The sequence below is a fragment of the Stenotrophomonas sp. P5_A9 genome (assembly GCF_056400525.1).
Window position 1 is genome coordinate 1 of sequence record NZ_JBFULC010000009.1, and the last position, 92,591, is coordinate 92,591.

A 92,591-nucleotide genomic window follows, 5' to 3' on the forward strand; every position below is an offset into this window, starting at 1 on the left:
GGGCAGATGATGCACCACCTGACCAATCCTGCCGACCATGGCGGCGAAGCCAGCCAAGCACAGTGCTCCGTCCTTGGATCCCGTATCGCTCCTGGGCCTTTTTGTAGGTCAGTTCCCCGCGCTCGACCTGGTCGACCACCGACAATTTGAAGGCCAGCGAGTAATCCCGCTGGCTGCGCCTGAGTGTTGAATCCATTGAACATTCCTCTTCCTGTGGGAAAAGGTGTCAACCCAATTCAGGACGGGTCATATATAAGAAGAGAGCCCGGCACTGCCGGGCTCTTTTTTATGGGCGCCGCACAAACGACCACCACCGGGGTAGAGCCACCCCATGGGGGGCTGCACGACATGCCTCTCGAAGCGCAGCCACGCATGGCGTGGCTCTACCCCCGCCGATGCCACGCACCCATCCCCCGGTAGAGCCACCCCATGGGTGGCTGCACGCGATCCCCGGCCCGAACAGCAGCCACCATGGGGTGGCTCTACCTTCAGCCGATCGTGCGCAGTACGTGGCCTTGGGCATCGCGCAGCTCGGTCGGTTCGACCCGAATGCGCAGGCGGCCGCCCGGCAGCGGATAACTGCCGCGTTCGGCATGCAGGTGCTCGCGTATCGCCTGCAGGCTGGCCGGGCTGAGCACGCAGCGCGCAGCATCCTGGTCGACCTCGACGTGGTCCTCCTCGCCCGGCTCGAAGCGCCAGCTGCGTTCCCGATCCACCAGGGTCAAGGCGCGGCCGTGCTCCAGCCGCAACGGCAGCAGCTCGAGGATGCCCCGCACTTGGCCAGCACCAAGCACCAGCTCGACCGTATCGTCCTGCACCTCCCAACCCAGCGTTTCGATGAACAGCGTGCCGGTCGTGGAGCCCTCGCGGGCACTGCCGGCCGCGACCTGGGCGGCCACCGACGCATCGGCGAGCAACGAGCCGCGCGCCAGATCGGTGATCCACAGCGGCATGCCCGCTTCCAGCGCCTGCAGCACGCCGTGGGTGGACCAGCGGCGCACGGCTGCCATCTCGTCGTCGCTGAGTCCGACCACCTGCAGGAAGCGCACGCGGCCGTTGGCGGTATCGCGCGGGGGCAGCTGCGGGTCCTGAATCAACGCCAGGTGGCGCAGCACGGTCTCGCTGTCCAGGGCAATCGGACCATTGGCATCCAGGTGATGCCCGGCATCGAGCACGTTGCCGCTGCTGAAGACGTAGCGGGCCAGGTTCTGCAGCAGGTTCATCGGCCACACCGGCGGCGCGCCATCGGCGCCCTGCCCCGGCGCGGCGGCCAGGCGGAAGGTCAGTTCGAAGCCGTAGCCGCTGTCGGCCAGGTCATCACTCTGCTTGCCGTACAGCTCGGAGAAGCCATAGGTGACGTAATGCCAGTGCGGGCGCGGTGTCTCTGCCCAGTACACGCTGATGCCGTCCAGCGGATCCTGGCCGCCCAGCGTGTAGGGGATCGCCGTGCCGAAGTGGCGGGGTTCCTGACCCGGGTACAGCGCGCCCAGCGCCGCGTTGAGGGCGTCCCACCCCTGGGTGCCCTCATCGTCTTTCTGCGTGTGGTCCATCTGCCATGCTCCTGGCCTGCGTAGCCGGGCAAGGTAACCCCGGCCGGGCCATCACGGCCAGCCTTCCGGCCTCTGCCGCAGGTGCGGGTCAGCCCGCCACGGCGTCCGGCTGCGCGTCCACCACCAGCAGCGCATGGGTATCGCTGAGCCAGCGGCTGGCCAGCGCCGGGCTCTTGGCCTTGGCCACCGCCGCGGCCATGTCCGGCCACAGCTTTTCCAGGCCCCCGGCATCGGTGCAGCGTTCGATCTTGAGCTGCATGAAGTAGCCCTTTAGGCCGAGGTGGCGGCGCACCGACTCGCTCATCCAGTCATACAGGCGCTTGTACAGATCCGGATCCTGCTCACGCCCGGCGGTGAGCGCCCGCGCGGCCGGGGCGGCCACCGCGCCGCCGACCACTTCGATCAGACCTGCCTGCGCCAGTTGCGCCAGCGCATCGTCCGGCGCGCGCAGGCCCGGTAACAAGGCGGTCAACGCATCGTCATCGCGCTGACCATCGACCATCAGCAGAATGGACCGCAATGCCGGCGGCAGACGCCGCGCGCGGTCTTCGATTTCCTGACGGCCAGCGGCCGTCTTGGCATGGATGTACGCCATGTGTTCCCCCTGTCACCTGGTGCATTGTCACGCGCGGCAGTCAGCGCTGCGCTGATGCCCCTGCGTCCCCTTGCGACCGTCGCCGGCGGATGCGCCGACCAGCGCCCGCTGCGCGCCGTGTCCCCAGCGCGCGGCGTTCGGCCAGCGGCCTGCAACGATCACGCCCGCAGCTTACCTGACGTTCCCGGCTGCCGATAATGCGTTGCAGCAAGCGTGCTCTCGCCGCGTCGCCGGTGCCGGGGCAGACAATGCTGGCCGGCGACCGGCCCGCATTTGCAGGCGGCCGTGGTTACGGCCTGCGCCTGGCGAGCGCCATCATCAAACCGTAGACCACTGCGGCCAGGGTCGCGATCAACAGCAACGTACCGGCGTTCCGCTCGGTGTTCAGTACCGGCTCCAGCAGCGCCATCCCCACGCCCCACCCCACCCCAAAATGGGTGCCGTGAAGCACCCAGTTCAGTGCAAAGGATCGGTCGGCACTGTCAGATGGCAGGTGCAGGCCACACTTCCTGCAGATCCACAGGAGAAATCGGGGCTCACGCTTCATGCTCACTCCTAGCGCGGACACCGACGTGATGTGGCATCCCTGCGTCGATCGTGCGCGACCGGATAGTCCACGGCCATGTCCGGACGCGACACGTGCGAATGATTTCCGGGAAGCGCGACGCCCATCAAGCGCCGCATACAAACCAGCCCACACATCCATCGATGTGCCGGCTCCCGAGACATCTGCGGAAACGACGGTTTCAGCTGCCCAGCGCGCGCCGGATTTCATCCAAGGCCGCCGGATCATCCAAGGTCGAGAGATCTCCCGGATCGCGGTCTTCGGCCAGCGCCTGCAGCGAGCGGCGCAGCAGCTTGCCGGAGCGGGTCTTGGGCAGCGCGTTGACGATGTGGATGTGCGCCGGCCGCGCCAGCGCGCCGAGGGAGTTGGTTACCCGCTGCATCATCTCGGTGATGATCGCGCTGCCATCGCCGTCCACCGCCTGGCGCAGGGTAACGAACACAAGCGGCACCTGGCCCTTGAGTTCATCCTTGACCCCGATCACAGCCGCCTCGGCCACCAGCGGGTGGCCGGCGATGCACTCTTCGATCTCACGCGTGCCCAGCCGGTGCCCGGCCACGTTGATCACATCATCGGTGCGACCGAGGATGAAGGTGTAGCCGTCGGCGTCACGGATCGCCCAGTCCAGCGAACTGTACAGCAGCTCCTTGAAGTGGCTGAAGTAGCTCTGGATGAAGCGATCGTCATCCTTCCAGACCGTGCTCATGCAGCCCGGCGGCAGCGGCGGGACCATCACCAGCACGCCCTTCTGCCCGGGAGCCACTTCCTCGCCGGTGTTCTCATCGATCACCTTCATCTTGTAACCAAGATTCGGGAAACCCGGCGAACCGAAGCGCACCGGCTTCATGTCCACGCCCGGCAGCAGGGTGAGCGCCGGCCAGCCGGTCTCGGTCTGCCAGTAGTTGTCGATGATCGGCTTGCCGAGCGCATCGTTGATCCAGTGCGCGGTGGGTTCGTCGAGCGGTTCGCCGGCGAGGAACACGTACTTGAGCGCATCCAGGTCGTGGCGGCGGATGAAATCGGTGTCGTGCTTTTTCAGCACACGGATCGCGGTGGGCGAGGAGAACAGCGTACGCACCCCGTACTGCTCGCACAGCGCCCACCAGATGCCCGGGTCCGGGTTGGTCGGCAGCCCTTCGTACAGCAGTGAGGTGCAGCCGCCGATCAGCGGTCCGTACACGTTGTAAGAATGCCCGACCGCCCAGCCGACATCCGAGGTGGAGAACATCACCTGTCCCGGCTTGCAGTCGAAGACGGTCTGCATCGACTGCGCCATCGCCACCGCGTAGCCGCCGACATCGCGCTGCACGCCCTTGGGCTTGCCGGTGGTGCCGGAGGTGTACAGCAGATAGCTCGGCTCGCTGGATTCCAGCCACACCACCGGCACGTCCTGGTCACCCACTTCCTCGCGCAGGGTGGCGTAGTCGACATCGCGGCCGGGCACCTTCGGCTCGGCCGGATCCAGTCCGCGCGACACGATCAGCACGTGCGGCGGCGGCGACGTGGCTTCGGCGCAGGCGGCATCGACCATCGCCTTGTACGGAATCACCTTGCCGCCGCGCTTGCCGGCATCGGCCGCGATCAGCAGCTTGGGCGCGGCATCGTCGATGCGCAGCGCCAGGTTGTGCGCGGCGAAGCCGCCGAACACCACCGAATGGATCGCGCCGATGCGCGCGCAGGCCAGCATCGCGAACACCGCCTCGGCCATGTTCGGCATGTAGATCACCACGCGGTCGCCGCGCTGCACGTCCAGCCGCTGCAGCACGGCGGCGAATGCGTTCACCTCGCGATACAGCGCGCGGTAGGTGATCTCGCGGGTCACGTCGGTTTCGGTGGAGATGGCCACCAGCGCCAACTGATCGGGGCGATCGACCAGATGGCGGTCGACGGCGTTGTAGCAGAGATTGGTTTCACCGCCGACGAACCAGCGCCGGAACGGCGGGGTGCTGTAGTCGAGGATCTGTTCCGGTGGCTTGTGCCAGTAGATGCGCTGCGCCTCCTCCGCCCAGAACGCCTCGGGTTCGTCGATGGAACGTCGGTACATTTCCTCGTACTGCATGACAGCCCTCCCAGACAAAGCCATGCGTCGAGCATAGTCCGATGGTGGGGCGTGGGCCGTCCGACCTTGGTCGTAGGRCCAGGTAGAGCCGAGCCATGCTCGGCTGCTTCGGCRYCGATCGTTGCCGTGCTGCGCACGGCCAGGTAGAGCCGAGCCATGCTCGGCTGCTTCGGCACCGATCATTGCCGTGCTGCGCACGGCCAGGTAGAGCCGAGCCATGCTCGGCTGCTTCGGCGTCGATCGTTGYCGTGCTGCGCACGGCYAGCCGAGCATGGCTCGGCTCTACCGGGTCGTTCACSGGCCGATCCTTGACCCGCGTKTRCGCRCCGTTTGTCGAGCATCGTCCGAGGGTGGGGCGTGGGCYGTCCGACCTTGGTCGTAGRACCRGGTAGAGCCGAGCCATGCTCGGCTGCTTCGGCRYCGATCGTTGCCRTGCTGCGCACGGCCRGCCGAGCATGGCTCGGCTCTACCGGGTCGTTCACCGRCCGATCCTTGACCCGCGTGTACGCGCCGTTTGTCGAGCATCGTCCGAGGGTGGGGCGTGGGCCGTCCGACCTTGATCGCACGGCCGGGTAGAGCCGAGCCATGCTCGGCTGCTTCGGCGCCGATCGTTGCCGTGCTGCGCACGGCCRGCCGAGCATGGCTCGGCTCTACCGGAAGGGCAAAAAAAACGCCAGGCAATGCCTGGCGTTTTTCGTCAACGCACCGACCAACGGTCGGCATGCGCCTGCGGATCGATCAACCCAGCAGGTGGGCCACGCCAGCGCGCTCTTCTTCCAGCTCGGCCAGGGTCTTGTCGATGTACTTCTGGCTGAAGTCGTCCACCGGCAGATCCTTGACCAGCGTGTACTCACCGTTTTCGGTGGTCACCGCGAAGCCGAAGATCACGCCTTCCGGAATCCCGTAGGAACCGTCGGACGGCACGCCCATCGTCACCCACTTGCCGTTGCTGCCCAGCACCCAGTCGCGCACGTGGTCGATGGCGGCATTGGCGGCCGAGGCGGCCGAGGACGAACCACGGGCTTCGATGATCGCCGCGCCGCGCTTGCCCACGGTCGGGATGAAGGTGCCGGCGTTCCATTCCTGGTCGTTGATCGCATCGGCGATGGACGCACCATCGGCGGTGGCGAAACGGTAATCCGGGTACATGGTCGGGCTGTGGTTGCCCCACACGACCAGCTTCTCGATGCCACCGACCGACTTGCCCAGCTTGGTCGACAGCTGGCTCAGCGCGCGGTTGTGGTCCAGGCGCAGCATGGCGGTGAAGTTGCGCGGGTTCAGATCCGGCGCCGACTTCATCGCGATGTAGGCATTGGTGTTGGCCGGATTGCCGACCACCAGCACCTTCACGTTGCGGCTGGCCACCTTGTTCAACGCCGCGCCCTGCGCGGTGAAGATCTTGGCGTTTTCCAGCAGCAGGTCCTTGCGCTCCATGCCCGGGCCGCGCGGACGCGCACCGACCAGCAGGGCGATGTCGGCATCCTTGAAGGCCACTTCGGCGTCATCGGTACCGACCATGCCAGCCAGCAACGGGAATGCGCAGTCTTCCAGTTCCATCATCACGCCGCGCAGCGCGGCCTGGGCCTTGTCGATCGGCAGCTCGAGCAGCTGCAGGATGACCGGCTGGTCCTTGCCGAGCATTTCGCCGGAGGCGATGCGGAACAGCAGGGCGTAGCCGATCTGGCCGGCGGCGCCGGTCACGGCAACACGAACAGGTGCTTTCATGGGGATTTCCTCTGCTAAGAAGCTAAGAAGCGGTGTGGGAGATGGCCGCGCGGGCGGGGACAGGCCTGGCGGGGCGGCCGGAACGTAAAAACGGCCCCCTTCACAGGGGGCCGTTGGAATCGGATCAGGCGGTGGGGATGAGCTTGTTCCACTCGGCCACGCGCTCGGCCTGGGCGGCCAGCACCGCGTCGGTGTCGCCTTCCAGGGTGATCGAATGGATCACGTCGCCCTGCTTGACCGAATCGACGATCGCCTGGCCATCCAGCACCTGGCCGAACACGGTGTGCTTGCCGTCCAGCCAATCGGTCTTGATGTGGGTGATGAAGAACTGGCTGCCGTTGGTGTTCGGGCCGGCGTTGGCCATGGACAGCGAACCGACCTGGTGCTTGACGCCGTTCTTTTCATCTTCGAACTTGTAGCCCGGACCGCCAGTGCCCTGACCCTTCGGGCAGCCGCCCTGGATCATGAAGTCCGGGATCACGCGATGGAAGACCAGGCCGTCATAGAAGCCGTGCTTGACCAGATTGACGAAGTTGGCGACCGTCAGCGGGGCCTTGTCGGCGAACAGCTCGACCTTGATCGGGCCCTGGGTGGTGTCGAAAGTGGCGATAAGGGACATGCAAATCCTTGGGGTACGGGGGTTTGTCGTTAGCCCCATAGGATACACCCCGCGTCATCGCGTTCGTGCTGCCGCCCCACGGTTCGCTGCGCAAACCACGGCCCCCGTTTACCATCGTCTAAACCCCCCGCCGCTTCGCGGACGCCCCCTGACTCAGGCGGCGTCCCTCCGGACCTGCCAACGCCCGCCCGCCGTGTCACGGCTTCCACAGGATCGGAGATGGCAGTGCGGCCGGCGACGGGCGTTACCTGAATGGGAATTCGGCACTACCTGAAACGCACTTTTCGCGATTGGTCATGTTGGCCGTATAATGTTGGACTTCTTTTTCCAAATCCGGCGCCGACTGGCCCCCTTTCGCATGTCTATCGAAAATCTTCGCAACATCGCCATCGTCGCCCACGTCGACCACGGTAAGACCACCCTCGTCGACCAGCTGCTCAAGCAGTCCGGCACCCTCTCCGAGCGCACCGTGCTCGCCGAGCGCGTGATGGACAGCAATGACCAGGAAAAGGAACGCGGCATCACCATCCTGGCCAAGAACACGGCCATCACCTGGGAAGACAAGAAGACCGGTGTCAAGAACCGGATCAACATCGTCGACACCCCGGGACACGCCGACTTCGGCGGCGAAGTGGAGCGCGTGCTGTCGATGGTCGACACCGTGCTGATCCTCGTCGATGCGATGGACGGCCCCATGCCGCAGACCCGCTTCGTCACCCAGAAGGCCTTCGCGATGGGCTTCAAGCCGATCGTCGTGGTCAACAAGGTCGACCGCCCGGGCTCGCGTCCGGATTGGGTGATCGACCAGGTGTTCGACCTGTTCGACAAGCTCGGCGCCACCAATGAGCAGCTCGACTTCCCGATCGTCTACGCCTCGGCCCTGAACGGCTATGCCGGCCTGGAAGACACCGTGCGCGACGGCGACATGACCCCGCTGTACGAAGCGATCATGCAGCACGCGCCGATGCCGGAAGTGGATCCGGAAGGTCCGTTCCAGATGCGCATCAGCCAGCTGGACTACAACAACTTCGTGGGCGTGATCGGCATCGGCCGCGTGCAGCGCGGCACCCTGAAGAAGAACATGCAGGTCGCGGTCATCGATCGTGAAGGCAAGAAGCGCAACGGCAAGGTCGCCCAGGTGCTGGGCTTCCTGGGCCTGGAGCGCATCGAGCAGGACACCGCCGAAGCCGGCGACATCGTCGCCATCTCCGGTATTCCGGAACTGACCATCTCCGACACCCTGTGCCACCCGGATACCCCGGAAGCCCTGCCGGCGCTGACCGTCGATGAACCGACGATCTCGATGACCTTCCAGGTCAACAACTCGCCGTTCGCGGGCAACAAGGACCTGTCCGGTGGCAAGTTCCTGACCAGCCGCCAGATCAAGGATCGCCTGGACCGCGAGCAGGTCCACAACGTGGCCCTGAAGGTCGAACAGCTGGAAGACGCCGACAAGTTCCTGGTCTCCGGCCGTGGCGAACTGCACCTGTCGGTGCTGATCGAGAACATGCGTCGCGAAGGCTACGAGCTGGCCGTGTCGCGTCCGGAAGTGATCATCAAGCAGATCGACGGCCAGGCCATGGAGCCGATCGAACAGCTGGTGGTGGACATCGAAGAGCAGCACCAGGGCGGCGTCATGGAAAAGCTGGGCACCCGCAAGGGCCAGCTGAAGAACATGGAGCCGGACGGCAAGGGCCGTGTGCGCCTGGAATACCAGATCCCGGCCCGTGGCCTGATCGGCTTCCAGAACGAGTTCAAGACCCTGACCCAGGGTTCTGGCCTGCTGTTCCACGTGTTCGACCATTACGGCCCGAAGGAACAGGGTTCCATCGCCAAGCGCCAGAACGGCGTGATGATCGCCAATGCTCCGGGTGCTACCCCGGCGTACTCCCTGGGGCCGCTGCAGGAACGCGGCAAGCTGTTCGCTGCGGAAGGCGACAATGTGTATGAAGGCCAGCTGGTCGGCATCCACTCCAAGGACAACGACCTGACCGTCAACGCGATCAAGACCAAGCCGCTGACCAACATGCGCGCCTCGGGCAAGGACGATGCGATCCAGCTGACCCCGGCGATCAAGTACTCGCTGGAACAGGCCCTGGACTTCATCGAGGACGACGAGCTGGTCGAAATCACCCCGAAGGAAATCCGCCTGCGCAAGAAGGGGCTGACCGAAAGCGACCGCAAGAAGGCGTCGCGCGGCGGCTGATAGGATCCTGTCGTGACCGACAAGCCCTACAACCCGGATCCGCACAAGCATCCGGGTCTGCACCTGATCGCCTTGCTGGAAGCCAGCAAGGCGGCCTTGGCGCTGTTGGCGGCGACCGGGCTGGAAATGCTCGGTCCGCAGCCGTTGCGGGATGCGGTCAATGCCCTGATCCGGCGTTTCAGCCTGGACCCGGATCACGGCACCCTGCCCTCGCTGCTCAACATGATCAGCCCCGACGCGGTGCACCTGGCCGCCGCGGCCATGGTGGCCTACGGGGTGCTGCATCTTTTCGAGGCCTGGGGCCTCTGGCGTGCCAAAGCCTGGGCCTCCTGGCTGGGCTGCGTCACCGCCGGCATCTACCTGCCGTTCGATATCTACGCCATCGTCCGTCACCCTGGCTGGGCTTCATGGTCGGTCCTGGTGATCAATCTGATCGTGGTCGGCGTGCTCGCCCGCGATATCCGCAAACGCCACCGCAAGCTCAACGCCCTGCACTGAGTTGCCAAGCGTGGCACCGGCTGGTTAGCCTGAGCGCCGGTTCCCGGGACACCCTCATGCGTCTGACGCTGACATCGATGCTGATGCTCATGTCACTGTGTGGCTGCGCCCCTGCGCCGGCACCGGTGCATGCCAGCGAAGCGCGCGCCGCCCTGCCGACGACGTCACTCGATTCTCCCTTCCTCTATGCCGAGACCGACATCGCCGATCTGCAGGCGCAGATGTCTGCCGGTGCCCTGGACAGCGTGCATCTGACCGGCGCCTATCTGGAACGGATCGCACGGCTGGATCGTGCCGGTCCACGCTTGAACGCGGTGATCGAACTCAACCCCGACGCCCTCAAGGAAGCGGCCGCGCGCGATGCCGAACGCCAGCGCGGACAACTGCGCGGGCCCCTGCATGGCATTCCGCTGCTGCTCAAGGACAACATCGGCGCACGCCCGATGAGCAACAGCGCCGGCTCGTTGGCACTGGCCACGTTCCGCCCCGACGATGCCTTCCTGGTCACCCGCCTGCGCGCGGCCGGCGCGGTGATCCTGGGCAAGACCAACCTCAGCGAGTGGGCCAATTTCCGCTCCAGCCAGTCGATTTCCGGCTGGAGTGCGCGCGGCGGGCAGACCCGCAACCCCTATCGCCTCAGCCACAACCCCTGCGGCTCCAGCAGCGGCAGCGCGGTGGCCGTGTCGGCCAACCTGGCCGCTGCGGCGGTCGGTACCGAGACCGACGGCAGCATCGTCTGCCCGGCGGCGATCAACGGCGTGGTCGGACTCAAGCCGACCGTCGGACTGGTGAGCCGCGAAGGCATCATCCCGATTTCCTTCAGCCAGGACACCGCCGGCCCGATGGCGCGCAGCGTCGCCGATGCCGCCGCGCTGCTGACCGCGATGGCCGGCCGCGACGCGGCCGATCCGGCCACCGCGACCATGCCCGGGCGCGCGGTGTACGACTACACCTCACGGTTGAATCCGGACAGCCTGCGCGGCGCCCGTATCGGCGTGCTGTATGGCCCGCTCGACCAGCTGCCGGGCATCGGCCCGGCGCTGCAGCACGCCATCGCCGTGCTGCGCGAGGCCGGCGCGGTGGTGGTACCGGTGCAGCTGCCGACCCAGGGCCAATGGCAGGACGCCGAACGCCTCGTGCTGCTGCATGAGTTCAAGGCCGGCCTGCAGCGCTATCTGACCACCTACAAGGCCCCGGTGCGCGACCTGGACCAGGTCATCGCGTGGAACCGTAGCCACGCCGACAAGGAGCTGCTGCCATTCGGCCAGGACCTGATAGAAGCGGCGGCGGCGGTCGGCGGGCTGGGCAGCCCAGAGTACATCGCCGCCCGCACCGAGGCGCGCCGCCTGGCCGGTCCGGAGGGTATCGATGCAGCGCTGCGCGCGCAACAGTTGGATGCCCTGATCGCACCGACCACCGGCACCGCCTGGCCGATCCGCGCTGGCGCCGGCGACGACTTCCCCGGCGAGAGCTACAGCGCTGCTGCCGTGGCCGGTTACCCGAGCTTGAGCGTGCCGATGGCCCACGTGAACGGCCTGCCGCTAGGCCTGCTGTTCATGGGCACCGCCTGGAGCGAGCCGCGCCTGATCGAGCTTGCGTACGCCTACGAACAGCGCACGCGCGCCCGGCGTCCGCCGCGCTTCAAGACCGACAGCCTGCTGGCCAACCCCGGCCCACCCTGAGCGGTTCGGTAGTGCCGGCCGCTGGCCGGCTCTGCGTGACACTTCGGCGCCCGGCGAACGGACGTCCTCGGCCGGCGTCGAGCGCGGCCGCTGCACCGGGTCGGGTTGCTGCAACAGCTCGGCGCGGGTGCGCGGCAGTGCCTGTGGGTGCTCGCGCGCCAGGAAGTCGAGCATGCGTTCGCGCACGATGCAGCGCAGGTCGAAGGCATCACCGGAACTGCGCGCACTCACCAGCAGGCGCACCTGCAACGTGTGCTCGGTGGTCTCGGTCACCTGGGTCACGCAGACCCGTCCATCCCAAAGTGATTCGCCCTTGCAGATGCGTTCGAGCTCGGCGCGTATCGCCGGGATCGGGGCCCGATAGTCCAGCCACAGGAACGCGGTGCCGAGCAGATCGGCGCTGCGGCGTGTCCAGTTCTGGAACGGGTGCTCGATGAACCAGGTGAGCGGCACCACCATGCGTCGCTCATCCCAGATCCGCACCACCACGTAGCTGCTGCCGATCTCCTCCACCCGGCCCCATTCGCCTTCCACGATCACCACATCGTCCAGCCGGATCGGTTGGGTCAGCGCGATCTGCAGGCCTGCGATCAGGTTGCCGAATACCGGCTTGGCCGCGATGCCCGCCACCAGGCCGATGATGCCGGCCGAGGCCAGCAGCGCCGTGCCGATCTGGCGCACCATCGGGAAGGTCAGCAGGATCAGCGAGACGCCGACCAGGATGATCACGCCCATCAACACCCGGCTGAGCACGCGGGTCTGGGTCTGGATGCGCCGTGCTTCCAGGTTGTCGGCCACTTCCATCGGATTGTCGCGAAGGATGGCGTCCTCGCCGGCGGCGACGGCACGCACCAGCAGCCAGATCACGCAGGCGGTCAGGCCGATGTGCAGCAGGCGCAGCGACTGGTCCAGCCAATGGCCCTGCAACGGCGTCGCCTCCAATGCAGGAATCAACACCAGCAGCGGCAACGCGAACGCCATCGGGCGACTGATCACCCGACCGATGCGCGCGCGCCGGTAGTCACGCCCCTTGAGCCTGCGGGTCAGTGCCATCAACAACCACCACCCGGTGAGTCCCACCGCCAGCGCGATGCCGATCGGCCACAGATACAACGCCGCTTGCTGCCAGTCCACCCTCACTGCACGCTCCAGCGATCTTCCAAGGAAGTCGACAGCGTGCCTGCACGGCCATTACCCGCATGTCAGGCGAATGTAAGCCGCGCGTGGACAACGCCCTGTTGGCGCAGCCACCACGCGCGGCTGGGCAGCGTAGCGTCAGGCCGCGTAAAGCTGCTGCTTGCGCACGATCGCCATGGCGATCTCCAGCGACTGGTCGTAGTTCAAGCGCGGGTCCACCGACGAGCGGTACGCACGTTCAAGATCGCGCTCGGTCAGCTCGCGTGCGCCGCCGGTGCATTCGGTCACATCCTCACCGGTCAACTCCAGGTGCACGCCCCCCAGGCGGGTGCCGGCCGCGGCGTGCAGGTCGAAAGACAGCTCCACCTCGCCCCGCACGTTGTCGAAGCGACGCGTCTTGTAGCCGTTGCTGGTGCTTTCGGTATTGCCGTGCATCGCATCACACACCCACAGCACGCGGCGGCCATCGCGCTTGACCGCGTCCAGCAGCGGCGGCAGTTTTTCGGCGATCTGCGCCGCGCCCATGCGATGGATGAAGCTCAGGCGACCCGGTTCGTCATCGGGGTTGAGCACGTCGATCAGGCGCAGCAGCTGGTCCGGCTGCACGGACGGGCCGACCTTGATCGCGATCGGGTTGCGCACGCCGCGCAGGTATTCCACATGCGCGCCATCCAGTGCAGCGGTGCGCATGCCGATCCACGGGTAATGCGTGCTCAGGTTCAACCAGCCGTGCTGGCGCGGCACCTGGCGGGTGAGCGCCTGTTCGTAGGGCAACAGCAGCGCTTCGTGTGACGTGTAGAAATCGATCCGGTTGAGGTTGTACACCTGCGAACCGGACAGGGTTTCCATGAAGCGCACCGCGTCGCCGATCGAGGCCACCATCTGCTGGTAGTCGCTGGCCAGCGGTGAATGACGCACCCACTCCAGGTTCCAGTACTCGGGATGGTGCAGGTCGGCGAAGCCGCCGTCGATCAGGGCGCGCACGAAGTTCATGGTCATCGCCGAGTGCGCATGGGCCTGCAGCATGCGGCGCGGGTCGGGCAGGCGCGCGGCCTCGGTGAACTCCGGCGCGTTGATCACATCGCCGCGGTAGCTGGGCAGGGTCACCCCGTCGCGGGTCTCGGTATCGGCCGAGCGCGGCTTGGCGTACTGCCCGGCAAAGCGGCCGACGCGGATCACCGGCTTGCGCATGCCGTGCACCAGCACCAGGCTCATCTGCAGCAGCACCTTGAGCCGGTTGGAGATGGTGGTGGATTCGCAGTCGCTGAAGTTCTCGGCGCAGTCGCCGCCCTGCAGCAGGAAGCGCTTGCCTTCCTGGGCGTCGGCCAGCTGCTGCTTGAGCGACAGGATTTCCCAGGAGGTCACCAGCGGCGGCAGACGCTTGAGTTCGTGCAGCGCCGCGTCCAGGGCCAGCGGGTCGGGATAGGTCGGCATCTGCAGCGCGGTCTTGCCGCGCCAGCTCTCCGGCGACCAGGCAGCGCTGTCGGCGGCGGCAGTGGCGGCAGGATCGACTACGGGCGGTGCGGACGGGCTCATCACAGACTTCCGAGGGGGTGGGGACCCGCCATGGTCGCAGAGCGCGTCGCTGGCGCAAAGCGTCTGCTGCGCAACGGCGCCAGCTGAACGGTGGAAAACGGACGGCGCCCGTCGCCCGGAACGGCATTCCCGCCGGACGCTGGACAGGCGCATGATTTGTTACGGAGTAACACTCGCCAGGCCGCCCCCCTCCCCCCACGCCCAGTCAATCAAGTGCTCCCCATGAAGCCATCCCTTCTTGCCAGCGGTATCGCCTTCGCCCTGGCGTTGGCCAGCCTGCCTGTCCTGGCTGCCCCGGCCGACACCGCCACCCCGGCAGTCACCGACCTGGACGCGGTCACCGTCAGCGCCCAACTCGACCTGGCCCGCAACGCCCTCTCCCCCGATATCGGCAGCAGCCAGTACCAGATCACCGCCGAGGACATCCAGAAGCAGCCGCTGGGGGCATCGGCCCCGCTCAGCCAGGTGCTGCTGCAGGCCCCTGGCGTGGTCCAGGACAGCTACGGCGGGGTCCACGTGCGCGGCGACCACGCCAACCTGCAGTACCGCCTCAACGGCGTGCTGCTGCCCGAATCGATCTCCGGCTTCGGCCAGACCCTGGACGCCCGCACCATCAAGAGCATCCGCCTGATGGACGGCGCACTGCCGGCCCAGTTCGGCGAACGCACCGCCGCCGTGGTCGACATCACCACCCGCAGCGGCGCCGAGCTGGGCAATGGTGGCAGCGCCGGCATCACCGCCGGGTCGTTCGGCACGATCAACCCCAACGCCTCGTGGTGGGGCAACCAGGGCCGCTGGAGCTGGTACCTGACCGGCAACTACAACCAGAACGAGGTCGGCCTGGAAAACCCCACCGCCTCGCGCCGGCCCGATCATGACGACACCCACCAGGGCAAGGCGTTCGCCGACCTGACCTACCTGGTCAACGACACCACCCGCCTGAGCCTGTTCGCCGGCTTTGCCAACAACCGCTTCCAGATCCCGGTCAACCCCGGCCAGACGCCACAGTTCGGCTATCTGGATACCGTCCAGGCCGACTCGGCACAGCTGGATGAAACCCAGCGCGAGACCACCCGCTTCGGCATGCTCGTGCTGCAGGGCACGCTCGGCCAGACCGCCTACCAGGTGTCGGCCGGGCAGCGTTACAGCGACCTGGCCTTCAACCCGGACGTGGCCGGCGACTTGATCTTCGATGGCGTGGCCTCACGGGTGGACCGCAACAACCGCGCCAGCACCGTGCAGGCCGATTTCTCGACGCCGCTGGGCGACAACCACACCCTGCGTTATGGCCTGTACGGCAACAGCGAACGCGCGCGCGCGGGCAGCACCGCCTGGGTGTTCCCCGTCGACGCCGACGGCAACCAGGCCAGCACCACCCCGATCGTGATCACCGATGCCAGCGCCTTCCATGCCAGTACCGCGGCGGCGTACGTGCAGGACGAATGGCGGGTCGGCCAGGACTGGACGGTCAACTACGGCCTGCGCGCAGACCGCTACAAGGCCTTCGGCGGCACCGAAGGTCAGCTCAGCCCGCGCCTGGGCGTGGTCTGGAACGCCAGCGACAGCACCACCGTGCATGCCGGCTACTCGCGCTACTTCACCCCACCGGCCAGCGAGCTGGTCGCCAGCAGTGACATCGCGCGCTACGACGGCACCACCAACCAGCAGCCGACCGTCGGCAGCACCACGCCGTTGTCCGAACGCAGCGACTATTACGACGTGGGTGTCTCCCAGCAGGTTGGCGAGCACCTGACCCTGGGCCTGGACGCGTACGACCGCAAGGTCGACCGCCTGCAGGACGAAGGCCAGTTCGGCGCGGCCTACATCTACTCCACCTTCAACTACCGCTACGGCCACGTGCACGGCGTGGAGTTCAGCGCCGACTACAGCAATGGCCCGCTCAGTGCGTATTTCAATGCGGCTTACAACAAGGCGATGGGCAAGCAGGTGATCACCGGCCAGTACAACCTGGACCCGGAAGCGCTGGCCTACGTGGAGGACAACTGGATCCACCTGGACCACGACCAGAAACTGACATCGTCCGGCGGCGTCAGCTACGCCTTCGCCGGCCACAACCGGGTCGGGGCGAACTACGTGTATGGCAGCGGCCTGCGTTCGGACATCGAGGGCGTGCCCAATGGCGGTGCGCTGCCGTCCTACCTGCAGGTCAACCTCAGCGCGGCGCACGACTTCAACGCCGACAGCGGCCACCCGCTGCACGCGCAGTTGGCGCTGGTCAACGCACTGGACCGCAGCTATCAACTCCGCGACGGCGGCGGTATCGGCGTGTTCGCCCCGCAGTGGGGTCCGCGTCGCGGCGCCTACCTGAGCCTGCAGCAGGACTTCTGAACGACTGCGCCCGCCAGCACGTTGCCGGCGGGCGCAGCAGGCACGCGATCAGCGCGCCGTGTCGATCAGGCGCGGCGCTTGCGGAAGGACACGAACAGCGCCCACGCGGCCAGCAGCACGAACCACACCAGGCTCCACATCGGCATGGTCAGGCCGAGGAAGCGCCAGTCGATGTTGCCGCAGTCGCCGGTACCGGTCAGCACGGTCCGAAACACCTCGAACGGCCCCATGGTTTCACTGAGGAACGCCAGCGGCGGGCCGCAGCTGGACCCCATGTCCTTGGGCAGCAGTTGCACGTACACGTGGCGACCGGCGATACCCATGCCGACGGCCGCGGCGATGAAGGCGAGCACGCCATAGGTGCCACGACCGGCGCGATCGCGCGGGCCATGCAGGGCGCCGATCAGGAACAGCAGCCCAAGCGCGGCGAACGCGATCCGCTGGAAAATGCACAGCGGGCACGGCTCCAGGCCGATCTTGAGCTGCAGGAAGATCGCATACGCCAACAGCCCGGCGCAGATCAAAAACCCCAGCAGGAACTGGGCGCGGTAATTCCAGCGCAGTGGATTCATTGCCAACACTCGTGAACGTGCAAGGCGCCAAGATTAACAGGGCGCCGCAGGCCCCGGCCCCTGCCGACCTACCGGCTATCGGCCCGCTGGACCAGACAGCGTGTTCTGTTGACGTTTGAGATCTTGGCAGTGACCCGACAGCAAGAGCGAATGCCTTTGACTCCTTGCCCCGGAAGGGTCGGTACGGGTGGATTGGCGGGACACGCTGCGAGTCCCGCAGACCCACCCACGCCAGCGCCCCGCCGTAGTACGCGACGCGCCTTGCCGTTGCCGTAGATCAACACACCAACAAACCCCTACCCCACAAACGGAAAAACCCGGCACAAGGCCGGGTTCTTCACCGAATTTCGGGTGTTGCGCGTCGATTATTCTTCGACGGCTTCAGCCACGGCAGCCGGACGATCCACCAGTTCCACGTAGGCCATCGGCGCGTTGTCGCCAGCGCGGAAACCGCACTTCAGCAGACGCAGGTAGCCGCCCGGACGGTTCGCGTAACGCGGGCCCAGGATGGTGAACAGGTTGCCGACGGCTTCCTGGTCGCGCAGGCGAGCGAAGGCCAGACGGCGGTTGGCGACGGAGTCGACCTTGGCCAGGGTGATCAGCGGCTCGGCGACGCGGCGCAGTTCCTTGGCCTTCGGCAGCGTGGTCTTGATCAGCTCGTGCTTGAACAGCGACGACGCCATGTTCTTGAACATCGCTTCGCGGTGGGCGCTGGTGCGGTTGAACTTGCGGCCGGACTTCATATGACGCATGGGAGTGATTCCTTGATTGAATATTGGATCGGTTGGGTATCGCTGTCGCCTTCCTGGCGTTGTTGCTTGGACTGCGGATGGTCCGATGCCGGCCCTCCTGGCCGACCGTCACCGCAGGCTGTGGGCCTGTCGATGCGTCGTGTTGCGGTGAAGCCCCCGCACCCGAAGGTGCGGGGTCAAGCATCTTGCGTAGCGCTGGATCAGCCGAGCATGCCGTGCTGGGCGACACCGGCCGGCGGCCAGTTCTCCAGCTTCATGCCGAGCGAAAGACCACGCTGTGCGAGGACTTCCTTGATCTCGGTCAGCGACTTCTTGCCGAGGTTCGGGGTCTTGAGCAGTTCCACTTCGGTCTTCTGGATCAGATCGCCGATGTAGTAAATGCTCTCAGCCTTGAGGCAGTTGGCCGAACGCACGGTCAGTTCCAGGTCGTCGATCGGGCGCAGCAGCACCGGATCCACGCCGTTGTTGGCCGGCTTGGCTGCACCGCGGTCGCGGTGGGTGAAGTCACCGAACACCGACAGCTGATCGCTGAGGATATCCGCGGCAGTGCGCACGGCTTCCTCGGCATCGATCGTGCCGTTGGTTTCGATGTCCAGCACCAGCTTGTCCAGATCGGTACGCTGTTCGACGCGGGCCGCTTCCACCGAATAGGCGACGCGACGGACCGGCGAGAACGAAGCGTCCAGCACCAGACGACCGATGGCACGGGTTTCTTCATCCGGACGGCGGCGGGCAGCAGCCGGCTGGTAGCCGAAACCGCGCTCGACCTTCAGACGCATGTTGATCGCCACATCCTTGGTGAGATGGCAGATCACATGAGCCGGATTGAGGATCTCGGTGTTATGGTCAATCTTGATATCAGCAGCGGTAACGACACCCGGCCCCTGCTTGGACAGCGACAGCGTAGCGTTGTCGCCGGTATGCATGCGGATGGCCACATCCTTCAGGTTGAGCAGGACTTCAAGCACGTCCTCCTGCAAGCCTTCAAGGGTGGTGTACTCGTGCAGCACGCCGTCGATTTCCACTTCCGTGATGGCGAAGCCCGGGATGGACGACAGCAGCACGCGACGCAGGGCATTGCCCAGCGTATGCCCGTAACCACGCTCCAAGGGTTCGATAACGACCTTGGCGCGGGTGTCGGTAAGGCGTTCGATCTGCGGACCGCGAGGACGCAGAACCTGGTTGGCGGTAACCGTCATGTTGCGGGTTCTCCTAGTGAATCCCCGGCCGTCGCCGGGGATTCTCCAATGTGAATTACTTCGAATACAACTCGACGATCAGCGCTTCGTTGATATCCGCAGGCAGGTCCGCACGATCCGGAACAGCCTTGAAGATGCCGGCGAACTTGCCGGAATCCACTTCAACCCACGACGGACGCAGGTCGTGCGTGGCAGACACGGTCAGGGCTTCCTGAACGCGCAACTGCTTGGCAGCCTTTTCGGACAGCGCGACAGCGTCGCCAGCCTTGACCTGGTACGAAGCCAGGTTGACCGACTTGCCGTTCACGGTGACACCGCGGTGCGAGACCAGCTGACGGGCAGCCGGACGGGTCACAGCGAAGCCCATGCGATAGACAACGTTGTCCAGGCGGGTTTCCAGCAGCTGCAGGAGGTTCTCGCCGGTGTTGCCCTTCTTGGTCGAGGCCTTCTTGTAGTAGTTGCGGAACTGACGCTCCAGCAGACCGTAGATACGCTTGACCTTCTGCTTTTCACGCAGCTGGGTAGCGTAGTCGGACAGCTTGCCCTTACGGGCAGTGGCGCCGTGCTGGCCGGGCTTCTGCTCCAGCTTGCACTTGGAGTCCAGCGCGCGCGCCGGGCTCTTGAGGGAAAGGTCGGCGCCTTCGCGGCGGGCGAGCTTACAGGTAGGACCGATATAACGAGCCATTTCTTATCGCTCCTTTAGACGCGACGCTTCTTCGGCGGACGGCACCCGTTGTGCGGGATAGGCGTCACGTCGATGATGTTGGTGATCTTGTAGCCCACGTTGTTCAGCGAGCGCACGGCCGACTCACGACCCGGACCCGGGCCCTTGATGCGGACTTCCAAGGACTTGACGCCGTAGTCGAGCGCGGCACGGCCGGCCTTCTCGGCAGCCACCTGGGCAGCGAACGGGGTGGACTTACGCGAACCGCGGAAGCCAGCGCCACCGGAGGTCGCCCACGACAGAGCATTGCCCTGACGGTCGGTGATGGTCACGATGGTGTTGTTGAAAGAAGCATGGACGTGGGCGACGCCGTCAGTGACGACGCGCTTGATCTTCTTCTTGGTCTTAGCGACGGGCTTAGCCATTTCTTAGGTCCCTTACTTCCTGATCGCCTTGCGCGGGCCCTTGCGGGTGCGGGCGTTGGTACGGGTGCGCTGGCCACGAAGCGGCAGACCGCGACGGTGACGCAGACCGCGGTAGCAGCCCAGATCCATCAGGCGCTTGATCGCGATACCGATTTCACGGCGCAGATCGCCTTCCACGATGTACTTGCCGACTTCGAGACGCAGGCGCTCGATTTCCGGTTCGGACAGGTCGCGGATCTTGGTGGTCGAGGTAACGCCTGCGGCGTCGCAGACCTTCTTCGAACGGGTACGGCCGATGCCGTAAATGCTTTGCAACCCGACCCAGACGTGCTTCTGGGCTGGCAGGTTGACGCCTGCAATACGCGCCATGACGCGGTTCTCCAGCTGAGTGATGGCCGACAGCGCACCTTGGGCGCGCTAATCCGGCAGGATGGATCAAAAAAGTGAACTAGCGATTCTATCAAGGTCTCGGTGTACTTGGAAGTCCGTGGAACCTCAAAGGTTCCATGGACCCGGCGTGGGGAGTGTGCCCATGCTCCGGCGCCGGATGTCGTTGACTGCGGAGGTTGCCCTCTTCGTCGCCCGCGCTACTCCTGCGCGGGACCACCACATCACACCCCCACCCGAAACCGCTGCGGGGGCCGCCCTTCGATTTGGAAGGCCAGGTCCGGGAACCGGAGGGGCCTTCGCAACAAGAAGAATAGTGTAACAGGCTTATCAGCCGCGAGCAAAACCGCCGCGGTTGCCGCCCTTCAGGTTGGCCTTCTTCAACAGGCTCTCGTACTGGTGCGACATCAGGTGCGCCTGGATCTGCGCGATGAAGTCCATCACCACCACCACCACGATCAGCAGCGAGGTGCCGCCGAAGTAGAACGAGGCGCCCAGCTGGGTGCGCATGATTTCCGGCAGCAGGCAGACGATCACCAGGTACAGCGAGCCGGCCGCGGTCAGGCGGGTCAGCACACCGTCGATGTAATCGGCGGTGGCCTTGCCCGGACGAATGCCCGGAATCAGCGCGCCCGACTTCTTCAGGTTGTCGGCGGTTTCCTGCGAGTTGAACACCAGCGCGGTATAGAAGAACGCGAAACCGGTGATCAGCGCAGCGAACACGATCATGTGCAGCGGCTCGCCCGGACCCAGCGCATTGGCAACCTTCTGCAGCCACGTGGCCGAACTGGCCTGGCCGGACCACATGGCCAGGGTCGTCGGGAACGCCAGGATGCTCGAGGCGAAGATGGCCGGGATCACGCCCGCCATGTTCAGCTTCAGCGGCAGGAACGAGGTCTGGTTCATGTACGCATTGCGACCGCCCTGGCGGCGCGCGTAGTTCACCGTGATCCGACGCTGGCCACGCTCGACGAACACCACGAAGTAGGTGAAGGCCAGCACCACCAGCACGATCAGCAGCAACGAAATGAAGCTCATGTTGCCGTCGCGGTAGGCTTCCACGGTGTGGATGACCGCGCCCGGCAGGCCGGCGACGATGCCGGCGAAGATGATCAGCGAGACGCCGTTGCCGATGCCACGCTCGGTGACCTGCTCGCCAACCCACATCAGGAAGATCGTACCGGCGGTCAGCGCGACGATGGCGGTGAGCACAAAGCCCATGCCCGGGGCGTACACGACCGGCGCGCCGCTCGGCGACAGCTGGTTCTGCAGCGCCAGCGCAATGCTGCCGCCCTGCACCACGGCCAGCAACACGGCGCCGATGCGGGAATATTGGGTGATCTTGCGACGGCCTGATTCACCTTCCTTCTGCATTGCCTTCAATGCCGGGAAGATATGGACCGCCAGCTGCATCACGATGGACGCCGAAATGTACGGCATCACGTTCAGCGCGAAAATGCTGAAACGGTGCAGGGCGCCGCCCGAGAACATGTTGAACATGTCCACGATGCCGCCGCCCTGCGCCTGCATGAGCGCAAGCATGGCATCGGGATTCACGCCCGGCACCGGCACATAACAGCCGATGCGATAGACGATCAACGCCCCGATGACGAACAGCAGACGCTGACGAAGTTCCGTGAACTTGCCGAGCCCGCCGCCGAGGTTACCAATGCCAGCTTGCGCCATGTCTTACTCCTGTACGCTGCCGCCGGCAGCTTCGATCGCGGCCTTGGCACTGGCCGTTGCAGCGACGCCCTTCAGGGTGAACGCCTTGGTCAGGTCGCCCTTCATGACGATCTTGGCACGCTTCGCGGTGCTCGGGACCAGCTTGGCAGCGCGCAGCGCGGCGAAGTCGATCTCGCCCGCTTCCAGGCGTTCCAGCTGGTAGGACAGCACTTCAGCGGTGTCCTTGGCGATCTTGGAACGGAAACCGACCTTCGGCAGACGACGCTGCATGGGGGTCTGGCCGCCTTCGAAGCCTGCCTTGATCTTGCCGCCACCCTTACGGGCAAACGAACCCTTGTGGCCGCGGCCGCAGGTCTTGCCCAGGCCGGAGCCGATACCACGACCGACGCGGGTACGCTCTTTGCGAGCGCCCGGTGCCGGGCTCAGTTCATTCAGATGCATGGTCATTGGATTATTCCTCAACCTTGACGAGGTAGTGGACCTTGTTGATCAGACCGCGAACCTGCGGGCTGTCCTTCAGTTCACGGACATCGTTGAGCTTGCTCAGACCCAGGGCACGCACCGACAGGCGGTGACGCGACTGGGCACCACGGAGGCCGCGCACCAGGCGGACCTTGACGGTCTTGACGGTTTCATTAGCCATGGTTGAGATCCTCTACCTTCTTGCCGCGCTTGGCTGCAATGCGAGCCGGCGACTGCATTTCGCCCAGGCCCTTCAACGTGGCGCGAACCAGGTTGATCGGGTTGCGCGAACCGACGGCCTTGGCCAGCACGTTCTTGACGCCAACGGCTTCCAGCACGGCGCGCATGGCACCACCGGCGATGACACCGGTACCTTCGGAGGCCGGCATCATGAACACGCGGGCTGCGCCGTGGCCGGACTTCACCGGGTGCCACAGGGTGCCGTTGTTCAGATCGACGTCGGCCAGGTTCTTGCGCGCCTGCTCCATCGACTTCTGGATGGCGACCGGCACTTCACGCGCCTTGCCGTAACCGAAACCGACCTTGCCTGCGCCGTCACCGACCACGGTCAGTGCGGTGAAGGTGAACTGGCGACCGCCCTTGACGGTCTTGCTGACGCGGTTGACCGCGACCAGCTTCTCGATCATGCCGTCGTCGACTTTCTCTTCGCGGTTACGGTCGCGATCGCGACCCCGCTGCTGACGTTCTTCTGCCATGTTGATTCCTTGATTGGTTGGGTATGTACGGCTCAGGGCCGCTTATAGCTGTGAAGTGGTGCGGTGAACCGATCGCCCTTGCAGAAGAAGGACGTCGTCCGGCGCAACCCGCGCCGGCAGGCAGGTGGGAGCAGGAGAAACCCCTGCCCCCGAATCCCTTAGAACTGCAGGCCGCCTTCGCGGGCTGCGTCGGCCAGTGCCTTGATGCGACCGTGGTAGCGGTAGCCCGAGCGGTCGAAAGCGACCTTCTCGATGCCCGCAGCCTTGGCGCGCTCGGCGACCAGCTTGCCGACCTTGGTGGCGGCGTCGCTGTTCTTGCCGTTCTTCAGGCCTTCCTTGACGTCGGCCTGGGTGGTGTTGGCAGCAGCCAGCACCTTGGAGCCATCGGCGGTGAAGACCTGGGCGTACAGGTGCTGACCGGTGCGCAGCACCGACAGACGCGGCACGCCGAGAACGCGGATGTGTGCACGGGTCGACTTGGCGCGACGCAGGCGGGCGATGTTCTTGTTGATGCTCATGATTTGAGTTCCTTGAAAGCTGAAGTGAAGCGGGCTTTTGCGTTGAGAAACCCGGCCGGTGACGGCCAGGCTCCCGTGGAAGTTCCCGCGCCTGATTAGGCCTTCTTGGCTTCCTTACGAATGATGACTTCGCCGGCGTACTTCACACCCTTGCCCTTGTAGGGCTCCGGCGGACGGAAGCCACGGATCTTGGCAGCCACTTCACCGACGCGCTGCTTGTCGGTGCCCTGGACCAGCACTTCGGTCTGGGTCGGGGTCGAGATGGTGATGCCTTCCGGCGCCACGAACAGGACCGGATGCGAGAACCCGAGCGACAGGTTCAGATCCTTGCCCTGCATGGCGGCACGGTAACCGACGCCGACCAGCTCGAGCTTGCGCTCGAAGCCTTCGGTGACGCCGTGGACCATGTTGGCCAGGATCGCGCGCACGGTGCCGGTGAGGGCAAGCAGGCTCGGATCGTTGGCGGCCAGGTTGGCAACGCCGTTTTCGATGGTGATTTCAACGCCAGCAACCTTGGGCAGCGACAGGGTGCCCTTCGGGCCCTTCACGCTGACGGATTCCGGCTGGATGTTCAGTTCAACGCCCTTGGGCAGGTTGACCGGCTTCTTGGCTACGCGGGACATAGTTGGTTCCTTCTCGCCTTAGGCCACGAAGCACAGGACTTCRCCGCCGACGCCCAACTGGCGCGCCTGCGCATCAGTCATGATGCCCTTGGAGGTGGAGATGATGGCGATGCCCAGGCCGTTGAGGACCTTCGGCAGTTCGGACTTGCCACGGTACTGGCGCAGACCCGAACGCGAGAAGCGCTTCAGGGTCTCGATGACCGGCTTGCCCTCGAAGTACTTCAGGACGATTTCAAGCTCGGCCTTGTTGTTTTCGATCTTGGTCACGCGCAGGTCGGTGATGTAGCCCTCGGACTTCAACACTTCTGCGATGGCAACCTTGATGTTGGACGACGGTGCTTTCACCGTCTGCTTACCAACCGCGGCCGCATTCTTGATGCGTACCAGCAGGTCGGCGATGGGATCAGTCATGCTCATAGTCGATACCTTTGAGTGCACCGATATCCGCTTTCGCGAAAATCTTGCTGTGTTCCTGGGATGGGCCAGTACCCTTCACGCGCTGCTCACGTCTTGCGAGCAGGCAAGACGCGGGAGTATACGGCAAAAAGAGCCCGACTTGCGTCGGACTCTTCAATTGGGAACAAACCTGAACAACCGGTCGGTCCCCCTGCCCCGCACCCAGGGGGATGCGAGGCAGGTTCCGGGACGAATCCCTTACCAGCTGGCCTTGCGCAGGCCCGGCACGTCGCCACGCATGGTGGCTTCGCGCAGCTTGTTGCGGCCGAGGCCGAACTTGCTGTAGACGCCACGCGGGCGGCCGGACAGTTCGCAACGGTTGCGGTGGCGGCTCGGCGACGAATCGCGCGGCAGCTTCTGCAACTTGACGACAGCGTCGGCCTTTTCGTCGTACGAAGCGGTCGTGCTGGAGATGATCTTCTTCAGCTCTTCACGCTTACCAGCGAACTTGACGGCCAGCTTGGCGCGCTTCAGATCGCGGTTGACCATGGAGGTCTTTGCCATATCGGATTCCTCGACGTATCAGTTACGGAACGGGAACTTGAACGCTGCAAGCAGCGCCTTCGCTTCCGCATCGGTCTTGGCGGTGGTGGTGATGGCGATATCCATGCCGCGGATCGCGTCGACAGCGTCGAAGTCGATTTCCGGGAAGATGATCTGTTCCTTCACACCCATGTTGAAGTTGCCACGACCGTCGAAGGAACGACCCGAGACACCACGGAAGTCGCGCACGCGCGGCAGCGAGATGTTGATCAGGCGATCCATGAACTCATACATCTTTTCACGACGCAGCGTGGTCTTGCAGCCGATCGGCCAACCATCGCGGATCTTGAACGAGGCCACCGAGACGCGGGACTTGGTCACGATCGGCTTCTGACCGGAGACCTTGGCCATGTCGGCGACGGCGTTTTCCAGGATCTTCTTGTTCGTGGCTGCTTCACCGACACCCATGTTCAGGGTGACCTTGACCAGCTTCGGAACCTGCATCGGATTGGTGTAGCCGAACTGCTTCATCAGCGCCGGCACCACTTCTTCCTTGTAGAACTTTTCGAGACGGGTATTCATCAGCGCATCCTCAGGCGTCGAGCGCCTCACCGCTGGAGCGGAACACACGCAGTTTGCGTCCATCCTCCAGCACTTTGAAACCAACGCGTTCGCCTTTGCCCGAAGCCGGGTTCAGCACATTCACGTTGGAGATATGGATCGACGCTTCACGCTCGACCACGCCGCCGGCAACGCCTGCCTGCGGGTTCGGCTTGGTGTGGCGCTTGACGATGTTCACGTTGGCGACGATCACACGATCGCCGTCGACGCGGACGATTTCGCCCTGCTTGCCCTTGTCCTTGCCGGTGTTGACGACGACCTGGTCGCCCTTCTTGATACGGTTAGCCATGATTATCTCCTGTCGCTCACAGCACTTCGGGAGCGAGCGAGACGATCTTCATGAACTTCTCGGTACGAAGTTCACGAGTCACCGGTCCGAAGATGCGGGTGCCGATCGGCTCTTGCTTGTTGTTGAGCAGGACCGCAGCGTTGGCGTCGAAACGGATCAGCGAACCGTCGGCGCGACGCACACCCTTGCGGGTACGCACCACGACGGCGTCGAACACTTCACCCTTCTTGACCTTGCCACGCGGAATTGCATCCTTCACGGTTACCTTGATGATGTCACCGATGTGGGCGTAGCGACGCTTGGAGCCGCCCAGCACCTTGATGCACATCACTTCCTTGGCACCGGAATTGTCCGCGACCTCGAGGTAGCTCTGCATCTGGATCATGATTCAGATCTCCTTATTCAGCCGCACGCGTGATGACTTCCACCACGCGCCAGTTCTTGGTCTTGGACATCGGAGCAATTTCGGTCACGCGGACGACATCGCCTTCGTTGCAGGCGTTGTCGGCGTCGTGTGCGTGGAGCTTGGTCGAACGCTTGATGTACTTGCCGTACAGGGCGTGCTTGACCAGGCGTTCCACCAACACGGTGACCGTCTTGTCCATCTTGTTGCTGACGACACGGCCTTCGACCGTGCGCAGCGTCTTGTTTTCAGTATTGTCGCTCATCGCGGCCATCCTTACTTGGTGCTGCCGAGCAGGGTCTTGACGCGAGCAATCTCGCGGCGGACCCGGCGGGTTTCGTGAGTCTTCGGCAGCTGGCCGGTAACCTGCTGCATGCGGAGCGAGAACTGCTCCTTACGCAGATCGGTCAGGTGGGCCTTCAGATCGTCAGCCGACTTTTCGCGAAGTTGTTTGATATCCATTACATCACCGTCCGGGTCACGAAGGTGGTGGTCACGGAGAGCTTGGCGGCCGCCAGGCGGAACGCCTCGCGAGCCACGTCTTCACCCACACCTTCAATTTCATAGATCATGCGGCCGGGCTGGATCTGGGCGACCCAGTATTCCACGTTGCCCTTACCAGAACCCATTCGGACTTCGATGGGCTTCTTGGTGATCGGCTTGTCGGGGAACACTCGGATCCACATCTTGCCACCGCGCTTGACGTAGCGGCTGATCGAGCGGCGGGCCGCTTCGATCTGACGCGCGGTCAGCTGACCGTGGGCGGTTGCCTTCAGGCCGTACTCGCCGAAGCTGACAGCATTGGCGCTCCAGCTCAGGCCATCGTTACGGCCCTTGTGTACCTTGCGGTACTTGGTTCGCTTGGGTTGCAACATTGTCGTTACCTCGCTTCACGGGCCGGGCGCTGACGGTCACCACGGTCGCCGCGATCGTTACGATCGTTGCGCGGGGAATCGTCCTGCTTTTCCTGGCCAACCTGGGAGAAATCGAAAACCTCGCCCTTGTAGATCCAGACCTTGATGCCGATGATGCCGTAGGTCGTCTTGGCTTCAGCGAAGCCATAGTCGATGTCGGCACGCAGCGTGTGCAGCGGCACGCGGCCTTCGCGGTACCACTCCGAACGGGCGATTTCTGCACCGTTCAAGCGGCCACCGACGTTGACCTTGATGCCCAGGGCACCGAGGCGCATCGCGTTGCCGACCGAGCGCTTCATTGCACGGCGGAACATGATGCGACGCTCCAGCTGCTGCGCGATCGACTCGGCAACCAGCTGCGCGTCCAGCTCGGGCTTGCGCACTTCGGTGACGTTGATGTGCGCCGGGACGCCCATCATCTCGCTCACTTCCTTGCGCAGCTTTTCGATGTCCTCACCGCGCTTGCCGATCACCACGCCCGGACGGGCGGTGTGGATCGTCACGCGAGCGGTCTTTGCCGGACGCTCGATAAGGATCTTGCTGATGCCGGCCTGCGCAAGCTTCTTGCGCAGCATTTCCCGCACCTTCAGGTCGGCTGCCAGATAACCAGCAAACTCGGCCTTGTTGGCGTACCACTTGGAGTTCCAGTCCTTGGAAATGCCGAGGCGGATACCAATCGGATGAACTTTATGACCCATGGTGTTTTCCTTTCCGCTTACTTGCCGGCGCCCACAACCACAGTGATGTGGCTGGTGCGCTTGAGGATGCGGGTGCCGCGGCCTTTCGCCCGCGCCATGAAACGCTTCAGGGTCGGACCTTCATCTACCATGATGGTCTGAACCTTCAGCTCGTCGACGTCGGCGCCCTGGTTGTTTTCGGCATTTGCGATAGCCGACTCCACCACCTTCTTGATCAGGTGGGCAGCCTTCTTATCCGAAAACTTCAGCAGGTTGACCGCACGCTCGGCCGGCAGGCCACGCACCTGGTCTGCGACCAGGCGGGCTTTCTGCGCAGAGATGCGCGCGGAGCGCAGGATTGCTTTCGCTTCCATTGTCATCTCTCCTTACTTGCCCGACTTCTTGTCACCACCGTGACCCTTGAAGGTCCGGGTGATGGCAAATTCGCCGAGCTTGTGGCCGACCATGTTCTCGTTGACGAGCACCGGGACGTGGTTCTTGCCGTTATGAACGGCGATGGTGATGCCTACCATTTCCGGCAGGATCATCGAACGGCGCGACCAGGTCTTGATCGGCTTCTTGCTACCCGCAGCGGCCTCCACCTTCTTGACGAGGTGGTGATCGACGAACGGGCCCTTCTTGAGTGAACGTGCCATGGTCGATTAGCCCCTACGATCGCGGACGATGAATTGCTGGGTGCGCTTGTTCTTGCGCGTCTTGTAACCCTTGGTCGGAACACCCCACGGGGTGACCGGATGCGGATTACCCTGGCCGGCCTTCGCCTCACCACCACCGTGCGGATGGTCAACCGGGTTCATGGCAGCACCACGAACGGTCGGGCGAACACCGCGCCAGCGCTTGGCGCCAGCCTTGCCCAGCTTTTCCAGGTTGTGTTCGTCGTTACCGACTTCACCGATGGTGGCGCGGCACTCGACCGGCACCTTGCGCATTTCACCCGAGCGCAGGCGCAGGGTGGCGTAGATGCCTTCACGAGCGACGAGCTGCACGGCGGCGCCGGCGGCACGGGCGATCTGGGCACCCTTGCCCGGCTTCAGTTCGATGCCGTGGACAGTGGTACCGACCGGGATGTTGCGCAGCGGCAGGGTGTTGCCCGCCTTGATCGGCGCGTCCGAGCCCGCGATCACCTGGTCACCGGCCTTCAGGCCCTTCGGTGCGATGATGTAGCGGCGCTCGCCGTCGACGTAGCACAGCAGGGCGATATGGGCGGTGCGGTTCGGATCGTATTCGATGCGTTCCACGCGCGCCGGAATGCCTTCCTTGTTGCGCTTGAAGTCGATGACGCGGTAGTGCTGCTTGTGACCACCACCAACGTGACGGGTGGTGATGCGGCCGTGGTGGTTACGACCACCGGACTTACTCTGCGGCTCCAGCAACGCTGCGTGCGGTGCGCCCTTGTGCAGATCGGGCGTAACCACGCGCACGGCCGAACGGCGGCCGGGGGAAGTGGGCTTGAATTTCATCAATGGCATGGGATGGACCTCAGGCCTTGGCCGTTACATCGATGGACTGGCCATCGGCGAGACGCACGTATGCCTTGCGCCAATCGCCGCGACGGCCGGTGCGGTTACGGAAGGACTTGTTCTTGCCCTTCACGTTCAGCACGTTGACCGACTCGACCTTGACGGCGAACAACTGCTCTACCGCGGCCTTTACATCGGCCTTGGTCGCTTCGTTCGACACTTCAAAGACATACTGGTTGGAATGTTCCTGCAGGCGCGCGGTCTTTTCGGAGACTCGCGGAGCACGCAGCACGCTGAAGACTTTCTCGTTGGCGCTCATGCCAGCCACTCCTCGACCTTCTTGACCGCGTCAGCGGTGATGACGACCGTGTCGGCACCGACCAGCGACACCGGGTCCAGACCCTGGACGTCACGCACTTCCACGTAGGGAATGTTGCGCGCCGACAGGTACAGGTGCTCGGAGGCATCTTCGGTGACGATCAGCGGGCGCTTGCCCACTTCCAGGCCGGCCAGCTTGGCGATCAACGACTTGGTGTTGGTCGCTTCGACATCGAAGGACTCCACGATCGTCAAACGGCCCTGACGGTTCAGCTCGGACAGGATCGCGCACATGGCTGCACGGTACTGCTTGCGATTGACCTTCTGCTCGAAGCTGCGCGGCTTGGCCGCGAAGGTGACACCACCGCCGACGAAGATCGGAGCCGTCAGTGCGCCATGACGCGCGCCGCCGCCCTTCTGCTTCTTCGACTTCTTGGTGGTACCAGCCACTTCAGAGCGAGTCTTCTGCGCCTTGGTGCCGGCGCGACCGGCGTTGCGGTAAGCAACGACGACCTGGTGAACCAGATCTTCGCTGAAATCGCGACCGAACACGGCATCGGAGACCGAGACCTTGTTGTTGCTACCCGTGATAACGAGTTCCATCGTCATCTCTCCTTATGCCTTGCTAGCCGGACGAACGATCACGTCACCACCCGCTGCGCCCGGAACGGCACCACGGATTGCGATCAGACCACGTTCGACATCGACCTTCACCACTTCAAGGTTCTGGGTGCTCTGCTGCACCGAACCCATGTGGCCGGACATCTTCTTACCCGGGAAAACACGACCCGGGGTCTGGCGCTGGCCCAAGGAACCCGGCGCGCGATGCGACAGCGAGTTACCGTGGGTTGCATCGCCCATACGGAAGTTGTAGCGCTTGATGGTGCCCTGGAAGCCCTTACCCTTGGTGACACCCTGGACGTCGACCTTCTGGCCAACTTCAAAGATGTCCGCCTTGACTTCGCCGCCGACGGCGAAATCGCCGAGCTGCGCGTCTTCAACGCGGAATTCCCACAGGCCACGACCGGCTTCGACCTTCGCCTTGGCGAAGTGACCGGATTCGGGCTTGTTGACCAGGGCAGCGCGACGCGCGCCGACGGTCACCTGCACGGCGCTGTAGCCGTCAGCTTCGACGGTCTTGATCTGCGCGATGCGGTTCGGGGTGGCTTCAATCAGGGTTACCGGGATGGCCTGGCCATCTTCGGTGAACACGCGGCTCATGCCAGCCTTGCGGCCCACGAAGCCCAACGAATATTTCTTCGTCATGGTCGTAGTCCTCAGGTCAGCTTGATCTGAACGTCGACGCCGGCAGCCAGTTCGAGCTTCATCAGCGCGTCCACGGTCTTGTCGTTCGGGTCAACGATATCGAGCACGCGCTTATGCGTGCGGGTCTCGTACTGGTCACGCGCGTCTTTGTCGACGTGCGGGGAAACGAGAATGGTGTAACGCTCGATCTTGGTCGGCAGCGGGATCGGGCCACGCACTTGCGCGCCGGTCCGCTTTGCCGTTTCTACGATCTCGCTGGCCGAACGGTCGATCAAACGATGATCGAACGCCTTCAGCCGAATCCGGATCTTTTGGTCCGCCATGACGGTGGGTTCCTTCGTTAAAAGAGCGACGGACAAGGCCTCTGGGTTGCCTTGTCCCATGAATATCCTGAATGCAGACGCCGCACATTCCCGTGCGGCGACAAGATCTTTCCGTAGACCTCAAAAATCGAGGCAGACCGGTCTCCCGATCTGCCCAGACAAAAAGTATAGCGCGCATACAACGTGGCGGTCAACAGGGGACCTGTTGACACTGCCTGAATGGCGCGACCCTTCCTGGTCTGGGGAACACGAGGAGCTTCCTGCGCCTCTTTTCCCGTTTGGTTCCGCCCCGATGCCCTACCCAGGCAACATCGGGGCGAAGATTCTAGCAGATTACTTGAGGATCTTGGAGACCACGCCGGCGCCGACGGTACGACCGCCTTCACGAATCGCGAAGCGCAGGCCTTCATCCATGGCGACCGGGTTGATCAGGGTGACAACCATCTTCACGTTGTCGCCCGGCATGACCATTTCCACGCCTTCCGGCAGCTCGACCGCACCGGTGATGTCGGTGGTACGGAAGTAGAACTGCGGACGGTAGCCCTTGAAGAACGGGGTGTGGCGGCCGCCTTCATCCTTGGACAGGACGTAGACTTCGGCGTCGAACTGGGTGTGCGGCTTGATCGAACCCGGCTTGCAGAGGACCTGRCCACGCTCGACGTCGTCACGCTTGGTGCCGCGCAGCAGCAGACCGGCGTTGTCGCCTGCCTGACCCTGGTCGAGCAGCTTGCGGAACATTTCCACGCCGGTCACGGTGGTCTTGACGGTGTCGCGGATACCGACGATTTCGATTTCTTCGCCGACCTTGATCACGCCGCGCTCGATACGACCGGTCACCACGGTGCCGCGGCCCGAGATCGAGAACACGTCTTCGACCGGCATCAGGAATGCCTTGTCGACGTCACGCTCCGGCAGCGGGATCCAGGTGTCCAGCGCCTCGACCAGCTTGATCACCGACGGCACGCCGATGTCGCTCTGGTCGCCTTCCAGCGCCAGACGGGCCGAGCCCGCGATGATCGGGGTGTCGTCGCCCGGGAAGTCGTACTTGCTCAGCAGCTCGCGGACTTCCATTTCGACCAGTTCCAGCAGCTCGGCGTCGTCCACCATGTCGGCCTTGTTCAGGAACACGACGATGTACGGCACGCCGACCTGACGCGACAGCAGGATGTGCTCGCGGGTCTGCGGCATCGGGCCGTCAGCGGCCGAGCAGACCAGGATCGCGCCGTCCATCTGGGCAGCACCGGTGATCATGTTCTTGACGTAGTCAGCATGGCCCGGGCAATCCACGTGGGCGTAATGACGCTCGGTGGATTCGTATTCGACGTGCGCGGTCGAGATCGTGATGCCACGCGCCTTTTCTTCCGGCGCGGCGTCGATCGCGGAGTAATCCTTGAACTCGCCACCGAAGCGCTCAGCACCGATCTTGGTCAGTGCGGCGGTCAGCGTGGTCTTGCCGTGGTCGACGTGACCGATGGTGCCGACGTTGACGTGCGGCTTGGTGCGCTCGAACTTACCCTTGGCCATGGCTGCTTATCTCGAAATCGTCTGAATTGGTAGCACTTAGATGGTGCTCACGAAAGGAATCGAACCTTCGACCTCCTCCTTACCAAGGAGGTGCTCTACCGACTGAGCTACGTGAGCGAGTTTTGTATTATGGCACGAATTTGAATATATTCAAATTCATTCAATGGAGCGGGAGACGGGGATCGAACCCGCACCATCAGCTTGGAAGGCTGAGGTTCTACCATTGAACTACTCCCGCATCGGAAGCTCTTGCCACAACATGAAACTGGTGGAGGGAGGTGGATTCGAACCACCGAAGGCGTAAGCCAGCAGATTTACAGTCTGCCCCCGTTGGCCGCTTGGGTATCCCTCCTTACCACCCTGTCCCGTGGCGCCGAAGCGTTTTCGGTGTGGGGTGGAAGAGCCGTGAATTTTGGGGGTGAAGACTGGTTCTGTCAACACTCTTTTTCAACTTTTTCACAGCAATCGCAAATTCCGCCGCAACGACGGGCTATTGCGCGGGAAGCGGCAGCGCTTCGTCGGCAAAGATGGCCACGTGCGGCACGCCGTCGGCCCCGATCCAGCCGCGGTACATGCCCTGGGTGTTGAACGGCGTGGCCACGCGACCGTCGGCGGACAACACGATCGCCCCACCGTCGCCGCCCAGCGCGGGGATGCGCGCGTTGATCACCGCGCGTCCGGCCTCGGCCGGGCTCTGCTTGAGGTACTGCATGCGTGCGCAGATGTCGTAGGCGGCGGCGGTGCGGATGTAGTACTCGCCCCAGCCGGTGCCCGACACCGCGCACATGTCGTTGGCATAGGTGCCGGCGCCGATGATCGGCGAGTCGCCGACGCGGCCAAAGCGCTTGTTGGTCATGCCGCCGGTGGAGGTGCCGGCGGCCAGGTGTCCCTGCGCATCGAGCGCGATCGCACCGACGGTGCCGAAGTGGCGCGCGGTCTCCAGATCGGCATGGGCCTGGCCGCTGGCCTGTTCCTTGAGCGCTTTCTGCAGTTGCTGCCAGCGCTTCCCGGTGCGGAAGTAGGACGGATCGACCAGCGTGATGCCCTGGGTGGCGGCGAACGCTTCGGCGCCCTGCCCGACCATCATCACGTGCGGGGAATGCTGCATTACCGCCTCGGCCAGCAGGATCGGGTTGCGCACCCGCTGCACCCCAGCCACCGCACCGGCCTTGAGCGTGGCGCCATCCATCAGCGACGCATCCAGTTCGTTGCGGCCATCGTGGGTGAACACCGCGCCCTTGCCCGCATTGAAGGTGGGATCGTCCTCGAGCACGGTGATGGCTGCGGTGACCGCGTCCAGTGCCGGCTTGCCCGCAGCCAGCACGGCATGGCCTTTCAACAGTGCCTGCTGGAGGGCGGCGCGCGCGGCTTTTTCCTCGGCCGGCGACAGATCCTTGCGCTCCACGCCGGCACCGCCATGAAGGACCAGCACCGGGCTGGCGGCGGTAGCCGCCAGCGGCATCGACAGGCACAGCGACAACAGCAACGCGGTTGGACGGGACATCGGCGGCACCGGCAGGTTGGGAAGGTCCATCATGGCCGCAGATGCGCGGCGCGGGTAGGCCTGTGCCCTGCCCAGCTGGACCTTGCGCGTGATCCGGGTATCGCTGCGGCCAACGGGTGCGCGCTACCGCAGCTGCAGGTGGCCGTCGCGGATGTCGGCGGTCATGCGGAAGGCCGCATCGTCCACGCCGAATCCATCCAGATGCAGCAGGCTGCCGCTGCCCACGCCGGTGACCGGGATCGCGTGGAAATCCAGCGGTTCACCATCGCGCAGGCGCTCGGCGGTATGCCGGGGCATCACCAGCCAGGCGTAGCCGTCGTCATTGCTGAGCACGCGCCCTCGCCCATCGGCCTCCACGCACAGCGCGGTGTCCTCGTCCACGCCGATGCCCACCATGTCATCACGCCCGGCCTGCAGAGCCGCCCGGGCAACGAAGACAATCAACCGGCCGAGCCGGTCACGCTTGCCGAAATGGGTGTCGGTGACCACGTTGGACAGGTACGGCAAGGTCAGGAAGTCGTTGTCCAGGGTGACCGCACTGCCCATCGGGTCGCGCAGCGCGCGTTCGGAGGTGACGCTGCCGCCGTCCAGGGCGCCGTAGCTGTACCCGCCAAGGATGGCCAACCCGGCACTGGTGCCGGCGATGGGGCGCCCGGCACGGACATGCGCGTTGAGCGCGGCATTGAGTGCGGTGCCTTTCCAGAAGCGGATGTAGCGGGACTGGTCGCCGCCGGCGATGAAGATCGCATCCGCCGCGGCCACCACCCGCAGCACGGCCGGGTCATCGGCGGCGCGGCGGCTGTCGAACACCAGGGTCTGCACCGAGGCGGCCCCTCCGATGCCGCGGTACAGGCGCTCCTGCAGGTCATCGGCGCCGGAGGCGCGCAGGATCACGACGCGGCCGTGCCCGGCCCGCTGCAGCCACCACTGGAACGCCTCGGGCACCCACTCCCCGCCTCCCATCAGCATCATCGCCGGTTCGGTATGCGCGGCCGGCGACGCGTCCAGGTCCCCGACCTCGTAGTAGCGATAACCGGGGTCCTGCAGCGATTGGGCATGGACCGGCGCAGCCAGGCCGACCGACAGCAGCCAGAGCAGGGGCGCGAGGGGGCGGAGAGCCTTGTGCACGCTGATCTCCCTGAACACATCGAGGGTGTAAACGCTTCCACTGTGTGCCAGAGAACATGGCAGTGGTCAACCCCGTAAAAAAGGCGTTAAATGCGCGCCGTCCATTCGCGAAATGTGAATGGGGGACAGGCCTCCCTCGAGGCCGACACTTTCTTCTCGAGAATTCTCATGCGTAAACAGGCGATGGCGTGGTCGATCCAGCTGGCGTTGATGGGTGTGGCCGCGACCGCGGGTGCCCAGACTTCCGCCCCCGGGGTGCAGCAACTGGACACGGTGCAGGTCACCGGGTCGCGCATTCCGCGTGCGCAGGTGGAGGGCCCGGCACCGGTGACGGTGATCACCGCCGAGCAGATCCAGGCCAGCGGCTTCACCAGCGTGCCCGATGTGCTGCGCTCGATGACCCAGAACGGGGGTGAGACCCAGAGCCAGCAGTCCTCCAGCGGCGCCGACTTCTCGCCCGGCGCGCAGCAGGTCGACCTGCGCGGGCTGGGCCCGAACCATACCCTGGTGCTGGTCAACGGCCGCCGCATCGCCGACTTCCCGATGCCGTTCCAGGGCCGCAGCAACTTCACCGACGTCTCCAACATCCCGATCGGGATGATCGAGCGGATCGAAGTGCTGACCGGCAGCGCCTCGGCGATCTACGGTTCGGACGCCATCGCCGGGGTGGTCAACTTCATCCTGAAGAAGCGCGTGGATGGCACGACCGTGGACATGCGCATGGGCACCACCACCGAAGGCGGTGGCGAGTCGTTCGACATCAGCCTGGCCAGCGGTTTCGATGCCGGTCGCTTCAGCGCGGTGTACAGCCTTGAGCTGCAGTCGCAGACGCCGCTGTGGGCCTATCAGCGCAGCCAGCAGGACGCCACCCAGGATGCGCCGACCGAGAGTGCGCGTGCCGCGCGCCGTGCCTACCTGCGCACCGACTACAACGATGATTACCTGGACCCGGGCCAGGCCACCTGCGATGCGCTGGCCGGGCAGAACCGTGGCAGCACCCGGTACGCCGAGCGCGCGCGCTACGGCTTCTACTGCGGCAGCGACACGTCCATCGGCTACGGCACCATCCTGAGCAAGCGCCGTGGCGTCAACGGCTATGCCTCGCTCAACTACGCCTTCGACAACGGGGCCAGTTGGTTTGCCGACGTGCAGATGGGCTACCACGACATCGCACTGATGCGCGATGTGACCCAGTGGGGCCGGATGGCTGCCGACGGCAACGAGGACGGCTACTTCTACAACCAGGCCACCGACCAGGTCGAGTTCTGGCAGCGTCAGTTCTCGCCGGAGGAAATGGGCGGGCTGCGCAACGGCATGATCCGCAGCACCCAGAAGACCTTCAGTGTCACCACCGGCTTCAAGGGCAGCCTGGACGCGAACTGGGATTACGAGGCCTCGCTGAGCCACTCGCAGTACCAGTCTTCGATCCGCTGGCCGCAGATCATCGCCGCCAAGGCCAACACGCTGTTCCTGGGCGAGCAGCTGGGCGAGTACACCGACGAGGATGACAACGTGTTCCCGGTATTCAACGCCGACCCGGCGCGCCTGTACCGGCCGCTGAGTCGCAGCGAATACGATTCGATCGCCGCCAAGACGACCTATACGCCGAAGTCGCGCACCGACACCGCCGCGCTGACCCTGACCAACGGCGCGCTGTTTGAACTCCCGGGCGGCAAGGCCGGTTTCGCCGCCACCGCCGAGTTCGGCAACCAGTCCTACGCGCTCAACCCCGATCCGCTGGCGACCGGGTACTACTACTACAGCTGGAAGGATTCGGACGGACACGGCAGCCGCAATCGCTGGGCCACGGCCGCCGAACTGCGCCTGCCGTTGCACGACACCCTCAACGTGAGCGTGGCCGGTCGCTACGACCAGTACCGCTATTCGGGCAACAGCATCGGCAAGGCGACCTGGAGTGGCGGCATCGAATGGCGCCCGATCGATACCCTGCTGGTGCGCGGCTCCTACGGCACCGCGTTCCGCGCGCCGGACCTGCACTACGTATACGCCGGCCCGGGCAATGACGAGACCAGCAACAACGACTACTACAACTGCCAGCTGGACCAGGCCGAGGACTGCTCGGACTACGAGGAAAACCTGATCCGCACCCGCGAGGGCAACCGCAATCTCGACCCGGAGACCAGCACCTCCTGGAGCGCCGGCCTGGTCTGGTCGCCGGCGATCGGCCTGGACCTGTCGGTGGACTGGTTCGACATCGACATGCGCAACCAGGTGCAGGACATGGACGTGGGCACCATCCTGCGCGATGAAGCGGCATGCCGGTTGGGCAACGCCGAGGCCGATTCGCCGACCTGCGTGGATGCGATCGGCCGGGTCACCCGCACCAGCGACGGCCGCCTCTACGGCGTGCACGTCAACCCGATCAACATCGCGCGCGAAACCACGCGTGGCATCGATGTGGGCCTGCGTTACCGGTTGAGCACCGGGCTGGGCGACTTCATCCTGAGCGGCAACCACACCTGGGTGAAGACGCACGACTTCCAGCAGTTCGAGGGTGATGTGGTCGAAGACCAGTTCGCGGTCAACAGCGGTTTCGACATCCCGCGCACCAAGACCAGCGCCAGCATCACCTGGGAGAAGGACGCCTGGTCGGCCACGGTCTACGGCTCGCGCCTGGGTCGGCTGCCGACCTACGACAGCTACGACCAGAGCGTCGACCCGGACAGCGGCGACAGCCCGTGGATCGGCGCCACCTACCGCTACAACGTGTCGCTGCAGTACCGCTTCGACGACCATTCGCGCCTGTCGCTGACGGTGGTCAACGTGGCCAACAAGATGCCGCCCAAGGACGTGACCTACACGCCCTACCCGTACTACGACGTGTCCTGGTTCGACACCGTCGGCCGTACGGTGAACCTGCAGTACACGCACAAGTTCGGCGGCACCGCGCTGTAAGCGGCGCCCTGCACGGAGCACTGGACGGGCCCGCCACTGTGCGGGCCCGTTCGTTTTCATCCAGCTGAACGGCGCCCGTGACGCGGTCGCGRCACGCCCGGTTTTAGGGATCGGCTGATGTGCGCGGGCGGCCACGCTTCCTAGCATGCGCGCATGCATCGTCTCCTGCCCCGACGTTCCACCCTCGACGCCCCGGTCGTAGCGGCCAACGTGCTGCTGCGCTGGTTGTCGCTGTGCGTGCTGTTCTGCCTGCTGGGCACGGCCGGGTTCTACCTGCTGGCGCAGCTCAGCGAGGACGTGTCGGTACATCGCCGCGACATGAACGCTGCCGCCTACCGGGCGCAGCTGTACTTCGACCATCGCGAAGCCCTGTTGAACTACCTGGTGGACTCGGTGGTGGAATCGCCGCTGCCCGCCGCCGCCCCGGCCCGGCCGGACGACGGCCAGGACAGCGAGGTACAGCGACTGCCGCTGGGGCCGGGCCGCGACGGCCGGCAGCTCAGCCTGCTGCTGTCCGCGCGCGCCGAGCAGACCCTGGCCGACTTCGGCGCGCGCCTGGTGCACGTGAGCAGCGATCCGCAGGCGCCACGCCAGTGGCTGCAGGGTCGGCACACGCCGGCAACACCCCCGCCGGCCGAGCTGACCGCGTCGGTACTGCGTGCGCATGCCGGCCGCGCCGCGCCCGGCACGGGCGTGTACTGGCTGCCGGCGAACCACCCCGGGGCCTCGATCTACCTGTACCGCGCAGCCGAAGAGGGCGCCGATCCGGCGCATTGGCTGGTGCTGGCGCTTGATCCAGCCGCGGTGGCGGACACGGTCTCCGGCAAAGACATCGGTGAGTTCCTGCTGCTCGACCAGCGCGGTCAGCCCGTGCTCTCCAGCCCTTCGGCCGAGCCGCCCACGACATGGCTGCGCGGCCAGCACGCAGATGCCTTCGCCTTCGTCTGGGCGCACGGGATACCCAAGGGGCTGGCTCTGGTGAAGAGCATCGGCCAGGACGGCTGGCGGCTCGTCTACCACCTTCCAGCGGCGCTGCTGCTGCGCGATATGGCCGTACACATCGCGGTGTCGCTGCTGGTATGCCTCGCCGCCATCGCGGCGTTGCGGTTGCTGATCCGACGCATCGACCGCCAGCTCATCCAGCCGGCACACCGCCAGCACCTGCGATTGCTGGAGAGCTTCGATTTCGGCAGCACGGTGATCGAGATGGCGCCGGTGGGCATGTGCGTGCTGCGCTGCCACGACGCCCGGGTGATGCTGGAAAACCAGCTCGCGCGGGACTGGTTGGGCAGTGATACCGGCACCGGCGACTGGACCGGGGCGTGGCGACGCACGGGCGACCTTGCCCAATGCACCGCGCGCAGCCGCCGCCCGGTCGACGTCACCACCGCCGATGGACGCCAGCTGCAGGTGCTGTACGCGGCCACGCGCTACCACGGTGACGACGTGCTGCTGTGCGTGTTCAACGACATCAGCCGGCACCGCCAGATCCAGGCGGCGTTGTCGGCGGCCAAGCAGGTGGCCGACGAGGCCAGCCAGGCCAAGAGCGCGTTCGTGGCTACCATGAGCCATGAGATCCGCACGCCGCTGTACGGCGTGCTGGGCACCCTCGAACTGCTGGGCAACACGACGCTGGATCCGCGCCAGGCCGAGTACCTGAAGACCATCCGGCACTCCTCGTCGGTGCTGCTGCAGTTGATCAGCGACATCCTGGATGTCTCCAAGATCGAATCGGGCCAGCTCACCTTGGCCACCACGGCGTTCTCGCCGCTGGACCTGGCCGAGACCACGCTGCGCGCCTACGCGGCCGCTGCGGCCCGCAAGCAGCTGCAGATGGTGGTCTGTACCGATCCGCGCCTGCCTGCGCAGCTCACCGGCGACGCCGACCGCATCCGCCAGGTGCTGGGCAACCTGCTCAGCAATGCGATCAAGTTCACCGACAGTGGCCGCGTCGTGCTGCGCGTCAAACTGATCGCCTGCGAGGGCGGCACCGCCACCGTCAGCTGGCAGGTCACCGACACCGGGATCGGGATCGCCGCGGCCGAACATGCGCGGCTGTTCGAGCCGTTCCGCCAGGCGGACGGCCCAGGCCGTTCGGACGGCACCGGCCTGGGGCTGTCGATCAGCGACCACCTCGTGCGGCTGATGAACGGCGACATGCGCCTGGTCAGCGAGCCCGGCCTGGGCAGCAGCTTCACCGTGATCCTGCCGCTGGGCGTGGATGCCGATGCATTGGGCGACGCCGGCGCCGATGGCCCGCGCCTGCTGTGCGACCCACCCGTGTACGTGCGCGCGGCCCTGGCCGAACTTGCCGACAGCGCCTGCCAATGGCTGCAGCGCTGGGGTGCCAGCGCGCGCCGTTACAGCACGGACATGCCTGTGCCGACGGAGCCGGGCGCGATCCTGGTCGACAGCGATCCGCGCGATGCGGTGCCGATCGCGTGGACCGGTCCGCGGGTGATCGCAACCGCCGACGCCGGCGACCCGTCCTGCGACGATCCGGCGCGACCGGATCAGCTGACGGTCACTACCCTCAGCATCCGCGCGATCGCCGATGCGGTGTTCCGCCTGCAGCATGGCAACCGGGCACCGGCGGTTTCGACGACGCCGGTCGTGCGTGCCGCGCTCGGCCTGCACGTGCTGATCGCCGAAGACAATCCGATCAATCGCCTGATCCTCAAGGAGCAGCTGGAAACCCTGGGCTGCAGCGTGGTCACCGCCTGCGACGGGCACGAGGCGCTGGCCTGCTGCACCGCCGAGGTGTTCGACGTGGTGCTGACCGACATCAACATGCCCGGCCTTGGCGGCCACGCGCTGGCCCGGCGGCTGCGCCAGCAGGGCCACGCGATGCCGGTGATCGGCGCCACCGCCAATGCCACCCCCGAAGAACGCGAGCGCTGCCTGGCCGGTGGCATGACCGACTACCTGGTGAAACCGATCGACATCGGCACCCTCCGCCATGCCCTGGGCGGACTGACCGCAGGAGCCCCGACGTGAGCAACCACCGTGTACTGATCCTCGAAGACCAGCCGTTCCAGCGCGGCTTCCTGGCCAACATGTTCAATGCCGCGCCCGGCATCGCCACCGACACCTGCGGCGATGCGGCGCATGCGGTGGAGATGTGCAACTGGCGCCGCTACGACCTGGTCGTGACCGACCTGATGATGCCGGGCGTGGATGGCATCCAGTTCATCCAGGCGCTGGCCGCGCAGCAGCACCGACCGATGCTGGCGCTGGTCAGCTCGGCCTCGCAACGGATGATGGCATCGGCACGGTTGATGGCCGAATCGCTGGGGATCACCGTGCTCGGCATCCTGCCCAAGCCGGTGTCCCCGGCCGATGTCGGCGAACTGCTGGCGCAACTTGACCACGCCAGCGCCGAGGCCCCCCCGCCGACCGCACCGGAGGAGGCTCCGATCCTGGCCAGCCGAGAGCGCCTGTGCGAGGCGATCGGCGACAGCCAGATCACCGCGTGGTTCCAGCCGAAGAAGTCGCTGGATTCAGGATTGGTGGTGGCCGCCGAAGCACTGGTGCGCTGGCGCCATCCCGAGCACGGCACGCTGCAGGCCGGTCGCTTCCTGCCGCTGATCGAACAGCATGGGCTGGAACCGGCGCTGCTGCGCCACATCCTCAAGGCCAGCGTGCAGGCCCAGGCGCGCTGGCGCGAACAGGGCTTCCGCATCCCGGTGTCGATCAACCTGCCACCCCACCTGCTCGAGCGCAGCAGCCTGCCCGACGAACTGCTGGAGCTGACCCTCAAGCACGGCGGCATTCCCGCGGATCTGTGCTTCGAACTGATGGAGAGCAGCACCACCCACCATGTCAGCGATTACTACGCCGGGGCCTGCCGGTTGCGCATGAAGGGCTTCGGACTGGCCCAGGATGATTTCGGCCAAGGCCTCAGTTCGGTGCACAATCTGGTCAGCACGCCCTTCACCGAGGTCAAGATCGACCGGGCACTGGTCCGCGGCTGCGCACGCGATCCGGCGCTGCACAGCGCGCTGGCCACGGTCATCGCACTGGGCAGCAAGCTGGGGCTGAACATCGTCGCCGAGGGTGTGGAAACCGATGCCGAGCTGGCCACCCTGCGCAGGCTGGGCTGCAACCAGGTCCAGGGTTTCCTGATTTCGCGCGCGATTCCCGCCGAAACCTTCGGTGCGTTGCTGGACCAGGAAAAGGCCGCACACCGGCACACCGAACTGGGCCACCCGGACACCCTCGCCACGCGCTGAGCTCTCACCGGCCAGCATTCACCATGCCATCCAGCGCGGCCCCGCACCCTTGTGCATCGGTTCACAACGGTTGACGATCGCAGGCACGCGGCATCGCGCGGCACCCAGCGCGTCGTTGCCACCATCACAAGGGGATCCCATGCCCGAGGCCGCACCCATCCGCCAGCTCGCCCGCCGTTCGCTGCGCGTGCATGCGCTGTTGATCGGCGTGATCGTCCTGGCCACGATCCAGGCCGGGTTGGTGCTGTCCACCACCCTTCAGCTGCTGCGGGAAGAACAGGACAAGATCGATTTCCACTTCCGCCGCCTGGATGGCGCACTGCAGGAACAGGAGCGCTTCATGCGGCGCTGGCGCGCCCATGATCACGAGCGCGCAGCGTTGCCCGGCGGTCCACCAGGAACGGTCCGCAGCCAGCCACTGTCGGGCAACGTGGAGCTGGCCAACCCGGCGCGGGCCTACATCCCGTTCTCGGTACTGCATGACCAGGCGCCACCGCCACACACGGCATCGGCGCTGGGCGTGCGATTCTCCGGCTTCTACGGCGCGTTCTGGGCCGAATCGCTGTATCCCTCACCGCGCTGCCTGCTGGTCAGCGGCGAAGGGACGGCCGGATTGCTGGTGCCGCTCACGGTGGACGATATCGACCCGGTGCGGCCGGCCTCGGCACCGATGCAGGCGCTGCTGCGCTACATCCACGCGGTGGCGGCCAGTGTCTCGCTGCAACGCGGCGATGTGCGCTGGTTCGAGCGCGATCCCGGCGATGGCAACAACCGCCTGCTGTCGATCGCACAGGCACCGCGGGACATCGACGCGTGGGGCGATACGGACGCCCGGGCCATGCCGGCGATCGCCTGCCTGCTGGACCTGTCGCGCCTGGACGAGCGTCGTCAGCTGCTGGGCGAGACGATCTACGACCAGCTGTCCATCATCGACCCGAACGGTCGACTGGTGCACGGCCCCCACCTGGAGGGCGGCGGCGCGCAGCGCAGCTTTACCCGTGACGGGGTGATCTACCGCATGCGAACCAACGACGGCTGGCAGGCCGTGTACCAGGTGCGCTGGGCGCGCCTGCTCAGCCATCCCCGCGGGCCGCTGATCGGCAGCGTGATTGCCGCGATGCTGCTGGCGCTGGGCGGCGTGCTGGTGCTGCGCAGCTATCGACGCTCGGTTCTGGTCCCGCTGCGCGAGAACCATGAGCGTCTGCTGGAAAGCGAAGCGTTCAGCCGCACCGTGCTTGACGCAGCCCCCATCGGTCTGTGTCTGCTGCGCCAGCGCGACGGGCAGGTGATCCTGGAGAACGCCCTGGCACGCAACTGGCTGGGAGAGCATCCTGACGCACCTGGCTGGCATGGTGGGTGGCGCGATGATGCGTCGGCCGACGCCAATACCCAGGGCCCTGCCACGCGGCCCTACACCACGCCCGACGGACGCCATCTGCTGGTGACCGTCACCCCCGCGCGCTACCGCGGCGAGCCGGTGATGCTGTGCCTGTTCATCGACCTCACCGCCCAGCACGACGCCGAACTGGTGCTGCAGCAGGCGCGCGTGGCCGCCGACCAGGCCAACCGGGCCAAAAGCCTGTTCCTGGCGACGATGAGCCATGAGATCCGCACGCCGCTGTATGGCGTACTGGGCACACTGGAGCTGCTCGGACTGACCCCACTGGACAGCCGACAGCAGGAGTACGTGGGCACGATCCAACGCTCGTCGTCGACCCTGATGCAGTTGATCAGCGACATCCTCGACGTGTCCAAGGCAGAGGCCGGGCAGCTGGCGCTGGAGCCGGTCGCGTTCTGTCCGGCGGGATTGACCGAAGAGGTATTGCGCTCGTATGCCGGTTCGGCCACGCGCAGGCGGCTGCAGCTGTATGCGTGCATCGACGGCACTGTTCCGGCGCTGGTGATCGGCGATGCCGCGCGCATCCGACAAGTGCTCAACAACCTCATCAGCAACGCGATCAAGTTCACCGATGCCGGCCGTATCGTCGTGCGCCTGCGCGGGGTGGAAGCGGCGGGGGAATTGCCGCGACTGAGCTGGCAGGTGGCCGACACCGGCATCGGTATCCAGCAGGAGCACCAGGCACGACTGTTCGAGCCGTTCTACCAGGCCAACCCGGGCACCGATGCGATGCGCGGCACCGGCCTGGGGCTGGCGATCAGCGCGCATCTGGTGCAGTTGATGGGGGGCGAACTGCGCGTGGTCAGCGACAGCGGGCTGGGCAGCAGTTTCAGCTTTGAACTGCCGCTGGCCGAAAGCCCCGACCTGGCCGAGCAGCGTCCAGCGTTCGGCCAGCGCGTGGCGGTCTACGTGCGCTCGCCATCGCGGGAACTGGCCGACAACCTGTGCGAGCGCCTGCGCCAGCGCGGCGCCGCCGCGCAGGTCTACCACAGCGAATCGGCACAGAACTTCAGCGCACACACCCCCTTGCTGGATGTGCTGCTGGACGAGCCCGATCCGGGCTGGGCCGGGCCGCACGTGGTGGCCAGAACCGACGGCGGTGACCATCCCGAGCGGATCGACGGGCGCTGGGTGGTGTCCATGCACAACCTGGATGCCATGGTGGATGCGCTGCTGATGGCCGCAGGTGGGGATGCGCCACGGCAGGCGCCGACGGCGGCGCCGCAGTTCCGTCGCCTTGGCCTGCACGTGCTGGTCGCCGAGGACAATCCGATCAACCAGATGATCCTGCGCGAACAGCTGGAACAGTTGGGCTGCCACGCCGTGGTGGCCAGCGATGGCGACGAAGCGCTGGGCTACTGGTCACAGCGTCGCTTCGACGCGGTGCTCACCGACGTCAACATGCCGCACATCGATGGGTATGCCCTCACCCGCCGGTTGCGCGCAGACGGCGTGCGTGTACCCATCATCGGTGCCACCGCCAACGCCGCGCCGGAAGAGCGCGAGCGCTGCCGCAGCGCCGGCATGGACAGCTGCCTGGTCAAGCCGATTTCGCTGCAGGCGCTGTACCGCCAGCTCAGTGGGTTGACCAAACCGGTGGCCCCTGCCGGAGTGGACCTTTCACCGACCCGCGATGTGCCAGTCGATACGATCGTGGTCTCCGATCACCTGCGCGACCTGTTCCTGACCACCATGCGCAGCGACCTGCAGGGCCTGTCGGCAGCGGTTGAAAGCGGCCAGGCCAACGAGATCCGGCAGATGCTGCATCGCATCCGCGGGGCGTTGGTGATGGTTTCGGCGCAACGCCTGGTCGACGTTGCCCAGGTGATCGAAGATAGAATCGCCGCCGGCGCGACGGTGGCGGCGTGCAGCGCAGCAGCGCAGGCCTTCCTGATCGAACTGGAACGCGCGCTGGTGCGGCTGGAACGCTCGCCACCGGAGGCCACCGATGTCCCCTGAGTTTTGCTCCTGCCGGTGCCGAGAACACGCATGAAGACCAAGATCGTCATTGCCGATGACCACCCGATCGTGCTGGCCGGCATCTCCGATGTCATCGACCGCGACCCGCGCCTGGAGGTGGTCGGCCAGGCACAGAGTCCGGCGGCACTGGTCGAGTTGATGCAGACGCTGGCACCGGACATCGTCATCACCGACTACAACATGCCCGGCGATGACGCCCTCGGCGATGGCATCAAGCTGATCTCCTACCTGCTGCGCAATTTTCCCGATGTCCAGGTGTTGATCCTGACCATGGTCTCCAATCCCTCGATCATCGCCGAGATGTACCGGGCCGGCGCCAGCGGCGTGGTACGCAAGAGTGGGGATCTGAAGGAACTCAACGTCGCGCTGTCTGCGGTGCTGGCCCAGCGCGTGTACCGCTCGCCGGACCTGCCGCGCGAGGAGGCCCTGCCGGGGGCCGGTGATGCCTCCTCGGCCTCGCTGCTGTCGCCACGCGAGTTCGAGGTGATCCGGCTGTTCGCCAACGGCCAGAGCGTGGGCGACATCGCCAGACGACTGAACCGCAGCAGCAAGACCGTCAGCACCCAGAAGGTCAACGCGATGCGCAAGCTGGGCGCCAAGACCGACCAGGAACTGATCACCTTCTGCCTGGCATCGGACCTGTTCACCTGAGCAGGCGCGCGGCCTGCCCGAGGCCGGCGGATACCGCGCCTGCCTGTCGCATTCGCTGACTGCCGGCCCAACCACGCTGCCGGCATCGGCGTACTTTAGGGATCGCCTGATGTCTCCGGTGGCAGTCACTGCCTAGCCTGTGCTTACCGGCTGCGCAGTGGTCGCGCCGGTACGGCTTCAAGGACGCCCCTGATGCACGCCCCGGCGTGTCGTGGCGATGGCGCTGCCATCCGCCCCCCTCCCCCGCGCCTTGTCGCCATGCGGCGTTGCCGGCCTGTGCCGGTGACGCCGCAACGGTGGTCGCCGGATGGCGATCGACATGGTCTGCAGATCCGTCTGGCGTACGCCGGACGGCTGCCTTGCGACGAGAAAAACCAGGATGAACAGAATCTACCGATTGGTGCGGGACCCCGTGAATGGACGCTGCAAGGTGGTGTCCGAACTTGCGCGGCAGCGTGGCACGGTGTCCATGACCACGCGCGCGGTCCGCGCCGGACTGCCGACCCGGATCGCGCTCGGTGCGGCACTGCTGGCGGCGCTGCCGGCCAGCGCGCTGGATTACACCGTGCCGATCACCGTCAACGCAGGCGAGTCGCTCGACCTGGCCAGCGGTGACAGCGTGCTGCACACCGGCAGCAGCTACGCGGTGACCGTAACGGGTCAGGACGCTACGCTGCACGCCACCGACCTGGACCTGGGCGTTACCGGCAACGGCAGCGGCATCGGCGCCATGTCCGGCGGCAGCGTGCAGATCGAGGGCGGCCACATCCAGCTCGGCGACGGCAGCGCCAGCGTCGGCTATGCCTTGAATGCCAGCGGCGCGGGCAGCGTGATCCGCGCCAACAACCTGGTCATCGATGCATATCGCAACGGCTCCGGCTACGGCACGGTCAATGCCACCGGCGGCGGCAAGGTCTGGCTGACCGGCGGCCGCGTCAGCAGTGGCGGGCATGCGCTGTACGCCACCGGCAGCGGTAGCGAGCTGCACGTGACCGGCACCGAAATCAACAACGGTGGCGACAGCGCCGTGTCTGCCGAGGGCGGCGCGCTGCTGGCGATGGAAGCGCTGCAGCTTACCTTTGCCTCGGGCAACAGCGGCTACAGCGGTCGGCTGTCCTCCAACGGCGTGGGCAGTGTGCTGTCGCTGACCGATGTCGATGTGGTCAATGGCTACTTCGACATCAACAACGGCGGCCTGCTGCGCATCAACGGCGGTAGCGCCACCACCAACGGCGGCAGCATCCGCCTGCTCGGCAATCGGGCCAACGGGATTCACGCATCGGCCGAGGTGACCGGCGGAACGTTCGATACCACCGGCGGCTACGGCGTCAACGTCAACGAATGGGGCCAGCTCACCGCCAACGGCGCACATTTCACCGTGCGCGATGGCCAGTCCGGGCTGTGGTTGTCCAGCGCCGCCTCGTTGGCCGATCTGACCGATACGGTGATCAGCACCTATGGCACCAACGGCTACGGCCATGGCGTGGACGTCTGGGGCGGCACCGCGACAATGACCGGCGGCAGCATCGACACACACGGTGACGGCGTCTACGGCCTGCGTGCGTCGGGCAGCAACCCGCCCACGCCATACTCGCGCATCCGCGCCAACGATCTGGACATCACCACCTACGGCAACGGCGGTGGCGGCGTGTTCCTGGGCGGCAGCACGGCCGACGTGCAGCTCGATGGCGGCCATATCACCGTGCTGGGCGATGCAGCGTTCGGCATCGTGCAGATGAACACCGCACAGCTCACCGCGGACAATCTGGGCATTCATGCCAAGGGCGCAGGCAGCGGTGCGTACCRCTCCTACATCACCGTGTTCGGCCCGTACTGGGACCGCCTGACCTTCAACAACAGCCAGTTGCAGACCGAAGACGGCCCCGCGCTGTGGTTGCAGGGCAGCAATCATGCGCTGACGCTCAACAACACCGACGTGGTTGCCCGCCAGGCCGGCAGCGTGGACGGTGGCCGGCTGTTGCGGGTCAGCGATACCGTGTTCACCGATGGCAGCTCGGTGGCGACCTCGGACATTCTCTTCAGCGCCGACAACAGCCGCCTGACCGGCGATGTGGTGGTGGACAGCGCCACCGCCAACGTGCAGATGGCGCTGGCCAACGCCAGCGTGCTGACCGGCGCGCTGCGCGGCGACAGCGGCTTCCACGTGGCGTCGCTGTCGCTGGATGACAGCAGCCGCTGGAACCTGCGCGGCGATTCCACCGTGGGGACGCTGCAGCATGGCGGAACGATCGCGTTCGTCGCACCCACGCGGGGCGACTTCAAGACCTTGACCATTACCGGCGACTACGTTGGCAATGGCGGCACGTGGGTGATGAATCGCCAGCTTGGCGATGATGGCTCGGCCGGCGATGCGCTGGTGATCCAGGGCAACAGCAGCGGCACCGCGAACGTGCGGGTGGACAATGCCGGCGGCGCCGGCGCGCTCACCAGCGAAGGCATCCGCCTGATCAGCGTGGCCGGCCAGTCCGACGCGCAGTTCACGCTGCAGGGGCGCGCCGTGGCCGGTGCCTACGACTACTTCCTGTACAAGGGCGGGGTGAGTACGCCGGATGACGGCAACTGGTACCTGCGCTCGGAATATGTGGCGCCGGTGGACCCGGTGGAGCCCGTAGATCCCGTAGATCCCATAGATCCCGTGGAGCCGGTGGAACCTGTAGATCCGATCGACCCGGTGGATCCGGCCACTCCCGATCCCGGCCAGCCGGTCGACCCGGTCGACCCGATCGATCCGGTGGATCCGGTGGATCCGGGCCCCAAGGTCGAACGCCCGGAGCCTGCCATCTACCTGGCCAACCAGTCCGCCGCCCTGCGCATGTTCCAGCACAGCCTGCATGACCGTGCCGGCGATCCGGGCACCCGTGTCCACGCCGAGGATGCAACCGGCGCGCTGGCCTGGGCAAACGTACGCAGCAGCAACCTGGAACGGCACGCCGCCGGCGAGCAGGTCCGCGTGGACAGCCGCGTAGACAGCGTCATGGTCGGCATTGGACATGCGCTGGCCGCCAACGTGGGCGGCCAGCTGCAGCTGGGGCTGATGGGTGGCCATGGCCGCGCCAGCAGTGATGCCGTATCAACGGTGACCGGCTACGCCGCGCGCGGCGTGGTCACCGGCACCACCCTTGGCCTGTATGGCACCTGGTTGCAGGACGCGGACATGCAACAGGGTGCGTATGTGGACAGCTGGGTGCAGTACAGCCGCTTCCGCAACCGCGTGCAGGGCGAAGGCCTGGCCGAGGAACGCTACCGTTCGCGCAACTGGAGCGGTTCGGTGGAAGCCGGCTACGTGTTGCCGCTGCAGCGCACTGCCGATCGCGGCCTGTACCTGGAACCGCAGCTGCAGGTCGTCCACAACCGTTACGACGCCGACAACGTGGTCGAAGCCAATGGCACCGCCGTGGAGAGCCGTCGCGCCGGCGGTACCAGTACCCGGCTGGGCGCACGCCTGTACACCCGCGCACTGACGCCAAAACAAGGCGATGTGCATCCGTTCGTCGCGGTCAACTGGTGGTCCGGTGGCAACGCGTCGGCGATCGCGGTCGACGACGTGTCGATCCGCCGCGACCTGCCCGACGACATCTACGAGGCCAAGGCAGGCGTGCAGGTGAACTTCGCCGGCGGCTGGCGCGGCTGGGGCCAGCTAGTGCACCAAACCGGCAGTCAGGGCTACCGCGATACCAGCGCGCAGCTCGGCGTTTCCTACAGCTGGTGACGGCGTGCCCGCTTCCGGTCGTAGGGCCGGAAACGGGCGCCACCGGTAGCGCCGGCCGCTGGCCGGCGCCACGCAACGCCGAACACACCCCTGCACGCATGTGGCTTTTCCACACCCCGCGTGGAAAGCCGTGGGGGTTTGATGTGGACAAGTCGGTGCAAGCCAGCCACGCCAACGTTTTCGGGGCGTGGCGTTTTTTTGTCCAGGTGCTGACGCGGTTTTCCACAGCGMCTGGGCAAAGCGGTGGGGGTTTGTTGTGGACAACCCTGCGTAAGCGGTACGCGGCAAGGGTTTCCACGCGTGGTCATTAATTGTCCACGTGGTCTGCGGTGGAGGATTGCGTGGTTGCCGGCCAACGGCCGGCGCCACCGGGCCAGGTTTTCCACATGGGAGGTGGAGAGCGATGGGCGTTTGTTGTGGACAAGTGGTGCAGAGCCCCACCTGCCGGGCATTCTCAGCAGTGGTGATTTTTTATCCAGCGCACGGGATCGCGCGCCACCAACGCAAACGCCCCGCTCAAGGCGGGGCGTTGCAGGCATCAACCGGCGATGCGATCAGACGTTGAAGCGGAAATGCAGGATGTCGCCTTCCTGGACGCGATATTCCTTGCCTTCCAGGCGCAGGCGACCGGCTTCCTTGGCGCCGGCTTCGCCCTTGTACTTGATGAAGTCGTCATAGGCGATGGTTTCAGCGCGGATGAAGCCCTTCTCAAAGTCGGTGTGGATCACCGCGGCGGCCTGCGGCGCGGTGGCGCCCTTGCGCACGGTCCAGGCGCGGACTTCCTTCACGCCAGCGGTGAAGTAGGTCTGCAGGCCCAGCAGCTGGTAAGCGGCGTAGATCACGCGGTTCAGACCCGGCTCGGACAGGCCCAGGTCGGCCAGGAAGGTGTCGCGGTCTTCGTCGTCCAGCTGCGACAGCTCTTCCTCGATCGCCGCCGACACCGGCACCACCTGCGCGCCTTCCTCGGCGGCACGGGCGCGCACGGCGTCCAGGTGCGGGTTGTTCTCGAAGCCGTCTTCCAGCACGTTGGCGATATACATCACCGGCTTGAGGGTCAGCAGGAACAGGTCGCGGACCAGCGCCTTCTCTTCCTCGTCCAGGCCGGCGGTACGACCGGCCTTGCCGTCGGCCAGCGCAGCCTGCAGCTTGGCCAGCACCGGCTTGCGCGCGGCCGCTTCCTTGTCGCCGCCCTTGGCGGCGCGCTCGGCGCGATTCAGCGCCTTTTCGACGCTGTCCAGATCGGCCAGGGCCAGTTCGGTATCGATGGTATCGATGTCCGACAGCGGGTCGACCTTGTTGTTGACGTGGATGACGTCGGCGTTCTCGAAGCAGCGCACCACGTGGGTGATCGCGTCCACCTCGCGGATGTGGGCCAGGAACTTGTTGCCCAGCCCTTCACCACTGGCGGCACCGGCGACCAGGCCGGCAATGTCCACGAACTCCACTGCAGTCGGGATGACCTTCTGCGGGTTGATGATCGCGGCCAGTTCGTTCAGGCGCGGGTCCGGCACCGGCACGATGCCGACGTTCGGTTCGATCGTGCAGAACGGGAAGTTGGCCGCGGCGATGCCCGCCTTGGTCAGCGCATTGAACAGGGTCGATTTGCCGACGTTGGGCAGACCGACGATGCCGCATTTGATACCCATCTTTGACAGCCTCTGGGGTGGTAGGTACCGACCGTGGATCGGTACACCGTGGTTATTTCGGGGTGTGCAGGCGCTTCATCGCCTCACTGTAATCGCCGCATACCGCCAGCGGCAGCACGTCGATCGCATCGTCGATGGCGTGGCCGATCAGCACATCGTCTTCTTTGCTCGCGCGGCCCAGCACCCACGGCACCACGCGGTCCTTGTGACCGGGGTGACCGATGCCGATGCGCAGGCGGTGGAACCGGCCGTGGCCCAGCAGGCGGATGGTGTCGCGCAGGCCGTTCTGGCCGCCATGGCCGCCGTCGAACTTGAGCCGTGCCACGCCGGGCGGCAGGTCCAGCTCATCGTGCGCCAGCAGGGTCTGTTCCGGTTCGATCTTCCAGAAACGCTGTGCGGCAGTAACCGACTTGCCACTGAGATTCATGAAGGTGCCGGGCTTGAGCAGCCACACCGCCTGCCCGGCGATGTCGACCTTGGCGGTCTCGCCGAACAACTTGCTGTCCACGCTCCAACGCGCGCCGGCCTGTGCGACCAGGGCGTCAATGAAACGAAACCCGGCATTGTGCCGGGTCTGGGCGTGCTCGGGTCCGGGGTTGCCCAGACCAACGATCAATCGCAATCCTGTCATCACTCTTCTTCGTCGGTACCCGCCCTGTGCCGGTACATACAGAAACGGCGCCTGCCCCGGAGGACAGGCGCCGCAATACCTTACTCTGCGGCCGGCGCTTCGTCGGCAGCGTCTTCCTTGCCGTGCTTGGCGGTGACGATCGCATCGTCATGGTCCTTGCCCTGGGCCAGGGCCGGGATCTCAACGCCCTTGGGCAGCTTGATATCCGACAGGTAGACCACGTCGCCAGCCTTCAGCTCGCTCAGGTCGACGTCGATCGACTCCGGCAGGTCCTTCGGCAGGCAGGTGACAGTCACTTCCTTCAGTTCGTGGGTGACCACGACGTCGGCAGCCTTGCCAGCCGGCGAGGTGTCTTCGTTGATGAAGTGCAGCGGGACGTTGGCGGTCAGGGCCTCGTTCTCGTTCACGCGCAGGAAATCCAGGTGGATGATCAGCTGCTTGAACGGGTGGCGCTGCATGTCACGCAGCAGCACCTTGGTGACCTGGCCGTCCAGGTTCAGGTTCAGGATGGACGAGTAGAACCACTCGTTCTGCTGGGCCAGCCAGATCTGGTTGTGGTCCAGGTTGATGTTGATCGGCGCGGCTTCGCCGCCGTACACGACGGCCGGGATCACGCCGGCGTGACGCAGGCGGCGGCTCGCACCCTTGCCCTGCACGTCACGAGCGGTGACCTTGATTTCATGGGTCTTGGACATTGTATTGACTACCAGTTGGTGCCTTGCCCGAGGGCTTGGCGAATGAGGGCACGTCCGCGACCAGACGTACCCGGGACCCGACCACCGTTGCCGGTGGCCGGAAAAAAATCAATCCACGTACAGCGAGCTGACCGATTCGCCGAAGGCGATGCGGCGCATCGTCTCGGCCAGCATTTCCGCCACGCTGAGCTGGCGGATCTTGCTGCACACCCGCGCCTCTTCGCGCAGCGGGATGGTGTCGGTCACCACCAGCTCATCGAGCTGGGAGTTGTTGATGTTGTCCACCGCCGGGCCCGAGAGCACGGCGTGGGTGCAATACGCGGCCACCTTCAGGGCGCCACGCGCCTTCAGCGCTGCGGCAGCCGCACACAGGGTGCCGGCGGTATCGACGATGTCATCGACCATCACGCAGGTCTTGCCTTCGACGTCACCGATGATGTTCATCACGGTGGAGACGTTGGCGCGCGGCCGGCGCTTGTCGATGATCGCCAGGTCGGCATCGTCCAGGCGCTTGGCGACGGCACGTGCACGCACCACGCCACCCACGTCCGGGGACACCACGATCAGGTTTTCGGTGCCGTAGGCGCGCCAGATATCGGCGAGCAGCAGCGGCGAGGCATACACGTTGTCCACCGGCATGTCGAAGAAGCCCTGGATCTGGTCGGCATGCAGATCCACCGTCAGTACCCGGTCGGCGCCGACGGCGCTGAACATCTTGGCGGCGACCTTGGCGGTGATCGGCACGCGCGAGGAACGCATGCGGCGATCCTGGCGCGAGTAGCCGAAGTACGGCACCACGGCGGTGACGCTGTTGACCGAGGCGCGCTTGAGTGCATCGATCAGCACCAGCAGCTCCATCAGGTTTTCCGCGCTGGGCGCGCAGGTCGGCTGGATCACGAACACGTCCTGCTTGCGGACGTTTTCTTCGATCTCGACCTGCACTTCACCATCGGAGAAGCGCGACACCAATGCCTTGCCCGGCCGCACCCCCAGTTCCTTGCAGATGCTCTGCGCAAGGCGCTTGTTGGCGTTGCCGGAAAATACCAGCAGGTTGGGGTGATCTTGCATCATGACGGTCTCGGGCGGGAGCGATTGGAGAACTCGGCCGCCGGCACCCTGGAGTGTCTGCGGTGACAACACCGCGAGACATCGGCCGTGCCCGCGCAGGCGTGCGCATGGGAACGCGGCTGATATCCGCAAGTGGCAGGGGCGGGAGGATTCGAACCTCCGAATGCCAGGATCAAAACCTGGTGCCTTGGGCCTCTTGGCGACGCCCCTGCATCAAAATCAATAACGCTCGAGTACATCAAGCAACGGCGAACGCTCCACGCCCGCCACTACCCATGCCCGCAGTTCCTTCGGCAACCGCGCCAGGCCCTGCTCTGCAGCAGCGCGCGTGGCGAACTCGACGAAACAACCGCTTCCCGACCCGGTGAGTCGTGCCCGGCCGATCCTGCTCAACGTCGCAAGCACTGCCTCTACGGCGGGCTCGCGGCGGCGCAATACCGGCTCGAACGCATTCCCGAGCAAAGACCCGGAAGCGAAGTCCGCTATTTTCGCCACTGGGGCGTCTCGCGTCAAATCCGGATCCGCGAAAAGTCGCGGCGTGGGCACGTGCACCCCCGGATCGGCCAGTACAAACCAGGCCGGGGGCAGCGCGATCGCGGTGAGCTGCTCGCCCACGCCTTCGGCCCAGGCGTTGTGCCCGCGCACGAAGACCGGTACGTCCGCGCCCAGCTCCAGGCCCAGCGCGGCCAGGGCATCGACGTCCATGCCGGCGTTCCACAGCCGGTTCAGTGCGACCAGCACGGTGGCCGCATCGGACGATCCCCCGCCAAAACCGCCACCGGCCGGAATGTGTTTTTCGACACCAATATCGGCACCTTGGCCGACATTGGCGGCATTCTTGAGAAGATGCGCTGCACGGATGGCCAGGTCGTCGGCTTCTGCCACCCCTGCCACCGACGCGCCGTCACGCTGGATCCGCCCGTCCTCACGCACCCGCAGCCGGATCCGGTCGCCCCAGTCGAGCAGCCGGAACACCGTCTGCAGCTGGTGGTAGCCATCGGCGCGGCGGCCGGTGATGTGCAGAAACAGGTTGAGCTTGGCCGGGGCCGGCCACTGCGACCAGCCCGCATTCAGGTCCAGGCCGCTCATGGGCTGCCCAGCACCCAGCTGTCGACTACCAGGCGCACTTTGGCATCGCCGTTGACTGCTTCGATCCGGCGCGGCAGCACCGGGCGATCGCCTTCGGCCGGGTACCAGTCCAGGTACTGGATCTGCCAGCCCATCTGCACGACCCGGCGCGGACGGCCATCACCATCGCGCTCGACCTGCTCGGCCGGGGCGGTGTCATCGGCCACCAGGCCACGCACCCAGTCCGGCAGTTGATTGACCGGGATGTCCCAGCCGGTCGCATCCAACAGCACCTGTTGGGCGTCCTCGCCTTCCCGCGGACCGCCGTCCAGACCTTCCAGGCGACCCCCTTCGTGGTGGCTGTCTCCGGTCAGCTTCCAGCTCTGGCGGGTCACCGGCGCACTCAGCTCGACCACGTACTGGCGCTCCCGCTGCTGCCAGTCGATGCGGCCATTGCCGCCATTGCGCCCCTTGTTGATCGCCACGCGGCCCTGGAACGACCACTGCGGCTGCGTGCGCAGCGCTGCCACGCGGGCGGCTTCGGCCTGCTGTGCCTGCGCCGACACGGTCGTCACCACGGCCGGGGCGGACGGGGCCTTGCGCTCGTCCAGCGACACACAGGCCGACAACGTCAGCCCCATCGCCAGCGCGGCGCCGGCCTTGAGCAGCTGCAGGTTCATACGCCGTATTTCTCGATCACGCGCTGCAGGGCGCGGTTGTCAGGGTCCAGCTTGCGTGCCTCGTCGAAGAAACGCCGCGCCTCTTCCTTGCGGCCCAGCACCCACAGCACCTCGCCCACATGCGCGGCGATCTCCGGGTCCTTGGCCAGGGTCCAGGCGCGGCGCAGCTGCACCAACGCCTCTTCGTTGCGGCCCAGGCGATACAGCACCCAGCCGTAGCTGTCGACGATGGCCGCATTGTCCGGCTCGGCGACGCGGGCGCGGTCGATCAGCTCCAGCGCCTCCTGATAGCGCTGAGTACGGTCGGCCAGGGTGTAGCCCAGCGCATTGAGCGCGGCCACGTTTTCCGGATCGGTCACCAGCACCTTGCGCAGGTCGGCTTCGGCGCGTGGCACATCGTCGCGGCGTTCCCAGGCCAGGGCGCGCGCGTACAGCAGTGCGCCCTCGTCGGGATACGCGGCCAGGCCACGGGCCAGGGCGTCCAGTTCGCCGGGCAGGTCCTCGCCGCGCTGGCGCAGCTCGGCCTCCAGCAGGTAGGCATCGCGGCGGGCGTCGTCATCGACGCTGGCATCGGACTGGATCGTGTGGACTTCGGCAAATGCCTTGTCCGTGCGCCCGGCCTCGTACTGCGCATTGGCCGCGCGCAGGCGCGCCTCGTCCAGTTCATCGCCGCCGGGCACGCTGTGGTACCAGTCCACCGCCTCGGCCGGGCGCTTCAGATACTCGGCGATCTTGCCCAGCAGCAGGCGCTGCGCCGGATCCGGCTTGGCCGCCTGCCTGGACAGATCCGTATACAGGGCCAGCAGCGCGGCATCGTCCTTCTGCTTGGCCAGCAGCGAGGCACGCATGCCCCAGGTCTGCACATCCTGCGGGCCCACCGCCAGCACGCGCGCGGCCGAACGGGCATCGCCCATGCTGTCGTAGGCGATGGCCAGCGCGTTGCGCAGCTCCGGATCCTGGCGGCTCCGGGGTTCCACCCCGTGCAGCAGCGCCAGCGCTTCGTCCTGCTTGCCGGCCTGGGCCAGCTGGCTGGCATTCAACAGCGCCACCCGGGGTTCATTGGGGAAGCGCTTGACCACTTCATCGACCATGCGCTTGGCCAGGTCCGGCCGTTCCATGCGCATCGCCAGCCGCCCCAGTTCCTGCCAGACCTCGAGCTGGTCGGGGATCGCGTTGTCATCGACCAGGCCGCCCAGCACCTGCGCCGGCACGGCCGGATCACGGCCACCGCCGATCAGCGCGGCGATGGCGAACTTCCAGCCACGCGGGTCCGGGTCCTTGAGCAGCGCACCGAGTTCGGTGCGGGCGGCCTTCACATCGTTCTGGCGCATGTCCAGCGCGGCGGCGGCGCTGCGCATGGCCAGCGAACGCGGCGCACGGGCTTCCCACAACGCCAGTGCGCGGGCGGCGCGCTTGTCATCGTCGGCGAGCATGGCGATGCGGGTGGCCCGCTCGGCCAGCCCGGCATCGTCGCTGCCGGCCTCGGCCGCCTCCAGATACCAGCGCGCGGCGTCGGCGAGCTTGCCGGCCTGCAGCGCGAACTCGCCCGCCATCACCGGGGTGAGCGGCGCGGTTTCGGCCACCTTGGCCTTGGCGGACGGGGGTGTGGCGGGAACCGTGGCCGGGGCCGCCAGGGCACTGGCGGCGGACAAGGACAGCAGCAGAACGCTGGAGATGCGAATCAATGCGGGCATCGGGGGCTTCTGGCCTTAAAATGACGACTTGAATGGCCAGCAGCTTATCGCAAGCAACTGAACAATGACCCTGTGGGTGCTCGGACTGAATCACCAGACCGCGCCAGTGGAACTGCGCGAACGCGCGTCCTTTGGCGGCGACGCCCTGCCCCTGGCATTGGCGTCGCTGCGCGATACGCCACAGGTGGCCGAGGCCGTGCTGCTGTCCACCTGCAACCGCACCGAGCTGTACGCGGTGGCCGAATCGGGCGAGGCACTGGCGCACTGGCTGGAATCCCACGCCGGCGCGCTGCACGGGTACCTCTACCAGCATGCCGATGCCGACGCGGTGCGCCACCTGTTCCGGGTCGCCACCGGGCTGGACTCGATGGTGCTGGGCGAGCCCCAGATCCTGGGCCAGGTCAAGGACGCGTGGGCGACCGCGCGCGACCACGGCCTGCTCGGCCAGCGCCTGGACCGGCTGTTCCAGCAGACCTTCTCGGTGGCCAAGCGCGCCCGCACCGATACGCGGGTGGGTGCCAACCCGGTCTCGGTAGCCTCCACCGCCGTGCGCCTGGCGCAGAACTCGTTTGCGCGGCTGGAAGACTCCACCGTGCTGCTGGTCGGCGCGGGGGAAACCATCGAGCTGGCCGCGCGCCACCTCAGCGAAGGCAAGGTGCGGCGCCTGCTCGTGGCCAACCGCACGCTGGCCCATGCGCAGGACCTGGCCAGCCGGCATGGCGGCGTGGCGCTGCCGCTGAGCGAACTGGAGCGTCACCTGGGTGAGGCCGACGTGGTGTTCTCGGCCACCGCCGCGCGCCAGCCGGTGATCGCCCGCGCGCACGTCGCCGCTGCGCTCAAGACCCGCAAGCACAAACCGATGCTGCTGTTCGACCTGGCCGTGCCGCGTGACATCGAGGCCGGCGTGGGCGACCTGCAGGATGCGTTCCTGTACACCGTCGATGACCTGGAGCGCGCGGTCGAAGACAACCGCCGCAGCCGCCGCGAAGCCGCCGCCGAAGCCGAGGCGATCATCGAACTGCAGGTCGCCCGCTTCGTGGAGACGCTGCAGGCCAGCGCCCACCAGGCGCCGCTGCTGCAACTGCGCGCCTATGGCGAGGCGACCCGCGTGGAGATGCTGGACAAGGCGCGCCAGCAACTGGCCCACGGCAAATCGCCGGAGGACGTGCTGGAACTGCTGGCCCACGGCCTGACCAACCGCCTGCTGCACCCGCCCACCGCGGCGCTGCGCGCGGCCGCGCTGACCGGCGATACTGAGCTGACCCGCGCCGCCGAGCGCCTGTTCCCGGCCAAGCCGGGCTATCAACACCCTCCTGTGAAGACCGATGACGCCGACCCTGCGCCGTAAGTTGGAAGCGCTGGCCGAACGCCGCGAAGAACTCGAACGCCTGCTTGCCGACCCCTCGGTGGTCAGCGACAACGACCGCTTCCGCGCGTTCTCGCGCGAATTCGCACAGCTGCAGCCGATCGCCACCGCGCTGGCCGACGAGGCCCGTGCCCTGTCCGACCTGGCCGCCGCCGAAGCGATGCGCAACGACCCGGACCTGCGCGAGCTGGCCGAAGAAGAAATCACCGCCGCCCAGCAACGGCTGGAAGAGCTGGACCGGGACCTGGCGCTGCTGCTGGTGCCGCGCGATCCGCGCGACGACGGCAACCTGTTCCTGGAAGTGCGCGCCGGGACCGGGGGCGACGAAGCGGCGATCTTCGCCGGCGATTTGTTCCGCATGTATGCCCGCTATGCCGAGCGCCAGGGCTGGAAGGTCGAGATCGAATCGGACAGCCCCGGCGAACATGGCGGCTACAAGGAAGTGGTGGCGCGCGTGGTCGGGCGTGGCGCGTATTCCAAGCTGAAGTTCGAGTCGGGCACGCACCGCGTGCAGCGGGTACCGGCCACCGAATCGCAGGGCCGCATCCATACCTCGGCCGCCACCGTGGCGATCATCCCCGAGGCCGACGAGGTCGACGAGATCGTGATCAACCCGGCCGACCTGAGGGTGGATACCTTCCGCTCGTCCGGCGCCGGCGGCCAGCACGTCAACAAGACCGAATCGGCGATCCGCATCACCCACGTGCCGTCCGGCGTGGTGGTGGAATGCCAGACCGAGCGCAGCCAGCACGCCAACCGCGACAAGGCGATGAAGCGCCTCAAGGCGCAGCTGCTGGATGCCGAGCGCAGCAAGCAGGCCGCCGCCACCGCCGCGAGCCGTCGCCTGCAGGTGGGCAGCGGTGACCGCAGCCAGCGCATCCGCACCTACAGCTTCCCGCAGGGCCGGATCACCGACCACCGCGTGGAAGGCCTGACCCTGTACGACCTGCCCAACATCATTGCCGGTGAAATGGACACACTGGTCGAGCGCCTGATCCACGAACACCAGGCCGACGAACTGGCGCAGCTGGCGGCGGGTACCTGAGGATGGAGGCGGACCGGCAGCAGCTGCGCCTGGCGGTGCAACACCAGCCGACCGACTTCATCGCCTGGGTGATGCTGGCCGACGCCGAGTTGGAAGCGGGCGACATCGCCGCCGGCGAACACGCCGCCACGCGTGCACTGCAATTGCGCGGCGACCATCCCGAAGCCCTGGCCCGGCTGGGCCGCGCGCGCTGGATGCAGGGCCGCCACGACGAGGCCGCCGCGCTGCTGCGCCAGGCCTCGAACCTGGCCCCGCAGCACCCGGGCATCGCCTTGTGGCTGGGCCATGCACTGGAAGACGCCGGCCAGCCCGAAGCGGCCGCCGATGCGTATCGCCATGCGCACATGCTGCTGCCCGGCGAACCCTACATCAGCGCACACCTGCTCAACTGGCAGCGCCGTCTCTGCGACTGGCGCGATATCGACCGCCTGTCGGCCCAGGTCCGCCAGGCGGTCGCGCAGGGCCAGGCGGCGGTGGAGCCGTTCGCCTTCCTCAGCGAAGAGAGCAGCGCGGCCGAACAACTGGCGTGCGCGCGCCAACGCGCGGCGGCCATTGCCGCCGACGTGCGTCCGCTGCCCGCCGCCACGGTGCGCGCGCACGGCCGCCTGCGCGTGGGCTTCCTGTCCAACGGTTTCGGCGCGCATCCGACCGGGCTGCTGACCGTGGCCCTGTTCGAGCAGCTGCGCGCGCTGGGCACACTGGAGCTGCACCTGTTCGCGCTCAATGGCGACGACGGCAGCCGCATCCGCGCGCGCCTGCACGCCGCGGCCACCCAGCTGCACGAGATCGGCGCACTGCCGCACCAGCGCATCGCCGAGCGCATCCGCGCGGCCGGCATCGATGTGCTGTTCGACCTGCGCGGCTGGGGCGGCGGCGGCACCCCGCAGGTGCTGGCGATGCGTCCGGCACCGGTGCAGGTGAACTGGCTGGCCTACCCCGGGACCGCCGGCGCGTCGTGGATCGACCACCTGCTCGCCGATGCCTTCGTGCTGCCGCCCGCGCTGGACGCCGGCTTCAGCGAAGACGTGCGACGCCTGCCGCGCGCGTTCCAGCCCTCGGACAACACCCGAATGCTGCAGCCGCCGCCGTCGCGCGAGGCCTGCGGGCTGCCGGCCCACGGCGTGGTGCTGTGCTGCTTCAACAACAGCTACAAACTCAATCCGCGCAGCGTGCAGCGTTTGTTCGCGGTGCTGCAGGGCGTACCCGGCAGCGTGCTGTGGCTGCTGTCCGGTCCCGGCAATGCCGATGCGCGCCTGCGCAGCGCCGCACGCCAGGCGCAGCTGGACCCGGCGCGGTTGGTGTTCATGCCCAAGCTGCCGCATCCGGAGTACCTGGCCCGCTATGCGCTGGCCGACCTGTTCCTGGACACCCACCCCTACAACGCCCACACCACCGCCTCGGACGCGCTGTGGGCCGGCTGCCCGGTGCTGACCTGCCCGGGTGCGACCTTCGCCGCGCGCGTGGCCGGCAGCCTCAACCATCACCTGGGGCTGGCGCGCATGAACGTCGCCGACGACCGCGCCTTCGTCGCCACCGCCATCGCACTCGGCAACGATCCGGCGGCCTTGCAGGCACTTCGCGCGGAGCTGGCGCAGCGCCGCGTCGACAGCGGGCTGTTCGACATGGCCGGCTTCGCCGGTGACTTCAGCGCCGCGGTCGAGACGATGGCGCGCGAACGCGGTTGGCAGGGCGAACACACGCCCTGACCCACCGCTGCGCTAGGCTCGGGCTTTCCTGTGAACGACCGAGGCACGCCGATGGGCAAGCTCAAACGCAAGGACTACCAGGCCCTGCTGGAACCGATGCAGCTGGAACTCATCGCCATGGCACGCTGGGTGCAGCACACCGGCCAACGCGTGCTGGTGCTGTTCGAAGGCCGCGACACCGCCGGCAAGGGCGGCGCCATCCAGGCCATCGCCGACCATCTCAACCCCCGCCAGTGCAGAGTGGTGGCGTTGCCCAAACCCACCGACCGCGAGAGCACGCAGTGGTACTTCCAGCGCTATGTGTCGCACCTGCCGGCCGGCGGTGAGATCGTGCTGATGGACCGCAGCTGGTACAACCGCGCCGGCGTCGAGCACGTGATGGGCTACTGCAGCGAGCCCGAGTACCACGCCTTCCTGGCGCAGACGCCGGTGTTCGAGAAACTGCTGATCGACGACGGCATCCTGCTGTTCAAGTACTGGCTCAGCGTGGACCAGGCGCAGCAGGAAAAGCGCTTCGCCGAGCGCCATGTCGACCCGCTCAAGGGCTGGAAGCTGTCACCGGTGGACCTGAAATCGCGCAGCAAGTACAGCGCGTACACCGAAGCGCGCGAGGCCATGCTGCGCGCCACCCATCGCGAGGAAGCGCCGTGGACACTGGTGGACTTCAATGACCAGAAGCGCGGCAGGCTGGGACTGATCCGCAACCTGCTCGACCGCCTGCCCGACACCCGCGTGGACGAGCCGGAGCTCGCCCTGCCGCCGTTGAAGGGCAAGCTGCACAAGGAGCACTTCGACGTGTTGAAGCCGATCGAGGCGTATCCGCTGCCCGACTGACGCCGGGGGCGGCGTCAGCCGCCCTGCGCGATCCGGGTTTCGATGTCGTGCGCGGTGACCGGGCCGAGGAATTCCTTGGCGACCTTGCCGTCCGGTGCGATCAGGTAGGTCAGCGGCAACCCGCGCGGAATGGCGAAGTCTTCCGGCGGGTTGTACGTATCGACGATCACGATGGGATAGGTCACCGGACGCTTGTCCAGGAACGCCTTCATTTCCGCCGGCTCGATGTCCTCGAAGGCCAGGCCCACCACCTCGATCTCGCTGCGCATGGCATGCAGTGCCGACAACTCCGGCATCTCCTTGCGGCACGGCGCGCACCATGTCGCCCAGAAGTTCACCACCACCCACTTGCCGCGGTGCGCGGCCAGGTCGTAGGTGCTGCCATCCAGCGCCGGCAGTGTCAGGGTCGGACGCTCGACGGTCTTGCGGTCGGTCGGTGCGGTTTCGGCCGTCGCGGGCGCCACCGGTTCGGTGACGGGCGCGGGCGGCGTTGCGGGGGCTGGCGCGGCGGCATCGGGCTGCGCGGTGGGCTTGTTGCAGGCGGCCAGCGCCAGCAGGCTCATGGCCAGCAGCAGGGGCTTGACGGTCATGGGGGCGTGTCTCCGGGAATGGAATAGATGTCGCTGACGCGACGCTTGAGCAGTTCACGCAGCGGCAGCCGCAGGGTGTCCAGCGCCAGCACCGACGCCTGGCCCAGGCTGTCGTCGCGATACGGCAGGTAGGCCTCGCGGATCGGGATACGCATCTGGGTGGTTTCGTACAGATCGGCCAGGGTCAGCTTGTCCAGGTCGCGCGCCAGCAGCCACTCGCCGCGTTCGTCGCGGCGCACCACCCGGATTGCCTCCAGGTCGCAGAGCATGGTCTGCAGCAGCGAATCGGTCAGCATCGGCTCCAGCCGCAGGATCTCGTCATCGTCCAGGCTGCGGCCATCGCGGCGCGCCTGCTGGAAGCGCCCGATCAGGCGCAGCAGGCCGTAGATCTCATAGCCGGTGGGCAGGCGCAGGTCGGCCGGCTGGTAGCGGAAGGCGGCAATCGAGGAGGCCAGCGACGCCCCCAGCAGCACCGAGACCCAGCACAGGTAGATCCACAGCAGCAGGATCGGCACGAACGCAACCGTGCCATAGAGCTTCTGGTAAGACTGGAAGCTGCCCAGGTAGGCGCCCATGCCCCACTTCACCAGCTCGAGCATCACTGCGGCCAGGATCGCGCCGGGGATGGCATGGCGCCACTTCACCACGTGGTGCGGCACCACGCGGTAGACCAGCATGATGCACACGAACTCGATCAGGAACGGCGCCACGGTCAGCGAAAAATTGGCCAGCCAGCGGCCTTCGCTGGTGCCGAACAACGGCAGCGCGAACACCCGCGCCGATACCGCCAGCGAGGCGGCGGCGAGCATCGCGCCCAGGGTAAGTACGGTCCAGTAGACCAGGAAGCGGGTCAGCTTGGGACGCCCGGAATTGACCCGCCAGATCTGGTTGAAGGTCTGCTCGACGCTGTTGAGGGTAATCAACAGCGACACCACCAGTGCGATGAAGCCGGCCGCGGTGAGCTGCCCCGCGCTCGCCGAGAACTGACGCAGGTAGCCTTCGGCGGCGCGGGCGGCGTTGGGCACGAAGTTGGAGAACACATAGTCGCTGAGCTGGTCGCTCCAGCGGTCGAACACCGGGAAGGCCGAGAGCACCCCGAACACCACGATGGCCAGCGGCACCAGCGCGAACACCGTGGTGTAGGCCAGCGAGGCGGCCGCCTGGAACAGGCGGTCGTCCAGGAAGCGTCGCCACAGGAAGCGACCGAAGCTGGCGGCACGCGCGCGATCACGCAGGCGCTCCATCCAGAGATTGACGGTATCAAGGGGTTCCATCGGCGCAAGGGTACCCGAAGAGGGGTGTGCGGGACTGCATCGCATCGCCATACTGGCCGCTGGTCCCAATGAGTGAAGCGCGATGGCGGAAATCCTGGTGCTGTATTACAGCCGCGGCGGTTCGGTGGCCCGGCTGGCCCGCCAGATCGCGCGTGGCATCGGCGAGGTGCCCGGCATGAGCGCGCGGCTGCGCACGGTGCCGCAGGTGGCCGCGGTGACGCAGACCGCCCGCCCGCCGGTGCCCGAAGACGGCGCCCCGTACGTGGACATCAGCGATCTTGCCGAATGCGACGGCCTGATCCTGGGCAGCCCCACCCGCTTCGGCAACATGGCCGCGCCGGTCAAGCATTTCCTGGATGGTCTGGGCGCCGAATGGGTCAATGGCACCCTGGCCGGCAAGCCGGCGGCGGTATTCACCTCGACCGCTTCGCTGCACGGCGGCCAGGAATCGACCCTGCTGTCGATGCAGGTGCCGCTGCTGCACCACGGCTGCCTGATCGTGGGCATTCCGTTCACCGAGCCCGCGTTGAGCCACACCACTACCGGCGGCACGCCGTATGGCGCCAGCCATGTGGCCGGTGCCGATGACAATCCGGTGCCGAGCGAGGATGAGGCGATCCTGGCGCGGGCGCTGGGCCGACGGGTTGCCGACATCGCGCGGCGGCTGGCATGAAGGGCCGCGCGCAGGACGCGACGCTGGCGCTGCTGCTGGTCGCGCTGGCGGCGCTGTATGCGCTGTGGTTCGCCCACGACAAGCACTGGCTGGCCACGCTGCTGGTGTTCACCCTGCCGCCGCTGCTGCTGGCCCTCGGGGTATGGCTGCGGCGCGGCAAGGCCGCCTTCTGGGCGGGCGTGCTGGCGCTGTTCTGGTTCAGCCACGGGGTGATGAGCGCCTGGAGCCACCGGGAAACGGCCGGCTGGGCCTGGGCCGAGCTGCTGCTGGCGCTGGCAGTGATCGGCGTGGCGAGCACGCCCGGGCTGCGCCGGCGCTTCGGCAAGCGCTGAACGCGCCCGTCGCCACGGCTGCGAGGCGGCGCTGGCGGTCGTATCATCTGCATCCCGGCGCGGGTTGCCCGCGCGGTTCTGACCGCTATCCAGGATGCCCGCAATGGAAGAACTACTGATCATCACCACCGGTGGCACGATCGACAAGATCTACTTCGACGACAAGTCGGATTACCAGATCGGCGATCCGCAGATCGGGATGATCCTGCGCGAGCTGGGCGTGACCTTCCGCTTCAACGTGATTCCGATTCTGCGCAAGGATTCGCTGCACATCACCGATGACGACCGCGAGTTGATCCGCGCCACCATCGCCGCGCAGCCGACCCGTCACGTGCTGGTGACGCACGGGACCGATTCGATGGTGCAGACCGGCCAGGTGCTCAAGACCATCGCCGACAAGACCATCGTGATGACCGGTGCGTTGAGCCCGGCGCGCTTCCGTGGTTCAGACGCGGAATTCAACATCGGCTGCGCGATCGGCGCGGTACAGTCGCTGGCCAGCGGCGTCTACATCGCCATGAACGGGCGCATCTGGAATCCCGAACACGTGCGAAAGAACGTGGCCGCCAATCGGTTTGAGGAAGCCTGATCGGCTGGGACTTCTAGAAGCCGCACTCCTCGAGCGTACTGGGCTGGGCGGGGGTGTGTGAGATTGCGGGACACGCCGTAAATCCGTCCCTGGAGGCTCGCGTGCGCCATCCATGGCGCACGACGGTCCCGCAACCTCACCCCCCACCCTCGACAGTTGGCTGGTAGCCGTGGAAAAGCGCTGCGGGCAAAACAACGCCAGCGCCGCCGCTTCCGTCTTCCCGCTTCCGCTCTTTCATTGCGCACCAGCCCACTGTCAAAGGGTGGGTACGGGTGGCGTTGCAGGACCGTCATGCGCCATGGATGGCGCATGCGAGCCTACAGGGACGTACTTGCGGCGTGTCCCGCAACGCCACCCGTACCCGCCCAAGCCAGAGCAGGCACGAACTCGCGGCCGTTGTTCCTGCTTCGGCTTCTAGCTTTTGGCTTCTAAAAGAAAATCCAAAAAAGACGCCCCGGCCGAAACCGGGGCGTGCCCATTGGAGAGGGATCTGGGCTCAGTACTGCGCGGTCAGGGTGACCCCGGAGAAGGTCGAATAGCCCTTCACCCGCACGTGCCAGGTACCGGCCGCCGGTGAAGTGATCGTGCAGGTTTCGTTGTTGCCGCTCAGGTACGGGCGGCAGTTGTAGACCGTGTCGGTCGGAGCGCTGCCCGAACGCACGTACAGATCGGCGTCACCGCTACCGCCGGCGATGCTCACCTTCAGCTGCGAACTGCCCGACGGCACCGTCACCGTGTAGGCCAGCGATGCGCCGCTGGCGGCACCCAGGCCGCTGACCGGCACATTGTTCTGCAGCACCGTACCGGTGCCCGGGTTCGGGTTGGTCCCGCCCAGTGCCGCCGTGACCGCCGCGTCGGCGTCCACGATGCCCGCACCGCAACCGCCGCTGCATGCGCCCGGCAGGGCCCGTGCGGTGTTCTTCAGCAGCGTCTCGATCGCCGCCGGCGTGAGCGCGGTCGGGGCCACCGACTGCACCAGCGCGACCACGCCGGCCACGTGCGGCGCCGCCATCGACGTGCCGTTGTAGGACGCGTAGGACGCCGTGCCCGGCACCGTGGTGCCGCTGTTGAGGGTGGACAGGATCGCCTGGCCCGGGGCCGAGATATCGATGCCTGCGCCGTAGTTGGAGAAGCTGGCGCGGGCGCCGGCCGACGTCGTCGCGGCAACCGCGATCACGTTGGCGCAGTTGGCCGGCACCGAGGTGGACACGTTGGCGTTGCTGTTACCGGCGGCCACCACCACGGTCGTGCCGCGCGAGACCGCGCCGTTGATGGCGTTCTGGTAGGTGGTCGAGCAGGTACCGCTGCCGCCGAGGGACATGTTGATCACTTCGGCCGGGTTGGCATTGGCCGGCACGCCGCTGACGGTGCCGCCGGAAGCCCACACGATGGCATCGGCGATGTCGGAGGTGTAACCACCGCACTTGCCGAGCACGCGCACCGGCACGATCTTGGCATTGAACGCAGTACCGGCCACGCCGGTACTGTTGTTGGTCACCGCCGCGATGGTGCCGGCCACGTGGGTACCGTGCCAGCTCGAGTTGGAGGCCGGGATGCCCGAACCGCACTCGTTGGCGCCGTACCAGTCGCCTTCATCGTTGGGATTGTTGTCGCGGCCACCGCCATCGCGCGCCATCGCCGCGTCGCTGATGAAGTCGTAGCCGGGCAGGATATTGGCGTTGAGATCGGGGTGGTTGGTGATGCCGGTATCGATCACCGCCAGGACCACGCCGGTGCCGGTCGCCTTGTCCCACGCCGGGCGCACGTTGATCGAGGCGTTGCTGGTGCCAAAGCCCCACTGCTCGGACAGGCGGGTGTCGTTGGGTACCAGGGTGGCGTGCATCAACTGATCGACTTCGACATAGGCCACGTTCGGGTCGGCGGCGAGGCGGCGCATCAGCAGTTCGGCCTCGGCCGCATCCAGCGGACGGTCGGCCTTGACCACGGTCGGGCCGATGGCCAGCTGGCGCAGCGTCTGCACGCCCAGCGCGCGGCCCTGCGAGGCCGGGACAGCCAATGCGGCCGCTTTCAGCGAGCTGGCCAGTGCCGTCGGGGTGGCTGCCAACTGGCTGCCCGGTTTCCAGCCGACGATGAAGCGCTCCTGCTTCGTCTCAGGCGACAGGCCGCTCAGGTGCACGTCGCCGGCGAACGCCGGGGCGGCCAGCAGCAGGGTGGAGAGGACGGACGCGCCCAGTACAACCAATGCACGTTGACGCAAACGGGGTTGCGAATCATGAGACATCGGATTTCCCTTTCAGACAGTGGGTGCCGCGAACGCGGCTGAATGTCCAGTCCCGACCCGGGGGCTGCTGAAGTCGATGGCGCGGATCGGACCAGGTGTTGGATCGGTTCCCCTGAATCAAACCGCCCATCGCGACGCTAGTGGCTCGGTGCGCATTCAACAATGTTTCAGCCGCACTTCAGGAACATGAAATGTCGGATCTGAGACTTTTCGGGTCGAGGGTTTGTGAAAGTGAAGGAACTCTCCGCCTGACGAACGGTCAGGAAACGTCATCACATGTCCATTTCAGCTGTCTTGACCGTCAATTCGCGGACAAGCCTTGCGCGCCGGGGCCTGCACGTCGTTACCACCGCTGGACAACGTGCCGATCTGCCGATCTGGTGCCGGCCGTTGGCCGCTGCTCGCGCTGACCGTGGCTGACGGTGCCGGGGGCCATGAGGAGCCGGCCAACGGCCGGCGCTACTTGCGCGCAGGAACGGGTTGGTGCGGCCATGAAAAAGCCCGCCGGTGGCCAGCGGATGGCCGGATGATTGTTTGACCGCCCATGAAAAAACCCGCCTGTCGCCAGGCGGGTTTTCAGTACGGCAGCCGCGCGGCGGCGCTTACGCGTCCAGGCGCACCAGCCAGCCGTGACGGTCCGGCAGGCGACCGTACTGGATGTCGGTCAGTTCCTTGCGCAGCGACAGCGTCACTTCGCCGGCCGGGGCGGTGATGTCGCCCACCGAGAAGTCTTCGCCCTTGAGCTGGCCGATCGGGGTGACCACCGCAGCGGTGCCGCAGGCGAACGCTTCCACGATCTCGCCGGAGGTCACGCCGTCCTTCCACTCATCAAGGGTGACCTTGCGCTCTTCGACCTTCATGCCGCGGTCGCGCGCCAGCTGCAGGATGCTCTCGCGGGTGATGCCTTCCAGGATGCTGCCCGACAGCGACGGGGTCACCAGGGTGCCGTCCTTGTAGACCAGGAACACGTTCATGCCACCCAGTTCTTCCAGGTACTTGCCCTCCACCGGATCCAGGAACAGCACCTGCGAGCAGCCCTGCGCCTGCGCCTTCTGCTGCGGCAGCAGCGAGGCGGCGTAGTTGCCACCGCACTTGGCCGCGCCGGTACCGCCCTTGCCCGCGCGTGCATATTCGGTGGACAGCCAGATCGACACCGGGGCCACGCCCTTGGCGAAGTACGGGCCGGCCGGACTGGCGATCACGTAGTAGCCGGCCTTGTGCGCGCCGCGCACGCCGAGGAAGGCTTCATCGCCGATCATGAAGGGGCGGAAGTACAGGCTGGATTCGTCGGCCGACGGCACCCAGCTGGCGTCCACCGCAATCATCTGCTTGAGCGATTCGACGAAGRTGTCGACCGGCAGTTCCGGCAGCGCCAGGCGCTGGGCCGAACGCTGCAGGCGGCGGCCGTTGGCCTCCGGGCGGAAGGTCCAGATCGAGCCGTCGGCGTGGCGGTAGGCCTTGATGCCTTCGAAGATTTCCTGGCCGTAATGCAGCACCGCGGCGGCCGGGTCCAGCTGCAGCGGGCCATACGGGCGCACCACGGCATCGTGCCAGCCGGTGTCCTTGTCCCACCGCACTTCCACCATGTGGTCGGTGAAGTGCAGACCAAAACCGGGGGCGGCCAGGATGCGCTCACGCTCCTCGCTGCTGCGCGGGGTGGCGGAACGGGTGGTGTTGAAGCTCACGGAAGACTGGGACACCGGATATTTCCTGTTCTGGTTACGGGGAACGCCTTCCACCGCAGGCGCGGCGGCAGGCGGTTACAGCATGCCGGTTTCGAGCCGGGCGGCCTCGGACATCATGTGACGGCCCCACGGCGGGTCGAACACCAGCTCGACGTCGGCCTCGGCCACCGTCGGAATCATTTCCAGCTTGCTGCGCACATCGTCCACCAGGATCTCGCCCATGCCGCAGCCGGGCGCGGTGAGGGTCATCTTGATATCGACCTCGCGCTGGCCATCGTCCAGGTGCTTGAGGTCCACTTCATAGACCAGGCCCAGGTCGACGATGTTGAACGGAATCTCCGGGTCGAAGCAGGTGCGCAGCTGCTGCCACACCAGTTTTTCGACCTCCTCGTCGGAGGCATCGGCGGGCAGTTCCAGCGCAGGGGGCGCTTCCTTGCCGATGGCATCGCCATCCTTGCCGGCAATGCGGAACAGATTGCCTTCGACAAATACGGTATAGCTCCCACCCAGGGCCTGGGTGATGTAGCCATAGCTGCCGGCGGGCAGCGTGACCGTTTCGCCCTGCGGGACCATGACGGCCTCGCAGTCGCGTTCGAAGTGGACAGGTTCACTGCTACGGGAATACATGTGGATCGATATGGGGGTCGCGGCCAATTCCCGCAAGGCGACCATTTTAGCCCAGTGGCCGCCCACGCGCCGGTCACCCCGCAAGCCGGTATCCTGTGGGCACTTACAGGAAGATTGCATGTCGCCCACGTCCGTGCCTGTCCGGAGCCGCCACTGGCTCTGGCCCCCGATGTTGCTGCTTGGTGTCGTCACGGCCACGTTGGCCTGGTTGTTCATCGCCCTGCTCAGCGGCCGCCAGGCCGGCTGGATGGCCGTGCTGGCGGCCTTGGATATCGCCTTCATGCTGCGCCTGGGCACCTTTCGCCCCGGCCCGGCGCGGGTGGTGGTGACCCTGCTGGCGACCCTGCTGGTTGCGCTGGCGGCCAACTGGGGCATCGCCTCGGCCTACCTGGGCGGCTCGATGGGCCTCAATCCGTGGGATTCAGCGTTGCGGATGGGCCCGTTCATGGCCTGGACCCTGCTCGGCTTGGCCAATGGCGCAGCCGAATGGCTGTGGCTGGGCGTGGCCCTGGTGGTTGGGTGGTGGGTGGCGAAGTAGCCGCCCTGCATGCGCGCTGTCGCCGCATGCCTTTGCATGCATCGGTCGTGSCGGCCGCTGGCCGGCTCTTCCTGACGTCTGGACGGAAACGCGTTGGTATTCACGCATCGTGGGGATGCCGGCCAGCGGCCGGCACTACGCGATGTTGCTTCAATGCCCGCCGTCGAGCGCCTTCAATTCGCTGACCAGCGCGCTGGCTGCGCCGGCACCATCGCCGTACAGCATGCGGGCGTTGTCGGCGTAGAACAGCGCATTTTCGATACCGGCAAAACCGGTGCCCTTGCCGCGCTTGATCACCACCACATTGCGCGCGTTGACCACGTCCAGGATCGGCATCCCGTAGATCGGGCTGGCCGGATCGGTGCGTGCGACCGGGTTGACCACATCGTTGGCGCCGATCACCAGCACCACGTCGGTGTTGGGGAACTCGGGGTTGATGTCGTCCATGTCGGCGATCAGATCGTAAGGCACGCCGGCTTCGGCCAGCAGCACGTTCATGTGCCCGGGCATGCGCCCGGCCACCGGGTGGATGGCGAACTTCACCTTGATACCGCGATCGATCAGGCGCTGCGCCAGTTCCCATACCTTGTGCTGGGCCTGGGCCACGGCCATGCCGTAGCCGGGCACGATCACCACGCGCTCGGCGAAGGCCAGCATCGCGGCCACGTCGCTGGCCTCGATCGGCTTCTGCGCCCCGCTGATTTCCTGCGCCACGCCACCGCCGCCGAAGTTGGAGAACAGGACCCCGCTGATCGGCCGGTTCATCGCCTTGGCCATCAACCGGGTGAGCAGGATGCCGGCCGCGCCGACCATCATGCCGGCGATGATCAGGGCCTCGTTGCCCAGCACGTAGCCTTCAAAGGCCACCGCCAGGCCGGTGAAGGCGTTGTACAGCGAGATCACCACCGGCATGTCGGCACCGCCGATCGGCAGCGTCATCAACACGCCCAGTGCGAGGGCGACCACGAAGAAGCTGACGATCGCCACCGGGCTCAGGGTGACAGCCGCCCAGATGCCCAGCACCACCATCGCCAGGGCAACCAGCAGATTGAATGCCTGCTGCCCGGGGAAGGTCACCCGCCGGTCGAGTCGGCCGTCGAGCTTGGCCCAGGCAATGATCGAGCCGGACAGCGACACCGCGCCGATCGCCGAACCGATCACCGCCAGCGCCAGCACGGTTGCCGACGGCTGGCGCGCGGCCAGGTCGGCCAGCGCCTGCTCGCTCCAATGGGTGGTATCGCGGTTGGCCAGGAACGAGAAGCGCAGCAGTTCCACCGCGCCGATCGCCGCGGCCGAACCACCGCCCATGCCGTTGTACAGCGCTACCATCTGCGGCATGTCGGTGATCGCCACGCGCTTGGCCGACCACCAGGCTACGCCCGTGCCGATGGCCACCGCCGCCAGGATCAGCGGGATGTTGTGCAGTTCTGGCAGGAAGAAGGTGGCCACCGTAGCGATCAGCATGCCCAACCCGGCCCAGCGGATCCCGCTGCGCGCGGTCATCGGCGAGGCCATGCGCTGCAGGCCGAGCAGGAACAGGGTGGCGGCCACCAGGTAACTCGCCTGCACCAGCCACTGCAGCAGTTGCGCGGTGGTCACGTTCAAGGCGCCTTCTCCCCGGCGTCGCGCTTGGCGCTGGGCTTGAACATGTCCAGCATGCGTTCGGTCACCACGTAGCCACCGGCCGCATTGCCTGCGCCCAGGACCACCGCGATGAAACCGATGATCTTCTCCAGCGGCGTCTGCGCATGGCCCAGCACGACCATCGCGCCGATCAGCACGATGCCGTGGATGAAGTTGGACCCGGACATCAAAGGGGTATGCAGGATCACCGGCACCCGCGAAATGATCACGTGGCCGGCAATCGCGGCCAGCATGAAGATGTACAACGCCACGAACCCGTCGCTCATTGCAGTCTGTCTCCCAGGCGGTCTTCCCGTCCCCCCATCATAACCATGCGCTGAACCGATCTGCAGGCCGGTCAACCGATCGGGCGCTGGGGCGTTCTCACGGTATCCCCCTGCGCGAGCGCTACCCTGTGCTGGTGAGCCCTACCTTGCAGACACTGCCCGACCAGGCCGACGCCGCGCTGCCGGTGTCGCTGGATGCGTTCCTGGCCGGGATCGGCCCGCGCGCGTTCCGTTTCGCCGAGGCTGGCCTGCGCCAGCGCGACGATGCGTTGGATGCGGTGCAGGACGCGATGCTGCGCATGTTGTCCTACCAGGACAAGCCGGCCGCCGAGTGGGCGCCGCTGTTCTGGAGCATCCTGCGCCGACGCGTGGTGGACCTGCAGCGCCGACGCGGCTTCCGCCTGCGCTTCTGGCGCAGCAGCGACGAGGAAGGCGGCGACCATGACATCGACTGGGCCGATTCGGCGCCCGGCCCGGCGCAGGCCCACGAACAGCGTCAACAGTACGCGCAGCTGGTGGCGGCACTGCGCGAACTGCCTGCGCGCCAGCGCGAGGCCTTTACCCTTCGCGTACTGCAACAGCTGGACGGCGCCTCCACCGCCAAGGCCATGGGCTGCAGCGAAGGCGCGGTCAAAACCCATCTTTCGCGCGCCCGGCAGGCGCTGCAGCAGCACCTGGAGATCGAACTGTGAGCCGCCCCGTCACCCCACCCGTCCTCGATGACACCGCCCTGCGCGCGTTGCATGCGCAGGCCCTGCAGCAGCTGTCGCCGGCCACGCTGGCGCGGCTGCGCCGCGACCGCCAGGCCGCTGCGCCACGGCGTGGGCGCGTGCATGGCTGGTGGATGGCTACTGCCTGCTCGGCCGTGGCTGCGCTGGCGCTGGGTTACAGTTTCACCGTCAACCCGCCAACCACACCGGCCGCACCGCCGGTGACGAGCACGGTGGATGACAGCAGCGATGTGCTCGACGAGAATCCCGACCTGTACGTGTGGCTGGGCACGACCGACCTGGCAATGGAGTGAACATGACACCGCGACTGATCCTGGCGTTGCTGCTGCTGTGCGCGAGCGCGGCGGCCGGGGCGCAGAGCCCGACCCTGCCCGACTGGGAGCGGCTGACCCCGCAGCAACGCGAGGCGCTGATCGCGCCGGTCCGCGACCGCTGGAACGATGCATCGCCGCCACAGCGCGAGCGCATGCTGCAGCACGGCCAGCGCTGGCAAAGCATGACCCCCGAGCAGCGCGAGCTGGCCCGGCGCGGTCGGCACCGCTTCGAGAACATGAACCCGGAACAGCGCGAGCAGGCCCGTGCGCTGTTCGCGCAGATGCGCGAGCTGAGCCCGGCCCAGCGCGACGACCTGCGCGAACGCTGGTCGAAGATGACCCCCGAGCAGCGCCAGGAGTGGCTCAAGGCCAATCCGGTCAAAGACGCGCCGCCGCCGAAGCGCTGAGGGCGCGTCTCGGGTGGAGCCACGCTGTGCGTGGCTGCTTTTTGGTCTGGCATCGCGGGCAGCCACCCATGGGGTGGCTCTACCGGGTTGCGGGATGACTGGGTAAAGCCACGCCATGCGTGGCTGCTTTTCGGTCTGGTATCGCGGGCAGCCACCCATGGGGTGGCTCTACCGGGTTGCGGGATGGCTGGGTAGAGCCACGCCATGCGTGGCTGCTGTTCGCCTCAGCCGCCGGCTATCCAGCGGGTCTTGGCCAACAGCTCGTCGTCCCAGTCGAAACCAATCGCCCCGTCCTTGAGGAACAGCGCCACGAAGTTGTAGACGTTGCGCGCATACATCTCGCTGGCGTGCACCGCACCGAGGCTGGCCAGGTCGAGCGGCCCATCGACGGTCACCCCGTCGACATCCACCACCTCACCGGGCCGGGTTGCCTCGCAGTTGCCGCCGGTCTCGGCCGCCAGGTCGACGATCACGCTGCCTGGCTTCATGCCCTGCACCATCGCGGTGGTGACGATCTTCGGCGCCGGGCGCCCGGGCACCGCTGCGGTGCAGATCACCACATCGACCAGCCGCAGGTGCTCGCCGAGACGACGCTGCTGCTCGGCGCGCTCCTCCTCGGTCAGCGGCCGCGCGTAACCGCCCTCACCGACCGCGCTCACGCCCAGGTCGAGGAACTTGCCACCCAGCGATTCGATCTGCTCACGGGTCTCCGGCCGCACATCGAAGCCCTCCACCTGGGCGCCCAACCGGCGCGCGGTGGCGATCGCCTGCAGCCCGGCCACGCCGGCACCGACGACCAGCACCCGCGACGGACGAATGGTGCCGGCCGCAGTGGTCAGCATCGGGAAGAAGCGCGGTGCGCGCTGCGCGGCGATCAGCGTGGCCTTGTAGCCGGCCATGCCGGCCTGAGAACTGAGCACGTCCATTGATTGGGCGCGGGTGGTGCGCGGCAGGCGTTCCAGCGGGAAGGCCTGCAGCCCCCGCGACTGGATCAACCCGGCGCGTTCGGCATCGGCCTGCGGGTGCAGCATGCCGACCAGGCTGGCGCCGGATTTGAGCTGGCCCAGCCGCACGTTGTCCGGCGGCTGCACGCACAACACGATGTCGGCCACGGCCAGGCGCGCGTCGTCGGCCAACTGCGCGCCGACGTCCAGATAGGCCTGGTCAGGAAAACCCGCCGCCTGTCCGGCCGCGGGCTCGAACCACACCGTCGCGCCCAGGGCGGCCAGCTTGCGCGCCGTCTCCGGCGTCATCGCCACGCGTCGCTCGCCCGGCGCGCGTTCCCGTACCACCAGCACATCGACAGCCATGCATGTCCCCGACGATCAGCAGAGTGTGGGGGGATCGTAACCTGATCGCGGCATGGACGCCTGCCGCCTCAGGTCGTTGGCGCACTGCCGCCGGGCAGGGCCCGGTGCTACCGGCTCAATGCACGGTGGCGTTCTTGTTGTCCAGCCGGTCGATCACGCCCTGCATGGCGCTGTCGAAGGCACCATCGTCGATATGCGCGCGCAGGCGGCCCAGCCGCACCATCACCGCAAGTTCTTCCGGCGAGGCCACGCAGAAGCGCACGCCACGACGATTGACGAACAGCAGGCGCGAGGAAATCGGACTCACCCAGGACAGCTTGCCGGCCTGCACCTTGCCGTCCTTGTCCACGAAGTCCAGCCACGTGCCGATCTCCAGGCCGCGGAAACGGTCCGCATCGGCGTTGTCGAAATCGCTGACGTCCACCTTGCTGCCCAGCTCGACGGCAGCGGTTTCCTGCACCGGGGGGGTGGGCAACGCCACCTGCGGCAATTCGGGCAGCGCGCGCTCCAGTTCCGGGCGCGATTCGGCGATGCCCTGCAGGGTGTCGTGCAGCGCATCGATCGCGCCGGTGGCCGCATCGGCATGCACGCCGACACTGGCAAACACCTTGCGCAGCGACGCGTGCCAGGCCTGCAGCCAAGGCTTGCCGACAATCTGCCGGCGCGCCTCGGCCACTTCTTCCAGCAAGCCGTCAGCCAGTGCCAGCGCCTCGCCGACCGATGCGCCGTCTTCGCCCTCGCGCAGCACGCTCAGGGTCAGGTGGTGCTGCCACGGCTGACGCAGGAATTCGCCGATGGCCTGTGGCAGCGTCGCATCGGCGATGCGCCGGTCCAGCTCGGCGGCCGAACGGCTGCGCGCCATCTCCAGCTTTTCCTGGCCGCGCTGGGTTTCAGCGGCGCGGCGCTCGGCGATCTCGATCCGGCGCCGGTGCTGGGCGAGGAAATCGCGGAATTCTTCTTCCAGGGTCAGGAAGATCGCCAGGTTCTCATTGAACTCGGCCACCAGGCGCTCGATGATCTCCTCGACCTTGCCCATCAGCACGCGCTCGGCCTGGCTTTCGCCGGTGTTGCCTTCGCAGGCCTCGGCCAGCGAGTTGAGCAGCTTGCGCGCCGGATGGGTCTTCTGCACGAACATGCGTCGGTCGAGCATGGCCACCTTGACGAACGGCACCACCAACCGGCCGATCAGCTCGCGCGAGCGGCCCTCCAGGTCGCGTTCGTCCAGCATTACATCGAACAGCATGCCGACCAGATCGATCGCATCCTCGTCCTGCGGATCCAGCCGCGCCTGCGACGGATCCACGCCAAGGCGGGTGGCACCGGACAGCACTTCGCTCTTCAACCGCTGGGCCAGCGATTCACCGTCTTCGCCGATCGCCGCGCGCAGGGTCGCGCTCGGGGTGGCCTGCAGCAGCGACAGCACCGACATCATTTCGCGCTGGCTGAGCGGACGCTGCTGGCCCACGGCGACGCTGGCCGCCGAGGTGGCGTCCTCGCGCACGTGGCGGGTCTGTTGCAGCAGTTCGTGCAGGGCTTCGAGCAGCATGCCCTGGTTGTTGCTCATGCCTTCGCCGGCGGGGCCCGGCGCCGGGCCGGCCTGCGCGGACTGCATGCGGCCGCGGCTTTCGGCCCAGCGATCGGCGAAGCGTTGCGCCCAGGCAGGCGCCGCCGCATCGTCGTTGCCGGCCAGCGATTCGGCATCCAGCGCATCGACCAGTTCGTCCAGTTCATGGCGCGGCGCTGGCGCGCGTGCGGCAGGACGGCGCGGGGTCGACATCTGCGGCATGACCCCGGCGGCGGCCAGCAGCTCGTCCAGCGCTTCATAACGCTTGCCGATCGTGGCGTGCAGGTCGCGTTCGCACAGCTTGATCAGCACCAGCCGCACTTCCGGGGCCAGCTCGCAGTCGGCAAACGCCTCATGGATGGCTACGCCGATATGCTCGGGGCTGATCGGGTTGCTGTCGGGATTGATGTCCAGGCCACCGGCGATCCAGCCCAGGCGGCGATCGAGCCGTCCCAGCACCGGCTTCCAGTCGCGCAGCAGCACGGTGGCGAAATTGCGCACCGCCAACCGCGACTCCAGCACGTGTTCGGGCACCAGGCTCAGCCCATCTTCGATCTGTCCGGCCAGGGTCGCCTCGGCCGAGGCCGGCTGGCCACGATCAAGCGCATCCCAGGCCTCGTCGAGGTGGCCACGGAACCCGCGCACGATGTCCTCGCGGCGGCGGCGCAGTTCGCGCATCCCGTCCAGGAACAGCAGCTGCGACGCGCCAGCGGTGCCGGCACGGTCGAACAACACGTCGTCGAAACGGGCCAGCACGGTCGCGAACGACTCGGTCAACGCGGGCAGCACTGCCTCGCGGGCCTGCTTCAACAGCGCCGGGTCGCGACCCGGCTGCCCCAATGCATTGGGCGTGGCGATCATGCGAAAAGGCTCCCCACCCTCGCAGGCACAGAATGCAGCATGGAAACGATGGATACCGGTGCCCCCCAGGCACCTGCATCCGGATGGCAGGTCGGCCGACCGGTCAGGGACGGTGAAACAGTCCGCACGTTGAACCTCATGACCGGGTGCCGGCAGGCCTTGTATCGTACGGCCAGCGCCGACGGGAAGCGAGTACAGCCATGTGAAGGAATGCCACTCATTAAGTGATGTTCATCACGCTTCGTCGCAAATCGATCAGAGAAGGCCCAAAGCCGCGTCACAAACTGCCGCGACTATACTGGGCGCACCGCCCATCTGATCGAGAAATCATGCCCGACTCCCCTGCGCTGCAAGCCCTGGACGCCCGCCGATCGGTGCCGGCCCTGCAACTGGGCGCGCCCGGGCCGGACCCGGAGATGCTGCTGCGCATGCTGGCCTCGGCGGTGCGCGTGCCCGATCACGGCAAGATGGTGCCCTACCGTTTCCTGAAGATCGCCGGCGACGCGCGTCACAGTCTGGGGGCGTTCCTGGCCGAGCGCAGCCGCGCCCGCGACCCGCAGGCCTCCGATGCCCAAGTCGAAAAGGACCGGATGCGCTTTTCGCATGCCCCGCTGATCATCACCGTGATCGCCCAGCCCCGCCCCAACCCCAAGGTGCCCGAGCAGGAGCAGCTGATGACCGTCGGTTGCGTGTGCTTTGCGCTGATGCAGGCCGCGCAGGCGCTGGGCTTCGGCGCGCAGTGGCTGACGGCATGGATGGCCTTCGACCCGGCGGTGCACGCCCACCTGGGCCTGGCCGAGGGTGAGCGCATCGCCGGCTTCATCCATATCGGCACCCCCAAGCTGCTGCCGCCGGAGCGCGAACGCCCCGATCCGGCCGCGCTGCTGCAGGACTGGGTGGGCTGAGGTGTCCGCACTTGCCCCTGCGGCCGTCGTTGCGCGGCCACCGCTGTACCTGGTCGATGCCAGCCTGTACGTGTTCCGCGCCTGGCATTCGATGCCCGACGAGTTCCAGGACCAGCAGGGCTGGCCGACCAACGCGGTGCATGGTTTCGCGCGCTTCCTGCTGGACCTGCTCGAACGCGAGCGGCCGCAGCATATCGCCATCGCCTTCGACGAGGCGCTGGACAGCTGTTTCCGGCACCGTCTGTATACCGCCTACAAGGCCAACCGCGACCCGGCCCCGGACGCCCTGCGCCGCCAGTTCGCGCACTGCAAGGCACTGTGCGCCGCGCTCGGCCTGGCCGTACTGGGCCACCACGAATACGAGGCAGACGACCTGATCGGCAGTGCCCTGCATGCGCGCCGCGACGCCGGCATGCGCGGGGTGATCATCTCCGCCGACAAGGACCTGTCACAGCTGCTGTTCGAACATGACGAACAGTGGGACTACGCACGCAACCAGCGCTGGGGCATGGCCGGGGTCAAGGCCCGCCACGGCGTGCACGCGCACCAGATGGCCGATTACCTGGCGCTGTGCGGTGATGCCGTGGACAACATCCCCGGCGTGACCGGCGTCGGCACCAAGTCGGCTGCCGTCCTGCTGGCCCATTTCGGCAGCTTGGACACATTGTACGAGCGGCTGGACGAAGTGCCGTTCCTGCGCCTGCGTGGCGCGGCGCAGATGGCCGTGCGCCTGCGCGAACAGCGCGAGCACGCGCTGCTGTGGCGCCAGCTGACCACCATCGCGCTGGATGCCCCGCTCGACTGCGCCGATGCCGATTTCCGCCGCGGCAGCGCCGACCCGCAGATGCTGCAGGGCCTGTGCGATGYGCTGCGGTTCGGCCCGCTGACCCGGCGCCGGCTGTTCAGCGCCGCCGGGCTGCCCGACTCTCCTTCCGTTGCCAGCGAGTTCGCATGAGCCACAACACCCAAGAACCCAAGGTCGTCTACGAAGGCAAGTACCAGCGCATGGTCGTGCGCGGCACGTGGGAATACAGCGAACGCACCCATGCCGGCGGCCTGGCGGCGATCATCATCGCGGTCACCCCGGAGGACAACGTGCTGTTCGTCGAACAGTTCCGCGTCCCCCTGCAGGCCAGCACCATCGAGATGCCGGCCGGGCTGGTCGGTGACATCGATGCCGGTGAGTCGATCGAAGTTTCGGCGGTGCGCGAGCTGGAAGAAGAAACCGGCTGGACCGCCGCGCACGCCGAAGTACTGATGATCGGCCCGACCTCCTCCGGTGCCAGCAGCGAGAAGATCGCCTTCGTGCGCGCCACCGGTTTGCGCAAGATCGGCGACGGCGGCGGCGACGCCAGCGAGGACATCACCGTGCACGAGGTACCTCGCGCCCGCGCCGCCGCATGGCTGGTGGAGAAAATCGGCGAGGGCTACGAGCTGGACGCCAAGCTGTGGGCCGGGTTGTGGATGATCGAACACCACCTGGACGGAACCCCGCGTGGCTGATGCATCTCCCCATCAGACGGCCCACGGTGCACTGCTGGGGCCCTCCGATCCGCCACCGTTCACCGTGCATCGGCCACAGGGACGTTCGCCGTTCGTGCTGATCGCCGACCACGCCGGCCAGCAGATCCCGGCCACGCTGGCTGGCCTCGGCCTGGCACAAGCCGAGCGGGACCGCCACATTGGCTGGGACATCGGCATCGCCGGGGTCACCGTCGCGCTGGCGCGCCTGCTCGATGCGTGGGCGATCACCCAGACCTACTCGCGGCTGGTGATCGACTGCAACCGGCCGCTGGCATCGCCAACGCTGATGCCGGCGATCAGCGACCACACGGTCGTTCCCGGCAACCAGTCGCTGTCACCGCTGCAGCGGCAGCAGCGCATCGACGCGATCCACGCGCCCTACCATGCCCGCATCGACGCCGAGCTGGACGCCCGCCACGCGCAGGGCCGGCCAACGCTGCTGCTGCTGATGCACAGCTTCACCCCGGTGATGAATGACGCCGCGCGGCCCTGGCATGTGGGCGTGCTGTACCACCGCGACACGCGATGTGCGCATGCCCTGCTGCAGGCGCTGCGCGATGAGGGTGACCTGGTGGTGGGCGACAACCAGCCCTACGCGGTGAGCAGCACCAGCGACTACGCCGTGCCGGTGCATGGCGAAGGCCGCGGGCTGGTGCATGTGGAGCTGGAGATCCGCCAGGACCTGATCGCAGACGCCGCCGGCCAGCATGCCTGGGCGCAACGACTGGCGCGGATCTTCACCGCGCTGCAGCCGCAGCTGGAAGCATTTGCGCGCGGGTGATGCCGGCCGTTGGCCGGCAACCGGAGATCACCACACCGCAGGCGCCGCCATGGTAGAGCCGACCGTTGGTCGGCTGCACGCAGTCCTTCCGGGTGCGGCCCACGCCGTGCACGATCCCCCTATCCCTCACCCGCGCCTACCGCCGCCAGCGCGGCCGAATCCTGCTGCGGCCGCAACCACAGCGCCACGGCCACGCCAAGCAGCGCGAACAACGCCGCGCCGTACTGCGCGTTGATCAGTCCCTGCAACGCTTGCGCACTGGTGCCCGCCGCCTGTTCGCCGCGTCCGGCATTGGCCAGCATCACCAGCACCGCCAATCCCAGCGCACCGCCGATCTGCTGCGCGGTGGCGGCCATGCCCGACGCCACGCCCTGCTGCGCCGCCGGCACGCCCTGCCCGGCCACGATCCACATCGCCGTCCAGGTCATGCCCTGGCCGATGCTCAGCACCACGATGCCCGGCAGCAGCGCCCAATACGTGGCGCCAAACGGCATCGCCACCGCGACCGCGGCGATGCCGATCGCACCAGCGGCCATGCCCAGCGCCAGCACCTGGCGCGGCGAGCGCCGCAGCAGCATGCGTTCGGTGATCCGGATGCCGAACGTGCACACCAGCGTCGGCGGCAGGAACGCCAGCCCGGCCTGCAGCGCGCTCCAGCCGTAGCCGTCCTGGAAGTACAGCGCCAGGAAGTAGTACTGCACGCCGAAGCTGCTCATGAACACCATCGTCAACAGCATCGCCGCGCGCAGGCTGCGCAGGCGCAGGAGCGCGAACTGCATCAGCGGGTCGCGGCTGCGCTGTTCGATCCGCACGAACGCGGCCAGCAGCGCCGCCGACAGCACCAGGCAGGCCAGCGTGCGCGGCGCCAGCCAGCCCCATTCCGGCCCCTGCACCAGCGTGGTCACCAGCAGGCTGCCGCCGAGGGTGACAGTGAGGCAGCCGGCCAGGTCGAACGAGCGGCCCACCTGCCGCGCCGGATCGCGCGGCAACCACCAGCCACCCAGCACCGCGCACGCACCGGCAAACGGCACGATCACCAGCAGTACCGAAGACCAGCCGAAGCTCTGGGTCAGCACGCCGCCCAGCAGCGTGCCCAGTGCCAGGCCACCGGCGCTGGCCATCGACCAGATCGCCAGCGCGCGGTTGCGCGGGCTGCCCTCGGCGTAGATCGTGTTGATCAGTGACAACGTGGCCGGGAACAGCAGCGCCGCGCCGATGCCCTGCACCGCGCGCGCGGCGATCAGCAGCCAGGCGCTGTTGCTGAACCCGCCGACCAGCGAGGCCAGCGCGAACAGCGCCATGCCCAGTCGGTACACCCGACGACGCCCGAGCAGATCGGCCGCGCGGCCGCCCAGCAGCAGGCAGCCGCCGAACGCCACCGTGTAGCCGCTGACGATCCATTGCAGCTGCTGCGCATTGATCTGCAACTGCACGCCCATCTCGTGCAGGGCGACGAAGATGATGGTGGCGTCCAGCGCGATGATCAGCTGGGCCATGGCCAGCAGGGTCAGTGCCAGGCGGGGTGGGAACGCATGCGTGGAGTGGGTCATGCCAGTTGCTACGTGGGGAAGGCGCGCAGTCTCATTGATGACGTCAAACAAATAAACCCGGATACTTCGATTTCTGTCATGCATTTTCGCATCAATCGGACACCGCCATGGATCTCAATGCCGTGCGCATGCTGGTGCAGGTCGCCGAAGCACGCAGTTTCACCGTGGCCGCCGGCCAGCTGGGCATCAGCCAGTCCGGGCTGTCGCGTGCGGTCGGTCGCCTGGAAACCGAGCTGGGCGTGCGTCTGCTCCATCGCAACACCCGCAACGTCAGCCTGACCCCGGACGGGCGCCAGTTCGTCGATCACTGCACGCCACTGCTGAGCGGGCTGGAAGACGCCGAACGGCGGCTGGGCGATCGCCCGTGCACGCCGTCGGGCGTGTTGAAGCTGACCGCGCCGTCCATGTTCGGGCGCAAGGTGCTGGTGCCGCTGGCCGGGCAGCTGACGGCCGCGCATCCGCAGCTGCAGTTCGAGCTGGTGCTCAACGATCGGCTGGTCGACCTGGTCGAGGAAGGCTTCGATGCGGCGCTGCGCACCGGGCCGATCAGCGACGTGCGCATGGTGGCGCGCCCGCTGCGGCCGTTGCACTGGGTCACGGTGGCCTCGCCGGACTACATCGCCCGGCACGGCGCGCCGGCCACGGTCGATGCGCTGCACGATCACGCCTGCCTGGCGGTGCGCAACCTGCGCAGCGGACGGCTGGTGGACTGGCAGTTCCGCGACGCGGAGGGTGGGCTGCGCGAATTCACGCCCCCGGCGCGGATGGTGTTCGACAGCGGCGATCCATTGGTGGAAGGCGCGCTGGCGGGTGTCGGGATCGTGCAGGTGATGGATTTCGCGGTGGCCGATGCGCTCGGCGACGGCCGCCTGCAACGCGTGCTGCAGCCGTTCGAAGGCCGCAGCCGCGCGTTGTCGCTGGTGTACCCGCCGTCACGACAGGCCTCGCCGAAGTTGAAGGTGCTCGCCGCAGCGTTGCTGGCAGGCCACTGGTAGCCAGCCGCCCAGCCCCGGTAGTGCCGGCCGCTGGCCGGCTCCACGCAATTTCTGGCATGCACCCAAGGGGCACCGCTGTGCCCGATCGGCGCGCAGGCGGCCAGCGGCCGGGAACAAAGCAGCCGGCCAACGGCCGGCATTACCCGTGGGTTGATTACCCGGCGAAGCGATCCGTAGCGCGCACCAGTGCGTCCACGTTTTCCGCTTCGAACGCGGAGTGGCCCGACGCCGGGCTGATCTCCAGCGTCGACTTCGGCCACGCCTTGTGCAGTTCCCACGCGCTCTGCAGCGGGCACACCACGTCGTAGCGACCGTGCACGATCACCCCGGGGATGTCGGCGATGCGGTGCACGTCGCGCAGGAGCTGTTCTTCCACCTCGAAGAAACCGCCGTTGACGAAGTAATGGTTCTCGATGCGCGCGAACGCCAGCGCGAACTGCGGGTCCTGGTGGCTGTTGACGAAATCGTCGTCCACATGCAGGAAGCTGGTGGCCCCTTCCCACACGCTCCAGGCCTTGGCCGCGGCCAGGCGGGTGGCCTCGTCATCACTGGTCAGGCGACGATGGAACGCCGAGATCAGGTCGTGGCGCTCCACCGCCGGGATCGGCTTGAGGTAGTGCTCCCACGCATCCGGGAACAGACGGTTGGCACCTTCCTGGTAGAACCATTCCAGCTCCCAGCGACGCAGCATGAAGATGCCGCGCAGCACCAGCTCGGTCACCCGCTCGGGATGGGTCTGCGCATAGGCCAGCGCCAGGGTCGAGCCCCAGCTGCCACCGAATACCTGCCAGCGCTCCACCTTGAGGTGCTCGCGCAGCCTTTCGATATCGGCCACCAGGTCCCAGGTGGTGTTGTCGACCAGGTCCGCATGCGGGGTGGAACGCCCGGCGCCACGCTGGTCGAACAGGATGATGCGGTACTTGGCCGGGTCATGGAACTGGCGCATCTTGTCGCTGCAACCACCGCCCGGGCCACCGTGCAGCATCACCACCGGCTTGCCGTCGGGGTTGCCGCACTGCTCGACATACAGCGTGTGGCGGTCATCGACCTTCAGGGTGCCGACGTCATAAGGGGTGATGGCGGGATACAGCGTACGCATGACAGGAACTCCATGTGGAATGACAGTCGCCGCGTCACCGGTGCGCCGAGCGCACGGCCGGTTCTGCGGCAGCGACCACCGGTCAGCGCCGCATCAGGCTGCGCCGGCGTCCGGTGGACAGAGCATTCTAGCCTCGGGCTGCGCCGGGGCCACGCTGCACTACGCGGGCAGACAGCCCAGGCTCACCCGCTCACGCTGTTCCAGATCCCGCTCGGTGGCCACCGACTGGAACCCGGCCTGCAGCAGCAGCGCGCGGATCGCCTCGCCCTGGTTCCAGCCGTGTTCGAGCAGCAGCCAGCCGCCCGGCCGCAGGTGCGCCGTGGCGCCGTCGATGATCCGCCGGATGTCGTCCAGCCCGTCGGGGCCGGCGGCCAGCGCGGTGGCTGGCTCGAATCGCAGGTCGCCCTGCTGCAGGTGCGGATCGTCGCTGGCGATGTACGGCGGGTTGCTGGCAATCAGGTCCAGGCGCATGCCAGCCAGCGGAGCGAACCACGAGCCTTGGCGGAAACTGACGTTGCGCACCGCATTGCGCACCGCATTCGCGCTGGCCACGGCCAGCGCCGCCGTACTGAAATCGGTGGCGATCACCTGCGCCAGCGGCCGCTCGCTGGCCAGCGCCAGCGCGATGGCGCCACTGCCGGTGCCCAGGTCGGCCACGGTCAGCGGCACGTCCAGCGGCAGCCGGGCCAGCGCCAGCTCGACCAGCAGCTCCGTTTCCGGGCGCGGGATCAGCGTGGCCGGGGTCACCGCCAGGTCCAGCGTCCAGAAGCCGCGGTTGCCGACCAGATACGCGACCGGCTCGCCCGCCACCCGACGCGCCAGCAGGGCCGCGAAGGCGTCCGCGTCGGCCTGGGCCACCGCGTCGGTGGCATGGGCGAACAGCCAGCTGCGCTCACGCCGGAGGACATACAGGAGCAGCAGTTCGGCCTCATGCCGTCCTTCCACCCCCGGCAGGGCGGCGGCGGCATCGGCGAGCAACTGGCGGACCTCGGGCGGCGCGGCGGTCATGGCAGGGCGATCAGCGAACGGGGCGCGAAGTGTAGTCCACCCCACGTGGCCCACGCAGGCGGTGAGTGCGACGCAGCATCGGCCGGAATCCATTGATTCAAAGAATGCCGATACCAATATTGATTGGGCTCCCCTATTGCGAATCCGCGCCAAGCGCCTGATCGCGATGCCCATTGGCGCAGGCGTCGTTCAGCCAGCGGCGGAGGCGGATAAACAACGGCTATGGCTGCCATCGATGGCTGATCCGCCAAGACCCGCGTCCCGCAAGGGATCTGCCCCGCGTGGTGCCAAGCGTTCATCCCCTGATCATTCCATTTTGATAGCCTATGACTATCGTATAGATGCAATCAATGGATTGTCCTTATGGGAATGAAGCCGCTAACCTGTGTTGGTCGCTTCACCCACCCCCTTCACCAAGAGGAACAACGATGTCGCTCATCAATACCAAGATCCTGCCGTTTGAAGCCAACGCCTACCAGAACGGCGAGTTCATCAAGGTTTCCGACAGCACCCTGAAGGGCCAGTGGTCGGTCCTGATCTTCATGCCGGCCGCGTTCACCTTCAACTGCCCGACCGAGATCGAAGACGCCGCCGACCATTACGCCGAGTTCCAGAAGGCCGGCGCCGAGGTCTACATCGTCACCACCGACACCCACTTCTCGCACAAGGTGTGGCACGAAACCTCGCCGGCCGTCGGCAAGGCCCAGTTCCCGCTGGTCGGTGACCCGACCCACCAGCTGACCAACGCCTTCGGCGTGCACATTCCGGAAGAAGGCCTGGCCCTGCGCGGCACCTTCATCATCAACCCGGAAGGCGTGATCAAGACCCTGGAGATCCACTCCAACGAGATCGCCCGTGACGTCTCCGAAACCCTGCGCAAGCTGAAGGCTGCCCAGTTCACCGCCGCCAACCCGAACCAGGTGTGCCCGGCCAAGTGGAAGGAAGGCGAGAAGACCCTGACCCCGTCGCTGGACCTGGTCGGCAAGATCTAAGCCGCGCCTCATCCCCATTCCCGTTTCGACGGGAGTGGGGGTGAACCCAAGCCGGTGCCCACGCGCCCGCTTCGGTTCACCCCCATGTCGCGCAGATGCACCCGCGGGGTTCGTCGACGCTGTTCCCTTGCCTGAATCAAGGAGTTTTTCGATGTTGGATGCCAACCTCCAGTCCCAGCTGAAGACCTATCTGGAACGTGTCACCCGTCCGATCCAGATCACGGCGCACGTGGATGACGGCGCCAAGTCGCAGGAGATGCTGGAGCTGCTCAACACGCTGACCACGCTGTCGGCGCAGATCCGCCTGGACGTACGCCGCGACAGCAGCGAGCGCACCCCTTCGTTTGCGCTGACCACTCCCGGCCAGGACATCCACCTGGCCTTTGCCGGGCTGCCGATGGGCCACGAGTTCACCTCGCTGGTGCTGGCCCTGCTGCAGGTTGGCGGGCACCCGTCCAAGGCCACTGCCGAGCTGATCGAGCAGGTGCAGGGCCTCGAGGGCGAGTTCAAGTTTGAAACCTATTTCTCGCTGTCCTGCCAGAACTGCCCGGACGTGGTGCAGGCGCTGAACCTGGCGGCAGTGCTCAACCCGCGCATCCAGCACGTGGCGATCGACGGCGGCCTGTTCCCGGCCGAGGTCGAGGCACGCCAGATCATGTCGGTGCCAACGGTGTACCTCAACGGTGAAATGTTCGACCAGGGCCGCATGACGCTCGAGCAGATCGTGGCCAAGCTGGACACCGGGTCGGCCAAACGCGACGCGGCAAAGATCGACGCCAAAGCACCCTTCGAGGTGCTGGTGATCGGCGGTGGCCCGGCCGGCGCGGCAGCCGCGATCTACGCCGCGCGCAAGGGCATCCGCACCGGTGTGGCTGCAGAGCGTTTCGGTGGCCAGGTGCTGGATACCATGGCAATCGAGAACTTCATCTCGGTCAAGGAAACCGAGGGCCCCAAGCTCGCCGCCGCGCTGGAACAGCACGTGCGCGAGTACGAGGTCGACATCATGAACCTGCAGCGCGCCACTGCGCTGGCGCCGGCCGGTGATGACGGCCTGATTGAAATCACGCTGGAAAACGGTGCCGCGCTGAAGTCGCGTTCGGTGATCCTGTCCACCGGTGCGCGCTGGCGGCAGATGAACGTGCCGGGCGAAGACCAGTATCGCAACAAGGGCGTGGCCTACTGCCCGCACTGCGACGGCCCGCTGTTCAAGGGCAAGCGCGTGGCGGTGATCGGCGGGGGCAACTCCGGCGTGGAAGCGGCGATCGACCTGGCCGGCATCGTGACGCATGTGACCCTTTTGGAATTTGATGACAAACTCCGGGCCGATGAAGTGCTGCAGAGAAAGCTGCGCAGCCTGGGCAACGTCACCATCATCACCAGCGCCCTGACCCAGGAAGTGCTGGGCGATGGCCAGAAGGTGACGGGGCTGGTCTACCACGACCGCGTCGGTGGCGATGCGCACCGGGTCGAGCTCGAAGGCATCTTCGTGCAGATCGGGTTGCTGCCCAACACCGAGTGGTTGAAGGGTTCGGTGGCGTTGTCGCCCCGCGGCGAGATCGTCATCGATGACCGCGGCCAGACCAGCGTGCCAGGCGTGTTCGCAGCGGGCGATTGCACCACCGTGCCCTACAAGCAGATCGTCATCGCGATGGGCGCCGGTTCGACCGCCGCACTGAGCGCTTTCGATCACCTGATCCGTACATCCGTTCCCAAGAGCAGCGGCGTTGTCGCCGAAGCTGCCTGAAACGTCAGGGTCCCGGTTCACCGGGGCCCACCTGCTGGGTAAGCCACGCCATCACCCGGTCCATTACCGCTTAGAGGTCCAAGGAAATGAACCTACGTGATCTGAAATACCTGGTGGCGCTGGCCGAGCACCGGCACTTCGGCCGCGCCGCGGCCGCCTGCTTCGTCAGCCAGCCCACCCTGTCCACCCAGATCCGCAAGCTGGAGGACGAGCTTGGCCTGCCGTTGGTCGAACGTGCTCCACGCAAAGTGATGCTGACCCCGGCCGGGGTCGAGGCGGCGGCGCGTGCGCGCACGATCGTCGCCGAGGTCGAGCAGATGAAGGAAGCTGCCCGGCGCAGTCGCGATCCGGAAGCCGGTACGGTGCGGCTGGGGATTTTCCCCACGCTGGGCCCGTACCTGTTGCCGCATGTGATTCCCAACATCCGCGAACGCTTCCCGCAGCTGGAACTGTTGCTGGTCGAGGAAAAGAGCGACGAACTGCTGGCGCGGCTGCGCGAAGGCAAGCTGGATGCGGCGTTGCTGGCGCTGCCGCTGGACGACGATCAGCTGCATGCCGAATTCCTGTTCGAGGAACCGTTCCTGCTGGCCGTGTCCGGGCAGCATCCGCTGGCGCGGCGCCACCATCTGGACGTGCAGGAACTGTCCACGCAGAAGTTGTTGCTGCTCGAGGACGGGCATTGCCTGCGCGACCAGGCCCTGGCGGTCTGCCGGTTGTTTGGTGCCAATGAAAAGTCCGAATTCCGCGCCACCAGTCTGGAAACGTTGCGGCAGATGGTCGCCGCCGACGTGGGCATCACCCTGCTGCCCACCCTGTCGGTGAAACCGCCGGTGCCCCGTTCGGAGAACATTCGCCTGCTCGATTTCCAGGGCGATGATCGTCCCAGCCGCCGCATCGCGATGGCGTGGCGGCGCAGTTCGGCGATGACCGGTTTCCTCCAGCAGCTGGCGCAGCAGTTCAAGCGCCTACCGGCCGGCCTGTTCACCCTGGAAAACACCGATTCGGACGTGGGCACGGCACCGCGCCGCAGCGCCTGATACGCCGACCGCCCAACACGCTGAACCGGCCGCATCGTTGTCGATGCGGCCCGGGTCGCATCCGCCTTCGATAGGCAGCACAATAGAACCCAGGCGGCGCCAGCAGGCGCCGCCTTTTGCATGGGCCATCATCAATCGCAAGGAGCTTTACATGTCCACTTCCAGCGGGCTGCCCCCGTCCATCATCGTTTCCAGCCACGACATGGATCGGCTGGATGCCATGCTCGACTCCCCGGCGGTCAGCCAGACCGCCGCGGCTGCGGCCCTGGCCGCCGAACTCAACCGGGCCACGGTGGTGGCGCCGGAGCAGATGCCCGAGGGCATCGTCATGATGCATTCGCGGGTGGAATGCGAAGATGAGCTGCAGAACGAGAAGCACGTGCTGACGCTGGTCTACCCGCGCGAAGCCGATGTCGAGCAGGGCAAGGTGTCGATCCTTGCGCCCGTGGGCACCGCGCTGCTGGGCCTGGCCGTCGGCCAGACCATGGACTGGGATGCACCGGGTGGCCGCAAGCTGCGCTTGCGTGTGACGGCGGTCCACAACCAGCCCCAGTCCTGAATTCCCTGCCGCTGCGCAGGTTCCCCGTTTCGTACCAGGAGTCGCAATGAACACCGTTTCTCCGTCCAAACTCACCCAGCTGCGTGATCTGTCCGTCGTGGTCGCCGATACCGGTGATTACGAAGCGATCAAGCGCTTGAAGCCGGTCGACTGCACGACCAATCCGACCCTGGTGAAGAAGGCGCTGGATCTGCCGGTGTATGCGGACCTGATCGAGACGGCACTTGCGTGGGGCCGCGAGCAGTCGGGTGAGCGCGAGACGATCGTGCACGCGGTGGCCGATCGCCTGACCGTTGGCGTGGGCACGCTGCTGAGCACGCTGGTGCCGGGCCGGGTGTCGACGGAAGTGGATGCCGACCAGGCCCACGATACGGCGGCGACGGTGGCCAAGGCGCGCCAGTTCATCGCGATGTACGAGGCGGCCGGTGTGCCGCGCAGCAAGGTGCTGATCAAGATCGCGGCGACGTGGGAAGGCGTGGAGGCGGCGCGGGTGCTGCAGGCCGAGGGTATCGACTGCAATCTGACGTTGATCTTCAATCCGACCCAGGCGCTGGCCTGCAGCGAGGCGGGGGCGTTCCTGATTTCGCCGTTCGTGGGACGCATTCTGGACTGGTACGTGGCCCATGGGCAGGCGCCGGCCGATATCGATGCCGATCCGGGCGTGGTGTTCGTGCGCGGGGTGTATGCCGAGTTCAAGCGCCGCGGTTCGCCGACGGTGGTGATGGGTGCCTCGTTCCGTTCGACGGCGCAGATCGAGGCGCTGGCGGGGTGCGATCGTTTGACGATTTCGCCGGATCTGCTGGAGAAGCTGGATGCCGACCATGGCGCGCTGTCGCGCAAGCTGGTGGCCGGCGCGGCCGAAGCGGTGTCGGTGACGCCGATCGATGCGGCGCGCTTTGCGACGGATCTGGCCGCCGATCCGATGGCGACCGAGAAGCTGGCGACGGGGATCGATGCGTTCGCCAAGGATCTGGAAGCGCTGCGCCAGACGATCCGCGAGCGGTTGTAAGCGGTTCGCGTTGTCTGGACAGTGGAGAGCCCCGCATTGCGGGGCTTTTTGTTTTTTCGGGCAGCTGCACGTTTGACTGCGACTGCGACTGCGACTGCAACGGCAACGGCAACCGCAACCGCAACCGCAACCGCAACGGCTCACTGTCGACGGGTTGGGGTCGGTGTGGGTGGGATGGCGGGACACGCCGTGAATCCGTCCATGGAGGCTCGCACACGCCATCCATGGCGTGTGACGGTCCCGCCATCCCACCCACACCGCCCCCCCGACAGACGGCGGGTGCGTTTGGGAAAGCGGGTTTGTTGGTGCGTTTKGGGAACGGCCTACCGGTGCATTTGGGTGAATGGCTTGGCTGGCGCGTCTTGGGAAACGGCCTACCGGTGCGTTTTCGTGCACGGCTTGGCTGGTGCATCCGGGKRGACGGCCTTGCCGGGRCCTTTGTGTGGTGGGTAGAGCCGAGCCATGCTCGGCTGCCTCCCCACCGACGC

88 protein-coding genes, 4 tRNA genes and 2 pseudogenes are annotated in these 92,591 nt (G+C 66.5%); 31 read left to right on the forward strand and 63 right to left on the reverse strand.

The annotated features are described in order from the left end of the window. The 7 genes and pseudogenes from AC1DR7_RS04355 to AC1DR7_RS04385 form a co-directional block, all read right to left on the reverse strand. Nucleotides 1-196, reverse strand: a pseudogene (locus tag AC1DR7_RS04355) (IS3 family transposase); the annotation flags it as partial. Between the two features lie 292 nt (nt 197-488). Next, complete coding sequence (locus AC1DR7_RS04360; protein WP_457321656.1) at nt 489-1,550, reverse strand: suppressor of fused domain protein; 1,062 nt, start codon at nt 1,548-1,550, stop codon at nt 489-491. Nucleotides 1,551-1,638: 88 nt separating this feature from the next. After that, entirely contained in the window at nt 1,639-2,145 is a 507-nt protein-coding gene (locus AC1DR7_RS04365) for a hypothetical protein (RefSeq protein WP_256776238.1), read from the reverse strand. 289 nt (nt 2,146-2,434) lie between these two features. Then, entirely contained in the window at nt 2,435-2,692 is a 258-nt protein-coding gene (locus AC1DR7_RS04370; protein ID WP_478052059.1) for a hypothetical protein, read from the reverse strand. 199 nt (nt 2,693-2,891) lie between these two features. Continuing rightward, nucleotides 2,892-4,769: a propionate--CoA ligase gene (prpE, locus tag AC1DR7_RS04375; RefSeq protein ID WP_478053074.1), complete on the reverse strand. Its 1,878-nt coding sequence runs from the start codon at nt 4,767-4,769 to the stop codon at nt 2,892-2,894. Nucleotides 4,770-5,507: 738 nt separating this feature from the next. Then, nucleotides 5,508-6,494 carry a malate dehydrogenase gene (locus AC1DR7_RS04380; protein ID WP_256776235.1) on the reverse strand — a complete coding sequence of 329 codons (987 nt, stop codon included), beginning with the start codon at nt 6,492-6,494 and terminating at the stop codon, nt 5,508-5,510. A 124-nt stretch (nt 6,495-6,618) separates the two neighbouring features. Continuing rightward, nucleotides 6,619-7,113, reverse strand: coding sequence for a peptidylprolyl isomerase (locus AC1DR7_RS04385; protein ID WP_088435214.1), 495 nt, complete (start codon nt 7,111-7,113; stop codon nt 6,619-6,621). Nucleotides 7,114-7,471: 358 nt separating this feature from the next. On the opposite strand from AC1DR7_RS04385, the gene typA reads away from it, so the two are divergent. The 3 genes from typA to AC1DR7_RS04400 are packed head-to-tail and all read left to right on the forward strand — an operon-like array spanning nt 7,472 to nt 11,499. After that, nucleotides 7,472-9,319 (forward strand): translational GTPase TypA, encoded by a 1,848-nt coding sequence (gene typA, locus AC1DR7_RS04390; RefSeq protein WP_256776234.1) that lies wholly within the window; start codon nt 7,472-7,474, stop codon nt 9,317-9,319. A gap of 12 nt (nt 9,320-9,331) precedes the next feature. Further along, nucleotides 9,332-9,817, forward strand: a complete 486-nt coding sequence (locus AC1DR7_RS04395) for a DUF2127 domain-containing protein (protein WP_256776233.1) — start codon at nt 9,332-9,334, stop codon at nt 9,815-9,817. Nucleotides 9,818-9,873: 56 nt separating this feature from the next. After that, entirely contained in the window at nt 9,874-11,499 is a 1,626-nt protein-coding gene (locus AC1DR7_RS04400) for an amidase (protein WP_457318458.1), read from the forward strand. 42 nt (nt 11,500-11,541) lie between these two features. Here the strand turns inward: AC1DR7_RS04400 and AC1DR7_RS04405 are convergent. Continuing rightward, nucleotides 11,542-12,633: pseudogene (locus tag AC1DR7_RS04405) on the reverse strand (mechanosensitive ion channel family protein); the annotation flags it as partial. Nucleotides 12,634-12,774: 141 nt separating this feature from the next. Next, a complete protein-coding gene (locus AC1DR7_RS04410; RefSeq protein WP_457318460.1) occupies nt 12,775-14,172 on the reverse strand; it encodes a class II 3-deoxy-7-phosphoheptulonate synthase in 1,398 nt (465 codons plus the stop codon). A 222-nt stretch (nt 14,173-14,394) separates the two neighbouring features. Between AC1DR7_RS04410 and AC1DR7_RS04415 the strand changes: the two genes are divergently transcribed. Continuing rightward, nucleotides 14,395-16,521 carry a TonB-dependent receptor gene (locus AC1DR7_RS04415; protein ID WP_478051727.1) on the forward strand — a complete coding sequence of 709 codons (2,127 nt, stop codon included), beginning with the start codon at nt 14,395-14,397 and terminating at the stop codon, nt 16,519-16,521. A gap of 65 nt (nt 16,522-16,586) precedes the next feature. Here AC1DR7_RS04415 and AC1DR7_RS04420 read toward each other — a convergent pair whose 3' ends face one another. From AC1DR7_RS04420 to AC1DR7_RS04585, 34 genes are all read right to left on the reverse strand, one after another. Next, entirely contained in the window at nt 16,587-17,093 is a 507-nt protein-coding gene (locus tag AC1DR7_RS04420; RefSeq protein ID WP_256776229.1) for a disulfide bond formation protein B, read from the reverse strand. Between the two features lie 365 nt (nt 17,094-17,458). Beyond that, nucleotides 17,459-17,845, reverse strand: a complete 387-nt coding sequence (gene rplQ, locus AC1DR7_RS04425; RefSeq protein WP_256776228.1) for a 50S ribosomal protein L17 — start codon at nt 17,843-17,845, stop codon at nt 17,459-17,461. A gap of 200 nt (nt 17,846-18,045) precedes the next feature. Next, complete coding sequence (locus AC1DR7_RS04430; RefSeq protein ID WP_256776227.1) at nt 18,046-19,044, reverse strand: DNA-directed RNA polymerase subunit alpha; 999 nt, start codon at nt 19,042-19,044, stop codon at nt 18,046-18,048. 55 nt (nt 19,045-19,099) lie between these two features. Then, entirely contained in the window at nt 19,100-19,729 is a 630-nt protein-coding gene (gene rpsD, locus AC1DR7_RS04435; RefSeq protein WP_038690262.1) for a 30S ribosomal protein S4, read from the reverse strand. Between the two features lie 14 nt (nt 19,730-19,743). After that, complete coding sequence (gene rpsK / locus AC1DR7_RS04440) at nt 19,744-20,133, reverse strand: 30S ribosomal protein S11 (protein WP_017355427.1); 390 nt, start codon at nt 20,131-20,133, stop codon at nt 19,744-19,746. 12 nt (nt 20,134-20,145) lie between these two features. Further along, nucleotides 20,146-20,502, reverse strand: a complete 357-nt coding sequence (gene rpsM / locus AC1DR7_RS04445) for a 30S ribosomal protein S13 (protein WP_019186163.1) — start codon at nt 20,500-20,502, stop codon at nt 20,146-20,148. A 348-nt stretch (nt 20,503-20,850) separates the two neighbouring features. Continuing rightward, on the reverse strand, nt 20,851-22,206 hold the full coding sequence (gene secY / locus AC1DR7_RS04450) for a preprotein translocase subunit SecY (protein WP_256776226.1): 1,356 nt from the start codon (nt 22,204-22,206) through the stop codon (nt 20,851-20,853). A 3-nt stretch (nt 22,207-22,209) separates the two neighbouring features. Further along, nucleotides 22,210-22,653 (reverse strand): 50S ribosomal protein L15, encoded by a 444-nt coding sequence (gene rplO / locus AC1DR7_RS04455; protein ID WP_019186161.1) that lies wholly within the window; start codon nt 22,651-22,653, stop codon nt 22,210-22,212. 4 nt (nt 22,654-22,657) lie between these two features. Beyond that, on the reverse strand, nt 22,658-22,849 hold the full coding sequence (gene rpmD, locus AC1DR7_RS04460) for a 50S ribosomal protein L30 (RefSeq protein ID WP_256776224.1): 192 nt from the start codon (nt 22,847-22,849) through the stop codon (nt 22,658-22,660). Next, nucleotides 22,842-23,384, reverse strand: a complete 543-nt coding sequence (gene rpsE, locus AC1DR7_RS04465; RefSeq protein ID WP_448135327.1) for a 30S ribosomal protein S5 — start codon at nt 23,382-23,384, stop codon at nt 22,842-22,844. The genes rpmD and rpsE overlap by 8 nt, the downstream gene beginning before the upstream one ends. 158 nt (nt 23,385-23,542) lie before the next feature. Further along, the gene (gene rplR, locus AC1DR7_RS04470; protein WP_256776223.1) at nt 23,543-23,902 is read right to left on the reverse strand and encodes a 50S ribosomal protein L18; all 360 of its coding nucleotides are present in this window, start codon (nt 23,900-23,902) and stop codon (nt 23,543-23,545) included. A gap of 95 nt (nt 23,903-23,997) precedes the next feature. Next, nucleotides 23,998-24,525 carry a 50S ribosomal protein L6 gene (gene rplF, locus AC1DR7_RS04475; RefSeq protein ID WP_256776222.1) on the reverse strand — a complete coding sequence of 176 codons (528 nt, stop codon included), beginning with the start codon at nt 24,523-24,525 and terminating at the stop codon, nt 23,998-24,000. 18 nt (nt 24,526-24,543) lie between these two features. Next, the gene (gene rpsH, locus AC1DR7_RS04480) at nt 24,544-24,942 is read right to left on the reverse strand and encodes a 30S ribosomal protein S8 (RefSeq protein ID WP_256776221.1); all 399 of its coding nucleotides are present in this window, start codon (nt 24,940-24,942) and stop codon (nt 24,544-24,546) included. A 237-nt stretch (nt 24,943-25,179) separates the two neighbouring features. Next, nucleotides 25,180-25,485, reverse strand: coding sequence for a 30S ribosomal protein S14 (gene rpsN, locus AC1DR7_RS04485; RefSeq protein WP_256776220.1), 306 nt, complete (start codon nt 25,483-25,485; stop codon nt 25,180-25,182). Between the two features lie 18 nt (nt 25,486-25,503). Next, nucleotides 25,504-26,046: a 50S ribosomal protein L5 gene (rplE, locus tag AC1DR7_RS04490; protein ID WP_176990876.1), complete on the reverse strand. Its 543-nt coding sequence runs from the start codon at nt 26,044-26,046 to the stop codon at nt 25,504-25,506. 10 nt (nt 26,047-26,056) lie between these two features. Beyond that, nucleotides 26,057-26,374 (reverse strand): 50S ribosomal protein L24, encoded by a 318-nt coding sequence (rplX, locus tag AC1DR7_RS04495; protein ID WP_228886387.1) that lies wholly within the window; start codon nt 26,372-26,374, stop codon nt 26,057-26,059. Nucleotides 26,375-26,390: 16 nt separating this feature from the next. Then, nucleotides 26,391-26,759 carry a 50S ribosomal protein L14 gene (rplN, locus tag AC1DR7_RS04500; protein WP_038690286.1) on the reverse strand — a complete coding sequence of 123 codons (369 nt, stop codon included), beginning with the start codon at nt 26,757-26,759 and terminating at the stop codon, nt 26,391-26,393. A gap of 13 nt (nt 26,760-26,772) precedes the next feature. Continuing rightward, complete coding sequence (rpsQ, locus tag AC1DR7_RS04505) at nt 26,773-27,042, reverse strand: 30S ribosomal protein S17 (protein WP_017355414.1); 270 nt, start codon at nt 27,040-27,042, stop codon at nt 26,773-26,775. 11 nt (nt 27,043-27,053) lie between these two features. After that, nucleotides 27,054-27,239 (reverse strand): 50S ribosomal protein L29, encoded by a 186-nt coding sequence (gene rpmC / locus AC1DR7_RS04510; RefSeq protein ID WP_017355413.1) that lies wholly within the window; start codon nt 27,237-27,239, stop codon nt 27,054-27,056. Further along, nucleotides 27,239-27,652 (reverse strand): 50S ribosomal protein L16, encoded by a 414-nt coding sequence (gene rplP, locus AC1DR7_RS04515; protein WP_068849463.1) that lies wholly within the window; start codon nt 27,650-27,652, stop codon nt 27,239-27,241. Before rplP ends, rpmC begins: the two co-directional genes overlap by 1 nt. A gap of 5 nt (nt 27,653-27,657) precedes the next feature. Beyond that, nucleotides 27,658-28,389 (reverse strand): 30S ribosomal protein S3, encoded by a 732-nt coding sequence (gene rpsC / locus AC1DR7_RS04520; protein WP_042614225.1) that lies wholly within the window; start codon nt 28,387-28,389, stop codon nt 27,658-27,660. A 17-nt stretch (nt 28,390-28,406) separates the two neighbouring features. Beyond that, nucleotides 28,407-28,742, reverse strand: a complete 336-nt coding sequence (gene rplV / locus AC1DR7_RS04525; RefSeq protein ID WP_017355410.1) for a 50S ribosomal protein L22 — start codon at nt 28,740-28,742, stop codon at nt 28,407-28,409. A 12-nt stretch (nt 28,743-28,754) separates the two neighbouring features. Beyond that, nucleotides 28,755-29,024, reverse strand: a complete 270-nt coding sequence (gene rpsS / locus AC1DR7_RS04530) for a 30S ribosomal protein S19 (RefSeq protein WP_017355409.1) — start codon at nt 29,022-29,024, stop codon at nt 28,755-28,757. A gap of 6 nt (nt 29,025-29,030) precedes the next feature. Continuing rightward, nucleotides 29,031-29,858 (reverse strand): 50S ribosomal protein L2, encoded by an 828-nt coding sequence (gene rplB, locus AC1DR7_RS04535; RefSeq protein ID WP_256776219.1) that lies wholly within the window; start codon nt 29,856-29,858, stop codon nt 29,031-29,033. Nucleotides 29,859-29,868: 10 nt separating this feature from the next. Next, nucleotides 29,869-30,168 carry a 50S ribosomal protein L23 gene (rplW, locus tag AC1DR7_RS04540; RefSeq protein WP_256776218.1) on the reverse strand — a complete coding sequence of 100 codons (300 nt, stop codon included), beginning with the start codon at nt 30,166-30,168 and terminating at the stop codon, nt 29,869-29,871. Then, entirely contained in the window at nt 30,165-30,770 is a 606-nt protein-coding gene (rplD, locus tag AC1DR7_RS04545; protein ID WP_128095571.1) for a 50S ribosomal protein L4, read from the reverse strand. Before rplD ends, rplW begins: the two co-directional genes overlap by 4 nt. A 12-nt stretch (nt 30,771-30,782) precedes the next feature. Continuing rightward, a complete protein-coding gene (rplC, locus tag AC1DR7_RS04550) occupies nt 30,783-31,433 on the reverse strand; it encodes a 50S ribosomal protein L3 (protein WP_256776217.1) in 651 nt (216 codons plus the stop codon). 11 nt (nt 31,434-31,444) lie between these two features. Further along, on the reverse strand, nt 31,445-31,756 hold the full coding sequence (gene rpsJ / locus AC1DR7_RS04555) for a 30S ribosomal protein S10 (RefSeq protein ID WP_010341589.1): 312 nt from the start codon (nt 31,754-31,756) through the stop codon (nt 31,445-31,447). A gap of 333 nt (nt 31,757-32,089) precedes the next feature. Further along, nucleotides 32,090-33,280, reverse strand: a complete 1,191-nt coding sequence (gene tuf / locus AC1DR7_RS04560; protein WP_256775013.1) for an elongation factor Tu — start codon at nt 33,278-33,280, stop codon at nt 32,090-32,092. 41 nt (nt 33,281-33,321) lie between these two features. Continuing rightward, nucleotides 33,322-33,397: transfer RNA gene (locus AC1DR7_RS04565), tRNA-Thr, on the reverse strand. 47 nt (nt 33,398-33,444) lie between these two features. Then, nucleotides 33,445-33,518: transfer RNA gene (locus tag AC1DR7_RS04570), tRNA-Gly, on the reverse strand. Between the two features lie 28 nt (nt 33,519-33,546). Beyond that, a tRNA-Tyr gene (locus AC1DR7_RS04575) sits at nt 33,547-33,632 on the reverse strand. Between the two features lie 138 nt (nt 33,633-33,770). Further along, on the reverse strand, nt 33,771-34,784 hold the full coding sequence (locus tag AC1DR7_RS04580) for an isoaspartyl peptidase/L-asparaginase family protein (protein WP_457321343.1): 1,014 nt from the start codon (nt 34,782-34,784) through the stop codon (nt 33,771-33,773). Nucleotides 34,785-34,907: 123 nt separating this feature from the next. Continuing rightward, complete coding sequence (locus AC1DR7_RS04585) at nt 34,908-35,912, reverse strand: cyanophycinase (protein ID WP_457321345.1); 1,005 nt, start codon at nt 35,910-35,912, stop codon at nt 34,908-34,910. 168 nt (nt 35,913-36,080) lie between these two features. Here AC1DR7_RS04585 and AC1DR7_RS04590 point away from each other — a divergent pair, with 168 nt between their 5' ends. The 6 genes from AC1DR7_RS04590 (at nt 36,081) to AC1DR7_RS04615 (ending at nt 50,820) form a co-directional block, all read left to right on the forward strand. After that, nucleotides 36,081-38,828 (forward strand): TonB-dependent receptor plug domain-containing protein, encoded by a 2,748-nt coding sequence (locus AC1DR7_RS04590; protein ID WP_478051253.1) that lies wholly within the window; start codon nt 36,081-36,083, stop codon nt 38,826-38,828. 153 nt (nt 38,829-38,981) lie between these two features. Then, nucleotides 38,982-41,825 (forward strand): response regulator, encoded by a 2,844-nt coding sequence (locus tag AC1DR7_RS04595; RefSeq protein ID WP_478051252.1) that lies wholly within the window; start codon nt 38,982-38,984, stop codon nt 41,823-41,825. Then, nucleotides 41,822-43,060 carry an EAL domain-containing response regulator gene (locus AC1DR7_RS04600; protein ID WP_457319208.1) on the forward strand — a complete coding sequence of 413 codons (1,239 nt, stop codon included), beginning with the start codon at nt 41,822-41,824 and terminating at the stop codon, nt 43,058-43,060. The genes AC1DR7_RS04595 and AC1DR7_RS04600 overlap by 4 nt, the downstream gene beginning before the upstream one ends. A 139-nt stretch (nt 43,061-43,199) precedes the next feature. Further along, entirely contained in the window at nt 43,200-46,418 is a 3,219-nt protein-coding gene (locus AC1DR7_RS04605; protein ID WP_478052964.1) for a hybrid sensor histidine kinase/response regulator, read from the forward strand. 30 nt (nt 46,419-46,448) lie between these two features. Continuing rightward, on the forward strand, nt 46,449-47,090 hold the full coding sequence (locus tag AC1DR7_RS04610; protein WP_256775006.1) for a response regulator: 642 nt from the start codon (nt 46,449-46,451) through the stop codon (nt 47,088-47,090). 412 nt (nt 47,091-47,502) lie between these two features. Next, entirely contained in the window at nt 47,503-50,820 is a 3,318-nt protein-coding gene (locus AC1DR7_RS04615) for an autotransporter outer membrane beta-barrel domain-containing protein (RefSeq protein WP_478076406.1), read from the forward strand. Between the two features lie 554 nt (nt 50,821-51,374). On the opposite strand, the gene ychF is transcribed toward AC1DR7_RS04615, so the two are convergent. From ychF to AC1DR7_RS04655, 8 genes are all read right to left on the reverse strand, one after another. Then, nucleotides 51,375-52,466: a redox-regulated ATPase YchF gene (ychF, locus tag AC1DR7_RS04620; RefSeq protein WP_088434937.1), complete on the reverse strand. Its 1,092-nt coding sequence runs from the start codon at nt 52,464-52,466 to the stop codon at nt 51,375-51,377. A 52-nt stretch (nt 52,467-52,518) separates the two neighbouring features. Beyond that, the gene (pth, locus tag AC1DR7_RS04625) at nt 52,519-53,097 is read right to left on the reverse strand and encodes an aminoacyl-tRNA hydrolase (RefSeq protein WP_457318524.1); all 579 of its coding nucleotides are present in this window, start codon (nt 53,095-53,097) and stop codon (nt 52,519-52,521) included. Nucleotides 53,098-53,177: 80 nt separating this feature from the next. Beyond that, nucleotides 53,178-53,792 carry a 50S ribosomal protein L25/general stress protein Ctc gene (locus AC1DR7_RS04630; RefSeq protein WP_256775003.1) on the reverse strand — a complete coding sequence of 205 codons (615 nt, stop codon included), beginning with the start codon at nt 53,790-53,792 and terminating at the stop codon, nt 53,178-53,180. Nucleotides 53,793-53,900: 108 nt separating this feature from the next. Next, nucleotides 53,901-54,860 carry a ribose-phosphate diphosphokinase gene (locus AC1DR7_RS04635; RefSeq protein WP_038692467.1) on the reverse strand — a complete coding sequence of 320 codons (960 nt, stop codon included), beginning with the start codon at nt 54,858-54,860 and terminating at the stop codon, nt 53,901-53,903. Nucleotides 54,861-54,993: 133 nt separating this feature from the next. After that, nucleotides 54,994-55,070, reverse strand: a tRNA-Gln gene (locus AC1DR7_RS04640). A gap of 9 nt (nt 55,071-55,079) precedes the next feature. Continuing rightward, a complete protein-coding gene (gene ispE / locus AC1DR7_RS04645; protein WP_478051306.1) occupies nt 55,080-55,949 on the reverse strand; it encodes a 4-(cytidine 5'-diphospho)-2-C-methyl-D-erythritol kinase in 870 nt (289 codons plus the stop codon). Continuing rightward, entirely contained in the window at nt 55,946-56,608 is a 663-nt protein-coding gene (gene lolB, locus AC1DR7_RS04650; protein ID WP_457318522.1) for a lipoprotein insertase outer membrane protein LolB, read from the reverse strand. The genes ispE and lolB overlap by 4 nt, the downstream gene beginning before the upstream one ends. Next, nucleotides 56,605-58,302: a tetratricopeptide repeat protein gene (locus AC1DR7_RS04655; RefSeq protein ID WP_457318521.1), complete on the reverse strand. Its 1,698-nt coding sequence runs from the start codon at nt 58,300-58,302 to the stop codon at nt 56,605-56,607. The genes lolB and AC1DR7_RS04655 overlap by 4 nt, the downstream gene beginning before the upstream one ends. A 64-nt stretch (nt 58,303-58,366) precedes the next feature. Here AC1DR7_RS04655 and hemA point away from each other — a divergent pair, with 64 nt between their 5' ends. Genes hemA through ppk2 form a run of 4 tightly spaced genes read left to right on the forward strand, consistent with a single transcriptional unit; the run spans nt 58,367 to nt 63,253 of the window. Beyond that, nucleotides 58,367-59,650 carry a glutamyl-tRNA reductase gene (gene hemA, locus AC1DR7_RS04660; protein ID WP_457318520.1) on the forward strand — a complete coding sequence of 428 codons (1,284 nt, stop codon included), beginning with the start codon at nt 58,367-58,369 and terminating at the stop codon, nt 59,648-59,650. Next, entirely contained in the window at nt 59,628-60,713 is a 1,086-nt protein-coding gene (gene prfA / locus AC1DR7_RS04665) for a peptide chain release factor 1 (RefSeq protein ID WP_457318519.1), read from the forward strand. The genes hemA and prfA overlap by 23 nt, the downstream gene beginning before the upstream one ends. A gap of 2 nt (nt 60,714-60,715) precedes the next feature. After that, nucleotides 60,716-62,419: an O-linked N-acetylglucosamine transferase, SPINDLY family protein gene (locus tag AC1DR7_RS04670; RefSeq protein ID WP_457318518.1), complete on the forward strand. Its 1,704-nt coding sequence runs from the start codon at nt 60,716-60,718 to the stop codon at nt 62,417-62,419. 51 nt (nt 62,420-62,470) lie between these two features. Continuing rightward, nucleotides 62,471-63,253 carry a polyphosphate kinase 2 gene (gene ppk2 / locus AC1DR7_RS04675; RefSeq protein ID WP_457318517.1) on the forward strand — a complete coding sequence of 261 codons (783 nt, stop codon included), beginning with the start codon at nt 62,471-62,473 and terminating at the stop codon, nt 63,251-63,253. 14 nt (nt 63,254-63,267) lie between these two features. Here the strand turns inward: ppk2 and AC1DR7_RS04680 are convergent, their stop codons facing one another. Both AC1DR7_RS04680 and AC1DR7_RS04685 read right to left on the reverse strand, forming a co-directional pair. Next, nucleotides 63,268-63,843 carry a TlpA family protein disulfide reductase gene (locus tag AC1DR7_RS04680; protein WP_256774995.1) on the reverse strand — a complete coding sequence of 192 codons (576 nt, stop codon included), beginning with the start codon at nt 63,841-63,843 and terminating at the stop codon, nt 63,268-63,270. Next, on the reverse strand, nt 63,840-65,117 hold the full coding sequence (locus tag AC1DR7_RS04685) for a YihY family inner membrane protein (RefSeq protein ID WP_256774994.1): 1,278 nt from the start codon (nt 65,115-65,117) through the stop codon (nt 63,840-63,842). Before AC1DR7_RS04685 ends, AC1DR7_RS04680 begins: the two co-directional genes overlap by 4 nt. A gap of 82 nt (nt 65,118-65,199) precedes the next feature. Between AC1DR7_RS04685 and wrbA the strand changes: the two genes are divergently transcribed. The 3 genes from wrbA (at nt 65,200) to AC1DR7_RS04700 (ending at nt 66,711) form a co-directional block, all read left to right on the forward strand. Then, nucleotides 65,200-65,790, forward strand: coding sequence for an NAD(P)H:quinone oxidoreductase (gene wrbA / locus AC1DR7_RS04690; RefSeq protein ID WP_256774993.1), 591 nt, complete (start codon nt 65,200-65,202; stop codon nt 65,788-65,790). Further along, nucleotides 65,787-66,122: a DUF2069 domain-containing protein gene (locus AC1DR7_RS04695; RefSeq protein WP_457318516.1), complete on the forward strand. Its 336-nt coding sequence runs from the start codon at nt 65,787-65,789 to the stop codon at nt 66,120-66,122. Before wrbA ends, AC1DR7_RS04695 begins: the two co-directional genes overlap by 4 nt. Nucleotides 66,123-66,225: 103 nt before the next feature. Next, nucleotides 66,226-66,711, forward strand: a complete 486-nt coding sequence (locus AC1DR7_RS04700; protein ID WP_256774991.1) for an asparaginase domain-containing protein — start codon at nt 66,226-66,228, stop codon at nt 66,709-66,711. A gap of 496 nt (nt 66,712-67,207) precedes the next feature. On the opposite strand, the gene AC1DR7_RS04705 is transcribed toward AC1DR7_RS04700, so the two are convergent. From AC1DR7_RS04705 to sufT, 3 genes are all read right to left on the reverse strand, one after another. Then, nucleotides 67,208-68,953 (reverse strand): S8 family peptidase, encoded by a 1,746-nt coding sequence (locus tag AC1DR7_RS04705; RefSeq protein WP_478051303.1) that lies wholly within the window; start codon nt 68,951-68,953, stop codon nt 67,208-67,210. A 602-nt stretch (nt 68,954-69,555) separates the two neighbouring features. Continuing rightward, nucleotides 69,556-70,653: a branched-chain amino acid aminotransferase gene (locus AC1DR7_RS04710; RefSeq protein WP_478076407.1), complete on the reverse strand. Its 1,098-nt coding sequence runs from the start codon at nt 70,651-70,653 to the stop codon at nt 69,556-69,558. Between the two features lie 60 nt (nt 70,654-70,713). Beyond that, nucleotides 70,714-71,265 carry a putative Fe-S cluster assembly protein SufT gene (sufT, locus tag AC1DR7_RS04715; RefSeq protein WP_019182393.1) on the reverse strand — a complete coding sequence of 184 codons (552 nt, stop codon included), beginning with the start codon at nt 71,263-71,265 and terminating at the stop codon, nt 70,714-70,716. Nucleotides 71,266-71,383: 118 nt separating this feature from the next. Here sufT and AC1DR7_RS04720 point away from each other — a divergent pair, with 118 nt between their 5' ends. Next, nucleotides 71,384-71,803, forward strand: a complete 420-nt coding sequence (locus AC1DR7_RS04720) for a hypothetical protein (protein ID WP_457319528.1) — start codon at nt 71,384-71,386, stop codon at nt 71,801-71,803. Between the two features lie 150 nt (nt 71,804-71,953). Here AC1DR7_RS04720 and AC1DR7_RS04725 read toward each other — a convergent pair whose 3' ends face one another. Both AC1DR7_RS04725 and AC1DR7_RS04730 read right to left on the reverse strand, forming a co-directional pair. Then, the gene (locus tag AC1DR7_RS04725; protein ID WP_457319527.1) at nt 71,954-73,408 is read right to left on the reverse strand and encodes an NAD(P)(+) transhydrogenase (Re/Si-specific) subunit beta; all 1,455 of its coding nucleotides are present in this window, start codon (nt 73,406-73,408) and stop codon (nt 71,954-71,956) included. Continuing rightward, nucleotides 73,405-73,713, reverse strand: a complete 309-nt coding sequence (locus AC1DR7_RS04730) for an NAD(P) transhydrogenase subunit alpha part 2 (protein ID WP_019182396.1) — start codon at nt 73,711-73,713, stop codon at nt 73,405-73,407. Before AC1DR7_RS04730 ends, AC1DR7_RS04725 begins: the two co-directional genes overlap by 4 nt. Before the next feature lie 146 nt (nt 73,714-73,859). Here AC1DR7_RS04730 and AC1DR7_RS04735 point away from each other — a divergent pair, with 146 nt between their 5' ends. Genes AC1DR7_RS04735 through AC1DR7_RS04745 form a run of 3 tightly spaced genes read left to right on the forward strand, consistent with a single transcriptional unit; the run spans nt 73,860 to nt 75,165 of the window. After that, a complete protein-coding gene (locus tag AC1DR7_RS04735; protein ID WP_457321066.1) occupies nt 73,860-74,405 on the forward strand; it encodes an RNA polymerase sigma factor in 546 nt (181 codons plus the stop codon). Continuing rightward, on the forward strand, nt 74,402-74,737 hold the full coding sequence (locus AC1DR7_RS04740) for a hypothetical protein (RefSeq protein WP_457321064.1): 336 nt from the start codon (nt 74,402-74,404) through the stop codon (nt 74,735-74,737). The genes AC1DR7_RS04735 and AC1DR7_RS04740 overlap by 4 nt, the downstream gene beginning before the upstream one ends. 2 nt (nt 74,738-74,739) lie before the next feature. Beyond that, a complete protein-coding gene (locus tag AC1DR7_RS04745; RefSeq protein WP_256774984.1) occupies nt 74,740-75,165 on the forward strand; it encodes a DUF3106 domain-containing protein in 426 nt (141 codons plus the stop codon). 224 nt (nt 75,166-75,389) lie between these two features. On the opposite strand, the gene AC1DR7_RS04750 is transcribed toward AC1DR7_RS04745, so the two are convergent. Together AC1DR7_RS04750 and AC1DR7_RS04755 are read right to left on the reverse strand one after the other, a co-directional pair. Further along, nucleotides 75,390-76,475 carry an NAD(P) transhydrogenase subunit alpha gene (locus AC1DR7_RS04750; protein ID WP_457321061.1) on the reverse strand — a complete coding sequence of 362 codons (1,086 nt, stop codon included), beginning with the start codon at nt 76,473-76,475 and terminating at the stop codon, nt 75,390-75,392. A gap of 115 nt (nt 76,476-76,590) precedes the next feature. Further along, nucleotides 76,591-78,900, reverse strand: a complete 2,310-nt coding sequence (locus AC1DR7_RS04755; protein WP_478051170.1) for a DUF1631 domain-containing protein — start codon at nt 78,898-78,900, stop codon at nt 76,591-76,593. Nucleotides 78,901-79,229: 329 nt separating this feature from the next. Between AC1DR7_RS04755 and AC1DR7_RS04760 the strand changes: the two genes are divergently transcribed. Genes AC1DR7_RS04760 through AC1DR7_RS04775 form a run of 4 tightly spaced genes read left to right on the forward strand, consistent with a single transcriptional unit; the run spans nt 79,230 to nt 82,110 of the window. Beyond that, nucleotides 79,230-79,805, forward strand: coding sequence for a nitroreductase family protein (locus AC1DR7_RS04760; RefSeq protein WP_457318564.1), 576 nt, complete (start codon nt 79,230-79,232; stop codon nt 79,803-79,805). Between the two features lies 1 nt (nt 79,806). After that, nucleotides 79,807-80,760: a 5'-3' exonuclease gene (locus AC1DR7_RS04765; RefSeq protein ID WP_478076408.1), complete on the forward strand. Its 954-nt coding sequence runs from the start codon at nt 79,807-79,809 to the stop codon at nt 80,758-80,760. After that, a complete protein-coding gene (locus AC1DR7_RS04770; RefSeq protein ID WP_457318566.1) occupies nt 80,757-81,308 on the forward strand; it encodes an NUDIX hydrolase in 552 nt (183 codons plus the stop codon). Before AC1DR7_RS04765 ends, AC1DR7_RS04770 begins: the two co-directional genes overlap by 4 nt. After that, nucleotides 81,301-82,110 (forward strand): N-formylglutamate amidohydrolase, encoded by an 810-nt coding sequence (locus AC1DR7_RS04775; RefSeq protein WP_457318567.1) that lies wholly within the window; start codon nt 81,301-81,303, stop codon nt 82,108-82,110. The genes AC1DR7_RS04770 and AC1DR7_RS04775 overlap by 8 nt, the downstream gene beginning before the upstream one ends. 119 nt (nt 82,111-82,229) lie before the next feature. Here the strand turns inward: AC1DR7_RS04775 and AC1DR7_RS04780 are convergent, their stop codons facing one another. Further along, nucleotides 82,230-83,660, reverse strand: coding sequence for an MFS transporter (locus tag AC1DR7_RS04780; protein ID WP_457318568.1), 1,431 nt, complete (start codon nt 83,658-83,660; stop codon nt 82,230-82,232). 107 nt (nt 83,661-83,767) lie between these two features. Here AC1DR7_RS04780 and AC1DR7_RS04785 point away from each other — a divergent pair, with 107 nt between their 5' ends. Next, entirely contained in the window at nt 83,768-84,655 is an 888-nt protein-coding gene (locus AC1DR7_RS04785; protein ID WP_457318569.1) for a LysR family transcriptional regulator, read from the forward strand. A 154-nt stretch (nt 84,656-84,809) separates the two neighbouring features. Here AC1DR7_RS04785 and pip read toward each other — a convergent pair whose 3' ends face one another. Then, nucleotides 84,810-85,754, reverse strand: a complete 945-nt coding sequence (gene pip / locus AC1DR7_RS04790; protein ID WP_457318570.1) for a prolyl aminopeptidase — start codon at nt 85,752-85,754, stop codon at nt 84,810-84,812. Between the two features lie 159 nt (nt 85,755-85,913). Beyond that, on the reverse strand, nt 85,914-86,762 hold the full coding sequence (gene prmC, locus AC1DR7_RS04795; protein WP_457318571.1) for a peptide chain release factor N(5)-glutamine methyltransferase: 849 nt from the start codon (nt 86,760-86,762) through the stop codon (nt 85,914-85,916). Nucleotides 86,763-87,190: 428 nt separating this feature from the next. On the opposite strand from prmC, the gene ahpC reads away from it, so the two are divergent. From ahpC to AC1DR7_RS04820, 5 genes are all read left to right on the forward strand, one after another. Further along, on the forward strand, nt 87,191-87,754 hold the full coding sequence (gene ahpC, locus AC1DR7_RS04800) for an alkyl hydroperoxide reductase subunit C (RefSeq protein ID WP_256774973.1): 564 nt from the start codon (nt 87,191-87,193) through the stop codon (nt 87,752-87,754). Nucleotides 87,755-87,905: 151 nt separating this feature from the next. Beyond that, on the forward strand, nt 87,906-89,498 hold the full coding sequence (gene ahpF / locus AC1DR7_RS04805) for an alkyl hydroperoxide reductase subunit F (RefSeq protein ID WP_256774972.1): 1,593 nt from the start codon (nt 87,906-87,908) through the stop codon (nt 89,496-89,498). Nucleotides 89,499-89,584: 86 nt separating this feature from the next. Beyond that, nucleotides 89,585-90,535 (forward strand): DNA-binding transcriptional regulator OxyR, encoded by a 951-nt coding sequence (gene oxyR, locus AC1DR7_RS04810; RefSeq protein ID WP_256774971.1) that lies wholly within the window; start codon nt 89,585-89,587, stop codon nt 90,533-90,535. A 151-nt stretch (nt 90,536-90,686) separates the two neighbouring features. After that, nucleotides 90,687-91,094: a nucleoside diphosphate kinase regulator gene (rnk, locus tag AC1DR7_RS04815; RefSeq protein ID WP_457318572.1), complete on the forward strand. Its 408-nt coding sequence runs from the start codon at nt 90,687-90,689 to the stop codon at nt 91,092-91,094. Nucleotides 91,095-91,140: 46 nt separating this feature from the next. Beyond that, on the forward strand, nt 91,141-92,103 hold the full coding sequence (locus AC1DR7_RS04820; RefSeq protein WP_256774969.1) for a transaldolase: 963 nt from the start codon (nt 91,141-91,143) through the stop codon (nt 92,101-92,103). The last annotated feature ends 488 nt before the right edge of the window (nt 92,104-92,591 follow it).

Excerpts from the sequence above, each read along its gene's own strand:
- AC1DR7_RS04610 (WP_256775006.1), top strand. The coding sequence starts at position 46,449 with ATGAAGACCAAGATCGTCATTGCCGATGACCACCCGATCGTGCTGGCC.
- ppk2 (WP_457318517.1), top strand. The coding sequence starts at position 62,471 with ATGGGCAAGCTCAAACGCAAGGACTACCAGGCCCTGCTGGAACCGATG.
- AC1DR7_RS04605 (WP_478052964.1), top strand. The coding sequence starts at position 43,200 with ATGCCCGAGGCCGCACCCATCCGCCAGCTCGCCCGCCGTTCGCTGCGC.
- AC1DR7_RS04785 (WP_457318569.1), top strand. The coding sequence starts at position 83,768 with ATGGATCTCAATGCCGTGCGCATGCTGGTGCAGGTCGCCGAAGCACGC.
- AC1DR7_RS04370 (WP_478052059.1), bottom strand. The coding sequence starts at position 2,692 with ATGAAGCGTGAGCCCCGATTTCTCCTGTGGATCTGCAGGAAGTGTGGC.
- rpsD (WP_038690262.1), bottom strand. The coding sequence starts at position 19,729 with ATGGCTCGTTATATCGGTCCTACCTGTAAGCTCGCCCGCCGCGAAGGC.
- rpsN (WP_256776220.1), bottom strand. The coding sequence starts at position 25,485 with ATGGCAAAGACCTCCATGGTCAACCGCGATCTGAAGCGCGCCAAGCTG.
- rpsK (WP_017355427.1), bottom strand. The coding sequence starts at position 20,133 with ATGGCTAAGCCCGTCGCTAAGACCAAGAAGAAGATCAAGCGCGTCGTC.
- AC1DR7_RS04680 (WP_256774995.1), bottom strand. The coding sequence starts at position 63,843 with ATGACCGTCAAGCCCCTGCTGCTGGCCATGAGCCTGCTGGCGCTGGCC.
- AC1DR7_RS04700 (WP_256774991.1), top strand. The coding sequence starts at position 66,226 with ATGGAAGAACTACTGATCATCACCACCGGTGGCACGATCGACAAGATC.
- rplE (WP_176990876.1), bottom strand. The coding sequence starts at position 26,046 with ATGAATACCCGTCTCGAAAAGTTCTACAAGGAAGAAGTGGTGCCGGCG.
- rpsE (WP_448135327.1), bottom strand. The coding sequence starts at position 23,384 with ATGGCAGAAGAACGTCAGCAGCGGGGTCGCGATCGCGACCGTAACCGC.
- AC1DR7_RS04360 (WP_457321656.1), bottom strand. The coding sequence starts at position 1,550 with ATGGACCACACGCAGAAAGACGATGAGGGCACCCAGGGGTGGGACGCC.
- rplN (WP_038690286.1), bottom strand. The coding sequence starts at position 26,759 with ATGATCCAGATGCAGAGCTACCTCGAGGTCGCGGACAATTCCGGTGCC.
- AC1DR7_RS04820 (WP_256774969.1), top strand. The coding sequence starts at position 91,141 with ATGAACACCGTTTCTCCGTCCAAACTCACCCAGCTGCGTGATCTGTCC.
- rpmC (WP_017355413.1), bottom strand. The coding sequence starts at position 27,239 with ATGGATATCAAACAACTTCGCGAAAAGTCGGCTGACGATCTGAAGGCC.
- AC1DR7_RS04410 (WP_457318460.1), bottom strand. The coding sequence starts at position 14,172 with ATGAGCCCGTCCGCACCGCCCGTAGTCGATCCTGCCGCCACTGCCGCC.
- AC1DR7_RS04595 (WP_478051252.1), top strand. The coding sequence starts at position 38,982 with ATGCATCGTCTCCTGCCCCGACGTTCCACCCTCGACGCCCCGGTCGTA.
- prpE (WP_478053074.1), bottom strand. The coding sequence starts at position 4,769 with ATGCAGTACGAGGAAATGTACCGACGTTCCATCGACGAACCCGAGGCG.
- AC1DR7_RS04400 (WP_457318458.1), top strand. The coding sequence starts at position 9,874 with ATGCGTCTGACGCTGACATCGATGCTGATGCTCATGTCACTGTGTGGC.
- rplO (WP_019186161.1), bottom strand. The coding sequence starts at position 22,653 with ATGACCATGCATCTGAATGAACTGAGCCCGGCACCGGGCGCTCGCAAA.
- ispE (WP_478051306.1), bottom strand. The coding sequence starts at position 55,949 with ATGAGCGGCCTGGACCTGAATGCGGGCTGGTCGCAGTGGCCGGCCCCG.
- pth (WP_457318524.1), bottom strand. The coding sequence starts at position 53,097 with ATGACAGGATTGCGATTGATCGTTGGTCTGGGCAACCCCGGACCCGAG.
- rpsJ (WP_010341589.1), bottom strand. The coding sequence starts at position 31,756 with ATGGCGGACCAAAAGATCCGGATTCGGCTGAAGGCGTTCGATCATCGT.
- ahpF (WP_256774972.1), top strand. The coding sequence starts at position 87,906 with ATGTTGGATGCCAACCTCCAGTCCCAGCTGAAGACCTATCTGGAACGT.
- ychF (WP_088434937.1), bottom strand. The coding sequence starts at position 52,466 with ATGGGTATCAAATGCGGCATCGTCGGTCTGCCCAACGTCGGCAAATCG.
- rnk (WP_457318572.1), top strand. The coding sequence starts at position 90,687 with ATGTCCACTTCCAGCGGGCTGCCCCCGTCCATCATCGTTTCCAGCCAC.
- AC1DR7_RS04590 (WP_478051253.1), top strand. The coding sequence starts at position 36,081 with ATGCGTAAACAGGCGATGGCGTGGTCGATCCAGCTGGCGTTGATGGGT.
- rplW (WP_256776218.1), bottom strand. The coding sequence starts at position 30,168 with ATGAGCGCCAACGAGAAAGTCTTCAGCGTGCTGCGTGCTCCGCGAGTC.
- AC1DR7_RS04380 (WP_256776235.1), bottom strand. The coding sequence starts at position 6,494 with ATGAAAGCACCTGTTCGTGTTGCCGTGACCGGCGCCGCCGGCCAGATC.
- AC1DR7_RS04430 (WP_256776227.1), bottom strand. The coding sequence starts at position 19,044 with ATGACGGTTACCGCCAACCAGGTTCTGCGTCCTCGCGGTCCGCAGATC.
- AC1DR7_RS04730 (WP_019182396.1), bottom strand. The coding sequence starts at position 73,713 with ATGAGCGACGGGTTCGTGGCGTTGTACATCTTCATGCTGGCCGCGATT.
- rpsC (WP_042614225.1), bottom strand. The coding sequence starts at position 28,389 with ATGGGTCATAAAGTTCATCCGATTGGTATCCGCCTCGGCATTTCCAAG.
- AC1DR7_RS04385 (WP_088435214.1), bottom strand. The coding sequence starts at position 7,113 with ATGTCCCTTATCGCCACTTTCGACACCACCCAGGGCCCGATCAAGGTC.
- prfA (WP_457318519.1), top strand. The coding sequence starts at position 59,628 with ATGACGCCGACCCTGCGCCGTAAGTTGGAAGCGCTGGCCGAACGCCGC.
- rplC (WP_256776217.1), bottom strand. The coding sequence starts at position 31,433 with ATGACGAAGAAATATTCGTTGGGCTTCGTGGGCCGCAAGGCTGGCATG.
- AC1DR7_RS04365 (WP_256776238.1), bottom strand. The coding sequence starts at position 2,145 with ATGGCGTACATCCATGCCAAGACGGCCGCTGGCCGTCAGGAAATCGAA.
- AC1DR7_RS04635 (WP_038692467.1), bottom strand. The coding sequence starts at position 54,860 with ATGCAAGATCACCCCAACCTGCTGGTATTTTCCGGCAACGCCAACAAG.
- typA (WP_256776234.1), top strand. The coding sequence starts at position 7,472 with ATGTCTATCGAAAATCTTCGCAACATCGCCATCGTCGCCCACGTCGAC.
- AC1DR7_RS04705 (WP_478051303.1), bottom strand. The coding sequence starts at position 68,953 with ATGTCTCATGATTCGCAACCCCGTTTGCGTCAACGTGCATTGGTTGTA.
- AC1DR7_RS04420 (WP_256776229.1), bottom strand. The coding sequence starts at position 17,093 with ATGAATCCACTGCGCTGGAATTACCGCGCCCAGTTCCTGCTGGGGTTT.
- rpmD (WP_256776224.1), bottom strand. The coding sequence starts at position 22,849 with ATGGCTAATGAAACCGTCAAGACCGTCAAGGTCCGCCTGGTGCGCGGC.
- rplV (WP_017355410.1), bottom strand. The coding sequence starts at position 28,742 with ATGGAAGCGAAAGCAATCCTGCGCTCCGCGCGCATCTCTGCGCAGAAA.
- rplX (WP_228886387.1), bottom strand. The coding sequence starts at position 26,374 with ATGGCTAACCGTATCAAGAAGGGCGACCAGGTCGTCGTCAACACCGGC.
- AC1DR7_RS04780 (WP_457318568.1), bottom strand. The coding sequence starts at position 83,660 with ATGACCCACTCCACGCATGCGTTCCCACCCCGCCTGGCACTGACCCTG.
- ahpC (WP_256774973.1), top strand. The coding sequence starts at position 87,191 with ATGTCGCTCATCAATACCAAGATCCTGCCGTTTGAAGCCAACGCCTAC.
- oxyR (WP_256774971.1), top strand. The coding sequence starts at position 89,585 with ATGAACCTACGTGATCTGAAATACCTGGTGGCGCTGGCCGAGCACCGG.
- rpsQ (WP_017355414.1), bottom strand. The coding sequence starts at position 27,042 with ATGAGCGACAATACTGAAAACAAGACGCTGCGCACGGTCGAAGGCCGT.
- AC1DR7_RS04745 (WP_256774984.1), top strand. The coding sequence starts at position 74,740 with ATGACACCGCGACTGATCCTGGCGTTGCTGCTGCTGTGCGCGAGCGCG.
- prmC (WP_457318571.1), bottom strand. The coding sequence starts at position 86,762 with ATGACCGCCGCGCCGCCCGAGGTCCGCCAGTTGCTCGCCGATGCCGCC.
- secY (WP_256776226.1), bottom strand. The coding sequence starts at position 22,206 with ATGGCGCAAGCTGGCATTGGTAACCTCGGCGGCGGGCTCGGCAAGTTC.
- AC1DR7_RS04750 (WP_457321061.1), bottom strand. The coding sequence starts at position 76,475 with ATGGCTGTCGATGTGCTGGTGGTACGGGAACGCGCGCCGGGCGAGCGA.
- rplF (WP_256776222.1), bottom strand. The coding sequence starts at position 24,525 with ATGTCCCGCGTAGCCAAGAAGCCGGTCAACCTGCCCAAGGGCGTTGAA.
- rplQ (WP_256776228.1), bottom strand. The coding sequence starts at position 17,845 with ATGCGTCATATGAAGTCCGGCCGCAAGTTCAACCGCACCAGCGCCCAC.
- AC1DR7_RS04580 (WP_457321343.1), bottom strand. The coding sequence starts at position 34,784 with ATGTCCCGTCCAACCGCGTTGCTGTTGTCGCTGTGCCTGTCGATGCCG.
- AC1DR7_RS04695 (WP_457318516.1), top strand. The coding sequence starts at position 65,787 with ATGAAGGGCCGCGCGCAGGACGCGACGCTGGCGCTGCTGCTGGTCGCG.
- sufT (WP_019182393.1), bottom strand. The coding sequence starts at position 71,265 with ATGTATTCCCGTAGCAGTGAACCTGTCCACTTCGAACGCGACTGCGAG.
- AC1DR7_RS04770 (WP_457318566.1), top strand. The coding sequence starts at position 80,757 with ATGAGCCACAACACCCAAGAACCCAAGGTCGTCTACGAAGGCAAGTAC.
- AC1DR7_RS04755 (WP_478051170.1), bottom strand. The coding sequence starts at position 78,900 with ATGATCGCCACGCCCAATGCATTGGGGCAGCCGGGTCGCGACCCGGCG.
- AC1DR7_RS04655 (WP_457318521.1), bottom strand. The coding sequence starts at position 58,302 with ATGCCCGCATTGATTCGCATCTCCAGCGTTCTGCTGCTGTCCTTGTCC.
- rplD (WP_128095571.1), bottom strand. The coding sequence starts at position 30,770 with ATGGAACTCGTTATCACGGGTAGCAACAACAAGGTCTCGGTCTCCGAT.
- AC1DR7_RS04685 (WP_256774994.1), bottom strand. The coding sequence starts at position 65,117 with ATGGAACCCCTTGATACCGTCAATCTCTGGATGGAGCGCCTGCGTGAT.
- rplB (WP_256776219.1), bottom strand. The coding sequence starts at position 29,858 with ATGCCATTGATGAAATTCAAGCCCACTTCCCCCGGCCGCCGTTCGGCC.
- rpsS (WP_017355409.1), bottom strand. The coding sequence starts at position 29,024 with ATGGCACGTTCACTCAAGAAGGGCCCGTTCGTCGATCACCACCTCGTC.
- wrbA (WP_256774993.1), top strand. The coding sequence starts at position 65,200 with ATGGCGGAAATCCTGGTGCTGTATTACAGCCGCGGCGGTTCGGTGGCC.
- AC1DR7_RS04630 (WP_256775003.1), bottom strand. The coding sequence starts at position 53,792 with ATGTCCAAGACCCATGAAATCAAGGTCACCGCTCGTGACGTGCAGGGC.
- rplR (WP_256776223.1), bottom strand. The coding sequence starts at position 23,902 with ATGAGCATCAACAAGAACATCGCCCGCCTGCGTCGCGCCAAGTCGACC.
- AC1DR7_RS04760 (WP_457318564.1), top strand. The coding sequence starts at position 79,230 with ATGCCCGACTCCCCTGCGCTGCAAGCCCTGGACGCCCGCCGATCGGTG.
- AC1DR7_RS04415 (WP_478051727.1), top strand. The coding sequence starts at position 14,395 with ATGAAGCCATCCCTTCTTGCCAGCGGTATCGCCTTCGCCCTGGCGTTG.
- rplP (WP_068849463.1), bottom strand. The coding sequence starts at position 27,652 with ATGTTGCAACCCAAGCGAACCAAGTACCGCAAGGTACACAAGGGCCGT.
- AC1DR7_RS04720 (WP_457319528.1), top strand. The coding sequence starts at position 71,384 with ATGTCGCCCACGTCCGTGCCTGTCCGGAGCCGCCACTGGCTCTGGCCC.
- rpsM (WP_019186163.1), bottom strand. The coding sequence starts at position 20,502 with ATGGCGCGTATTGCAGGCGTCAACCTGCCAGCCCAGAAGCACGTCTGG.
- hemA (WP_457318520.1), top strand. The coding sequence starts at position 58,367 with ATGACCCTGTGGGTGCTCGGACTGAATCACCAGACCGCGCCAGTGGAA.
- lolB (WP_457318522.1), bottom strand. The coding sequence starts at position 56,608 with ATGAACCTGCAGCTGCTCAAGGCCGGCGCCGCGCTGGCGATGGGGCTG.
- pip (WP_457318570.1), bottom strand. The coding sequence starts at position 85,754 with ATGCGTACGCTGTATCCCGCCATCACCCCTTATGACGTCGGCACCCTG.
- AC1DR7_RS04670 (WP_457318518.1), top strand. The coding sequence starts at position 60,716 with ATGGAGGCGGACCGGCAGCAGCTGCGCCTGGCGGTGCAACACCAGCCG.